This is a genomic window from Anabaena sp. CCY 9910 (assembly GCF_963920875.1).
GTDB lineage: Bacteria > Cyanobacteriota > Cyanobacteriia > Cyanobacteriales > Nostocaceae > Trichormus > Trichormus variabilis.
Genome location: NZ_CAWUDJ010000006.1, coordinates 1 through 115,343, shown reverse-complemented (window position 1 = coordinate 115,343; position 115,343 = coordinate 1). Strand labels below are relative to the sequence as shown.

Here is a 115,343-nt window from a genome sequence, read left to right as displayed (position 1 = left end):
CCTGCATACAGTTTACCTGTATGAATCCCGGCTACTTCTAAAGAGAGTAGGTTTACACAAGCTGTTACACCCGAACCACAGTAAACTAAAATTTCTTCGGCTGTCGCCAGATTTTGCCATCTTTGTTGATGTTCTGTTAGGGGAATTGAGTAGCCACCACTATCTGTAACTTCCATCCAAGGATAATTGACTGCGCCGGGAATATGACCTGCAATTTTATCAATTGGCTCTCGTTCACCTCGGTAGCGATCGCTCTCTCTTGAATCGACCAAAATGACCTGCGGTAAATCTTTACGAGTTTTGACAGTATTAATATCTACTAACAGTTGTGTTTGTATTTGCGGCACAAAGTTAGCTGTTTTAACTTGAGGAATAACATCAGTAATAGGATAGCCAGCTTGTTCCCATTGGCTAAATCCCCCATTTAGCACCGCAACTTGCTCATGTCCTAAATAGCGCAATAACCACCACAGACGAGAAGCAAAAGCAAAGCGAGAATCATCATAAGCAACAACCAAAGTTTTTTGAAACTCTATCCCCATACTTGCTAACTTCTGCGCCAACTCATCCGGATTAGGTAAAGGATGTCTCCCACCATACTCACCCACAGGACTGGAAAGATCCAAATTTAAGTCGAGGTAATAGGCTCCTTCTATATGACTTGTTTGGTACTGCTGTTTTCCTAACTGTGGATCGGCTAGAGAAAAGCGACAGTCAACAATCACAACATCGATATTGTGAAGGTTCTGCAAAAGCCAACTCGATGAAACAACAAATTGAGTATCCGTCATAAGGGACTTTTCCACTAAAAAATATCCTGTCTACTGAGCAGTGTTGAAGTATAGTCTCCTGCTTTATCTAAACTATAAATATTAACGTTTATCTACTCATGTCGGAATTGCAAAAATTTATACCCCAGCCCACAGGAGACGGTTCTTTTACCTTTTTCTCCCAAGAATTTAATGAGGCTTTCCACAGTCATTTCGGAGCCAAACAGGAAAGTTTTTTCAAGTTTGTCAGTCCGACTCAGTTGGCTATAGCTGCTCACCAACCAGTTTTGCGCTTATTAGATATTTGTTATGGACTAGGATACAACACAGCCGCAGCCTTGGAGACAATTTGGGAAGTCAATCCTAATTGTGCTGTTGAATTAATTGCTTTAGAAATGAATCTCTCTGTACCCCAAGCAGCTATTGAGCATCAGTTATTCGATAACTGGAACTACTCATACACAGATATTTTGACTAGGTTAGCTTTTGAACAACAGGTGCAAACAGATCGCCTCAAGGCAAAACTTATAATTGGCGATGCTAGAAACGCTATTCGTGAAGTAAATAATTTAAATTTTCAAGCTGATGCTATTTTTTTAGACCCCTTTTCACCTCCCCAGTGTCCACAATTATGGAGTGTGGAATTTATTCAACAAGTAGCACTGTGTTTACACGAGAGTGGCTTGTTAGCAACTTATTCTTGTGCGGCTGCGGTACGTACAGCACTGTTAATGGCAGGATTGCATATAGGTTCGACTCCACCAGTTGGTAGGCGATCGCCTGGTACTGTTGCAGCGCATCCTCAAAGCTTTGAATGCAACATCCACTCAATACTTCCTCCCCTTTCTCAAGCGGAGGAGGAACACCTTTTAACTCGTGCAGCAATTCCTTACCGCGATCCAAAACTTAATGATCCTGCTGATGTAATCGTGGCGCGCCGACGACAAGAACAACAAGCAAGTTCGCTGGAACCTACATCACGTTGGCGGAAACGGTGTTTACCACGATCGGTAATAAGTCCTGAGATATAAGCTCTGGGTAATTCCCCGTAAATTATGCCCAGTTGCTTCTAATGTATTTAGGCGTGTCTATTCAGTATTAATACTTAAATAGTTATAGGTTCAAAATATTTACTGAGAACAAATGTAAAAATTTCAACAAGATTTTCAAATTTTCCTAAATAAATTGAGGCATGAATATTAAGTTTGTATAATTTATGTATTGTAATATACGATTTTACCTGTGAATTGAAATTATGTGATGATTTGCTTAATGCTCTGAAAGAAAATAAACACCGATTTTGTACCAGCTAAATAGAAGCAAAGAAACTCAAACCTCCCAACCTGTATATGGATTGAACAATTATGATTTTTTCTGGCGCTATTATGTTAATAAATATCAGTAAAAAACCTGATTTAACATTTGCGAGTATTCATCATACTGGAGTTAGAAATAGGGAAGTTAGTAGAAGAATTATTTTCAGTACAATTTTTGCCTTTTGACATCGCAAAAAAAATCAGGTGTGTTAACTTAAACAGTCAGCTTTACATAGGACATAAAACTTTTGAAAAGTCGGCTGGATATATTCGGCTACGGAGTTTGGTTTGAAGTCGGGCGCTATTAATTTTTTAAACGATTGGGGTACTTCTGTGATTAAAAGGAGTGGTGATAATACAACCTCTACTGAACATAACGTTAGTGGGTCAGACCCCCCAAACAAATTAAATAGTATTAGTTCAAATCGCGTTTCCGGATTACAAAACGCCAAAGATAGTTCCTTCGCATTGTCCAAAGAAGATTTTCTGGTTAGTGAAAACACACAAACTACTACTTGGTTGACCTGTGGGATTAATTCTGGTTACAACTCTTTAATCTCTGGAAATTTACAAGCCCAAATTTCTCAAGTGAAAGGCTTTGATGCAGAATCACCAAAAATTTTAGTAGTGGATGATCACAGTGCTAGTCGGATGACGGCTGCTGCCCTGTTGGGTATGGAAGGCTACGCAGTAATTGAGGCAGATAGCGGTGCTACGGCGATAAAACTGGTGGGACAACAACAACCTGATCTGATCTTGCTGGATGTAATGATGCCCGAAATGGATGGGTTTGAAGTATGTCAATTACTCAAGCAAGATGAACATACTCGATTGATCCCCGTAATTTTTATCACGGCCTTGAATGATAGGCGATCGCGCATCCGAGGTATTGAAGTAGGTGCAGATGATTTCTTAAGTAAACCTTTTGACCGAGTAGAATTAGTAGCGCGGGTCAAATCGCTGGTACAACAGAAGCGGTTGAATGAAGATTTAGACCATGCCGCACAAGTACTATTTTCCATAGCTAGAGCTATTGAAAGCCGTGATCCCAATACGGGAGACCACTGCGAACGCTTAGTTAACTTAGGACAAGCCTTTGGTGAGTACCTCAATCTTTCGCGTCACCAAATTCGAGATTTAATGTGGGGTGGCTATCTCCACGATATCGGTAAGGTAGGGATTCCCGATGCAGTCCTGCTAAAAACAGGCAAACTTACCCCTGAAGATTGGGTAATTATGAAGCAACACGTTTTAATCGGGGAAAAAATCTGTCAACCTCTACGCAGTATGCAGGGTGTAGTTCCCATTATTCGTCATCACCACGAACGTTGGGATGGTTCAGGTTACCCTGATGGACTCAAAGGGGATGAAATTCCCTACTTGGCCCAAGTGTTTCAAATTATTGATATTTATGATGCGTTAACTAGCGAACGTCCCTACAAAAGAGCTTATACTCCAGAAGAAGCATTGTGTATGATGCTTGATGAAACTGAAATGGGATGGCGCAATCCCGAATTGATGCAGCAGTTTGCCGAGTTTATTCTCTCACACCATAAGGATTTGGGAAGTGCCGAATAGTGAGTGCTGAGTCAGGAATTATCCCAGTCCCCATGCTCCCTCATTAGCTGGTATGATTTGAGCCTAAATCTCAAAGTACCAAGCGCAACAGCGCTATTTATTGAAAGCTAATAGCTAATTATGGTAGTCGTAGCAATACTAGCAGCAGGACGCGGCACAAGGATGAAATCGGACTTACCCAAAGTTTTACACCCTTTGGGTGGGCGATCGCTAGTGGAAAGAGTTATTGACAGCGTAGAACCGCTTTCACCTTCACGGCGACTCGTCATTGTCGGTTATCAGGCTGAACAAGTTAAAACAGGTCTCCAGTCTCTTCATCTGGAGTTTGTGGAGCAGACTGTGCAGTTAGGAACAGGTCATGCGATCCAACAATTGCTTCCCCACCTTGAGGGTTACACAGGGGATTTGCTAGTACTTAATGGTGATGTGCCACTGTTACGCACTCAGACCTTAGAACAGCTATTACAAACTCACCAAACAAATCAAAATGCCGCTACTATCCTGACAGCCCACCTACCCAATCCTAAAGGCTACGGAAGGGTTTTTTGCAACGGTAACAATATTGTGCAGCAAATTGTTGAAGACAAAGATTGTTCTCCAGCCCAGAGGCAAAATCACCGAATTAATGCCGGCATTTATTGCTTCCGTTGGGAAAATTTAGCGCAAGTATTACCCCATCTGGAGGCAAACAACGCCCAAAAGGAATATTACCTAACAGATGCTGTTACCCAAGTTGGTCAGGTGATGGCGGTAGACGTAGAAGATTATCAAGAAATTTTGGGGATTAACGATCGCCTGCAATTAGCTACAGCCTACGAAATTTTGCAAAGGCGAGTCAAAGAACAATGGATGATGGCTGGTGTCACTCTCATAGACCCCAATAGCATCACAATTGATGACACTGTAGAATTACAGCCTGATGTGATTATTGAACCCCAAACCCACCTCCGGGGCAATACATTCATTCAAACAGGGAGCCGCATCGGGCCGGGAAGTTTAATTGAAAATAGCCAGCTGGGGGCAAATGTTACTGTTCAGTATTCAGTCATAACAGATAGTACCATCCAAAATGGCGCTAAAATCGGCCCTTATGCCCATTTGCGCGGTCATGCTCAAGTGGGTGCTAATTGCCGTATTGGTAATTTTGTCGAGTTGAAAAATACAGAATTAGGCGATCGCACCAATGTAGCGCATTTATCATATTTGGGTGATGCGACTGCGGGAACTCAGGTCAATATTGGTGCGGGGACAATTACCGCCAACTACGATGGTGTGAAAAAGCATCGCACAAAAATAGGCGATCGCACGAAAACTGGTTCCAATAGTGTATTAGTTGCCCCTGTAACATTGGGGGATGATGTTTATGTAGCTGCCGGTTCAACCATCACAGAAGATGTGCCGAATGATTCCTTAGTAATAGCCCGGACTCGTCAGGTGGTAAAACCGGGATGGCGGAAGAAGAGTGGGGAATCTTGAGCAGGGGAGTAGGGGGCAGGGGAAGCAGGGGGAGAACTAACTTCAAGATTTTCGCCCAGTCCCCAGTCCCCAATCCCCAATCCCTAACTTATACTACCCACCTGGGTACCACCTGCGAGTTCTAATGTATCCCCAATTTTTTCGCCATCATGAAAGGCGGCGAGGATAATGTCACAAGTTTTACCCCAGGCGATCGCTCCGGTGGCATCTAAGGCGATCGCTCCGAAATCTCTTTTGTTTTCGTGTGCTTCGGCAAAGGAGCGCTGCATAGACTCTTGCAGAGACAATCCATCTGTGACACGAATGACAATCTTGGGGGCTAGGCACTCATCAATAATATCTTCACCGATGCCTGTACAGCTAACGGCAGCATAATTAGTAGCATAATTACCTGCCGGCATAGCAGAATCACTGACACGTCCAATGCGTTCAAAGCCTTTACCACCTGTAGATGTACCAACTGCTAGTTTACCATAGGTATCTAAAGCTACTACGCCGATTGTGCCACGTCCGGCATTACTAGTTTCCAAAAGTTCTGGTTCGGCTATTACCCCAGCCATTGTTCTTTTGAAATTATCTTGTCTTTCTTGTATCCATTCTTGTAATCGCAGCTCAGTTAAAGCGTTATAGCTAGGAATTTGCATTTCCCTGGCTAATTCAGCCGAGCCGTAATCTGACAGTACTCGGTCTGGGGAATTTTGTAAAAATTGTGCTAACTCAATCGGATTTTTTACCCGTGAAACATTTATTACACCACTAAAGCGTCCTAATGCACCATCCATGATGGAAGCACTCATGCGGATTTGCCCATCAGATTGCAGCACTGAACCAGTACCAGCATTGAAGCGGGGTTCATCTTCCAACAGTTGACAACCCCGCACCACTGCGACAGAAGCATTTGCTCCTGACAATAATAGGGTGTAGACTTCCTCTACTATTGCATGGAGTGTTTGGCGCACTACTTCTAATCCACCTTTGCCGTGGAGAGAACTACCTGCCCCCCCATGAATAATTAATTTTGGTTGCACCTGTGACTTCATTTATACCCTGCACTATTTGCGTTTTAGTTTGAATATTGGGCTTTGGGGACTGGGGACTGGGTATTGGGGATTGGGGATTGGGGATTGGGCGAAAATCTTGAAGTAAGTTCTCCCCCTGCTTTCCCCTGCTTCCCCTGCTCCCTGCTCCCCTACCCTCTGCTCCTACACCCAGTATCTAATCTCCAGTTTTAGCCTCAGAACGACGACGGCGACATCGTTCTGAGCAATATTTCACCTCGTCCCAGCAATCTTCCCATTTTTTCCGCCATGTAAAGGGACGTTGACATACCGGACAGATTTTTGTAGGCAGGTCAGATTTAGAACGAGTACGTGCCATATAAATACCGTACTGACTAGTGTTAGATTTCTAAGAGTGGTGGAAGATAATTATACATAGATTGCTACAAAAGGAGGATTCACTTGGCGAACAATTGTGTTGTGTGTCCTCCTATAGACTGGTTTTGGGACGCTAGTTCAACAAGATATTAACATAGGCTGTTTATTTAATAGTTGATGTGGTTTTTGCATTGCTCTATATAGCGCTTCTCGTTTGTATGCAATACACTTTGACCTCTCTCCTCGTAGGAAAAAGGCTTTGAGTCCCACTCCTCTTTCCTTGTAGGGAAGGGGTTGGGGGTTAGGTCTGTATTGGACTCGATTTGCTGGATTTATTGCTGCGCTACCCTTCCCCAGCCCATCGTTCGCAGATATTTATCAGTTTCTAATTGGGAAGCACCAAACATTTCTGCCAGTCGTCCTGAACCGATGTGCCGCCAAAAGTCCATTTGCCAAAAGCGGTCTTGTGCATGAATATAACCTTGAGCCATGAATAAATCATGGGAATTGCTGGCGTAGATATGGGGGATTCCCCATTGGTCGCGTTTGATGGTAACTTCAGATTTGATTGAGGGTAAAGCGATCGCTCCATTTTCTAGAGGAAAAGAACGCTGTACAGTGTAAGATAAAAATCCCCACAATAATATACTCAGCACCAATAGAAGAATTACGGTAGTTTTTAGTTCCTGATACAACTTAAGTTTTCGGAAGCTTTTCATGTTTGGGTGCTGTCCCAGCACCAATCAAATCACTGGGACATTATACAGCTTGCTGCCTTATCTCTCGTAAAATGTCTTACGTGAAGTTTTGCTACATACTTAGGCAGAAATAATTTTATCAAGTGAATCAACTAGAGTTTTACTTATAGACATAAGTACGAAGCTTTATTTTTTTTGTATTAAAAAATAAATTCTCTGAGTAACCCATCTATATCTACAATTATGGCAAAACTTTTGATTGACAAAGCTTATAAGTCTATGCTAGTTGACCCAAATTAGAAATATTACTGAACTATAAAATTTAACAGCATCAAATATTACAATACAAACTTATTACTTGAGCAATGGGATCTGACAAAATCAACCACTATCACTTATACCGATGTATTTCACAAGACTGTGTAATAAAAATATCTAGTATTTATCATATTTTCTTCCATAACAAACTAGTCAAGGCGTGCTAAGTTTTAAATTCATCTTAATTCCGTTCGCGGTTTTCCCATGCGTCTGCTAGATTTACACCCACAACACCTGGAAGAATTAGTCAAGGGTAGTGGTATAGAATTACACTTGACTCAGCTTAATTTTAAATCTCTCCAAGGCGTAAGCGCCTATGAGCATCTATTAATTTCCGAACACCTACCCCGCACCAACACGGGAATGGTTAAAAGTGGCTGGTTACACCTTTACAGTCATGTTACGGCTGGTGGTTGGTGGTGTTCTGGGTTAGATCCTCTCAACAATTGGCAAGGTATGGAATGGGGATGTTTTAAGCCAAATCAACCGCGCACAAGTCAAAATGGCAAATCTATCAAATATGAACATCCCCCCAGCACAGCAACGCGGATATTCTGTCTGCGGGTAACATTGGCGATATGGAGACAAGTCTCAGGGCGTTACAATTTCCCGATTCCTGGAGATATCACCATTAATTCCCAAGGTGAAGCAGAAGGCTTTTGGCAATGGGTAATGGAGCGCAACATACCAGTCATCATTTGCGAGGGAGCCAAGAAAGCCGCAGCATTATTGTCTCAGGGATATGCAGCGATCGCAATTCCGGGGATTACCAGTGGTTATAGAGTTGTTAAAGATAAATTTGGTAAAGTCACTAGCCGCCAGCTAATCCCTGACTTAGCTGTATTTACGGCAATAAAGCGGACTTTTTATATCTGCTTTGATTATGAAACTCAACAGAAAAAAATAGCGGCTGTTAGTAATGCCATTTCTCAACTAGGTTGTTTATTCCAGGCGAGAAAATGTCCTGTAAAAGTTATCGAACTCCCAGGGTTAGAAAAGGGTGTAGATGAGTTAATTGTTGCTAAAGGTGCAAGTGTTTTTGAAAAAGTTTATCGTCAAAGTGTAGATTTAGAAATTTACCTTGCTCAAATCAAACCGCACAGCGAATTAACGATTCCAGCAGCCATAACAGTGAATCTTCCATATTTAGCAGAAATCCCTTTTCCTAGCTCTGGATTAGTTGGTGTCAAATCAGCGAAAGGTACAGGTAAAACAACATCATTACAAGCGGTTGTCCAACAAGCCAAAAATATTAATAGACCCGTATTATTAATTACCCATAGGATTCAGTTAGGACGTTTTTTATGTGAAAAAATTGGTATTCAATGGGGAATTAATCATGCAGAAGGTTTAACAAAAAATAGTGATTGGCTAAAAAATACAGAGACACCATCTTTAGGCTTATGTGTTGATTCTATCTGGAAACTACGCCCAGAAGAATGGCAAGGTGCAATCATAATTCTCGATGAAGTTGAGCAGTCTTTGTGGCATTTGCTCAACAGTAATACTTGTAAACATAAACGCGTCAAAATTCTAAAACTATTTCAACGATTAATTTCTCTAGTTTTATCAACAGGTGGCTTAGTAATTGCCCAAGATGCTGATTTGTCAGACGTATCTTTAGAATATTTACAAGGTTTATCTGGCTGTAAAATCACCCCTTGGGTATTAATAAATCAATGGAAGCCACAACGAGGATGGGAAGTAACTTTTTATGATTCCCCTAACCCCATACCATTAATTCAGCAATTAGAATTAGACTTGCTAGCAGGACGTAAATGTTACGTCACCACTGATAGCCGTTCCGGACGTTATAGCTGCGAAACAATTGAACGTTATCTTAAAGAACGTTTAGAAAAACTGCGATACGAATTTCCCAAAACCCTAGTAGTTAATAGTCACACAACTAACACTCCTGGTCATGCAGCAGTCGATTTCGTTGCAGCTATTAACCAGAAAATTACCGAATATAGTAATGTGTTTGTGACTCCCAGCTTAGGAACAGGTATTAGTATTGATGTGCAGCACTTTGACCGGGTGTATGGCATTTTTCAAGGAGTAATTCCTGACTCAGAAGCACGACAAGCCCTAGCGAGAGTTAGGGATAATGTACCAAGAATTGTCTGGTGTGCTAAACGGGGTATTGGTTTAATTGGCAGTGGTAGTACCAATTATCGTTTACTATCCGATTGGTATCAGGAGAATCAAAAAGAAAATCTAGCTTTGCTTAGTCCATTACACAAAATAGATGTAGATTTACCCTTAGTTTATGACCCTATTCATTTACGAACATGGGCTAAATTATCCGCCAGAGTAAATGCTTCTGTTCGTATCTATCGCCAATCGATGGAAGAAGGATTAACTACAGATGGGCATCAAATTCGCTTGCGGAGTAATGCCGTTCACAATAATATTATTCGAGATTTACGCTTGGCATTCCTCGCAACAGAGCCAAGTGATTTGAAAGAACGCCAAAGATTAGTTCTAGAAATTGTCAAAGTGCAGAAAGATTGGGTAGAAAAGCGGCATAAAGGTAAAGAAATCAAGCGTCAAATTAAAAAAATTAAGCAGCAAAATCAACTCACTTCTGCCCATAATGTAGCTGCTGCTAAAGACATTGATTATTTAGAATATGAACATCTTTCAGCCAAGCATTCTCTAACTGATGAAGAACGCAATCAAATTCAAAAATATAATCTCCGCCAAAGATATGGCATCTTGGTCACTCCTTCGCTCAAGTTAAGAGATGATCAAGGATATTACACTCAACTGTTAATTCATTACTACCTGACCCATGAAAGTGAGTACTTTCAAATTAGAGACCAACAGGAATGGCATCAACAATTATCCTGGGGTAATGGTAAAGTTTTTCTGCCAGATTTGAAAACCTATACTTTAGAAGTTGAGGCAATGAGAGTCTTAGGAATGCCCCAATTTATTGATATAGAACGAGAATTTACGGAAAATGCCTCTGACTTAATTTGGCTGAAAGATGTGGTCTTTCAACATAGTAGACATATTAAAAGAGTTTTGGGTATTGACTTTATTCGCTGCCAAGAAAGAATTACAGCAATTAAGGTTCTTAGCCGTCTCATGAATTTGTTGGGGTTAAAGCTGAAGCGAGTCGGTGATATATATCAAATCGATTCGGAGACATTTAACGATGATAGACAAAAAATATTTCCAGTATGGCAACAGCGAGATGAAGTCATACTAACTCAAATCAATAATATGAGACGCGAAAAATATAATGTACTCTCAACCCAAAATCCACAAGTGAGAAATACAAATTCGGTAATCTCTACTATGGTTTCACTATTTTAGAGAGCATTTTCTTAGACAATTTTATGGGAATCCGATTTGATTATTTTTGGCGTAGTTTGTGCTTGTGCATAAATATCTAATACCAATTCTCTAGGAATTTGCCCCAAATACCCAAATAAACGATGTAGAGACGTTGCATGCAACGTCTCTACCGTACAGAATAAAGTGTATCTTCATCAAGAAGCGGCATAAGTATGTCTAATACATGGTTTTTTCACTACAACAGTCTTGCTGGTTGCATAAGCCTAATTACCTAGACTAAACAACTGCTAACCATTCAAGCTATATTGCAGTTATCAATGATTAGGAAAAACACCAGTGTTTCCCCTCTACGACGAAAATCCGACGCGAATTACCCCCTATTTCACCTACGGTTTAATTGGGATGAACGTTTTAGTTTTTCTTCACGAAGTGAGTTTATCTAATGCACAGTTAAATCAATTCTTCAGCCAGTATGCAGTAGTCCCTCAAGAGTTAACCTCCAATTTAGCTGGTGAATGGCCGACGTTATTCACCTCACAATTTTTACACGGCGGTTGGTGGCACTTGATATCAAATATGGTATTTCTTTGGGTTTTCGGTAACAATATTGAAGAACGCCTGGGACATTTCAAATATTTAATTTTTTATTTGGCTTGTGGTGCTTTAGCCGCCTTGTGTCAGTGGTTTATTGGGATGTCTTCCACAATTCCTTCTTTAGGTGCTAGTGGTGCCATTTCTGGGGTTCTCGGTGCTTATCTGATTCGTTTTCCCCAAGCTAGGGTGACAACTTTAGTGTTCTTAGGTTTCTTTGTGACAACAATCAGTGTTCCAGCCCTAGTGATTATTGGTATTTTCTTTGTCCAAAATGTTATATCCGGTCTTGTCAGCCTACAAGCAGCCGCTAACATGAGTGTACAAACAGGGGGGGTCGCTTATTGGGCGCACATTGGTGGTTTTGTGTTCGGCATAATTCTTGCTCCTATATTTGGTTTGTTTAGACGGGACTAATAGCAAAAACGGGGATTGGGTGTTAGCAAATCAACCTCGTCTAACCTGTCCTTGCTTTAACTGTTGACTGCTGACAGTTGACAGTTAATGGTCAATAAACCATACAAGTGAATATGTCATTTAAAAGAGTCATAGCTTATATCCAAAATCTGGGGCTTTTGATTATTCTTTTATGCGATTGTTTCATTGGTCGCAATCACATAATCTTGATAAGAAACTACTATGCTGATGGTAGAAGAGATGTATCTACTTGTTATTGCTGTTTTAGCTGGCATATTGTAATCTTTCTAGGAGAATAAAGTCATTCAAACTAAGAAATATTAATAATTCATGAAAGTAAAAATTTTGATAGCAGTAGTATTGTTGGCTAATTCTATAGTAGTAAATTCTTACTCTGCTACAGCTAAAAATAGTGGATGGATTGTGAATAATTCTGCATCTTTAAATCAGAAACGTACAGAAATTGCCCAGGCTCTACCACCTAGAGTTATTAAACTGCGTTTAGCAGATAGTGGTGTTTCAGTCGGTAGCGTAATCACTTGGGGATTTGGTGGTTTAATCCAAAAAAGGTCTACAGATTGGGTACGTTTAGAAATTGGGGATAATCAAGTAAGAGTAATACACACTACAAGAACCACCAATTGGTTAACTCAGTTTTCTAAATGGTGGGATCATCCTGTGAGGAAAATAGCCTTTAAGCCTGATTCTTGTGAAATAAATAATACTCAAACCCAAGGTGGGTCAGATACAGAAAACCAACTACGAGAAATTAAAAGGTTGTATGATTCCAAATTAATTACAGAACAACAATATCAAGAATTACAGCGCAAAATTATCAATCAAATCGGCACAAATTCTAGTCAACCTGCTTCTAGTAATGGAGACTGTGTTGTATTAGGAGAAAATGGAATACTTAAATTCCCGGATCTGACTTTATTAACTAAAGGCGAATTTAAAATTGAATATTTAGAGGGTGATGAATGGAAGTATGCAGCTTTTAGAGTACCTGCTAAGGCATACGAATAGTAGCATCTGTGTTTGAAAACTTATATTATTTCTGGTCTTTGGTAATAGGTAATTGGTCATGGTAGAACCCAATTACCTATTACCAATTACCAAATCTCAACTTAACTGCGAAGACGGAAACCTTCTTGTCCATTCACTGGGTCAAAAAGTACATTGTATCGGTCGAAAAGTGCTATGCCACTATTCACAACCATAGCTTGATCTAGCTGTGGTGAAACATTGAGATTCCATACATTAAACCCGTTGCGATTGCCTGGGGCGAGGCTGTAGTCAAATATGCGGGGAATGGATAACTTGAGGGTGTTGTTTGGGCTTAACCTGCCGGGTTTGAGTTTACCCATGAGAGAAGCAGACTTAAAGTCAATAAAACTACTGATTACGCCGGTATCTGCTAGCATTCTGGCATTACAGGTATTTTTCATGGCACTGCCAGAAATAGTTAAACAAACTCCATTGAGCCTGGAGTCCCATCTATTTCCTGGAATACTATTCATTGCGGGTTGTTGAGTCAGGGAAGCTAGATTGAACCCTGCCCGATTCTGTGCTGTTAAACCCAGGATGAGGCTACTGTTACCACTAGTGCGATCGCCTGCAATAATAAATCCATTACTTAAATTCCCTGGTAGTTTTCTCAACGGATTGTAAGGCAGCGATCGTTCTGCATAGTTGACACCGATAATACCAGAGAATGGTGTGTTACCCCTAGCAGAACAATTAGGTTTTTGGGCTACACATTGGCGACTGGTGACGATTTGCACCGGCACAGGTTCTGCGGTGGCAATTAACCCAATACGCATACTTGTGTAAACTAACTCTCCTTCAAGGATAGTGCCATCGTTTAGAACCTCTCTGACTACTTGACCAGTTCTAGTGATGGGGGCATTGCCTAAAAACTCTCTCGGCACTCTCAGCCCTCCAGAGCCTGTATCCATCAGAACACGCCTTGGCTGACCACCAGCCACTGCTAATTCCAGAAAATAACCCCGTTCTCGTTGACCTACAGAACCTTTTGTATATAAGGGAACTGAGATAGTATTAAAACTGGGTTTTCGGGCTGTGATTTGAGAAGTATCACGCCTAGCAGGATTAGGAAACAGTTGTTGAAAAGCTGCCTGTCGTTGCGCCACTGGCTCTGGTGCATAGTCCCAAAGGCTTTCGTAGTAGAAAAAGACCGCTCCTAAGCCACGTTCTTGAGCCGCCCTGACTTGCGACTGAATTTGTGACATGGAAACTTGGCGATTTCTCAAGCCAGTCATAATACCTATACCAGTAGGTATTAATTGTTGTGTTTCGATAATTTCTGGAGTGATGAGTTTACTATTAAAACTTTGCAAATCATTCCGGTAAACCTGGACGACTAACTCATCTACAACACCTAACCTGACCCAGTTGAGCCAATCTTGTAATTGCAACTTGTATGCAAAGTCATAGTAATTGGGCGAAACGGCAAAAATTGCATTGGGTTTTCTGGCTTTCACAGCTTGATTGAGTTGCACCATGAAAGCGGTGATTTTATCTGCCCGCCATTTTATCCATGCTTGGGCTTGAGGATTAGGCGGCGGCGGATTCCCAGTTTCCTGTCTGTAGAGATTAATTGTGTATTTGTCATACCCGAAATCAACAGGTAAACTCATGTGGTCATCAAATTGAATCCCATCAGCGTTGTATTTGGTAATGATTTCTACTACCAGGTCAGTAATAAACTGCTGTACTTCTGGGTGGAAGGGATTCAGCCAGGCTACTTCACCCGCCGCAGAAATTGAGGTTTGGGTTCCATCCTGCTTTTGTGTCAGCCAATCTGGATGCTGGGATGCTAGTTCGGAAGTTAAGGGAGCCATAAAACCAAACTCGAACCAAGGTATAGCTAGTAAGCCTTGACTACGAGCTTGACTAATAATGTCTGCAATTACGTCTTGCCCTTCTGTGCCTCGAAAGAAATAAGGGATGCCCATGCGTTGGGTGACAGCACTGGGATATTTGGTATAGCCATCGTTCCAAACAACGGGATAAATTGTATTAAAGTTCAACCGCCGCAATTGAGTCAGTGTGTCCTGCACTTTAGCGCGATTTCTGAGGATGTCAAAGTCATTATTTGTGAGCCAAACTCCCCGAATTTCTTGCCGTGTTGATGGGGATATTTGCGCCGTTGCTGGCGTGAGGTTTTGTAGTAGGAATACTGTAGTAAATGACAGTGCAAACAAGACTGGAAAAAGTCGCTTAATTGACCGCCAACCTTGAAGAACAAAAAGCAATTTTTTGGGTATGGATAATAGCTTAGTTAACCAAGTGTTAACTCGAATGCTTTGGGGTTGGAATTCAATTGGCATTACTGGCTCAAAATTGATGCTTAATGGGGAATTTTTTGATTCAAGGCAACAATCCATATATTGCTGCACTACATAGGTTTTAGTCAGGACTTGAAGATTTAGGCAAGCCCTAACGATGAACTTGACGCAAATAATGACTAAGTAGTGCCAAGTCAGAATTTTAGCTAGGACGATATACTACTCTTTTAACGTGAGTTCGACGGCTGGAAAAACCCCTCTCCAAACCTCTCCCCTGCAAGGAGAGAGGCTTCAGAACCTTTATTGTTCGTCAATATGTCTGGTCTTTACTCCCCTCTCCGCGTCGGAGCGAAAAGTCTGAGCGCCGGCTTCCGGCGATCAGAACTTTTCAAGAGAGAGGGGTTGGGGGAGAGGTCAAAAAAGACTTGTCGAACTCACGTTCTTTTAAGATTTAAGCGACTCAAGACTTCTATTTTGTTATGGCTTTAGTTATTGCTGGGGAACGTAGTGGGGTGGGCAAGACGACAGTCACGCTCACCCTTTTAGCATCTTTATGTCGGCGTAGTGCCATAGTGCAGTCGTTCAAAGTCGGGCCAGACTATATTGACCCGATGTTTCACACCTATGTTACTGGTCGTGCTTGCCGCAATTTAGACCCAGTTTTGACTTCAGAAGCTTACGTTCAGCATTGTTTTGCTCGTCATCACCAAGAGAGTGAATATGCTTTGGTTGAGGGGGTGATGGGGTTGTTTGATGGAATTGGGAGGCAGGAAGCAGGGGGGCAGGGGGCAGGGGGCAGGGAGAATAACTTTAGTATTTCCCATTCAGCACTCACTACTGACTTTGCTAGTACTGCTCATGTGGCGCGGCTTTTAGATTTGCCGGTGGTTTTGGTGATTGATTGTAGTCGCTTGTCTGGTTCTGTGGCAGCGATCGCCCACGGTTATTGCTCTTTTGATACCCGTATTAAAATGGCTGGGGTGGTGTTAAATCGCGTGGGCAGCGATCGCCATCTCTCTCTCCTCCAAGATGCCCTAAAACCTCTGCAATTACCTATACTCGGTGTACTACGTCGTCAAGATAACATCGCCATTCCCGATCGCCATCTCGGTTTAATCCCCACTGCCGAACTACCAGAGTTAGATGCCGTCATCAATCGTCTTGCTGATTTAGGCGATGCTTGTTTCGATTGGCAAAGTTTATTACCCCTGTTAGAAGCAGGGGGGCAGGGGGCAGGGGGCAGGGAGCAGGAAGAGAAGTCGCAAGGAGGGTTTCCCTCCGGGCGAACTTCGGGGGCAGGGGGAGAACTGGCTTCAAAATTTTCCCCCAATCCCCAATCCCCAATCCTCAATCCCCAATCCCCAGTCCCCAATCCCCAATCCCCAATCCCCAATCCCCCTAAAATCGCTGTTGCCCGCGATCGCGCTTTTAACTTCTATTACCAAGACAATCTTGATTTGTTGCAGCAGTTGGGTGCGGAACTGGTTTTCTGGAGTCCTTTAACGGATGGGGAACTACCATCGGGTGTGCAGGGAATGTATTTTGGTGGGGGTTTTCCAGAAGTGTTTGCCCCACAGCTAGCCGCAAATAGTAGCGCTCGTGATGCGGTGAAACAAGCTATTCTCGCAGGAATGCCTACGATTGCTGAGTGTGGGGGATTGATGTATCTGTGTGAGCAAATTGTCGATTTTGAGGGGCAATCTTGGCCGATGGTGGGAGTTTTACCCACTTCTGCTGCAATGGGTGGACGTTTAACTTTGGGATATCGCCGTGCTGTAGCCTTGCAGGATGGCTTGTTAGTGAAGGCAGGCACTCACATTTATGGACACGAGTTTCATCGCTCACACTTGATTACAGCGCCCCCTCAGCCCTTATTTGAAACTTACCGCTATGATTGCCCAGAAAATACGGGTTGTGAAGGATGGGGTTTCCCGAAAAATATTCATGCCTCTTATGTTCATCTCCATTGGGGAGAGAGTGGAGAAATTCCCCGACGGTTTATTCAGCAGTGTGCCTATTTCGGCGAAACCAAGAATTTAGTACATATGCACTAAATAATAGGTGATGACAGGGCTTGGCGATCGCCAAATAACCCTGATTAAAGGCGGCAGAGATTAATTTTGTTAACACAATTTAACATTCAGTAGTGGAGTAACCTACCCTGTCATCATAATTTGCTCCAAGGGGATGATAACTTGAAACCCGCAAACTCAGATTAAATCTAGCTTTCTGAAATTTTAAATTTAAAATTTTGCATTTTAAATTTAGATGATTGGCGACGTTTTTTAGTCAAAGTTTCCCTAGCCACAAGGGTATTTACTAGGTATTTTTTCCTACTTTTGGGGTAGTTTTGAGTGCAACAAAGACCTAAAAAATAAAAAAAATGCCGAAATCCATATAAATTAATGGTTTCATCTATCCACTTCTGGCTACAACACCTTAGAATGATTCATTGAAAAGTAGAGCCGATGGGATGTACAGCCATTTTGAGTATATATACTCCCAAAGGATGACTTTTGTATCTCTCCAAACAGAGACTTCAGTAAAGATGCGACAAAGTGCAACTGTACTGAATATCCAGTAAACATTAAGGAGTTCCAAATGAACAAAGGTGAATTGGTTGATGCCGTAGCTGAAAAAGCTAGTGTTACTAAAAAACAAGCTGATGCCGTCTTAACAGCTGCTTTGGAAACGATTATTGAAGCTGTCTCTTCTGGCGATAAAGTCACGCTGGTAGGATTTGGCTCTTTTGAATCACGGGAACGTAAAGCTCGTGAAGGTCGTAACCCCAAAACTAACGAAAAGATGGAAATTCCAGCGACCAGGGTTCCTGCTTTCTCTGCCGGTAAATTATTCAGAGAAAAAGTAGCACCCCCAAAAGCATAGGTTCTAGTATTAGGAATCTGAATTTGATGCGGCAACCAGATCACGGGGGAAATTTAGCTTGGGCAGCAGCGTTGGCTGGCTGTCCTGCGGATGCGATTGTAGATTTTTCTGCTAGCATCAGCCCGTTGGGGCCGCCTCAAAGTGCGATCGCTGCTATTCAGTCACAAATTAGTAATCTCAGGCACTACCCAGACCCTGATTACCGTGAACTGAGACTGGCTTTAGGTCATTTCCATCAATTACCTCTAGAGTGGATTCTGCCGGGCAATGGTTCAGCAGAATTACTTACTCTCGCAGGTAGGGAATTAGCTCAATTAGCCGCAACAGTTTTAATAACTCCAGCCTTTGGCGATTACTACCGCACCTTAAAGGCGTACCACGCTAGAGTACTGGAGTTTCCCCTTGTTAGTGTTGAGTCACGAGTATTGGGTACAGAATGTCACTTAACGCAACTTCACACCCAGCACTCAGGACTCAGCACTAACTGTGCTTTGTTACTCAACAATCCCCACAACCCAACAGGAAAGCTATTCACCAGAGAGGCGATTTTACCCTTACTGGAACAATTTGCTTTGGTGGTGGTGGATGAAGCATTTATGGATTTTGTCCCTCCTGATGAGGAACAAAGCCTGATTCCAATAGTGGCAGAATATCCTAACCTAGTGATATTGCGATCGCTGACAAAATTCTACAGTCTTCCAGGGCTGAGATTAGGATATGCGATCGCCCAACCTGATCGTCTGCAAAAATGGCAATTATGGCGTGACCCCTGGCCTGTCAATACCTTGGCGGCGGCGGCGGCTATAGCTGCCCTTGAGGATCGAGAATTCCAAGCACAAACTTGGCAATGGCTACCACCTGCCAGAGAGGAACTATTCCAAGGCCTAACCGCCATCCCAGGATTAACACCCCAAGCCAGTGCGGCTAACTTCTTGCTAGTAGAAACACAACAATCGAGTTTAGAATTACAGCAAAAATTACTCCAACAGCACCAGATTTTAATCCGTGATTGTCTTAGCTTTAAAGAACTAGGCGATCGTTTTTTCCGCCTCGCCGTCCGTTCTCACAGCGACAATCAACGCTTAACAAAAGCACTAAAGACAATAGCCCAAAACTCTCTTGACCACTGACCACTGACCACTGACTACTGACCAATGACTAATGACTATTGACTACGATGTCGTGATTATTGGCGGCAGTCTTGCAGGACGCTATGCCGCCCTCACTGCCACCCAAATGGGGGCGAAAGTGGCATTGGTGGAATCCCAGCAAAATAACAGTTTGATTGTTCACCAAGCTATAGGGGAAATCGCCAACCTAACCCAAAATTTGCACAATTTGGCTGGTTGTGGCATCGATGCTGTAAACCCTGAAACTTCCGAAAAGTGCCAAATTTCCTTAGCATTGTCCTCGGCTCAAGGCATTGCCGCTAATGTCCAAGAACAAATGTCTCTTGCTCACTTGTCAGCCCAAGGAGTCGATGTCATTGTTGACAGTGGACAATTCCAACGCTCACCCCATTTAGCATTTGCCGTAACTCATCGCCTACTACGCGCACGCACTTACCTACTCGCCAGTGGTTCCCTACCAGCAATTCCCAAAATTGAAGGATTACAAGCTACCAACTACCTGACACCAGCAAATATTTGGCAATTTTTATACAAACAACATTCTCAATCTTCTGAACTACCCCAAAATTGGGTAATTATTGGCGGTACTCCTCAAAGCATCGAAATATCACAAACTTTAGCAAGACTGGGTTGTAATATCACTTTGGTAGTTAAATCTCCTCATCTGCTACCTCAGCTTGACCCAGAAATTGCCCAGTTCCTTCAAGCACAGTTAGAAGTCGATGGTGTGCGTATCCTGACTCAAAAAATGGTGACACAAGTCAAACGAATCGACAATAAAAAATGGGTTCAGGCAGGAGAAAAAGCCATTGAAACTGATGAGATTCTCATAGCAATTGGACACAAACCAAATATTGAATCTTTCAATTTGCCAGAAGTAGGAGTGAAATGGCATCAACATCGTTTACTAGTCAATGACAAACTACAAACCACCAATCACAGAATTTATGCTTGTGGTGATGTTATCGGTGGTTACGATTTCCCTAACATAGCTAATCACGAAGCCCGAATTGCTTTGAACAATGCTCTGTTTTTTCCCAGATTGCAAGTTAATTACCAAAACATTCCTTGGGCGATACTATCCTATCCAGTATTAGCGCAGGTTGGTTTGACAGATAGTCAAGCAAAACATCAATTTAGTCAACAAGAAGTTATAGTTTTACGGCATTACTATAAATCCATAGCAGCATCCCATCTGAGAAACGAAATTACGGGTATTTGTAAATTAGTTGTGCTACGCAACGGCAAAATTTTAGGAGCTACTATATTTGGTACAGAAGCCAGAGAATTAATTAATCTCATTGCTTTGGCAATGTCCCAAAACATTCCGGTGAAACACTTAGGGAATTTATCTGTTGTCTATCCGAGTTTCTCAGAAATTTTAGAACAAACAGCACGAAACTTCAGCCAACACAGGTTCAATAGCAACACAGTTTGGCAAGACTGGTTAGAAGGTTTCTTTTATTTGCGCCGTAACTGGAATTTGTGAATGTTTGTTCCTCTTAGGGACTCGCAGATAAAAAATATCCAAAATATTAGGATGCGTCAGAGCGAGAAAACCTAGCTTTATAAGCAATTATTCATGCTGACGCACCCTACTAACCGTAAATTTGGAATAATTTATTTTTGGGTGTCCCCTTATCATGATGCTGAAAACACTCAACTGTCATCCTCTATCGATAAAGTAAAAAATCATACTTAACAAAATTTCAAGAAAATAATAATTTGTTATCTATCTAACATCTAATTTTCGGTTTCTTACTATATATTAAGTAAAGCTTTTCTCAAAAACCTTGTATATATCACAGCGAGTAGCATAGTCATCAGAATTTATTTTTAAAGACATTGACTAGTGCATATACTCGCTTTTTTATATTTGTAATATGGCAGTATTACGTGATTGGTTGTCAACACAGACCTATGATTTAGGACTGCTATATAACCATAAGACTAGTATTTGATTTCCGAATATACGTAGGGGAGCTACTGCGTTGGACAAAGAGAAGTCTGGGCGGAGGTTTCTTCCGTTGGCGCAGCCCGCCGCAGGCATTAGAACTTTGGGGTTTCCCAGCAGTCACGCAAGTGGCGTTGGGCAATGCCGACCACAACTATGATACGGTGGGCATTGCCCACCCTACAGATACTTAGATACCAGTCAGCAACGCCCTTTCAATAATCAAATTGGATTCCCAGAGCTGATAACTGGCTGATAATTATATCTGTAGTCAAAAAGGAAATATTATATGCTCCGTCGCTGGACATTATCTACTTTTGCAATTTTATTGAGCATAATTTTAACTGCGTGTAATACTACAAATACTCAGCAGCCACAAGCACAAGCTACGCAAAGTATTACAACAACTAATACTCCATCTCAAGAATTAGCAAAATTATCCGCTAAAAGAGTTGTTACACTCTCTTCTCTAACCACAGATATCATTTTTCAACTGGATAAAACAAAGCTTGTAGGTATTGCTGGTAGCTCATTATTTAAAAATGACCCCCGTTTCCAAGATATACCTCGTATCAGCGAAGGTCAAAGTCCTCCCAATTTGGAAAAAATTGTGGCGCTTAAGCCTGATTTAGTTATTGGTGCAGAAGGTTTTTCTAATCAGCCAATTCAAAGACTCCAACAATTAGGTATTCCCACCTTACTTACTCAAGTAAATACATGGAAGTCTTTGGAAGAGATTACAGCAAAACTGGCTCAGTTAATTGATGTTAATCCCCAACCTTTGTTAGAACGTTATCAAAGTTTTCTAGGGGATAGGCCAGGAACAAATACCCCTATTTTAGTTCTGGTTAGTAGTCAACCAATTTTAGCTCCAAATAAGAATAGTTGGGCTGGGGATTTACTAGAAAAATTCCAAGTAAAAAATTTAGCAGCAGAACTGCAAGGAAAAAGCCCAATTGCTGGTTATGTAACTCTTTCGGCTGAGAAAGTTTTAGAAGCTAATCCAGAAGCGGTTGTTCTGATTACCCCTCCTCAAGGTGGTTCAAAAACAGAAGTTTTAGCTTCCTTCAACAAAGAGAGTTTTTGGCAAAAATTACCCGCGACTAAGAATAATCGAGTCTATGTTTTTGACTATTATGGGTTGGTGAATCCGGGTAGTATAGATGCGATAAAGCAGGCTTGTGAGCAGATTAAAAAAGATTTGTTGGGGTAAAAGTTTAATTTTCCAGCTTTTATAGAAAGTCGGGGGTTAATCTCTGTTTTTATCTTTGGGCAACTGATATCTTTTTACTAGATTTGGGCGAACCGCCAGTTAAACTACGGAAATACAAACCCCCAACAGTTACTAAAAATAAGAGATATCCCACTGCTTCTACAATATACAGGTGTTGTCTGTAGCCAAATAAGGACTTGAGAATTACACCTGGAAACTGTTCATCGGGTAATATTTGCTCAGTATTCCAAACCAGCGGCCCTAAAATACAAGAGTGGATTTTAGTAAAATGTTGGTAATAAAAACAAAGATTTTCTGAGGCGCGGCTGCTAAGAGCTAAGTTGGCTACAGCATCGTCAAAATGTTTTAAGGCGGAAACAACTAATCCGGCAACAATTAATACTAATAAAACGCCCATTACTTGGAAGAATTGGCGGATATCAATTTTAACGCCTAATTTAAATAAAAGTACACCAATAGCTGTTGCTGTTGCCAAACCCGCCAGAGCGCCTATTGTGGGTATAAGTCCCTGCTGAAAATTGGCGGCGATGAATAATACTGTTTCAAAACCTTCACGGACAACGGCAACGAGAATTAAGCTAAAAACACCCCAGCCAGCATTTGAGTTTTGTGTAAGTGCGTCTGTAACAGCTCCTTCGACTTGCGCTTTCATGAATCTGGCTTGCTTTGTCATCCAGATTAGCATCCAACTGAGCATAGCGATCGCCAACACACTAAACACGCCTTCTAACATCGGTTCCACTACCACCGTGTATTGAGGATTAGCGGCTCCAACTGCTTTAATTACCCAAGTGAATAGCACACCAATTAGCGCACTGATAACGATACCAACGGCGACACCAGCATACACCCAAGGGTTGAGACGGGATTGTTTAGCCTTTTTGAGCAAAGCTAAGACAATACCAACAACTAAGGCGGCTTCTACTCCTTCTCGGAGTGTAATAACAAAAGTAGGTAGAGCAGTACTAAAGTTCATGGTTTTTAGTCATTGGTCATTGGTCATTGGTCAATAGTCAACAGTTAACAGTCTAAAGTCAAAATATTGACTATGGACTATTGACTATGGACTATTGACCATTAACTTTTAGATAAAATCTCGTAGCATTTTTTTCAATTCGAGATTGTGTAACTCTTCTTGTCCAATCATGCTGCGGGCAAATTCTTCTAGATAAATACTGGCATTGGCTACAGTATCTAACAAAGATTTATACATTTCCAGTGCCTTTCTCTCATGGTTCAAGCTTTCTTGGAGGATATCCTTGACTGAATGCTTGTAGGTTTCTTCCATTGGGGCAATTCTCAGGGTGGGATGTCCATCTAATCCTGTGAGAATTTCTCCCACTTGTTGGGCATGAAGTAGAGATTCACTGGCTTGTGCTTTGAAAAAAGCAACTATAGGAAGGCGATTAGGACCGGTTACCATCAAGGAATAATGTGTATAGCGCACTACGCCAGCGAGTTCAAATTCCATGATGGCGTTGAGTAGGTCAATGGCCTTATTTTGGTCAAGCTCTTGCATGAGTGGTTGATTACAATTACGAATGGAGCGTCATGAGTAAAAGGGTACAGGTGTTAAAAGTCTAAATAATGTTCACTTTTAACTTTTAACAGTTATCTCACTTCTTATCCATTTTAAACTTCTCGGTTTCCGCCTCCAAGCGAGTCCTTGGGCTATTTTTGTGCCTGAGTGCTTGATTGGTCGATAACTTTTTGCGAGTTTAGCTCAATGGTTTTTACCAGTTTTGTAACTTCTTCGGGAGTTTTTACTGGTGTCGCTGGTGGAATGGCGGCTGGCCAGACTTTTATCAGTTCTGTAAGACTAGCGTTAATGGCTTTGTCTGCTTCTGGGTTGGCTGGCGCTACTTGAGAGGAAATTCCTTGATACAGTTCGTTGGCGTAGACAATAAAACCACGAGAATCTTGATATTCGATCGCTGCCGCAATTTTACCATCTGCGATCGCCGCCCCATATTCGGAGTTAGCTGCATCTAACAAGCCGTTAATCACCTGTAGGACAAATTCGGGTTTGCTGCGTTGTGCTGCTGGTAAAGTGGCGATCGCTCCATCAACTGACTGCACGGAAGCGGTAAAATCAGTTTTTACCTTGGCATCCTTTGGTTTAGATTTGACTAAATCTTGCAAACTCACCAAAGTGGTCTTAAATTCTTTAACTTTGCGCTCATTTAGCTGTTCTTCTACATCAACATAAATTTCTTCCACCGGGTGTCCTATATGGGGTTCTGCCTGTTTTGGCTGATTTTGATCTAGTAATTCTTGCGCTACCAAAAGATGTCCCTTCATCAAACCCAATTTGGTCATGTAGTCAACGTCTTTGGCTTCACCCGTTAACACCACTTCTTGCACAGTCACCATATCTTTAATTTGGTCGAACTGTTCTTGAGTAATCACTTTCTTACTAACTAAATCCTCTGGACTTCCGTAGGGACGACTGCCTTGAATTTTGTTGGATAATGCGGGTACACCTAACTTAGCCTCAAACTTATCCAATTCTGACAAGATAGCAGTATTGATATTAATTTTGGCTTTACTACCATGACTGCTATGGTTGACAGCTTCCGTCGTTTGGGTAGCAGGATTACTATTCGCTGGCTGTGAATTTTCGGCTGTTGGTGTACCTCCAGTACAAGAACTCAGGGAAACAATGACGCAAGCTGCAACAGCCAAACAGATATAGCGAGATTTAACCATTTTGATTCCTAAAGGTGACAAAAACCCATAAATTACTAGATTTTTCAGCTATTGCTTAAAATAAAATCTGATATAGTTTTGCAATAGGTATTATGATGATTTATCACAAGTGCAAGTAATTATCAACTAATTAGGAAAATATTTAAGTTAAATTTTAAAAATTATCTAAATTCTCTGGTGTAGCTAACAACTGCATCAAGTAGAATGATTTTGATTATTATTAGCAACAACTTCAAATTGACCCATACAACCATTTTCAGAGATCGCATCTTGATGAGGATGGAACATATACTTGCCTGGATAGCGAAACGCAAATTCTAAAATGTGCCGTTCTGCAACCCCCATTGTGATCACATCGGTTTTCTCGCTAGCTTTCATACTCATGCCATAACGATAGACATCAAAGAAATTAGCGTGGAGATGAAACGTTACAGCCGGGTCATATTCAATGATATTGAGGACATACAGCCGAATCAATTGATTTTGGTAAATCTGAATCGGATTGTGCATATAGTGATGCGGTAGTCCGTTGAAGGCGTAAAAATCATTATGGCTATTATCATCCACGTCATAGCCAGCCATCACCAGCACGATCTCATCAGCCGGGGGGCGGGGTGTAGGTGGGTCAATGATAAACATTCCATATAAACCTTTGGCGATGTGACGGGTAACTGGTTCAATATGGCAGTGGTATAAATGAACTCCGTAAGGTTCGGCATCAAACTCATAAATTGTGGCACTATTATTACTCACGGGACGGACACCATCCATTTCGGCTGGGTGAACCCCATGAAAATGCAGAGAATGGGAATGTCCAGCTTGGTTGTGAAATAATACCCGGATGCGATCGCCTTGTTTTGCCCTGAGTGTCGGCCCCGGTATGCGACCATTAAGATCCCAGATGTTGTAAGATACAGCACTATTGAGTTGAATAACTGAAGTACCGGCTGTTAACTGAAATTCTCGAATCGTCCGCCCACTTTCTTGCTTGAGCGTCCCATAATCAAATTCTCTCAACATCCGCATGGGTTGAGCAACATTGTCAGCTGCGTCCATTTCCATTTGCGGCACTCTGACAATAGACTTATTTTGTGAGTTCAATGTCTGCCAAAGTGCAGCTGCACCAGCCACGCCAACACCACCCAAACCCAACTTGAGCAATTGACGACGGCTCCAAAATTCTTTTTTACCCAGCGTAAAATTATTGGGCATGAAATTCAACCACAGCACTAAATCAAAGTTGCAAATAATTAGCAACTATCTTTGTGTATCCTATAAGACTCAGGATTTACTGTCAATAATTCTCAAGAAGTTGTGAGAATTTATTCAACAAAACTCCAACTATAATTCCCTAAAGATGTTTGTAGCCATAGCAATCTGAAAAAAGAATTTGACAGATACACAGTCCAAAACCCTTGTTATGTCAAGCTTTTTCAATTGTGAATAGTATAATCACTTCAATTCCATCGTATATGGAAGTGTTAAAGTGCTTACTAGAAACTTTTGAAGGTTGAAGTAAATCTGTGGCTACAGTAATAAAGAAAAACTTTGATTAAGTGCCTTAAGTAAGTTTAATCACTGATTTAAATGTATAAAAAAATATAAATGCCACAATAATTTCGAGTGTTAATTTGATACCTTTAACGCCTTAACATGACTATAAAGCTAAAGTAGACACTACAGATATATCAGCACACTAAAAAATAGATAGTAAACTTTAATGCACTTATTAAAGAAGCAAACAAAGATTCATGATGTTAGTAATTGTCTTGAATTTTTAATTTTTACTTGTGAATTGTTAGCTAGGGTATAAGCTGGTTTAGACTATTGCGATGAAATATATTTTCCAGGTATAAAGTGTGCCGAGAATGATTCTCAAATCGAAACGCGCCTCCCTCATCCTCATGGGGATTCTGAGCTTTTATATCATTGTTAGTTCATCTGCGCCAGCTTATGCGATGCACATTATGGAAGGCTACCTACCAGCAGGGTGGGCAGCTTTTTGGTGGTTAGTAGCTTTGCCGTTTATGGTTTTAGGAGTGCGATCGCTCACCCGCATCACCAAAGCCAACCCAGAACTAAAATTATTGTTAGCATTGGCGGGGGCTTTTACTTTCGTATTATCCGCTTTGAAATTGCCCTCTGTAACGGGTAGTTGTTCTCACCCGACAGGTACAGGCTTAGGGGCTGTGCTGTTCGGGCCTTTGGCGATGTCTGTTTTGGGTAGTCTAGTATTGTTGTTTCAAGCATTGTTGCTGGCCCACGGTGGTTTAACAACCTTGGGTGCAAACGCTTTTTCAATGGCGATCGCTGGCCCATTTACCGCCTATTGGATATATCATCTGACAATCCAGTTAACTGGTAAGCAAAGAATCGCCATCTTTTTAGCAGCCACCTTAGCAGATTTGCTAACCTACATTATTACTTCCGTCCAACTAGCCTTAGCCTTTCCTGCACCAGTCGGCGGATTTATCGCCTCATTCGCCAAATTTGCTGGTATTTTTGCCATTACTCAAATCCCTCTAGCCATTAGTGAAGGATTATTGACTGTCTTGGTATGGAATTGGCTACAATCCTATTCACCGCAAGAACTCCAACTGCTGAAATTAATCCAAAGGGAACCTCAAAGCCATGAATCAATCTAAACCAGGTATCAGTAATTGGTTATTGATAGGCGGAGTCATCGCTTTAGCAATATTACCTTTAATCTTTGTACGGGGTGCAGAATTTACAGGCTCAGATGGCCAAGCTGAAAAAGTCATTAGTGAGGTGAAGCCTGGATATGAACCTTGGTTTAAACCTTTATTTGAACCACCAAGTGGTGAAGTGGAAAGTTTATTATTCAGTTCACAAGCCGCTTTAGGCGCGGGGATTATTGGTTATGCAGTTGGTTTATATAAGGGACGTTCCCAACAGCAAAGGAATAAGGAATGACCTTGCAAATAGATACCCTGGCTTATACTAATAAATTGCGGCGATTAGCACCAGAGCAGAAATTGTTGTTGGCGATCGCCTTACTCATTATCACAGCTTTTGCCCATCCACTGGTACAAATCTTAATTGCTATTTGGATGAGTATTTGGACGATATTTTACGCAGGTATTCCCGCCAAAGTTTATTTGAAGTTAATTTATGTCGCAGTTTTTTTTTGGTTAACTAGTTTACCGGCTTTGGCAATTAATGGAGTGGGAATTTCTCAGTTAAATTTAGTGCAGAATGATGCCATATATGGGTTAAATACTGGCTTTTATTATTTATATATTAGTCAGCATGGACTTGAACAAGTGTGGCAGATTTTCACACGAGCGATCGCCTCTATTTCTTGCTTATATTTCGTTATGTTAACTATCCCCTTTACAGACTTACTACAAACTTTACGGCGTTATGGATTCCCCGTACTGCTCACAGATTTATTATTATTAATGTACCGATTTATTTTCGTTTTATTAAATACAGCCTCAGACTTATGGACTGCCCAACAATCTCGTAGTGGCTACTCCACCTTTAGTCTGAGTATGAAAAGCTTATCGTTGTTGATTAGTCAATTGTTCCAACGCACCCTAGAAAAGTATCAACAAATATCCTTGAGCTTGGTATCAAGAGGCTTTAATGGGGAATTTCAAGTTTGGCATCCTTGTCGTTATCGCTTATCTAAACGCTATGCGACAGAAGCAATTATTGGATGCTTTTTATTGATAATCTTAGAATGGAATATTCACTTTACCAAGTAAATAAAATCACCACAATTTACTAACCTAGAACTTGTATTCATTAATATAAAATAACCCAAATATAAGCATTTAAACTAATGTTTACTGATTCTAAATTTAAATTCTCTCAAGTTGTAGATAATGCAGCAGTCATTACTCGCGTTTGAACAAGTATATTATACATATCCAGGCACACAACAATCAGTACTCAATGGCATCACACTACAAATTCCCCAAGGAAAAAGATGTGCCTTAATTGGCAGAAATGGTTGCGGTAAAACTACTCTATTCTCTTTAGCGAACGGTTTATATAAGCCACAGCAAGGTCGTGTGTATTGGCAGGAAAAGGCACTACAATATGACCGTAAAACCCTTATACAACTACGCCAAAAAGTTGGACTAGTCTTTCAAAATCCAGAGCAACAATTAGTAGCCTCTACTGTTGAAGAAGATATTTCTTATGGCTTATGTAATTTAGGATTACCAATAGCAGATATTCAACAACGAGTTACCCAAGCTTTAGTAGAATTTGAACTAACAGAATTAGCTGAAAGACCGGTACATCACCTGAGTTTAGGACAAAAAAAACGTGTCTCTTTAGCTGATGTCATGGTTCTAAGACCAGAATTACTCTTACTAGATGAGCCAACAGCCTATCTCGACAGACCACAAAGCCGTAACTTAATGGCCATGCTCAATAAAATTTATCAATCTGGAACCACAATACTCATGGCTAGTCATGACTTGGACTTAGTTTATTGCTGGTCAGACTGGATTTTTGTGATGGATGCAGGAAGGCTTATTTTAGAGGGAAAACCAGAAGATATTTTTTGTCAAAGGGAAATCCTTGAAAGTATAGAGTTAGGACTACCACCCATATATGAAATTTTCATCACAGAAGAACTAGCGACTAAAGGGCATAATTCAGAAAATTTCCGGCAGAGGATATTGCAGCTTTTTTGTTAACAGTCCAATTCCCAGCTTCCAGAAAAATTAGGAAACCGGATTATTAACATATTTTTTTAAATTAATATCCAATTAATCCTAATTAAATAAAATGTAATAACTTGCTAAATAAGTACAATATTTGATGATTTTTTTATTGTCAATATATCCCAAGTATCATTATAAAATCCCCCAATAGGGCATTGAAAACAAAAGAAAAATAGTGTTTTTTATTAGTTTGATGCCTGAATGAGATTATTTTTATTGTGTGAAATAACACGTTAGTTACGGGGCGAATCATGCATATTCCTGATGGATTTGTGTCTGTGCCAGTCGCAGGCGCAACGGGTTTGGTAAGTTTGGCGGGACTGTTGTTTGCTAGTGGGCGATCGCAAACAGCTTTTGGTATTCGTCGCGCCCCCATTCTCGGTTTAACGACTGCTTTTATTTTTGCTGCCCAAATGATTAATTTCCCAGTGGCGGGGGGAACCAGTGGTCACTTGCTTGGCGGTACTTTAGCCGCGATTGTTTTAGGTAGCCCCTGGGCTGGCTCATTGTGCATTGCCACAGTCTTAATTATCCAAGCCGTGCTGTTTGCTGATGGTGGGATCACAGCCTTGGGAGCCAATATTCTGAACATGGCATTCATTGGCGTTTGGGTAGGCTGGATGTTAACCCAAACTTTGCAAAGATTATTTGGCGGCTCTAAAGCACGTTTACCTTTAGCGGCTGGTATAGCGGCGGCCGTGAGTGTCGTAGTAGCAGCGATCGCCTGTGCGATTGAGTTAGTCCTTTCTGGGACTGCATCCATAGCTGTTGTACCTGCTATGACAGGTATTCATATTTTAATTGGCATTGGTGAAGGCTTAATTACGGGCGGCGTATTAACTTATCTAGCCAAAGCCAGACCAGATTTGTTACCAGGAGAACAACAAGAATTTCGCGGTTGGTTAGTACCTGTTGTTACCATAGTCTTAGTAGCTGGTGCATTGTCATTGCTCGCCTCAGCTTGGCCTGATGGCTTAGAAAGAGTGGCAGAAGACTTAGGATTTATCAAACTAGGTGAAGAAGTCAGAATATCTGTACCGACACCATTAGCAGACTATGGTATTGAGGGTTTAGGAGCAATTGGCACGAGTATCGCCGGACTTTTGGGGGCTGCGGTGTGCTTCGCTACTGCCTTTGGAATTGCCAAAGTAGTGAGACCGAAGAATGCTTAAAATGGCTTTGCCGTTACGCTTACATCTATCCTTGGTGATTGTTGTCGGGACAGCCTTACTCAAGCATCACGCCTGGTACTGGTTGAGTGCTTATGCTGCGATCGCCTTAATTTGGGTAGCAGTATTGCGTGTATCCCTACCCAAATTAGGAGGATTGGTAGGTACAGAATTAGTCTTCTTATCAGTAGTAGCATTGCCCTTGGGATGGGAAAGAGCGAGTTTTTTGCTGATTCGCTCTCTCGTATGTTTAATCGCCATGAATAGCTTTCTGTTAACCCTACCACCCCACAGTTTTGGCATCGCCCTGAAAAGTTTACCCGTACCCAGCGCATTAAAAGAAAATTTACTTTTGACTGGGCAATATTTAGAAATTTTGCTTTCAGAAGTAACACGTATGCAGCGTAGCGCCCAATTACGAGGACTAAAAGGTGCAGGTGGCTGGTTACGCTACGCTAGTTCCGCCATGATTGGCACTTTGTATATCCGTAGCTTGGAAAGAGCAGAAAGAGTCTATGCCGCAATGGTAATTCGCGGTTATAACGGTCAGTTACCCATAGATTTTACTTTTAAAGCCAAAGAACGGTTTGCCCTGATATTTGCTTGGGCGATCGCTGCTTTTTTTACCTTCACCTCCTATCTTTAATCCCCCTTCTCCCCAATTCCCCAAAATAGAGAGTAATAAATTTTGAAATCTCTGACTCCTCACCCCCACTCTTCCAGCCGTAATTCCCATCAAGCTGTTGTCCGGGTACAAAACTTGGTTTACGCTTATCCTCACCAAGAACCAGTTCTGCACAATATTTCTTTTACATTAAATGCCGGCGATCGCGTAGCGTTGATGGGTGCAACCGGTTCTGGTAAAAGTACCTTATTAGAAAACCTCATTGGCATCCAACAACCGCAATCAGGCAAAATCTGGATTAACGATATCTCCTTAGAACCCCAGACTTTACCTCAAGTAAGGCGATACATTGGCTTTGGCTTTCAAGATGCCAATGACCAATTATTTATGCCCACCATCTTAGAAGATATTACCTTTGGCCCCCTTAACTATGGTGTACCAGCCCCAATAGCACGGGATCAAGCACGGCATTTATTAGCGGATTTCGGTCTAGAAGCCTATGCTAACCGTTCAGCACACGAACTTTCTGGTGGACAAAGAAGACTTGCCGCCCTGGCTGCTATTTTGGCACTAGAGCCTGCTATTTTAATTTTAGATGAACCTACTACTGGACTTGATCCAGCATGGCGCAGACACTTAGCAAGAGTTCTATTAAATTTGCCAGTGCAAGTCATGTTAATAGCTTCCCATGAACTACATTGGCTAGGAAAAGTTACTCAACGCGCCCTAGTACTATCCAACGGACGCATTCAAGTAGACAACGAAATTCAGCCACTATTGCAAAATGGAGAAATTCTAGAGCAGTTGGGTTTGCCAATAGACTGGTGATAACAATTATGCAATGTTGACTGTTGACTATTGACTATTGACCAATGACTAAATGATTAAACTACTTGTATTAGACATAGATGGCACAATTTCGGGAGAATCGAACGCCGTCAGCCCATATGTTAAGGAAGTGATCGCCGCAGTTCAAGCCAGAGGCATTCCCGTGGCGATCGCTACCGGCAGGATGTATCGTTCGGCACTCCGCTTTCATCAAGATATTAACTCTACTTTGCCCCTAGCCGCTTATCAAGGAGCCTGGATTCAAGACCCATCTGACCAAAAAATCCATCAACATCTACCTGTAGATAGAAAGACGGCTGAACAATTATTAGATTATTTTGAACAGCCACAGTGGCGATCGCTTTTATCTATCCACTTCTACATTAATGATCAGCTCTACGTGCGCGAAGTCACCCAAGAGACTGCAACTTACGCACAACGTTCTGGTATTACCCCTATTGCGGTAGGTGATTTGCGCCAAACTTTAACTAATGCACCCACAAAAATTTTAGCCTTGTGCGATGACACAGAGGTAATCAACAACCTCTTGGGCAGTTTGCGCCTACAATACACACCAGCTGAACTTTATCTCACCACATCCGTCGCCACTTTCTTTGAAGCAACTAATCCCTTTGTCAACAAAGGCAATGCTGTGCGCTACCTAGCCGAAGAATTGCTGGGAATACAAAGCCATGAGGTTATGTGCATTGGTGATAACTTCAATGATCTGGAAATGCTGGAATACGCCGGTATTGGGATCGCTATGGGAAACGCCCCCGCAGGAGTGCAGGCGATCGCTCAATGGGTAGCCCCCACCGTCGAAGAGGATGGAGCTGCTGTCGCAATTGAGAAATTTCTACTTTCCTAAGCCTACTTGATTAATTTTTGTAAAGTGCAGAATTAATATTTCCACAGAATACAGAATGTAGAAACTAAAAATTTCTTTTGTTGTTTAGATTCTAAAAAAGTTAAATTTTGAAATAGCGCAGGGGTTATAGACAAACTCACCCAAGAGAAGCCCCTATAGATCAGAAAGAACACCGACGACTGGCCGTGTTTCGTCTCGGTGTTCTTGCTGGTTCGCTCCTCACACACCAGCTAATATATCCGACATTAGGTAATGCGTCAACACCTAGTTATAAAAGTTTTTATTGTCTCTCTGAATAACAGGATTTAGACAAAAATTACGCCCAAACACTTGCAAATCTAAAGCTCAAGAGGCGCAACACTCCCCAACTTGGTTACTAGTAAAAATCTGAATACCGTCTGAGTAGCCAAAATTAATCCCAGTCTGGCTTGAGTAACTTCTGGCAAAGTAGTTTTGACTTCCCCCCAAATACGGCACTGGCTCCAAAAAGTGCCAAAAGCTTGGCTTAAATCTGACCCTAATTTTTCCCAGTTCATAACCTTATCATCATGAGGAAATATCAAACTATCTACTACTTGTATTAACTCAGAAATTAAACAGCTTTCTGCTGGGTGATTGAGGCGAATTTTTGCATCACCATTCAACCAAGGTATTTGCATCGTTGATGCTAAACTACCCAGCGCCAGCTCTTGCCAGTTATCTGGTAATGGTTCCCTAAATAGAATTAATCCTCCACGTTGAGCCAGTAATATTAACGAACAACAACGTGCATGAGCATACTGCATTGCAAACAAACGAGAAGGGTGAATAGTGACAAATCTCTCATTTTCCTTTTTGTCCCTATCATCTCCTAAACCCCCCAGTGAAAGATTTTGCAACCAAGCTGCTAACAAGGAGTCAGCCAATTCTAGATGAATCCAACCTGGATCAACAATCCGCACCAATAAGTTTTCTTTACATATATCTAATAATTGGGAAGTAATAACACTGGCTATCTCCATTGGATCTCGATTATGAGATTTTGCCAGTCGCAGAGCTACTCCGCAAATATATAAAATTCGTTGGCTATCTCTACCTTTATATAGAGGAATTTCCGCTTTTATTGTGCTTTGCTGTTCCTGATGAGAGTTAAAGCTATCCACAACTACCAGTAAGTAGCTGTATAGTAACTGTCTAATTGCCGTATTTTTACTTACTAGTAGAGGATGATACACTTAGTTTTTATGAGAGGCTAAGTTTCATAAAATACCTGATAAGTTGTCATCTGCCATAGGGTAGAATATTATTTCTGTCGAAGAAAAATGAGAATAGCATAAAATTTGATAAATATTCGATGAATAATATGTAAACTTTACTACCATCATTGTACAGTAGGAAGTATAACAAAATAGTAGAGCGCAAATAGCCCTCTGCTTTTTGGATGGCTGACGCTGTTAGGCGTTAAGCCTACCTCAAAAAACACAAAGACACTCCTTGCACCTTTTTATTACGTCTTTGTCTTCAGCCGAACGCTCTTTGTTACCTATGCAATCTCCATCCTCCTTTTCTGAGGCATCACGCCCTTTTTTGACTTGGCAACGCATTCTTGACTGGGCTCAAGAACACTATCGCTGCCGTACCTTTAGCAAAGATGAGCGCATTCCAGCAAGACCTGGGTTGCTTTATTTAGTGCAGAGAGGTGCGATCCGCATGGTAGGAACCGCCCAGGTTAGTGCTACTGCAAGTCAATTGACTTCTCGACGGATCAACAGAACCCCAGAAGAAGCTTTCTTGGGATTTGTGGGCGCGGGACAGCCGTTTGAAATTGTGGCTCAGTCTCCATTCACACTCCAGTCCTACGCTCACGTTGATCAAACCGCCGTACTGTGGATGTATTGGCACGATCTAGACAACTGGCCTCACTTCCGTCGTGAAGTGATGGATGCTTTCAGATACCAACACCAGCGTAAGTTGCTGTGGCTTAGTGCCTTGGGACAACGGCGTACAATTGACAGACTCTTAGGATTCCTCACCCTACTGATTGAGGAATATGGAGAACCAGCCATGAGCGAAACTGATCCCGATGTCATTCGTGGTTATTGTCTGCCTTTCCCCCTTACCCATGCTCAAATTGGTAGTGCCATTGGTTCAACTCGTGTAACCGTTACTCGTTTAATGGGTAAGTTACGTCAGCGTGGCTTAATCCTTACTCAAGGGGATAACTTGATTTGTTTGCCAGCAGAGTCAATCAACAGAGCTAGCTAAAGCTTAATTGACTGTTTATAGGGCATCTACGGTTGGGAACTACCACTCTGCCAACCAGCAATAGCAGATTTTGGTACATTTTAACGGTCAAGCTCCGCTTATCAGTTCCTACCCCCGATCAGTCAGCAGTAAGTCGTCGCCAGCAACACTCGCTTACTGCTCAGTCTTATCAATCTGTTTGACCACCACAAACAGATTGTGTAATCGGGCAAGTTTTTGTTTAAAAGCTTAAATGTTGATTTTTTATCTATTAGGACAGAGACATTTAGGGAATAAGATGATTCCTCAGTATTAAGTAATTGATCTCCCTTGGGTTGGCAGCAAAAGTCACGGGCAAGGTCAACCTCGAAAAACTCATCTAAGGGATATGTGATTTCTATCACTTTAATTACTTATTATCTCACTGGCTCGAAGTCAAATTCAGTGTGAGAGTAGCAAGCAATAACTAATTTAACAAGCTGAAATAGAAAATTGCGATCGCTGGATCCCCTAAACTAATTACACCAGATAGCTAAGGAGAGGGCTTGTTGGACTCCAGAACGTGGGTATTGCGTTCTATGGGAGTGATCAGCGCCACTTAGCATATTCATGTCCCTACCTTAAGTCATACCCTGGGGGTTCGCTGTCAGGTATTGTCGTAGAGTAGACTAGCGCCAACAAGGAAAAATCCCGTAGCGCTAGCATTTCTGTTGAGGAGAAGATTACTTTGGTTCACTCATGACCAAATGTTAGCCATCATCGGAAGTATTGGGGATGGCTGCATCTAGTACATTTACCACTAGTTTTTTTTGCACCAGTTTTAACACATCTTGATTCCAGTCAGGAGTGGCGAACTGCGGTAATATCTCTTGGCTAAAAGCTTCTGCTGCTTTGGATCTGTAACGATTAGGATTGAAAATTAGCCACAGTGTCCGTTTGATGACTACGCCATCAATGGGTGTGCAGTGGAGTACACCCATCTGTAATTCTTTAGCGATCGCACTAGTGGAAACAAAAGCTGCACCTAAACCCGACTGTACAGCATTTTTAATCGCCTCAATGGAATTTAACTCCATTTCAATCTTAAACCGCCTAGTGTCAATCTCACTGCGAGATAGGACTTGATCGATAACTTTGCGTATTGTTGATTGAGAATCTAAAGTAATGAATTGTAGTTTGTATAAATCTTCTTTTTGAATTGTTTCCTGTTTGGTGAAGGGGTGAAACACTGGGAGAATAAGGGCCAGTTCATCTTCGGCATAGGGAATAATTTCCAAAGATTCCGTCAGTTCCCCAGGAATTTCCCCCCCGATAATTGCCAAATCCACTTGCCCGTTAGCCACACTCCAAGCTGTGCGCCGAGTCGAATGGACGTGCAGTTGTACTGCCACATCAGGGTACTTCTGCCGGAACATCCCAATCATTTTCGGCAGCAGGTATGTTCCAGTAGTTTGAGAAGCACCAACAATTAAAGTACCTCCTTGGAGATTTTGTAAATCCTCAATAGCGCGGCAAGTTTCTTGGCACAAACTGAGGATTTTTTCACCGTAATTCAATAGTAGATGTCCTGCTTCGGTTAATTGTGCGCGACGGCCGCCACGGTCAAATAAAGGGACATCCAACTGCCGTTCTAAATTCTGCACTTGCAAACTCACGGCAGGTTGGGAGACATAAAGACTATCAGCGGCGCGTTTGAAGCTCCCTTCTACGGCGATCGCTTTGAGAATGCGTAACTGATCTAAAGTGAAAGGAAGGTCAGACATAAGGCTCAACCCACGAACTTTGAAAGGAGCAACGTTAGCAATAAATCATGTTTTATAGCTTTGCAACTATTAGTACACGACGGCGTGAATAAAATACTCAATTCTAAATCAGGGAAAGCTTAAAATATAAGCTTTTTGAATTTTGTAAAAATTGGGCGAGACGGAAACCGACACCGGCCAACCTTCCCAGAGGAATTTTGAATTTTAAATTCTGCGTAGCGCTACTGAGCATGATTTATTGCATCTTATAACTTGGAGGCGGGAATAGAAAAAGACAGTACCACAACAATCTTGTTGAAGTCTCCTGTTGAATACTTTGTGGTATTGGTTGTATGGAATTAACTTTTCTTTAAATTACTTCACCTGTATCTATGATGCTGAATCCTTGGTTGACTCCGAGTCATTTTGTCGTGCTGGGGTTACAATTAGCTTTTGCGATCGCCCACAGTGGCGGCGCTGCGTTACGACCTTGGGCAGAAAAGTACATTGGGCCAAGGCTTTATCGCATTTTTTTTGCATTAGTCAGTCTACCGTTGGCTGTCATATTGATTATTTACTTCTTTAATCACCGTTACGACGGGTTGCAACTTTGGCAGATACAGAGTGTACCAGGAGTACAGGCTGTAGTTTGGGTATTATCAGCTATTTCATTTTTGTTTTTGTATCCTGCCACCTTCAATCTACTAGAAATTGCGGCTATTCAAAAGCCCCAAGTACACTTGTATGAAACAGGAATTATTCGGATTACCCGTCATCCCCAAATGGTAGGACAGGTAATTTGGTGTATTGCCCATACTCTATGGTTAGGTACAAGCTTTACCCTTGTGACTTCTTTTGGGCTGATTTTGCACCATTTATTTGGAGTTTGGCATGGCGATCGCCGTTTGAGCAAGCGCTACGGCGAGGCTTTTGAAATTGTGAAACAGCGCACCTCAATCATTCCCTTTGCCGCAATTATTGATGGTCGTCAATCTATCAAGTGGGAAGAATTTATCCGCCCTGCATATTTAGGAGTTGGTATTTTTGTCGCTTTACTTTGGTGGGCGCACCCCCTGTTGTTTGTAGCAACTAGTAGGTTAAACTGGTAGTTTCACATGATCCCCACTATCAGAAGAAAATACTAACTCAGGGAAAATTTCCACTTATCAATTGCTACCAAATCAATGTAGGATAAATTGAAACAGCTGTTAGTGGGGGTCTGTTGATCCGTTTTGCAATTTTTATAGTGGCACATTGCCGAGCAATCAAATCTCTTGGAGAGTATCCGGCAAAGTAGCCAAAATACTCTTTCCAGTAGAAGCGATCGGCATGACCAAAGCTTAAAATTGGTTTTTAGAATCTGCTGGCTTTTTTACCGCAGTCAAAGGCGGTATTGAAATATAGCTGCTATAAAACATTAACTAGCTTGCTAACTTCTTCTGCTGATAGCTAGTTTGATAGTAAAACCCTATAACTCTAGAGGCGTCATGGTGTTGTCGGTTAGTGAGCGGACATTTACTCAAGAAGTTTTAGAATCTCCGGTTCCGGTTTTAGTAAATTTTGAAGCACCCTGGTGTGGGTTGTGTCGCATTATCCACCCTTTGTTATTACAATTTCAATCTCAATGCGGCGAACAAATTAAACTAGTTGGGGTGAACGCTGACGAGAATTTCAAACTTTCTAACACTTATCGTTTAAAGTCTTTGCCCACGTTACTTTTGATTGAAAATGGGAGCATTCGCCATCGTCTAGAAGGGTTTCGCGGCAGAGATGACTTACGATTGGCGTTGGAAGAAATCAGACTCAGTTATACCAACCGCCCTAAAGCCTACAGTAGCTCTAAAACGGCAGACTTAGAATGTCGGACAGCGTGATAAGAAATTGGGTGTTAAGTCTTGGGTATTGGGTCAAATTTTCCCCAATTCCCAATCTCCAGTCCCCAAATCTAAAACCATGCTTAATACCCCACTCAATTGTTATTGGGTGGGGTATTTTATCCTCAAGGGTGTGTGTCACAATTATTAACAGTTCCGACAATTTAGTCAAGAATCCTAAAAGTACACGTCAGTGATGGAAGTAATCTATCAATATGCCTGGCTAATCCCAGTATTGCCTCTGTTGGGAGCAATGTTGGTCGGTCTTGGCTTAATTTCGTTCAATCAAACGACAAATCGCCTGCGGCAGCTAAACGCTGTGTTGATCATTTCCCTCATGGGCGCGGCCCTGGGTCTGTCGTCGGCCTTGCTGTGGAGTCAACTCCAAGGACACCCAACTTATCTCCGAACCCTAGAATGGGCGGCAGCAGGCAATTTTCACCTGACTATGGGCTACACTATCGACAATCTCACATCCCTGATGTTGGTGATTGTAACATCGGTAGCTGTGCTGGTCATGGTTTACACTGATGGTTACATGGCTCATGACCCAGGCTACGTTAGGTTTTATGCCTATCTCAGCCTGTTCGGCTCCTCAATGTTGGGTCTAGTAGTCAGTCCTAACCTAGTCCAGATTTATATTTTTTGGGAACTAGTGGGGATGTGTTCTTACTTGCTGGTTGGCTTCTGGTACGATCGCAAATCAGCAGCAGATGCAGCCCAAAAAGCGTTTGTCACCAACCGTGTAGGTGACTTTGGTCTACTGCTGGGTATTCTGGGGCTATTTTGGGCAACAGGCAGCTTCGAGTTTAACGTGATGGGCGATCGCCTAGCCGAACTCGTCCAAACAGGTTCTATCAGCAATTTCCTGGCTGTACTGTTTGCAATTTTAGTCTTCCTCGGCCCAGTTGCTAAATCTGCCCAATTCCCCCTCCATGTCTGGCTACCAGACGCGATGGAAGGCCCCACCCCCATTTCTGCCTTAATCCACGCGGCAACGATGGTGGCAGCTGGTGTATTCCTCGTGGCGCGGATGTACCCCGTTTTTGAACACGTTCCCGCAGCGATGAACGTGATTGCCTTTACTGGGGCATTTACAGCATTTTTGGGCGCTACCATTGCCATTACCCAAAACGACATCAAAAAGGGCTTGGCTTACTCCACTATCTCCCAATTGGGTTACATGGTGATGGCGATGGGCGTAGGGGCTTACAGTGCGGGATTATTCCACCTAATGACCCACGCTTATTTCAAAGCGATGTTGTTCTTGGGTTCTGGTTCTGTCATTCATGGCATGGAAGCTGTTGTTGGTCATGACCCGGCTTTAGCACAGGATATGCGCTTAATGGGTGGCCTGCGGAAATATATGCCTGCTACTGGCTTGACATTTTTGATTGGTTGTTTGGCAATTTCCGGTATCCCTCCCTTTGCTGGCTTCTGGTCAAAAGATGAAATTCTCGGTGCTGCTTATGCTGCTAACCCGTTACTGTGGTTTATTGGCTGGATGACTGCCGGGATTACCGCTTTTTATATGTTTAGAATGTATTTCTCGACATTTGAGGGCAAATTCCGGGGTAATGACGAAAAAATCAAGGATAAACTTCTCAAAGCTAAAACAATCCTTCTAGAACTAGAGTCAGCAGAACCCGCACCTGTTTTTGGCCCTGGGGCAATGAAAAAAGGAGAATTAGCTGCAACTGGTGGTCATCATGATGGTCACGGTCATCACAGTAGTTCTCCCCATGAGTCGCCTTGGACAATGACTCTGCCATTGCTGATTTTGGCTATACCTTCAATGTTGATTGGTTTGGTAGGTACACCCTACAACAATTACTTTGAACGGTTTATTTTTTCGCCCACAGAAAGCTTGGCTGAAGTACTAGAAAAAGCGGCTGAATTTGATCCTAATGAGTTTTACATCATGGCTGGTGGTTCAGTCGGTGTTTCCTTGATTGGGATTACCTTGGCTTCGCTGATGTATTTGCAGCGTAAAATCGACCCGGCGGCGATCGCTGCTAAAATCAAGCCACTCTACGAACTATCACTTAATAAATGGTATTTCGATGACATTTACCACCGTGTATTTGTGCTTGGTTTGCGTCGCCTCGCTAGACAAGTTATGGAAGTTGACTTCCGGGTTGTTGATGGTGCTGTAAACTTGACAGGCTTTTTCACCTTGGTTAGTGGCGAAGGTCTAAAATATCTCGAAAACGGTCGAGTTCAATTCTATGCCCTCATCGTATTCGGGGCTGTTTTGGGCTTAGTTATCGTTTTCGGTGTCACCTAACTTTTGTGCTGAGTTAAAGCTGAACTATGTTTTTACTCAGCACCCTGGTGCTAAAAACTAAACTTCTGCTAACTAAACGGTTAATGATTGGGCAAGAAGTATATTGTATGGGGATGAAGGACCGGGTATAGCTTAACCCGCCTTCATCTTTCTTTATGTTGTTTAAATCAACCTAACAATCAATGCCAAATCGTCAAAAAGCTGCTAGTTAATAAGCTAGTGGCTTATTGGCAAACATGAATTTAATAGCAGAAGAATTGTGATGAATACAGCTAATTTTCCGTGGCTGACGACGATTATTTTACTACCGATAGCCGCGTCACTACTGATTCCCATCATTCCCGATAAAGACGGCAAAACCATCCGTTGGTATGCCCTCATCGTAGGGTTGATTGATTTTGCCCTGATTGTTTACGCGTTTTATACCAGTTACGACTTCGCCAATCCCGATTTACAGTTGGTGGAGAGTTACCCTTGGGTACCGCAACTGGATTTGAACTGGTCTGTGGGCGCAGACGGCTTGTCTATGCCCCTGATTATTTTGACTGGATTCATCACCACCCTAGCCACCTTAGCAGCCTGGCCTGTGACCTTAAAGCCCAGGCTATTTTACTTTTTGCTCCTGGCTATGTATGGCGGTCAAATCGCCGTATTTGCCGTTCAGGATCTCCTACTGTTTTTCCTGGTGTGGGAGTTGGAGTTAATCCCCGTTTACTTGCTGCTGGCAATTTGGGGAGGTAAAAAGCGGCAGTACGCAGCCACCAAGTTTATTTTGTACACGGCTGGTGGTTCGCTGTTTATTTTATTAGCCGCTTTGACAATGGCCTTTTATGGCGATAATGTCACCTTTGATATGCGATCGCTCGCCCTCAAAGATTACGCCTTAAATTTCCAATTGTTGCTATATGCTGGCTTCCTGATTGCCTACGCCATCAAATTACCCATCATTCCCCTACATACTTGGTTGCCAGATGCCCACGGCGAAGCTACAGCCCCCGCGCATATGTTACTGGCAGGTATTCTGCTGAAAATGGGTGGTTATGCCCTGATTCGGATGAACGCTGGCATTTTACCCGATGCCCATGCTTATTTCGCACCTGTGCTGGTTGTCTTGGGGGTAGTTAACATCATCTACGCTGCCCTCACATCCTTTGCCCAGCGTAACCTCAAGCGCAAGATTGCCTACTCCTCAATTTCCCACATGGGTTTTGTGATTATCGGGTTTGCCTCCTTTACCGATTTGGGTTTGAGTGGAGCAGTGTTACAAATGGTTTCCCACGGTTTAATCGGGGCGAGTTTATTCTTCCTCGTCGGTGCAACTTATGACCGGACACACACCCTGATGTTAGATGAGATGGGCGGTGTCGGTAAGCGGATGCCCAAGATTTTCGCTATGTTCACCGCTTGTTCGATGGCATCTTTAGCATTGCCCGGAATGAGTGGTTTCGTGGCAGAGTTAATGGTATTCGTCGGCTTTGCTACCAGCGATGCTTATAGCTCTACATTTAAGGTCATCGTGGTATTTCTCATGGCAGTTGGGGTGATTTTAACTCCAATTTATCTTCTGTCAATGCTGCGGGAAATTTTCTACGGTAAAGAAAACGAAGAATTAGTTTCTCATCAGCAACTCATAGATGCTGAACCCCGCGAAGTATTTGTCATTGCTTGTCTACTAGTGCCAATTATTGGTATTGGTTTCTATCCCAAGCTACTAACTCAGATGTACGACGCTACAACTGTACAGCTGACAGCAAGATTACGTGATTCTGTACCCACTTTGGCACAGGAAAAACCAGAAGCACCAAAAGTTTCCTTAAGTGCGCCAGTAATTGGTAATTAACTGGTGCTTCATCATTTCTACTTATATTCTTGAAGGAGCGGGTTGTGTACCTGCTCTTTTTTTACCACGCAAGGAAGTATTGTTGTAGACATTACTGTTGATAAATAATTTAAATTTATTAACACACTTGAGTGCCGAAGCTAACTCTAAAATCTCTATAGGAATCCGATTCGATTTCTGTTGGCGTAGCCTGCACTTGCACATAAAATTTTCAGTATCTGTAAAGTGGGCAATACCCACCGGCTCATGGTTTTGGTGGGCATTACCCAACGCCACTTGCGCTAAGCCGGGAAACCCGTAAGGGCGCAGTGGCTCCCATACGTATATTTCAAAAATCAAGTATTAGTCCCATATCACAAAGACAATTAGAAAATAAATCAATTTGTTTTTGATAATCAATCCTATAGAAAATTAGGAATAGGTAATGCGACTTATGTTAAACTACAACCCGTTACACTGTTTACCATCGTCTGAAGAGTTACCCGATTCTGATGATACGCCTGTGGATAATGAACTACAAGATTTAATTCCTAGCTTGTTAAAGTCAACACTAGCTTTAGTGTGGTCAGATCGTTGGGATTGGTACTTTGGTGTAAATATGGGCATATACTATGACCCTAAAAAATCCGCCATTGTACCAGATGGTTTTCTCAGCATAGAGGTTAAGCGTTTTATTGATGGGGACTTACGCCTGAGTTATGTATTGTGGGAAGAACAAAAGCTACCTGTTTTAGTGGTGGAGGTTGCTTCCCCCAAGCATTTAGGAGAATATAGCAGCAAAAAAGAACTCTATGCAAAAGAATTAGGAATTTTGTACTACGTTGTGTACAACCCTTTTCGACGCAAGAAATCTCCTCTGGAAGTGTATCGGTTAGAAGATGGGGAATATATCCTCATGTCAGGAGATCCAATTTGGCTACCAGAAATTGGTTTAGGAATTGGAAGAGAACGTGGCATTTATCAAGGTATAGCGCGGGAGTGGTTGTATTGGTATAACGAAAAAGGGGAAAGGTTGCTTACCCCAGAGGAACGTATTTGGGATGCAGAACAAAGGGCAAATTTTGAAGCACAGCGACGTTTAGAAGCAGAAGAACAAGTCCATATTTTGACAGAAAGATTAAAAACTTTGGGTTTTGAGCCAGAAACAATGGCTGGAAATTAAAAAAACTGTAAATGGATTGTTTTCGGTTATGACCTTTTGTCGTTAGTAGAACATCGCATTTAATAATTTCATGGTCAAATGCTTCAAGTAAGCCTATACTCACGCATCAGGTTTTATCTATGCGTGAGTTTTAATTTGACCATAATCTACTTCGATTAAGTTGGCTAACGCAATATATTTCATGTTAATTGATTTGATAAGTGGGGAACTATATAAATAACAAGATCAGCGCTTGACGACACATTTATTTAAATCAGGTATGAATGTAAAATTAGGGTTCGGCTCTATCCCCAAGCCTCAGTATGTTTTTGTTAGTAAAGAACATGATCACTGTTGGTATACGCTTTCAGATGATACAAAGCCAATTCCCATTTATGACAAAGCTTTGACAGGCTTAATTACAGGAATTGAAATTGATAAAAAAGTCGAAACTTCTCATGGAGAAAAGGAAAAAACTGACTTACATATTTTGGCAGATAAGCCGTATGTTGTACGTTCGGGAAGCGAATCTTACTTTGCTAAAAGTTTGTTACTTTCACTTGATGTTTTGACCTGCGAGCAATTACGTCACCCTCTAACCATTGCTGTTAGTCCTGGGGATAAAACAATTGTATTTTGTACAATCTATAATCCACTAACTTACCGTGCTGTAGGTGTTAGCTGGGATGGACATAAAGAAACAGATTGGCAAGCTTTAGGGCATAAAGTTAGTCTAAAAATTAATAATATTCAAAATGTTAATCAAGATTTTACGTCATCTAAGCATCGTGAAGGTTTCATCGCTCAAACTGATACATATTTATCTCAATTAAATTGGAGTCCAGAGCAGGGCAGGGAATTTTTACAGCAAAAGTATGGCAAGCGATCGCGCTATCAACTTTCTGAAACAGAACTGCTAGATTTTATCGATTATCTCAAGTTACAATTAACCCATAGCTAACAGAATTGGCTATTGTTGAGATTCATACAGATTCATCAAGCTGTATATTTAGTGAGTGCGATCGCTTTACACAGAATTTAGGCGATCGCCACCAATATGACTTATTCTGTATGATCAGGACAAAGCAGTTTACTCTATATTTTTTGCCCTTGACTAGCCACTTCTAGCCAGCACTGAATCGCATCTTGTAGCATTTCTAATAGGTGTTCGTAGCTATCTCCCCAAGTGTGACATCCTGGTAAAGCTGGTACAGAACCACACCATACATCATCCTCTTGCCAGATAACTGCTTTAATTTTCATTACTGATAATTTTTACAAGACTGCGCTTCATTATTTTAGCTTTTATAGGAGTGCGATCGCTGATTCACTGCACTTTATTGAATATACAACCATAAAAGTAGTTTAAATGCTAAAAATACTTAAATTCTTGGTTTCCTAAAATTTTTTGCTACCTGAATGTTAGCAAGGTTGTTACTTAGGGATATATATGTATAAGGCATTGCCTTTATTTGATGATTTAATGCGTAGAACGAGACCCACTGACCACTAATCACAATCAGGAGTATTTAATGCCAATTCCATTTATCCTTGGTGCGATTGCTTTAGGCACTGCTGCTTACGGTGCTGTCAAAGGCACTGAAGGCGTTAGTAATATGAAAGAGGCAAATAATATTGGGAGCCGTTCTCAAAAGCTTCATGAGTCTGCTGTTAATCGATTAAAAACAGACTGGGAAGCTACTAATAAATTGGCTGAAGAGTATGGTCAACTTCAGTTCAATACCAAAATCAATACAATAGGTCGATTTGTTACTGTTATTGAGCAACTTGGTCAGCGTTCATCGCAGGATCTGAAATTTTTAGAAGGTTTGGACGGAATATCAGTTCAGCAGATAGAGCAATACAAAGCTGATGCGATAGAAGCAGAACAGTTCGTTAAAGGTGGTGTTCAAGCAGTTATTACGGGTGCTGCTGCTGGACAGGCTGCAACAAGTCTTGCTACTTCTGTAGGGGTGGCAAGCACAGGAGCAGCAATATCAGGACTTAGTGGAGCAGCAGCTTGGAATGCAACTTTAGCATGGCTGGGTGGTGGAGCATTGACAGCAGGTGGGGGTGGTATGTTTGTTGGAACTTTTGTACTAGGTGGCATTACAGTTGGGCCAGCTTTAGCCGTTAGTGGTTTTGTAATTGCTGGTAAAGGTGAGGAGGCTTTAACAAAGGCGCGTGAGTATGAGGCTAAAGTTAATACTGAAATTGCCAAACTTGAAGCAGCTAGGGATTTTTTGGGGAAAGTCAGGCGGCGAATTACTGAGTTAAGTAAATTGGTAGAAGAGTTAAATAGTCGCGCAGTATTCTATCTAGATGAGTTAGAGTCTCAACCATTTGATCGCAACAGAGATGCTAGTAAATTTCAACAAGTAGGGCTTTTAGTGAAAGCATTAGCCGAAATTATGAAAACTCCTGTTCTAGATAGTGAAGGGCAACTAAATCCTGTTACTGCGACTATCCAAGCTAAATATCGTACTCTTGGAGGCAATCAGTAATGCCAGCAAAGAAATTTACCACAGAAGTTTTTAAGGAATTTATAAATCCTGCTGAATGCTTACAGCAAATGGTAACAGCTTACACTGATTACCTAATAATTGCCCAAGAAGAACAGACCAAGCGACGAGAAATAGACGCTTGGGAAAGAGAAACGATTACCGAAATTAATGCCCAGCGAGAGTTGCTGATGGCTTATTTAGATCGCTCTTTTGATGAACGTGCAGAGAATTTTCGTTCATTATTTGCTGTCGTTGATAGTGCGATCGCATCCGGTAATAATGAACAACTAGCTCTTGCCCTAAATTCAATCACAGATATAGCTAAATCTAGCCCATTTAAAGACCTTGCAAATTTGGCTTCTGTTCGTGCTGCCCTAAATGATCCTAACCACGAATGGACATTTTAATTTTGTAAATCTATTAATTAAAACTTATTGCTATCGATTGTGTAGAGATGCAAATGTTTATATGTATCTCTACACTATTTTTTTAATCATCAAAAATCTTCATCATCAACGAAAAATTCTGCGTCTTCTTCTAAACGGGAGTTACTCGAACCGGAAAGACTCCAGAGGGGTTGTAGAATAGCCACACCAACAAATCCCACACCAGCACTAAACGCCAGCACTATACCAAATGGGATTTTAATTGATTGGAATGTTAAGAATTTTAACGATACTGGCTCGAAATTTTGGACAGAAAGAATGGCGATCGCCACTACCCAAACTGCTACAACTAAAGATGTGAAAAAAGGTGCCAAAGTTTTCATAAAACCACGAACCACAAGTACACGCAGATGAACGCCTGTGTTCATCTGCGGTTGAGATTCTTATCCTAACTTAGCGATCGCACTCTCCAACTCTTGCTCTAGTTTGCTGAGTTTTTCAGGAGAGTTGGTTTCTAGGTAAACACGTACCAAAGGTTCTGTACCAGAGGGACGCAATAACACCCAGCTACCTTCTTCTAAATACAGCTTAATCCCGTCCTTACGTCCGACTTCCTTAACTTTAATCCCGGCTATCTCGGAAGGAGGATTTTTTGTAAAGGAGTCGATGACGGCGACTTTATGGGCTTCTGTTAAGTGTAAGTCAAGACGGTTGTTATATAAGGGGCCATCAGCTTCGGCGATCGCTTCCTTCACCAGTTGACTCAGGGGCTTACCTTCATAGGCGATCGCTTCGGCAATCAGCATATCAGCTAAAACACCATCTTTTTCGGGAATATGCCCAATTATGCTTAAACCGCCTGATTCTTCACCACCAATCAGTACGGCGGTTTCCCGCATTTTTTCCCCAATGTATTTAAAACCTACGGCTGTCTCATAAATCGTCAAGCCGTATTTAGCGGCGAAATTATCTAGTAGGTGAGTTGTTGCCACAGTGCGGACAATAGCGCCTGTTTTACCTTTGTTTTTGATTAAATGACGCGCCAGGACTAACAGCACAGTATTGGGGGTGAGGACGTTACCTAACTCATCTACAATACCAAAGCGATCGCTGTCGCCATCTGTCGCTAGTCCCAAATCTGCATGATCTCGGCGGACAGCTTCGACTAATTCCACTAGCTGTTCTCCTTTTGGTTCAGGCATTCCCCCGCCAAATAGGACATCCCGCCAAGTGTGGAAACTTTCTAATTGAGTGCCACTTTCTAGCAATACTTCATCTAAATAGCCACGGGATGTAGAATATAACGCATCATACTTGACTTTAAGTTGGGCGCTTTTAATTTTTTCTACATCTAACAATGTGTAAATAAACTGGAGATAGTCTGGTTTGGGATCAAAAGTAGAAATTGACCCCGATGGCTTGCCACTTGGCAATTCATCCGATGCACTTTCAATATTTGCCACAATAGTATCAGTAATTTCTGGAGTGGCAGGCCCAGCATAATCAGGGATATATTTAATTCCACAATAAGGTGCTGGATTATGACTAGCCGTAAACATCAATGCCCCAGCCGAATTCAGGTGACGGGCATTATAGGCAATTACTGGTGTGGGGCAATCTCGATCAGTGATTTTGACATTCCAGCCCAAGTCAGCCAAGACTTGAGCTGCTGTCTGGGCAAACTGATCAGCTAAAAAACGAGTATCGTAGGCAATCAGAACTGGTCTATCTTTCGTGTAGGCTGTTTCCAGATAGCTGGCGATCGCTCTTGTCACTTTTCGCACATTGGGAAAAGTGAAATCATCGGCAATAATGCCTCTCCATCCATCAGTACCAAATTTTATCTTGCTGGAATTGCTACTAGCGCTCATGTTTGCTACTGTCCCCCATCTATTTGACCACTATAGGAAGCTTCCCGCAAAGCGTGCGTAGTCGCAAGCATCCTTCACCGTATTTTTTCTCACTGCTCTTGACCAATGTCAACCCCCGATCGACTTTTTGTTAGTTATCACCTCTGGTCTTTAGTTGCCCCTGCTGTGGGGCAAGAACGTTGGCATTGCCAGATGAGACGGGGGTTTATCAAGGCGCGTCAAAACGAACCACAAGTCAAAGCACTGCTAGGGAATGCTACTCCACCTCAGCGCATTGGGATACTAGCCCAAAAAGGTGTTTATGAGTTTCATCATAATCGACATTTGTTAACCCGTTCCGATGGAGTTGAACAAGTGGCACAGTTATTGAAACTAAGTAACTCCACAATGCAAGTTCAACAACGGGTGCTGCAAATTTTGAAAAAATACTACAATGCACCGTTATTATTAGGTAAAAAAATTCTGCAATTGACTCGTGGCGATGAAGGTTTTCCCAAGCCAATTTTAATTGAACAGAAAGATGATCGTTTTCGTTTATATGCAGCGATGGATTGTGTTTTTATCGAATCTGATAACCATCACACCCTGCATATTCTAGATTTTAAAACTGGTAAAGCAGCTTTTGATAAAAGACAAGCTTTCGTTTATTTATTAGCTGCTAATTACCTTTACCCAGGTAAAGAAGCTGTCGCCTCATTTTATAATTTAGAACTCTGCCAAGAATCAGAGTTAATTAGCCTTAAAAAAAATGAATTAGAAGATTTGAAAATTGAGTTAATAAATATAGCCAAAAAACACCAAGACGACGTACAAAAATATCAAGAAGAAACTAGAGACTTCAGCGAAATATTTCCACCCAATCCTGGTTATCACTGTCGTTTTTGTCCATTTCAATCCATTTGTGATTTTTCAGTTCAAGCGTCTCAAGTTCAATCATTACCAATCATTAAAACCAATAGCTGATAACGTTTCTCGATTAAAATGCACTTTATTCTGTACTGTAGAGACTTTGTATACAACGTCTCTGCATCATTTATTTGATGCAACTTCATAGAAAATTGATATTGATAAGGTGGGCATTGCCAACCCTACTAATTTTTATTAATAGTAATAAGTAATAGATAATTCACCTATTACCTATTACCTATTATCATTGAATTTTACATCTTACCGTGCTGCATTACTTCTTGCAGATGATGGCGAATTTCTTGTGCTTGCTCAATCTCAGACTGACGAAGTTTTTGGAATAAATCTACACAAGGTTGAGAGTTAGCAGCTTGTGCATCTTCTATGTAAGTTTCATAAGCTCTGACTGCTTCCGCCTTATTTTGCAGCACGGTGAGAAAGTCATACTCTAAGTTGCTAATAGGTTCTTGAGAATGTCCATTACCTGTAGTCATTGATTCACCCTCCGTAAGTTTATAATTAATTTCTACTTAACCGTACAGAGTCATTCATCCACCCAAAAGCGTAGAAAAAAGTACAGGGGTAATGGGTAATTGGTAATTGGTAATTGGTGAATTCACCTTAGTTCAGCTAAATTAGAGTAGTAGAACTTAGCAGTGCTTTTTCTAGTAGGGTTTTATATTCTTTATCTTGAATACGGTAAGCGCCAAATCTTTCTAGGTGGGGATTCATCATTTGCGCGTCAAACATGACAAATTCCCTTTGGCGTAATCTTTCTACTAATTTCACCATCGCTACTTTAGAGCCTTCGGGAATGCGGTAAAACATCGATTCACCTATAAAAGCACCGCCAATGACAATACCTAAAATCCCGCCTGCTAGTTCTTCACCTTGCCATGTTTCAAAACTGTAGGCGTAACCTGTCTGGTGTAGTAGCCAGTAAATTTCTTGCAATTCCTGAGAAATCCAAGTGCTTTCTCTGTTAGCACAACCAGCGACTACAGCTGCAAAATCGCGGTTAATTGCCACTGTAAACCTTTCTTGGTTTAAAACACGCTGTAAAGACTTAGGATAGCGAAATCGCTCATCTAAGGGAATCAAAGTGCGATCGCGGCTTCCATACCATCCCAGGCAATCACTGTCATCAGCCATGAGAAAATAGCCTTGAGCGTAGCCTTGAATAATAGAGGCGATATCATATTGCATAGATAAAACTACAAATAAAAAATATCAGAGGAACGCGCTCTGATGTTGTTACTCATAACTGGCGCTCCTCTGCACTCTCCATAATATTCCTCTGCGGTGAAAAACAGATGACACAACCGATACCACCTATCACCCTACCACCGGCCGCAAATCCTAACCTCGAAGGTCAATGGTTGCAAGAGTCTTTACTAAGCTGGCTCGATAGAGAATTTATTCCCGAAGCCGTCAATCAAAAGATTGCTCAACGTGCAGCACAAATCTTTGTTCGCCAAAGGATGGAAGGCGAGAATGACCTTGGTTCTCTGGTGATTGCTATTGTCACAGAGATGCAGGCCTTTGATTTTTCTAAAAGCTTTTATGGAGAGTTTGCGATCGCCAACGCCGTCAGCGATCTACTCTTAGAGAGTCTAGGTATAGACCATTGCTGTGGGCAATAAAGCCAGTCTATAGTCAAAAGTCTATAGTCAATAGTATGAAACTGTTGACTGTTGACCCTTACGGGTTCGATAGTTGCTTTCCGACGCAAGGCGACAGGAACGCACTATCTCACTGTTGACCGTTGACTACCAGCTAGACTTAACAACTCCGGGTAAAAGACCTTCGTGCGCCCATTCCCGCAGGACGTTCCGAGATAGCCCAAAGTCACGATAAACACCTCTAGGACGACCAGTTACCCAGCAACGGTTACGGCGACGATTAGGCGCACTGTTACGGGGTAGCTGTTGGATTTGTCGGTGAATTTCTAACTTCTCTAGAGGAGATTCTGTAGTTCTGAACTCGTCTAAGAGCGCTTCCCGCTTTGCAGAATACTTTTCTACCAACTTAGCGCGTTTTTTCTCGCGCTCAATCATACTCTTTTTTGCCATAAATTAATTCAACAATTTTGACAGCATTTTCCATTCTACATTTACTAAAGGCTAATCGCCTCTATTTATATATGAAATTATGGGTATGGGGGTATGGGAGTGTATGGATATTAGGTATTCAACCCTTACACCCCTACACCCCTACACCCCTACACCCTGCCACAGCGAAAACTCGAATTGAGTAAGCCCCATATTCATCTATCCCTTAGATGGGCATAAATCCGCCAATTCGCAAGCCTCGCATATAGGAGAACGGGCTTTACACACAGCACGACCGTGATAAATTAGCCGAATTGACCAATTTTCCCAATCGGGTTGGGGCAGTAATTTCATTAAATCTTGTTCAATGTGAACAGGGTCTGGATATTTAGTTAAACCCAGGCGTTGGCTGAGACGCTTCACATGGGTATCTACTGTCACCCCAGCATTGATACCATAGGCATGAGCTAAAACCACATTTGCCGTTTTTCTCGCCACACCAGGCAGTTTAAGCAACTGTTCCATTGTGTTGGGAACCACAGAGTTATACTCACTAACAATCATGCGACAGGCGGCTTGAATATTTTTGGCTTTATTGCGATAAAACCCTGTGGAACGTACCAAGTTTTCTAACTCTGTTAAATCCGCATTCGCTAGACTAGGCGCATCAGGAAAGCGGCTAAATAAAGCTGGTGTAACTAGATTGACTCGCTCATCCGTACACTGGGCTGAGAGAATAGTTGCCACCAGCAACTGTACTGTTGTGGTGTAATTTAAGGAGCAGGTGGCATCGGGATAAAGACGCTTCAGGCGAGAGAGAATTTCTAACGCCCGTTGCTTTTTAGAAGGTGATTTACGGGTAGTAGTACTCACTGGAACAATTTCTGCACCCACTCCAATTGGGTAGTTAACTGGGTGGTTTCTTTCACAATCAGAAAAATTCCTAGTCCTAAGAGTAATACTAGACCAGTCTGCATTACACCTTCTTGAATGCGGTTGGGTAAAGGCTTCCCTCGCAAACCTTCAATCAGTAAAAATGCTAGTTGTCCACCGTCCAAAGCAGGAAGCGGCAAAATATTGATGATTGCTAAGTTGATGCTAATTAAAGCAGCAAAGAAGAACAAACTAGCTGTATCGTTTTGAGCAATGTTAGCGCCAATTTCCACAATTTTGATGGGGCCTGCAACTTGACCGGCTGTTTCACCAAAATTAGTAATTAGTTGTCCAAAGCCTTTAAAAGTCATGATAACGATGCGTTGAAATTCGCTAGCGCCAACGCTGAAAGCTTTGTCCAGACTAACTGGCCGGCGTTCTACTTTGCCGTTAGGTGCCAGACCAATACCAATACTTCCCCCGGCTGGTTTTGCTTCGGGGATAACATTAACTGATAGCCTTTCGTCTCCACGGGCAACTTGGAGTTGAATAGACTTACCAGGGTTATTTTTAATGATGTCTCTTAAAGCTTCAATTTCCTGTAGGGAAGTGCCAAACTCTTTTTGATTAGCGGAGAGAATTACATCTCCTGGTTTCAGTCCAGCGTTGGTAGCAACAGCACTCACTTCTGGCGCTAACTGTTGGATGGAAACCCCTGGCTGACTGGCTTGTCCAATACCAACAAAGCCCACCTGGGCTACCAGCAGCATATAAGCAAAAATTAAATTAGCGATGACACCTGCACTGATAACGATCGCCCGATCTAAAATGGGACGGTTACGCAGCAAATTCGGGTCGTTGGGGGGAATATCGCTATCGGGGTCATCATCGGGAAAGCCGACAAATCCACCCAAGGGAAAAGCCCTGATAGCATACTCAGTTTCCGCACCTTGGTACTTCCACAAAACAGGCCCAAACCCTAACGAAAAGCGGTTCACATGAATACCTTGAGAACGCGCGGCGACAAAATGCCCCAACTCGTGTACCAAGATTAATACCGCCAAGACTGCGATCGCTGCTAAAACTGACATAAAGCAAATTAATCAAAATATTCCGATATATATTTTTATTGTAGTAGTTAGGTAACGGATGCAGAGACTCAAAGCATCCTACAGTAGGAAATTATGCCTAAGTTAGACTGAGCGCCCACTACTTCATCAAATGGGTATCAAGTTCAGGATACTGAGAGAACAAACTATCAACACTGGCTTACTTTGCTTGATATTCCAATGTAGTAGCAATAATCAGGCGGTCAAACGGATCTTTGTGAATAGGAGATAAATCTACAGCACGGCAGACAATTTCGGGAGTTAAGGTAAATAATGTAATATCTGCTGGCTGCAAAGCTTCCTGAAACCATTGATTAGCGGCACAGGGTAACTGTAGCCTTCCTCGCTGCTGTGCCAGTGCAATTTCATAACAAGAAATAACCGAAATGCCTACTTGTTCAGCCGTTTCGATAGCTTCTCTCCACTGAGTAGGAAATCTTTGAAATTCTTGATTAATCAACCAGAACCAAATATGAGTATCGAGGACTATTACTTCAGACATTCCCAGTCTTCTTCATCAACTATAGGACTGACAATATCCCCTAATGTTTTACCTTTGCCTGCAATAGATCCAGGGGCAGTGCGGCGTTTCTTTGATGGTAAAGTTTCTTCTATAAAGGTAACAATGACACGGGCAGTATTAACTTGAGGCTGTTCTGATATCCACTTTATTTGACCATTTTCATAAATCGCTTCGTAACTTTTTAACATGGCAATCAGGGTTTTATTAACCTTTGCGCTTTCTTAAATTATAGTTTAGGCGATCGCTTATATAGGGTTTCCTGTACAGATGACCAGTCTGATTCAGATGACAAAATTGCATTGCCACTTTTTCCTGCAATAACAATGGGTTTATGTGACTGATTCACGGAATCAATTAAATCCTGTAACTGTTTTTGAGCTTCGTTAATTGGAATCATCATCCGTCAACCTTACTATTAATCTCTACTATCTATTTTAAAATTTCATAATCTAATTATCAAAGCACATTTCAGTTACTTCGCGGATATTTTGTATAAATTCATACATTGTTTATCTTTGGCTTAATTTTTTTCACTCAAATGTGAAGATGCAGAGACTTGTTGGGTAGCGTTTTTAAAGTTGAGAAGGGTTGTGAGTTACTCTAGAAATATACTCTCCATTATAACTAAGAATTCTTAAAATAATTTGTATCAGTAAGTCATAATATTTCTTGAATAAATCTATCTTTTCACTTAACGTTAATAGGGTAATTCTACCTTGATGAAATAGTGGATTGCGAACTGAATCTCGCAAATTATCTTTCATCATTTCGCTGGGAATAAAACGGAGATACTTATTTAATTGATATAATTTCTTTTGAATATTGTCTCCGATATTATCTTGAGTTAATTCTTTATTCAATAAGTACTTGAATGTAATATACTCATAAGCCATGATCATTGTTGCCAGTTTAATATCAATATATTTCTGTTGGTTTATTTCTGCTAAAAATCCAATACAAGTATTGATGTCTATCTTTGGTTGCAAGACTTTGTAAATTTCATAACAATCATTAAATGCTTTTGGTATACCTCCATTAATACGAAAATTATCAATGATATAATTTCTGCCAAAAGGATTCTTAACTGTATTTTCTATGGAATACTGCATAACTTCATTATCCGCATAATATTCAATCAACGGAGTGAAGTTTAAATTTAGATTAAGAAAACTTAAAAACCAACTTATCGATATAATTTCTTCTTTAATAGCATCAATGTTTTCATATTTATTAATAGGAATGCTAACTTGAGAAAGAATTGCATTGTTTATTCTCTGAATATTAATTAGGTCAACAAGTTGCTTATTATTCTCCAGCATCTGAAAGCATAGTTCTTTCCCCTTAATCTTAACAAAGAATCCTCGCTCGCAATCAAGCGGAGAAAAGATGAAATTACTGAAATAAGCTTTTGCTAGAGTTAAATGCTTAGTTTCTTGCTCTTTTTTCTTTAAAAAAATGTAATCTGGAAGATAGAACGAAGTTAGTCTGTTAGGTAGTTCTCCTGTCTGAGCTAGAAAATGAAGATGGGTACATTCAATCTCCCATATTTCATCATTAGATATCCCAGAAAAAGACTGAATAGGAGATAAATTTGCAAAATTCTGAAGAGGTTCTTTTTCATGTAATACGAAAATGATGTTTCCAGAAGCATCTATACATAGCTCCCAAAAATACTTTGTATTTTGATCAGATTTGCCTTCACCACATTTATACGGTATTCTTGAGTATTGATAAATATCGCCTAGTCTATTTGCAAAGTAATCTTGTTTAAGCATCATCCGCATTTAATGATGGCTGGGAATTATAACTATATACCGTTGTAGTGTATCAATATCTCCATATAATCACTCTTAGAGAAGTGATTATATGGAGATTCTTCGTAAGAAATTATGCCAAATCTGAAAACTTGAGAGTGCTTTGTATCAGTTTTACAACACTTCTCTTCCCAAGAAAGGTTGCAACACTTCTGGTATCAAAATTGTGCCATCTGGTTGCTGATAATTCTCCAAAATAGCTGCCATAGTTCGCCCCACAGCCAAGCCAGAACCGTTGAGTGTATGGACAAACTGCGTACCTTTTTTACCGGCTTCCTTAAAGCGAATGTCGGCTCGCCGCGCTTGGAAATCAAAGCAATTAGAACAACTAGAAATTTCTCGATACTTGCCAGAAGATGGTAGCCATACTTCTAAATCATAGGTTTTCGTTGACCCAAAACCTAAATCACTTGTACAGAGATTGATCACCCGGTAAGGTAATTTTAAAGCTTGTAAAATTGCTTCGGCATTCCCCACCAATTTTTCTAATTCATCAAAAGAAGTGCTGGGATGAACGACTTTTACCAACTCTACTTTATTGAATTGATGCAGGCGAATTAAACCCCGCATATCTCGTCCATAACTTCCTGCTTCCCGACGAAAACAGGGAGTATAAGCACAGTGATAAATGGGTAAATTTTCCGCCGCCAGAATTTCACCCCGATAAAGGTTAGTAACAGGAACTTCTGCTGTGGGAATTAACCACAATTCATCATCAGCACACTTAAAGCTTTCTTCCGCAAACTTCGGTAATTGACCTGTTCCTGTTAAAGAATCGGTATTGACTAACAAGGGTGGACTAACTTCTACATAGCCAGCTGCGGTTTGCGTTTTCAGCATAAAGTTAATTAATGCCCTCTCCAACGCTGCACCAGCACCTATCAAGTTGACAAAGCGACTTTGGGCAACTTTGACAGCACGCTCAAAATTGAGAATACCCAGTTTTTCGCCGATTTCCCAATGTGGGATAATATTTGGGTTCTGGGGTAGATATTCATCACCCCAACGCCTTACCTCTACATTTTCTTCCTCACCTTTACCTATCGGTGTAGAGTCACTGGGTAAATTAGGGAGTGCGAGTATAAGTTGCTCAATTTCAGCCTTGAGTTCTTTTTCTCTTGGTTCTAGTTCACTCAATTGGGCTTTAATGGAGTTTCCCTCATCCCGCAAAGCTTGAATTTCTGGGTCTTGAGGATTAATACCCGACTTAATCTTCTGTCCGACAATTTTACCAATTTCATTACTCCGGGCTTGGATTTGACTGCGGGTCGCTTCCAACTCCCGTTGTTGCTTATCTAACTGTAATATAGGTTGAATGTCATAGGTACCACTGCGGCTATTCAACCGTTCCTGAATTAGTTGGGGATTTTCCCTTATTTGCTTAATATCCAGCACAAATTTTTCTCAATCTTTCGCCTAGTATCTTCTTGCCAACACATCAGCATATACCGATTTTGTCTTGCCATGACAGGAAAGGCAAATACAAAAATCTCGTTTAAGATTTGTTGATGCGATTGAGTAGCCACAATGAGCTAACCAGTCCAGCAAAGTGGGCTGAGACTGTATTGATGTTCGCCTGAACTACCAACATATCTAGACCACTAATGATGCGGGTAGGGTCAAATAATTGGGTAGTGACAGCTTGGGGAGATATTGACCTAGCTACTAGTGTACCCACGATCGCCTGCGCTCCCAACAATGTCACCAGAGTCCCGCCTAAATTTATCCACAGTCCTAAACGTAATACTTGCACTGTCTCCACTTTCCGAGGACGATTACTAGGGTTAGAGGATAGCAATTGATTCCCAATTCTGGTGTAACGGAAGGCTAAATAAATACCTCCACCCAGCACTACCAATCCACAAATCGCTAAAAACACCCCAAAGCCAGTGCCAGGATTATTATTAGGGCTACCTGCCCTTTGGCTAAAGATGCCAAACAATAGCACAATAATGCCAGAAATAACGCCTAGTACTAGCTGAATCCAGAAACTAATCCAGCCTGTCATACGGAACGTCTGGGCAATTGTCCGGAGATTAGAAGAAGATGATGGAGCATCGGGGTTTCGTGACATACTGCTTGCTCACCAACTGGCTAGTACAAAATGCAAATAAAACATCCACAATCTTGGCTGTGTGCTGCTTAAAATACTATCTTTATTTCTGCCATACTGTGCCAAAAATTTGTTAGTTTTTAAAATCACACGTGTTCCACCAGTAAACTATTGGTGTAAAAAAATGCTGCCTACGGAGGAAAAAAACACTATTTAAAAGTTATTTTTCTCATATTTCCTCACCCTGTTATTTTTAATATTTGCTTGTGGGTTTTTACTGTAATTAGCAAACCCAAAGGAGTAAACAATGCTGTGAACCGAGGGACTGTAAAGCCATCTGCATAAGCAGAAAATCCTCTATTTAGCCCCTAGCAGCTTTTTTATTCGTACTGGTGTAAGAGTTTGATAAACACAGATTTACCTTCAGCAATGCAATCATTACCAAATAAACTATTTATTAACTTTTACAGAGTTACAGACAAAACGGCATTTTACCTGTAAAATTTCTTCGATAGCATCTTACGTTTCAGCAGTTCTAAACCATCTCGGCATTACTTGACACCTAGATAGTGGCAAAACCACTGTCTAGGCACCTCCTCACAACACTAATTAGAGCTAGATAGAGGCGCAATTCTTTGCGTGACTCAAACTTTTGCTTGTGAACTTTACTGTTCACAGGGTAGTTCATCATTACTTGTTTACACTGGGTAAATTTTCTCCAGGTAGCGCTATATACTTACTTATTTGGAAGTAGCGCCCTATACTGATGAAAAACCCGTAGCTTCCACCGTAAGTGATACTTTTAGCCATCCACGAACTTATGAAAATTGAGGATATATATCAATTCTTTGAAAATCCTCCGCCGACTTACCTCTGCCAGGAAGTAGCAATTTGTTACATTCTGTATGTTTTACTACAAGGTGAATCCTACGGAACTGAATTAATTCAGCAACTAGAAACTGAACACCCTACCTATCGGCTCTCAGATACTGTACTTTATAGTGCCATCAAATTTCTGGAAGACAATAGGGCGATTACTGGGTATTGGAAGAAGTTGGAAGGGAGAGGTCGCCCCAGGCGAATGTACCAAGTTTCTCCAGAATGGCAACATCAAGCGGAAGATTTAGCCCGGCTTTGGCAAAATTACATTTATGTGAGGACAAATTAACCAATAATTAATAATGAATAAATCTCCTCCTGTTAAACATTAATAATTTAGTTATGGATACTGCTATTCTGCCATCAACGTTCTTACTCACCTTGTTACTGGCGGTTGGTTTGCTCTTCTTCATTCGGGCATCGACTAAAGACCGTACAGAAATGATGCAATTGATTTCCGAGCAAGAAGAAAGCGTTTTAATGCCGCAATTACAAGAGTATTTTCGCTCTCGGTCTTACCGAGTGGCAGAAGTAGACCATGAAAAAAACCAAGTGACTTTTGAAGGGTTCGTGAAACCCAGCATATTTTTAGCAGTGTTTCTCACGCTGCTAGCATCTGCTGGTCTAGTCTGTTTGTCTTTGGTTTTCGCTTTGTTGTTCCCTAGATTCGGTAATATTTTTCTGGGCTTGGTATTATTTGCGCCTTTGAGTGGCCTTTTTTATTGGAAAAAAGCAGGTAGGCTAGAAAAAGTTGTGCTGAAACTAGAATCTTTGGCTAATCAGCCGCAATTATTTAGTAAAATAACCGTTGTTGCTCATCGTGATGAACTACTTGAGCTACAAAAAGCACTACCTTTAAAGCCTAATGAATAATTAGTAGTTGAGTGTGTAGATGCAAACTGTATGTCTATTTTTTGGGAAATGGATATTTAAGAGAAAAAATCGGGAGAATCACTAGTACTAAATGACATAATCAAACACAAAGCACCATCAATCCTTCAAAATTTTGAATTGATATCACTCTATGTTTCGCCCTTTGCTTTTTACCTATCGCCTTTTGTACTAGTGTTCTTTTTCCCTACGACCGCAAATCGCAGGGAAAAGCGTGTATCTTGACAGAGTTTTCTGAAAAATCCACAGGAGGAGAGCAAAGTTCAACTCTCGCTTCTGGGTGTTTTCTGCTCTATCATGATTCTCTTCTGCATCATGAGACTAGCCAACCCAGGCAAACCAAATTAGTCTGATGAGGGTTAATTCTCCAATTACTTGGACTAGCTCTACTGGCAAGTTAGTGACAAACTTAAAAAAAATGGAAATTTTGCATAAACTGCACACTTTTGCCAGTTAAATGATTGTCAGAAGCTGTATTCAACACGTAAGATTATCATCTATGAATCAGCGACTGCCTACCGCCACTGGTTCTGCCCCTGCGGGAGATTCAAGTACCCGCAGGCTGGGAAACAAGAAATGATTTTCCTCGACGTATTGAGCGCCAAACAGCCCTTTCTCTGCCCAAAAATAACGGTCTGTAGTGTGTTCGTTTCGCTTTACGAGTAGCAACGCCGGTGGCAAGATACCTTCAGCTTGAATAAATTTTCTGGCTGCTGTCACGGGTTTCTCTTCACCGCTTTCGATGCTGTATTGAGGTACGTGTTCTAAAATACGTCGTCCTTCCTGGCGACGACGACTTTTTCTTTTACGTCTCCTTGCCAACCTATTTTCCTCCTCTTTCAAGCTATAGATTGTAGTGATAGCTACAAAATCCGTCGTAATTATATAAGTTCTAGTTCAAAAGATCAATAGTTTTTAAACTTTAGATACAACAAAGATATTACTATTGACGGTAGATAAATCAAAAGCTAATTGGTACATAACCCCTTGAGAAAAACCATTACTCGAAAGATTTAGTTAAGCTTTATTAAATAACTGAGGAAAATAAAGTATCTTCTCTTATCTTCCCTCAAAAACCGTGATCCTGAGCAAGAGCTGAAAAATGTTAATATCTGCCAGTTCAGATTTTGTGGCTCTATGTCGAGAGCAAATAGCACTACTTACCCAAGGGCTAGGAGCTTCTTTAAGTGTAGTTTATCTAACCCAAGAATTGATAGAGTCGCCAACAGGGGAGGCGAAACTGATTCCTGTGGTTGCTTATCCAGAGACAGCAGTTATACTGCCAGGAGAAGAGATTGCTGAGGTGAATGCACGTAAACAATTACAAGTGGGTGATATGCTGTTGCTACCTCAACAACAGGGGAAATTATTGGCTGTAGCGCCAGCCGAAGAAACGTCAGAGTCGGGGAGAGCGCCTACAGTAGGTGGAACGTCATCGCCTTTTGGTGATGATTATTTGTTAGATAAACGCCAAATAGTCTTACCTCTGGTGCATGAGGGTGTCATGATGGGATTATTGGTAACAAGTAGAGACGATCGCCCCTGGAACGAACAAGAGCAAAGCCAAGTGCAGAAAGTCGGACAAACACTGGCGATCGCTTGTATTTTGGATCAGCGTCGAGCATGGTTGCAACACCAATTGCATCAACAACAAATTCTGCAAGAACAACAGCAAGATTTACTCGATAATTTATTACATCAGTTTCGGAATCCCTTAACTGCTTTACGGACTTTTGGTAAACTTCTCCTGAAAAGATTGCGCCCTGGTGATCCAAATCGAGATGTGGGCGAGAATATTGTGAGAGAGAGCGATCGCCTCACAGAATTGCTACAAAAATTTGAGCAAGTCATTGATTGGACAGAGGCAGATTTATCTAGGCTAGTGTTACCAGAAAAAGAGGGATTTGTCGAAGCCACCGTCCAAAAAGAAGCCAAACCAGCGTTATTATTACCGGGAACAGGAGAGCAATTAACTGATTGTGCCGTAGTTGATTTATTAACACCATTACTCATGTCAGCCAAAGCGATCGCTCAAGACCGACATATCAAGTTGAAAGCAGATATTCCTCAAAATTTGCCATTAGTGAGGGTAAATATTAAAGCTTTGCAAGAAGTGTTGACTAATATCATTGATAATGCTTTAAAATACACACCCCAAGGTGGCAAGATTTATATTCAAGCCGGGCAAGAAAAACTGAATTTCCAAGGCATTGCTATTAGTGATAATGGCCCTGGTATTCCTCAAGAAGATTTAGCCCATTTAGGTGAAAGACATTACCGAGGCGTGCAAGCCCAAACAGAAATTCCTGGTACAGGCTTAGGATTGGCGATCGCTAAACAATTAATTGAGCAAATGCAGGGCGAAATTGAAATTTTCAGCCCGGCAATTAACTCCAAATTAACTTCACCTAATACACCAGGAACAACGTTTATTATTTGGTTACCGATGAGTCAAAGTAATTCGTAATTAATAAATTAGTGTTATTATTAATGACGAATTACAAGCAGGGGTTGACTATCTCAATGAAACCAGTAGGCTTTGGTTAATGGTCATTTGTAAATCGGTGTCTGGGTCGATAGCGATTAAGTCAACACTATTTCTGCCGAAAAACAAGCCTATTAATCCGCCAATCGCCGCACCGCCTAAAACTTCTTCGGTAGCGATCGCGCGATCGCCTGTGACAGCAGAGACGGCGGCGGCTGCACCTGCACCCAGGACGGTATTCTGAATAATTGTGCCTGTGCTAGCACCCTTTCTGACAGTTTCGGTTTTGTTAATGACTTCTGAAGTTGCATTCAGTTGATACTCTTGACCTGTAGTTAAAATGAGTTTTTGAGCCACGAATTGGGAACCGCCTTGAGCTGGCTTCAGTTCACCGACTACCTGGCTACCAGCCGGAATTACCACAGTACCTGCTTGAGTAACTACGTTTTGGTCTACGGTAAGTGTTAAAGGTGCAGTTTCATCCTTTGTTACGAGGATTTTCTCTGCCTTGTCGTACTTCACTGAAATCACAGTTCCTTGAGGAATGGTCGCAGAAGTAGGTGTTCTGGGAGTATTAGCTTGAGTAGCCACAATATAGGGCGAGGTGATTGCTGAGGCTTGATTAGAACTAACTAACGCTTGATAGATAAAAGCTGCTACTTGCGCCCTTGTAGCTGTTGCTGTGGGGTTTAAAAAGTTGACGTTGGGATAATTCACCACGATTTTCTGCTCAGTGGCGGCGGCTATGGGACTACGAGCATAGCCAGCAACGTTAACAGCGTCGTTAAAGTATTGCAGAGTACTTTCAACGTTACCACTGGGAATATATTCCAGACCGTTGGCGAGGGAAACCAAAACCTGCTGGCGGGGAATAGCTTGGTTAGGCTCAAAACGATTGCCGGGGTATCCTGAGAGGAAACCAATGGTATAGGCTTGCCGAATGGCGCTAGATGCCCAATAGTTGCTGGGGACATCAACAAAATTAATTGCTTGCCGTTCTGGTGCTTTTTGGAAAGCTTTATTGACCATCGCCGCAAATTGAGCGCGAGTTACTGGTTCTTCTGGACGGAATGAACCATCAGGGAAACCAGCAATAATGCCTCGTTGGGACAATTGTTGAATAAACTGTGCAGCCCAGTAGTTCGAGGAAACATCAGAAAAAGTAGTTTGAGCGAAAGATGGAGATGCCACTAAAAAAGGTGCGACAGTCCCTGCTGTGATGCTCAAAGCCATGAGTGCAGATGTGCCAGATTGCCAACGAGTTAAATTAAACATACAGTTTCTTAACCTACTCAATTATTTGTTTGTCTTGTTAATTAGTTAGACCGTATTAATAACTAAAAAGTTTCTGTTTTTCTGTATAAAAATAGATGAGTTCGTCACAAGTAAAAATAATCAAAATACCTATATCACAAGTATTAGATATTTAGGAATAGTGCTATTACTGGTAATTTATGATTAGCCAGTCTATATCTTCATTTATTGGACGGCTGATGTACCTGAAACATGAATTTTGGGAGCAAAAATTAAGCGATCGCCTACATATAATTAAAGGGGCGATCGCTAAAAGAGGAATGATGAAATTCACTATTCAATCTTCAGGAAACTAACTAGCGGAAAACATCCACTGTCAAGTTAGAACTCAGGGCTAGTCGCAAATCTTGTTGGGGTCTGACCACAAAGACTTCAGCTTCTTTCTTGCGTAGTAATACACTAGCTAAAGCGCCTGCTGCTGCACCACCTACAGGTTCCAAAATTTCAATTCGGCGATTACCTGTAATCAAAGAAATTGCTGTGGCAGCACCTGCACCAATAGCAGCATCAGTTAAGATTTTGCCAGAGTCATTTCTGCTAATTTTTTCTAGTCTAGTAACAGTTTGAGAATTGGCGCTGATTGACTGTCTATTACCAGAAGGAAATATTAATTCTCTGGCGACAAACCTTACACCTCTGACATTACTTTGATCGTTTCTGTCTTGGGAGAAATTACCGTTGAAATATACGGGTTCTAGTTGTCCCACAACTTCAGTTCCCGCAGGAATCAAAACGTTCCTGTTATTGTCGATAATATTGTTAGCTATTTTTAGAGTTAAAGATATAGTTTCTCCACGACTAACAACTACTTGCTCTTTATCGTAGGTAACAGGAAAAGTCACTCCAGCAGGAATAGAAACTCTCCGAGTTTGACCAATTAATTGGGCATTAGCAGCCGGTGCAAAGGCAATCATGGGGGCAACGGTTCCTGTTGTGACTGTTAATGCCATGAGTGCGGCAGCTCCAGATTTCCAGTGATTCAAGCGAGTCATAATAGTTTTGGGTTTCTGCGATTATGTATTTCTTGACGAGGTTTTACTGAGATTGTTTCTTACTCTGTTTAAACCGTTCTTTGGGCATATTCCCCAGGGATGCGGGGTTATTATTTTTGAATTTTGTGGGCTGAATTCATTTCCTCTCCGGCTTCCTTTTAATTCGAGTTGTTGCCAGCCAAGGTGGCAACAATTTTTAATAACTGGATTGGCTCAATTGGTTTGGATATATGAATTTGAAATCCGGCGGTTAGGGCAAGGAGGCGATCGCTTTGTCTGGTGTAAGCGGTAAGGGCGGCAGCTGGGACATTTCCCCCTTGTTCTGATGATAGCGCTCGAATTTGCCGAATTAGAGCGTAGCCATCTTCATTTGGCATTCCAATATCACTTAGTAGCACATCAGGCTTCACTAATTGCAACAGTTTTAAGGCTTCACTGGTGGAGGCTGCGGTTGTCACAATTGCTCCGTATTGTTCTAAGGCAGTTTTGAGAAATTCTCTAGTATCTGGTTCATCATCAACTGCTAAAATTTTTAGTCCTCTGATTTGGACTTTAGCATCCCAGGCTGTCTGTCGTTGAAGCAAGGGTTCTTCTGGGGTGACTGTGGAGTAACTTGGTAAGAGTGGTAGTTGGACTGTAAATGTCGCTCCTTGTCCTTCTCCTGGGCTAGCAACTGAAACTGTACCATTGTGAAGCTCAACGAGATTACGCACGATCGCCAGACCTAAACCCAGTCCCCCTTGATTTCTGGTTGTGGTAGCATCTGCTTGGCGGAAACGGTCAAATACATAAGGTAAAAACTCAGGACTAATGCCTTTACCTGTGTCAGTTACCTGAATCTGCACATTAGTCTCTACTTGTTCTAGGCAAATTTCTACCCGTCCGCCTTCAGGAGTAAACTTGACTGCATTGGAAAGTAAGTTCCAAATCACTTGCTGTAAACGTTCTGGGTCGGCAGAAACTAAACCAATATCAAAACTCAGGCGAGATATAATTTGGATTGATTTGGTATTGGCAATTGGGCGAACAGTATCTAGTGCTGCTTGAATTACAGGAATCAATTTCATGGGGCGCACAAGCAAGCGAATGTTACCGCGAATAATCCGCGAAATATCGAGTAAGTCTTCAATTAATTGAGTTTGGGCTTGAGCATTGCGCTCAATTGATTCTAAAGCTTGTTCAATCTTTTCTGGTGACAGTTTGCGGGTGCGGAGCAGGCGCGACCAACCTAAAATACCATTGAGGGGCGATCGCAATTCATGGGAAACTATCGCTAAAAATTCATCTTTCATACGACTGGCTCTTTCCAGTTCTATACGGGCTGCCCGTTCTCTTTCTAAAGCTTGCGCCCGCTCTTCAATTACCATTAATTCGCTTTGGCGTAATGCTTTTTCTGCTTGTATACGCTCTGTTACATCTAATACTAGTGACAGTACGGAGGTGACACTACCTGCTTCATTAGTAATGCTAGAGTTGTACCACTCGCAATAAATAACTCTAGAGTCTTTAGTATAGTTGCGATTGTATTGGATAATTTGCGCTTCTTGGCCACTGAGGAGGCGATTGCTCGCCTCTGCAACTGCTGTCATATCTTCCTCATAGACCATGTGCAAATCTTGAAAGTGTTTTCCGATTACTTCCTCTGTCCGCCAGCCAAAGATTTTTTCGGCAGTAGATGACCAACGGGTAACGCATAGGTGGCAATCCCATTGCACCACTGCCAAAGGAGTAGTATCTATGTGTAGATTTAACAGTTGTAGGGCATCTTGCAAAGCTAATTCAGATTGTTTACGCTCTGTGATTTCTTGGGTGATGGTCATTCCAGCAAAAATCTCACCATCATCGTTCCTCACAGGTAAAACATGGACTTCATAAACGCGGTGTCCATAGGGTGCTTCAAAACGAGAGCTGATCCCGGCAAATGCTTGGCGATAAGGTAACTCAACCTCAGAAGAAGTTTCTGGGGGGAGTGCTTCCCAAATAGTTTTACCTTCTATATCAGCTTTCGTAATTCCTACCACCCCTAACCCTAAGCCTGCTGCCAAGATGAAGCGCAAATTTTGGTCAAACAGGAAAACACCACCATTGGGAAGATTTTCTATAACTGTGTGCATTAAATTTTGATTACTTTGTAGGGCTGCTTGTGTTTGTTTAAAAGTTTTAATACCGTCGGTAAATTCTGGTAGCATGGATAACTCTTGCTGGTGAGTACACAGTTCGTCTTTTGTCTGCGGATGTTCAGTAACATCTCGCCGGGTTGCTGTGAGGATAAAAGCAATACCCGTCAAGATGATGGCAATTAGTTCTAGCCAAAAGGTGAGCGCGATCGCTAATTTAGATATGGGAAAGCAAGAAGAAATATAAGGCTCACCCTGGTATATAGCTATTGCCTGAGTAAAAATCAGCACTAGCCAAGCCAAAATTAACACAATTTGTCTTTTGTGGAGCAACATAGACTTGCCAGGGTAATAAAGAGAAATCTAACTTTGTTCTATGCTCAACTTCATAATGTATCAGTGTCTTCACAAGCCAGACTAGTCAATTTCAAAAAGCTTATTTTAGCGACTGACTAATGGCTGGTATCATCCCGTTTCACCAAAATTCTGATACATATTGGATATGTTGGAGGCATTTAGAGCTATACACTCCTACCGATGTATTTGTATCGTCCAAAAAATGAAATGGTGTCAGAGTTGTGAGAACGTTGATGATAAACATTCTTTTATTATTGCCGTACTTTTATTAATTGGGAAAAGAGAAAATAGCCTTTTAGTGATGGGACTTATATCTGAAAACTAAAAATCAAGGGTGCAGGGGTGTAGGGGTGTAGGGGTTTTAAATATTTACACCCCTACACCCTTACCCCCTTACACCCAGTCTCAACAGACAAACTGGGTGAGTAAGTCCTAACTGATTTCTCTTTTTCTCTGTGTATAAGGAAAATATTTTGCAAAATCAGAAAAACTTACTCAGAATAATGTTAATTTTCGTAAAATTACGGACTTTAAAACTAGAAACCTGATATTTACCTAGTTAAACTAACAAGAGTGCATCTGTACTGCTAGTTAATAAAATGTAGATGTGGCGCTATAGCCTCAATGATTCCAGTACAACTTGTCCTAAAAAATTTTCTGAGTTACCGTGATGCAACTTTAGATTTTCGTGGTTTGCATACGGCTTGTATTTGTGGTGCCAATGGAGCAGGTAAATCATCTCTCCTGGAAGCCATCACATGGGCGCTATGGGGTGAAAGTCGGGCGGCGGCTGAAGATGATGTGATCAATTCTGGTGAAAAAGAAGTTAGGGTTGATTTTACTTTTCAAAATAATCAGCAAAAATATCGCGTAATTCGCAGTAGAATTCGGGGTGCATCTGGAGTTTTGGAATTTCAAATCGAAACACCCTCTGGCTTCCGGGCAATTACTGGTAAAGGTGTCCGCGCCACCCAGGATTTGATTTTAGAACACATCAAGCTTGATTATGAGACTTTTATTAACTCTGCTTACCTACGTCAAGGACGAGCAGATGAATTCATGCTCAAGCGTCCCAGTGAACGCAAGGAAATTTTGGCGGAGTTGTTGAAACTAAACCAATATGATGAGTTAGAAGAACGAGCTAAAGATTCATCGCGTCAATTTAAAGTGAGGGCGGAAGAATTAGAACGTTCTTTGGAGTCAATTAAAACTCAGTTACAACAACGGGAGAACACCAAAGCCCAACGAGCAGAATTAGAAGCGGAAATTAACCAACTGCAACAGGTACAAGCCTTTGAGACGATTAAATTACAGAGTTTGCAGGTGATTCAACACCAGAGGCAAAATAGCGAACAGCAGTTAAATTTTATCAGGCAACAATACCAAAATCTCACACAAGATAGCGATCGCCTCCAACAAGAACAGTCAGCAGTCAAAACACAGTTAGCTGAGCTAGAAGCTATATTGCACCGGGAAGAGGAGATTCACAACGGTTACAGCCATTACCAAAGTCTGCAATCCCAAGAAGAAGCATTTGCTGTCAAGTTTGATGAACATACCCGCGCCACAGCCCTACGCCAACAAAAGCAACAACAGTTAACTAAACAAATCCACGAACTGGAAAGACAACTCCAACAAGTCCAAGGACAGTTGGAAGCTTTAAAGCAACAAGAACAAGAAATTCAGCACACCTTGAGTAAATCCGGGGAAATAGAAGCCGCCTTAGCCCAACTCGCCGCCGCCCGTCGCCATTTAGCGCACCTGGATGAACTGCAAATGCAGGTTTCCCCTTTGTTGCAACAGCGCCAACATCTACAAAGCCATTTAGACCGGGTTCATGCGGGGTTAGTCGCCAGGCTCGAACAACTACAAGCCACCGAGAATCAACTGCAACGAGCTTCCCAACGCCAACCCCAACTGCAACAAGCAGTGATGGAAGTAGCAATGCAAATTGATCAAATGGAGAAAGACCGGGTTTATTTGCAACGGGTGCAGGAAAAAGGACACGAAAGACGGAATTTTATAGAACGTCTGCAAGCCCAACAACGGGAATATGAAAGATTATTGGGAGAAATGGAGCAGAAATTGCAAATGCTCCGCACCCCCGACGCTATTTGTCCTTTGTGCGAACGCCCTTTAGATGAGCATCATTGGAACCGGGTAGTAGATAAAACTAAAGATGAGTATAAGGAAACCGAGGGGCAATTGTGGGTGTTTCGTGAGCAGATGGCAGTTTCCGATAGAGAAATTCAGGTATTACGGCAAGAATATCGGGAAATATCCCAGAAATTAAATGCTTACGACGCGTTACGGGAACAGCGAGGACAATTAGCCGCCCAACTGCAATCTACCAGCGATGCTGAACAACAATTACAACAATTGGCAGCCGAAAAGCAACACTTAGAGCGATCGCTCCAAGTTGGTGATTTTGCCCTTGATCAACAAGCTGAATTGCGGCAATTAGAACAATATCTGCAACAATTAAATTACAATGAGCAAGACCATGCCCTGGCTCGTAGTGAAGTAGAACGGTGGCGATGGGCAGAAATTAAACAAGGGCAAATCAAGGATGCTAGCAAACGTCTAGCGACATTAGCAGCCCGTAAACCAGAATTACAAGCCCAAATTACCCAACTACAAACCAGAATCCAGCAAGAGCAAACTGATTCGGAATGTGCTAAACAAATTGCAGCCCTTGAGGAGCAAATTACGGAAATTGGTTATAGTTCTGAGCAGCATAACAACCTACGTCTAGCTGTGCGTCAGTCCCAAGCTTGGCAGTTGCGTTACCAGCAGCTGTTATCAGCCCAGCAACAGTATCCCCAACTCCAAGGCAGATTGCAAGATTTGGCAGCCTCTAAACTTGCTAGATTGCAGGAACGCCAACAACTCGCCACCCAAATCGATAGCCTTGTGGAACAGTTAGCCCAAGCCGCTAACCCAAGGGAGCAAATTCAAGCTTTAGAACAACAGTTAGCCACAAGACGGCGACAATTAGACGAACAAATCACCCAGTTAGGACGTTTAGAACAGTTAGCCCATCAGTTAGCAACACTGCAAACTCAATATGAGGAGCAGCAGCAACAATACCAAACTTGCAAACAGCAATACCGGGTATATCAGGAATTAGCCCAAGCGTTTGGTAAAAATGGTATCCAAGCTTTGATGATTGAGAACGTGTTACCCCAACTGGAAGCCGAGACAAATCAACTTTTATCAAGGCTGAGTGCGAATCAACTGCACGTACAATTTATTACTCAAAGAGCAGGGAAGGGCAGTAAATCTACTAAGAAAAATGCCAAACTCATAGATACTTTAGATATTCTCATTGCCGATGCCAGAGGTACAAGAGCCTATGAAACCTACTCCGGCGGGGAAGCCTTTAGAATTAACTTTGCGATTCGTTTAGCCTTAGCAAAACTATTAGCCCAAAGAGCCGGAGCCGCATTGCAACTATTGATTGTAGACGAAGGTTTTGGTACACAAGATGCGGAAGGATGCGATCGCCTCATTGCTGCCATTAATGCGATCGCTAACGATTTCGCCTGCATCCTCACTGTTACCCATATGCCCCACCTCAAGGAGGCGTTTCAAGCCAGAATTGAGGTAGATAAGACTCAACAGGGGTCGAGGATTCGGTTGTTAACTTAAGTTATGGCGATTCCCAGTTAAGGGAGGTAGATAAGTAATATTTTTAAACGCGGAGGTGCGAGGAGGAAAACGCGGAGGGGCGCAGAGATTGGCCAATTTTATTTTTGAATTTTGTTGGTGCAGCCTTGCCGTAGGCTATTTTGAATTGTTATTTATGATACTGCTCGGCTAGAAACTCTTGGGCTTCTACTTGATTTGTAATATCTCCATCTAAAGTTTTAGCTAGTAAATCATCTAGCATTTGTCGATACTGCGGCCCTGGTTTATATCCTAACTTCTTAAGGTCATTACCATTTAGAATCGGTTGAACGTTAGCCCAGACTGTTAAGTATTGCCATATTTGCCGCCTGATGGGGCGCTGGCTTTGTAAAGCAATCAAAATTAGTACTTCTAAATTATACTTGCGTAGTAGCTGAACTACTTGGCTGGGGCGTTGATATTCAGATAGAGATTGTACAATCTCAGTCTGGGCAACAGCGAGGTTTTGCAAGTGCTGAATGCTATCTTCCTGTAATTGCAGATTTTTGGCGACTTTACCCCGATACATTGGTGCGAGGTGGGCAATAATGGCTTCTAAGCGCATCTGCCAAGGAATTAGGTTTTGTTGGGGGTCAAATCGCCGCAAACAACGTTCTAGTAGACGTAGTTGGTGTATGAGTTCACTATTTAAACTCAGGGTGGGATGGATGCACTGCAATGCCCCTAAGTCATCGAGTAATTGCAAAGCCGATCGCCAGTAAGGGGCTTCTAAAATATGCTTGAGTTCAGTTTTGAGTCGAGTTTGCAGGGCTGGGGTTTTGCTGTTAGTTTGGGCAGTGCGATCGTAAACGCCACTGTTGATGGCATAGCGGATATATTCTTCGGTGCGTGGTTCAATGGCAAATCCAAAACGCACCGCAAAGCGCACACCGCGATAAATCCGGGTGGGGTCTTCGATAAAGCTATTGGCGTGCAGGACACGGATTTGCTTGGCTTTTAAATCTAATAAACCGCCAAAGAAATTGAGTAAATCACCAGTGCGGGGAGAGGTGAGGCGTAGGGCGAGGGCGTTGATAGTAAAGTCACGGCGATATAAGTCTTGGCGAATGGAACTGGCTTCAACTTCTGGGTTGGCGGCGGGGTAAGGATAAAATTCAGTCCTGGCGGTGGCAATATCTACCCACAAAGAATCTAATTCTGGGTCTTTGTGCCACAACAAAGCAGCCGTTTGAAAAGCACCGTGGATTTCTAAACGGGCGGCGGGATAAATTTCTTGCAGTGCCTTTGCTAGTTCCACCCCTGCACCCACATCGGCTGATTTGTGGAAGCCATCAACTACCAAATCTATATCTGTAATCATGAGAGTGCCTGCGGCTGCTTCTGCCAACAGCAAGTCCCGCACCGCACCACCAACCAAATACAAATGCCAACCCCTTTCCTCGGCAGCTTGGGAAGCAGTGGTGAGTAATTGCCAGAGTTGGGGAGTAAGACGCGATCGCAATTCATGACTGAGGGAAGTTTTAAACTCAGCACCCGTATCTCGGAACTGGCTTAAAGCCCCACTACCACCGACAGCAATATTTTGATGCAGTTCCCGTAGAACATCTGTACGAGTGACGATACCCACTAACTGCTCATTTGCCAATACTGGCAAGCGACCGATATCATAGGTCACCATCAGCGACTCAATTTGTGGCAACGTTGTATCTGGAGTGATGGTTTTTAAATCAGTGGTCATGTAACCTTTCACTGGCGCATGACTAAAACCGTGATGTAGGGCGATATCCAAATCACGGCGGGAAATAATCCCCACCAATTGCCCTTGAGGATTAACCACAGATAAACCAGAGTGTCCGTAGCGTAATAAAATGCGCTGTGCTTCCGCAATTGTAGTTTCTGGGCGAATTGTGCGGACAGGGGAAGACATCAAGTCCCTGGCTGTGGGGGGATGAGGAATAGCCGCTTTGATACCTTGGAGGAGTTGTTGGAGAATATCTTGGCTATCAACGCCACGTAAATTGAGTGATGCTGCTTGGGAATGACCACCACCGCCCAAGGGTTGAAATAATTGGTCTAGATGCAGACCGGGAATTTGCGATCGCCCAATTACTGTGAAACGGGAATCATCTTTATTTGATGGGTGTGCATTTGCCAACAGCAAAGCATCAATTTCTGTTAACTCTATGAGCTGCGACGCTAGACTTGATAACCCAGGGACATAACCATCTGTTGTTAAAGTTACCCAAGCAATAGTATAACCACGTAAGCAAAGATATTCTAATTTTTCCAGCGCTTCCGTTAATAGTCGCTGCAATTGGGGAGATAAACCAGGGTCACGGTAATTAGCAATTACAGGTAAACTAGCGCCCTGCGTCATCAACCAAGCTAAAGCCAAAGCATCCCTTGACGTTGATTGGTCGTAGGTAAGGGAACCCGTATCTACATGAATACCCAAAGCCATCACCGTTGCTTGGGCAGGATTGAGCGTGATTTGCTGCCGTTGTAATTCCTCCGCAATCAGGGTTGTAGTTGCACCCACCGAGGCGACATGAAACTGAGTTGCAGGGATATCTGATGTTTGTCCCGTGTGATGGTCGTAAACCGTAATTTTCTGAACTTGAGGTAAATCTAACCACTCAGCAGGCTTACCCAGGCGATCGCGTTGTTGGGCATCTACTATAGTGAGCGATCGAATTTTCTCAGGGTTTACCGAACGTCTTTCAATTAAAGGATACTCATCCCGATGTAGCGCCAAAAAATCCCGCACAGGTGGATGCGCGCCCCCAGTCAACACAATCTTACTTCCGGGTAGTAAGCAAGTTAACCCTACGGCTGCGCCCAAGGTATCAAAATCGGCTGTAGTGTGGCAAAGAATTAAATCCATGTTTAACTTTTGGCGGCTCCACTTTCTATGCTATGAGGTTTTCTGGAGGAATATCTGACATACTCTCACACAGCACTATGAGCAGATGCTTTAGTTAATGGTACTTCATTAGTTTCGCCACTAAACGCTGCTGTTAGTTCAAGACTAGCGATCGTAATGGTGCTTTCATGCCAATTAAATTACGTAGAGTGGGCAATGCCCACCCTACAGATACTTTGAACTTGGTTTGAGTGTAGTGGATTAGATAAGTAAATAGTGTTCCTATGCAATAAGGTTTATGACTCAATTTGAACTGTATCTTACTACCAACCCCACTGATAACAAAACTCTTGCTGTTCTCAAAGAAGGTAAGCAGGTTATGGGAAAAATGCCTAATGTATCCACTGATGGTTTACTGATAATAAGCAGGAGTGTTAAATTGATTCCGGGGTTAAAAGTATTAATTTTAACAATTAAAAGATAAGTATGGGTAGAAGTAATTAAGTTACACCCGATGGCTAGACGGCTACTTAGCGGTAATCGGACGGAAAATCACCGGGGATGCAACGGAAAATCACCGGGGATTCTACGGAAAGCGTCCAATTGATAGTCGATATTTCTTTCTTTGTTATGTGTCTATACTTTGCCGCACATTTTTTTGAAAAAATGCAGAATTTACGGATTGGGGTATTAATCTTTGTTTATGCCTAAGAATGAATGCCAAATTACTTAGGAAAGGTATCCTCGCATGATCATTAATTGACGAACGAGGTACCAGTGTTTTGAACTTTAGAGAATATTAACAATGAATCAACAAAGAAAAAGAACAACTTTGTCTATTTTCGTATGCGCTTTTATCGGAATTTGTCCGGTTGTTAAGGCAATTGAAGACCCTAGTTACATTAACTTTGCCTCCAAAACTACCCCTTCTGTACTATTTGCACTCGTCCAGCTAAATCAGGCTAAGAAAGGGAATGAGGAGAGAGACTAAGGTTAATTATTAAAGGACGAAAACAGATGCTACTGACTTCTTGTACTGCGCGATCGCCTCCAATAATATGTTTGCAGTTAAAGAATTATCAGAAAACCCATCTCTACTGATAAGCAACTGCTTCTACGGCAATAATTTTAGTCGTGTAGGGTGCGTCAGACGGCTCAAATGCTTTCAATAAAAAGATTCTTGATATCTGACGCACCCTACTAATATGTTTAGCAGCCACAATTTATTTTGGTACCGATCTGCGCTTTCTTGCCATCAGTGGCGTAACCATCACGTTTCCACCAATCAAGGCCACCAATCAGTTCGCGTACGTCAAAGCCCAAGGTCAGTAACTTGAGTGCTGTTTTAGTCGAGGCGTTGCAGCCAATGCCATCGCAATAGCAAACGTAAAGCTGTGATTTATCCAGCATCTGGGTCGAATTGAAACAGATTTCTTTGTGTGGAAGGTTCAGCGCTCCCGGAATATGTTCATCCGCAAAGGCAGCCTCTGAACGACCATCAACGATGGTTATTGCCTGCCCTTCGTTTAGCGCAATGTAAAGATCCCATGAGTCCATCTCATACGCAAGTTTACGTTGATAGTGCGCCATTTGATCTACGCTCATTATTCTTTCCTTTCTGTTGGACGAAGTTGATTGATAATGCTTGACAGCAATGATTGGGCATTAGGCTACATACAGATTTGGTTAGGACTTACGCAGTGATACGAGGAATCAATGGTTTGGGCGAGGGTATAGGGGTATAGGGGTATAGGTGTTCAAAACCCTTACACCCTCATACCCTTACACCCCTTCTGAGCAAATAACCTCTGTGCGTAAGTCCTGTTGGTTTAATCACACCCCGAAAGCATTGACTGTGGACTAATGACCATAGTGACCCAATTTCTGGTAGCTTACAATTAAGGAAAAACTGTCGGTGTCGCCAGTTACGATATTCTATTTTTAGTACTTTCTTTAGTATTTCGCTGTCTTGGGAGAAGTCAAAATGACCATAATATTCCAATTTGCGTTGATATCACTTGTGTTGGTGTCTTTTGTCCTAGTTGTGGGCGTGCCTGTTGCTTATGCCACACCACAAAGCTGGGTTGAATCTAAAAAGCTCCTTTGGCTTGGTTCTGGTGTTTGGATTGCCTTGGTGCTTTTAGTCGGATTGTTAAACTTTTTTGTGGTCTAGACAAGTACTTTGTCTTAGCCAAAATAAATAATATCGACACTACAGGGGCAGGAGAGCCACCAACACAGGTACAAGATCCAAGAAAAATTACCCATTTTTTCTTGTTTCCCCTACCTAAATTGTGTTCTCCTGCTCTTCAATATTTAGAGAAGAAATGTATATTGACAAGAAGTATATTCGATTCCAGGTAGAGTTATGGCAGTTTTCGAGGGAACTTTTACTCAAACAGAACCTTTGCGTTTAGCGATAGTGATTGGTCGGTTCAATGACCTTGTAACCACAAAATTACTAGCAGGATGTCAAGATTGCTTAAAACGCCACGGTGTAGATCCCGATCCCCACGGGAATCAAGTGGATTATGTTTGGGTTCCTGGAAGTTTTGAAGTACCTCTTGTTGCTCGTCAACTAGCTCTCACCCATCGTTATGATGCAATCATCTGTCTTGGTGCTGTGATTCGCGGACAAACTCCCCATTTTGATTATGTCTCCGCAGAGGTATCTAAAGGGATTGCGGCTGCTAGTTTCCAGACAGGGGTACCTGTGATTTTTGGGATTTTGACAGTGGATACCATGCAGCAAGCTTTAGAAAGAGCAGGTATTAAAGCTAATCATGGTTGGGACTATGCCATGAATGCACTAGAAATGGCTAGCCTTATGCGCCAATTGCGTTCTAACGTTACAGATTCTTACACCCAAACCCAATCCTTACCAGCCGCTTTTCCCAATGCCACCATCGGTAAATTGACCGCAGAGTCTGAAGAAGTGTAAAACAGTGCTGAGTGCTGAGCCAGAAATTCGCACATTGTGAATTGATTAGGACTTACGGATGAAAACAAAAAATCAAGGGTTTGGACAAGAGTGTAGGGCTGTCAATTTAAAACCCCTACACCCTTATACCCCTATACCCCTACACCCAGTCTCAACAGACAACCTCGGTGCGTAAGTCCTATTAATTTGTCTCCAGCCCTCAGCTAGCAAAATTTATAAGTTTAAACAGTTGACAAATAAAAATTAATCTGGCATATTTAGATATAGTGAAGTTTGCGGGTATAGCTCAGTGGTAGAGCGTCACCTTGCCAAGGTGAATGTCGCGCGTTCGAATCGCGTTACCCGCTTTTGAAGAAACATAAAAGTATTTTGAAAACTCAAAAACCATAGTTTGGTTACGCCTACAATCATTAGTGTGTAAGTCAACTACTCTTTTATAGGGGTTATACTACACTAGTTACCAGCTAGGTGGATAGTCTTATTATCAGGTGCATAATTAGCCCGAAAACTTCGAGGGAGAGTTAGGGAAACTGAAGATATTTTTCTGGCCATCGCCTCTTGTGGTTCTGCGTCCATAGCTCAAAAAAGACAGTCGGAGCTTTTTACTCACAGGATAATCCTCTATTTGAGAGATGATGGCAAGGAATGAAATGAATGAGTGATTCCGTCTATCTTCAAACAAAGGATAGCGATCGCCATTCGCGGAGCATTCCCCAGGAAAAGCAGAACCCATCAGTTAAGCATAAGTTCAATGGATTGTTTTCAGGGAGTTCGCCACGTAAGCTTAAAATGTACCCTTTATGCCTGCACTATCAATGTCTAATCAATTACACCCCTACACCCTTACCCCCTCACACCCAGTCTCAACAGACAATCTGGGTGCGTAAGTCCTAATTTTAGATAGGAAAATGCAGAAATTTTAAACAAGAAGTTAACGTGGTTTTAATACCCACACTCATACAATCCTGATCACTTGTTATGTGTGGGGTGATTAATTTTAAATTTTGAATTTTAAATTGCTGAAAACGCTTGTGCAATCTAAAAAACCCGAAAAAATCGATTTCAATACCGAATACCCGTGTCCTTGCCGTCGCCGAGGGCGGTTAGTACCGATTACACTGACAGAGGCATTTGGTTGCGATCGCTGTCAGCAAATCTTTGTTGTAGAAGATAATGGCCATGTATTAGAACAGCTTTCCACCACCTATCCCTACAAACGTGCTTGGCGTTGGACAGGGAATAGTTGGCAAGTTGTCCACCCAAAATTGCGAGAAAGCTATTTACCTATAGCATTGGGCATTATTTTCGTGCTAGTGATTATATGGCTACCATTAGCACTGCGACTGGCCAATGGTTCTAGTATCATCGCTTGGGCAATGGTGGCAGTATTGTTGGCTATTTTGCCAGCACTCATGGTCTGGCTTACTTACAGACGATAACTCAATGACCGTTGCAGCTTTAGATGATTGTCCCGAACCTATGAAAAGCGCCAAACGCGCTTTTCAAGCGTCCCTGAAGTTAGGTACTACTAAGGGAATAGATCGTAGTCGCGCTGTTTTGGCAATGGCACAGGCGCTAGAAAACGCATTTGACGACATTTTAGAAGCCAATACCTTGGATCTAGAAGCTAGTCGAGAAATGGCAGTGCCAGAACTGATTTTAGACTGGTTGAAATTAACTCCCACCAGGTTAGAGATTACAGTAGAAATTCTGCAAAGGTTGGGAGAAATATCAGACCCATTACGCCGGGTAAGAAACGCCGACTATCAGCCAGAAGATTCTCAGAGTTATTCTCAGTTAATGCCTTTGGGAGTAATTGGATTTATTTATGAAGCGTTTCCCGATTTAGGAGCGATCGCCGCAGGTTTGTGTATTAAAACTGGCAATAGTATTATCCTCAAGGGTAGCACAGAAGCTAGTCATTCTAATGCGGCGATCGTGGAAGCATTACAACACGCGATCGTCGAAGTCGGACTACCATCAGGCTGTATAGAACTTGTCACTACAGAACATGGCGGTTCCCTGCGGGATTTAATCACCCAAGACCAATATATCAACTTGGTAATTCCCTACGGACGTTCTAGCTTAGTGCAGCAAGTAGTACGCCAGGCAACTTGCCCAGTGTTAAAGTCAGCAATGGGTAACTGTTACCTCTACTGGTCGTTAAATAGCAGCTTAGACATGGTACGGTGGATGATTCTCGATAGCCACGAAAGTGAACCAGACCCCGTCAACGCTATCGAGAAAGTCTTAATTCATCGTCAAGCTATGCCTTCATCTTTAGCTGTTTTGTGGAATAGCCTGAAAGAGAAGGGGTTTGAGATCAAAGGCGACGGAGAACTAGTAGAAGCCTTTCCCCAATTGCAGTTAGCAAAAGATAACGAATGGGGCAACGCTTATTTAACTAAGACAGTAGCATTTAAACTGGTAGATAGTTTGGACGGAGCGATCGCCTGGATCAATCAATACAGTAGCGGTCATGCTGACTCCATCGCCACTGAGTCCTATCAAGAAAGCCGCCAATTCGCCTTAGGAGTTAATAGCGCCTCCACCTATATCAACACATCCCCACGCTTCTCCCGTAACCCTTCACGGGGTGATTCGGTGTTTTTAGGGATGTCCAATCAAAAAGGTCATCGCCGGGGGTTCATCAGCCTAGAAACTTTGACTACCCTCAAGCACATTATTCAGGGGAATGGGAGGTTTTAAGGTTGGTAATGGGTAATTAGGTTGTTTTTCCCTCTGCTTCCCTGTCTTTTAACGATGGCCATAAGAGGCGATCGCAGGTCATGATAAGTTGATCGAGTACCCCTGTAGAAATATCCTGGGTTTAAAAAAAATTAACCTAACAAATTTATGACAACCGAAATTAATATTCCTAATTTAGTCAACCTCGAATATATTCCCTATATTGATGAAAATGGGCAATTACCGGAAAATTATCAAGAAAAAATAGGAGTATATGCAATCTTTGACCAGGAGAAAACATTGCAGTTTGTGGGATATTCTCGTGACGTTTATTTAAGTTTGAGACAGCATTTAGTCCGTCAGATGCAACATTGCTACTGGGTGAAAATTCAAACGATTGAACGTCCCAGTCGGACTGTTTTAGAAAATATTGAAAAAGCTTGGATAGCTGAAAACGGGACTACGCCTGTAGGGAATGGAGAACAGAAAGAAATATGGACACAGCCTGTAGATGTGAAAAAATTCATGACAGAGGAAGAACAGGCGAATTATCACAAACCCACTAATGACGAACTCACACAAATGAAAATTATTAAAAATGTAGCTCGACGAGTAGAGACAGAAATTTTAGCATCTTTAGAATTACGTGGGTTAAAAACGCAATTGCGTTTTAATCCTAAATTAAAAGAAGAAGGTTTACTAGATTTAAAATAAAACTTGCCTGGAAACAAGGTAAGTAGGAGAAAATAACTTTTGACTATGGACAAATGACAACTGACAACGCCTATATTAGACTAGCTAGTCTCTGAAGTATGCCATGACCATACAGCTGTTAAACGATCGCTATCAAGTTATCCGCACGTTGGGTGCTGGGGGGTTTGGTGAAACCTATCTAGCTGAAGATACCTATATGCCTTCTAAGCGGCGGTGTGTGGTCAAACAATTACGACCGATTCAAAACAATCCTCAGATTTACCAGCTAGTACAGGAAAGGTTCCAAAGGGAAGCAGCAATTTTAGAGGAATTAGGTGGTGCAACCGAACAAATTCCGGCATTATATGCTTATTTTTCCGCCGATGGGCAATTTTATTTAGTGCAGGAATGGGTTGAAGGGGATACACTGACAGCCAGGCTGCAACAACAAGGGTTATTTACTGAAGGTGCGATTCAAGAACTTTTGGTAAATTTGTTACCCGTTTTGGAATATGTCCATTCTAAACACATTGTCCATCGTGATATCAAACCAGATAACATTATTCTGCGTCATCGTGACGGTAAACCTGTACTGATTGATTTTGGTGCTGTACGGGAATCAATGGGAACAGTCGTCAATTCCCAAGGTAATCCTACCAGTTCTATTGTCATTGGTACACCCGGATATATGCCCAGTGAACAAGCAGCCGGAAGACCAGTTTATTCTAGCGATTTGTATAGTTTAGGTCTCACAGCCATTTATTTATTAACGGGGAGACAGCCACAAACATTAGATATAGACTCCCAGACTGGGGAAATTATGTGGCGACAGTACGCCAGTCAGATTAATCCGGTTTTAGCTAGTGTACTGGATAAAGCGATCGCCTACCATCCACGCGATCGCTATGCCACCGCTAGAGCCATGTTAGATAATTTACAAAGTATCAGTAGTCCCATTCCCCCTACACAACCGTATTTTGCACCACCACCAGTAGTATCTGCACCACCACAGCCGACCGTTTCCGTAGCACCCCCAGCAAATGTTACAGGTAATAATCAAAAAGGTATTCTCTTTGGTAGTTTGATTGCAGGCGGCTTAATCGGTGCATCGGTAATTGTCGGACTAGCATTTACCAGGACACCCCAACCTGTAGCCGAAAATAACAACACATCTCCAGTCAATTCAATAACAGAAACGCCAGTAAGTAACGCAACTCCTGAAGTTACCCAATCGCCAGTTACTACGCAAACTATTGTCCCATCCCCTCAACAACAGGTTGACCCTTCACCCGTCCCCTCTATCACATCTGCGCCAATAGATGTAAACATCAATAACAATAACTATTTGTGGCTTTCCCAACAGACTGTGACCGATGCAGATTTAGATGGTAAAGATGGTTACACTCTAGATATTATGCGTAATACTGTGTTTGCTCGTCACGGTCGCCGTTTTGATAATCCAGGTTTACAAGATTACTTTAATAATCAACCTTGGTATAACCCCATATATTCACCTAAAGAATTTCCTATAAAATTGCTGACAAGACTAGAGCAACGAAATGTGGATTATATTGCCGCATACCAAAAACGTTATAATTTGAGACATTTTAAGTAATTAGTTAGCAGCTTCTAGAGATTTTTCAATTGATTTTAATTGTTGCCAAAGTTGGTGAAAAAGTAAGGATAGATATCGATAAATTTTGAGATGTTTGGTGTGATTTTAACTATTAACTTATGAATCCAGTAGATATTCTTATTCTTTCCAATGGGCCTGGTGAGGTAACAACCTGGGTACGTCCTGTAGTTAAAGCTTTACGTGAAAAACTTGGTGATGACCGTGTTCAAGTCAGGATTTCTGTAATTTTGTCACCATGTCCTAATGCTAGTGGCAAAGAAGCTGCGATCGCACTTTCTTATCCAGAAGTAGACCGGGTACAATCAGCAGAGCATTTTTGGCAATTTTTGCTCTGGGGGAAAACTGTTGACAATTGGGATTGGCGAAGCAAAGGCGTAGTTATTTTCCTGGGAGGTGACCAGTTTTTTCCTGTAGTCATCGGCAAAAAACTGAACTATCGCACAGTCGTTTACGCCGAATGGGAAGCCCGTTGGCATAATTTAATTGACCGTTTCGGAGTCATGAAACCCATAGTTGCAGCCAAAGCATCCCCTAAATACGCCCATAAATTCACCGTTGTCGGCGATTTAATGCTAGAAGCAAACTCCCAACTCCCCAGCTCCCCACTCCCCACTCCCCACTCCCCAATCATAGGCATTTTACCAGGGTCAAAAGCAGCAAAATTAACCCAAGGCATCCCATTAATGCTGAGTATTAGTGAGTATATCCACAGCAAAATGCCCCAAACAAAGTTTGTGATTCCCGTCGCCCCGACTTTGGATTTAGAAACCTTGGCTAGTTTTGCCGATTCCCAAAAAAACCCATTTTTAAAAACCTTTAACTTTTCTGGCGCTTCCTTGATTTCCTCAGATAACAATCACCAGCGCTCTATTTTAAAAACAGATAATGGCTTAGATGTAGAGTTATGGCAAGAAAATCCTGCTTATGAATTACTATCTAACTGTAGTCTCTGCTTAACCACAGTGGGAGCTAATACAGCTGAGTTAGGGGCTTTAGGCGTACCCATGATAGTTTTGCTCCCTACACAGCAACTTGATGCGATGCGTTCTTGGGACGGTTTACCAGGATTATTAGCAAATTTACCAGGTGTGGGTTCGACCTTTGCCAAGATGATTAACTGGCTATTTCTTAGACGCAAAGGTTTATTAGCATGGCCAAATATTTGGGCGCAGGAAGAAATAGTCCCAGAACTTGTAGGTAAACTCCAGCCGCAAGAAGTTGGGGAAATGGTTTTAGATTGGCTAAATCATCCAGAAAAATTGGCACAGATGCAAGGTAAACTCCGCCTTGTTCGCGGTGAAAGCGGAGCAGCCCAGAAGTTAGCAAACTTGGTAAAAGAAGAGATAGACAGTTTTTGAATTTTTCAGGGTAATACTTTATGTCTATACTGAAAAGATTGTCATGTATTTAGGTAAAAGCGAGTCAATTTTTGTCTGCAAATCCTGATGCAAATTTTCTAGGAAACTTAACTGACCAAGAATATGATGTAGAGCTTGAAAAGTTGGAAATCATTAGGAAACACGTAAGTAAGTTTGATTATTTCTTACCAAACCAAAAAATGATTGAGAGGCTTCAGAACGCTTTCAATAGCTCACATAAAATTTCTGGGGCTGATGCTAGTTTTTATTTTCATGAACTCAAAGAAGCGGCACTCATGGAAGAAGGCTATGATTGGTATACGGCTCATCCTATGGCAATAAAATATTATGGTGTTTCACCCTACAGCTTGTATCATCCTGAAGTAATTAAAGCTTATCCTGATGATTTCAATAGAAATTGGCGAAAAGCTTGGGGAATTGATTAACTATGAAAGCGCTTGATTTAGGCCTAAATGGAAAAGCACGTATTTGGCAGGATGAACCCTTTTACTTTCCTGGTGATTATCGACCTATTTTCTATCCTGTAGTGGATGAAAGGGTAGAAACAATACTGGATAACACAAAAATTGGTTTGTTTTCTCAAAGATCAGTAATGATGGAAATATTAGCACCTTTAGGCGCTAGATTTTTGTATGGCTGCTTAGGCGCTATTTTTGAACCCAACCACTCTGGCAAGTTAGTATTAAAGGTTAGTATCTCCACTGAATTAGAGCGTCAACTCAACAATACTCTTGCGTCATCGTTAGATGTAGTTAGAGTTGGTATAAATGAAGAGTACGCTGATAGTGTCGCAGATGGTGCAAAATTAAAGCTGCAAGAAAGTGATATTAGCAACTTATTTGGCTCTGGGGAGATTTCTTTTAAATGGGGTGCTTTTGGTGAAATAGGCTCTTCTAAAGCATTTTTCCACGATTTAGCTTATGCAGTGATTGAAGTAATGGTGAGAGACAAGGCACGCTCTTATGATATTAAATCTCCGTTGAAAAAAGTTCTGGAACAATCTTGGTAAACTTTGGATTTGGTAGCCATGATGAGAGAGAAACTCTGTTCTCTCATCATGGCTAAGGTTTCACGAATTCACTTTATTAATCCGAAGATTGTCCGTCACGTCGTCCTAGTTCGTAGATCCCACAACCCATACAAGCAAGGATACCTATACTAATAGCCCAACTACGTCCTAAGCTAATTTCCACTCCCCAATTGCATAAAGCGCCAATTACCAGAAATGGCACAATGCTGAAAAGTGAGGCATAAAAGGAATTTTGAGCTTCTCTGGCTTTGCGAGTTTTTTCAAATTCTGTTTGGCTAGTATACAGCGATCGCTCGGCAAAGTTAAACCAACGGTTAAGTTGCTCGATTACCCATTCACTCAACGGGGAAAAACCTAGATATAGCGCCAAAGACCACAGACTAGCGCCGGCGATCGCAATTGTGTTCAACTCAAAACGAAAAGGTAAAATTTCAGTCAGCATGGCTTGAGGAGTCCTGCAAGTGGTCGGATCGACACTTAAGCTAATGTCAATCGACATATTCAGCAATTTTAAGCATAAACGCTAACAATATTTTGAATACTTGGCAACTATCTTTTGAGGTGAGTCGTCATTCGATTGACGGAATTCTCTGAATTAACTCATGTCTAGGAATACTGAGTTGAAAATTATCATCAGAATTAATTGTTTATTTCGCTACAAGTTTCAGGCTCATTAAATACATACGTAAGTACAACCATAATCTTTCTCTATAATCTAGACATTTATCCTAATCATATGGTTATTTGATTGCTAATAACCCTCCTTGATGGTGGCGCTTAAGATAAATTTGACAGGCTAAAGCTTTATGTCGTAAGCTGTTTGACTGAAGCAGTAGTAATACTTAAGTACATACTTAAATATCAATTCTCAATAACCATAAAAACCATATTTTGACAATGTGATTAATTTAAAATTTTTGATTATTTTTCCCAATTTATTTACAAGAACTTCACGGTAATTAGATACAAACATATTGAGTGCTTTGAGGAATAAAAATGATTAATAGGCAAGAGAGATTAGTATTTTCTGGAGCCACACTATTAGCATTAGGGTTAAATATCTTTAGCTTTATAGCTTTATTCCCTAAGGCAGAAGTTGTTATAGCGAGAGAGACAAGATTAAACAAAACAGCCAGAAACAGTGGTTGGTTATCAGCTTCCTTCCCAGTGGAGAACTTTAAAGCTTACACTTCCGCTTTTGGCTATCGCCGTTCTGCGACTGGTGGAGATGGTTGGGAATTTCATAGTGGCTTAGATATTGCTGTGCCCCAAGGTAGTTATATTCGCAATTGGTGGGCTGGTACAGTGATTAAAGTCGGCGATCGCACAGCCTGTGGTACACATATAGTCATTAAGTCAGGCCAATGGGAACATACTTATTGCCACATGGAAGGTTATGTAGACACCGCAAATGGTCGCCGCTTTTTGATTGACCGCCCAGGTGGGATTCAAATTTGGGAAGGTCAAACCATACCCACCGGAGCAAGGATAGGTAGAGTCGGGATGACCGGACGCACCACAGGGCCGCACCTGCACTGGGGATTGAAATACGCCAATAATTATGTAGACCCAGCAATGGTCTTACGAGAAATGTTTTCCCAACAACAAATTGCTAGAGGACGTGCAAACGTCAACACTCAGCAATCGCAAGTCATTATTCAAGAGTCAAATAATACTCCTAATTTTGGCTATTAGTAAATATTAAGTGGTGGCGTGGCAAGGCTAAAAAAGTGCCAGATTATTTCCATTGAGATATGAGATTATGTATAAAAATAAAAATTATCAAAAAACAACTACTTAATACAGAAACGCTGAGAGTTATAAATGCAGGTATATTCAGTGATTGAATCAAAATTATAGCTCCAACACTGAAAATGATAGCAACGATAAAACTAATAAGACTGATGACATTTTTATTCAAAATACTCTCCGCATTCTCTTCCACAAAGGCTTAATTTACTAATAAATCATTAGCCTATGAAAATGCTGTAAACAGCATTACGTAAAATAGTTGAGAGGTTTGTGAACTGAGGAAAAATCTATATATAGGGCTAGTATTTGATTTCTGAAATATACGTAGGGTGGGCAATGCCCACCAAAACCATGATACGGTGGGCATTGCCCACCCTACAGATACTTAAATATTTTCAAAAATCAAATATAATTCCTATAATTCAAGTTGCTAATGATGTAGCTATTAGGGCTTAAGCACCCAGGTTTTTTGTTAAGAATGGGTGTAATACTGTTTCTTGATGTAGCTTGTCTGGCGTAGCCATAGATGCACTTTATTCTTTACTGTAGAGACGTTTCATGAAACGTCTCTACATCATTATATTTGGCGCAACTTCATAGAGAGTTGGTATAAGGGTGTAAAGGTTTTAAACATTGACATTTACACCCCTACACCCATATCCAAAGATGGTGAATTAAGGAGTTCCAACAGCCCCGGAATAAACTAAACCTCGTTGCAAATCCAGAGTCAAAATTGCTCCATCACGAATAACTTGCGTGGCTTTCTTCACACCTACAATTACTGGTACACCCAGGCGTAAACCAATCACCGCCGCATGACTAGTTAAACTTTCATCTTCTGTAATAATCCCGCCTGCTTTGCGAATCGCCTCGACAAAATCTGCGCCTGTGCGGGGTGCAACCAAAATATCACCGGAGTTAAAGTTCCCCACATCCATACCGGTGTGAGCAACCCTAGCACAACCGCTTACCAAACCCTGTCCTAGACCAATTCCCTGACCTAGAACTGCTGTCACCACTTCAACTTTAATCAAGTCCGTTGAACCAGATACCCCTTGGAGTGTCCCGGCTGTCATCACGACTAAATCGCCTTCAAACAGTAAACTATGCTCTTGGGCGACGTTAATGGCGGCTTGGAATGTTTGACCAGTGGAAGGTAATTCTAAGACCAACAAAGGTTTTACGCCCCACACCATCTGTAGCTGACGAGCTACGTTAACGTGGGGTGTTACCGCTAAGATTGGTGTTTGGGGGCGGAATTTGGAAACGTTGCGTGCAGTCGCCCCTGTTTGGGTCAGGGTCATAATTGCGGCTGCTCCCAACTGTTCAGCAATTTGACCTACAGCTTGGCTGATGGCGTTGGGGATAGAACGGCGGTTGTCTCGCATTTGGCGTAATTTACTAGCCATAGCTTCTTCCTGCTCGATGCGTTCGGCGATTCTTGCCATTGTCGCCACTGCTTCCACTGGGTAGCTACCCACAGCCGTTTCATTGGAGAGCATTACCGCATCTGTACCATCAAGAATGGCATTGGCTACGTCGGACACTTCCGCGCGGGTGGGGCGGGGATTGCTCACCATGCTATCTAACATTTGAGTAGCGGTGATGATGGGAATCCCCAAGCGGTTTGCTGTGGCAATTAAGCGCTTTTGTAGTACGGGGACATCTTCTGCTGGTAGTTCTACACCTAAATCGCCTCTAGCCACCATTACGCCATCACATAAAGCGAGAACTGCTTCCATTTGTTCGATCGCTTCGTGTTTTTCTATTTTGGCAACTACTGGCACTTGTTTACCAGTGCTGGAAATTAGTTCTTTAATTTCAATGATGTCTTGGGGATTACGGACAAAGGAAAGTGCTACCCAATCAACACCCTGGTCTAGACCAAACATCAGATCCTCACGATCTTTGTCGGTCATAGCTTTAATTGAGAGATAAACGCCAGGAAAGTTAACACCTTTGTTATTAGATAACTTACCTGCTACAGTCACCCGACAATGTAAATCCCCTTTGTCGCGGTTGATATCCTCCACCACCATTTCTACACGGCCATCATCAAGGAGGATTTTTGCGCCTACAGGGACTTCATCAGCCAAATAATCGTAGGTGACACAGCTAATTTCTTGGGTACCGACAACTGGACGATTTGTTAAAGTGAAGCGATCGCCTTTAGCTAAAACTATAGACCCGTTTTCAAATTTTCCTAAGCGAATTTTTGGCCCTTGCAAATCTTGGAGAATTGCCACTGGCTGATTTAGTTCAAAAGCGGTTTGCCGAATTAGGCGAATACTACGCTGATGGTCGGCGTGGGAACCGTGGGAAAAATTGAGTCGCAGCGTTGTTGCACCCGCTTCAATGATGGCTTTCAGCATTTCGGGGCTACTAGTGGCAGGGCCAATTGTAGCGACGATTTTTGTCCGGCGTACAGAATCTCTTAATTGCATAGGGGCTGATTCTAGGGAGCTATCTAGTGAGTCATAGTAAATTAAGGGGCATTTAGTTTTCAGTCACTGTTATATCCGTGACTCAAACTATGGGAGATGTTATGGAACTGTGAGATAGACTAGATATCGTACACTAATCTGGGTTCCATCCTCCCGTGGAGGAGGTTTCTTACATCAAAATTATTCGTGATACGGATAGCACACCCTATTGATCAGCAAAGACAAGTTCTACACAGCAAGAATTTTCATGGAAAATGGCTGTAAGGGTTTTGGTAAACTACTCTTCTGCACCCCTTACCTCAACCATTGATTTCTTGTGTTCATGGGTAAATCCCAAAATACTTGGGTCTTGTCTGGAATCATAGCGCTATTCATCTGCTTATCAGCATAGGTTTTTGATAAATCTCCCTATACAAAACATTACAAAAGTTTATTATCCTCTAATATTTGTCGTATATTTGTAATGTTTGATCACAAAGGAGATACAAATGCTCTCATTGGAGGCACAGCAGTTACCAAAAATCCCACCAAAGGAATTTTTAGCGCCTCCTGGTGATTTTAACCCCACGATGCTTTTATTTTCGGCATCGGTGGCTATGTTAGTTTTGTCGAACTTTGGTTATTGGCTTTGGCAATGGCCTCATTGGCTATGCTTCAGCACAAATACCTTAGCTTTACATTGTGCCGGGACAGTTATTCACGATGCTTGTCATCAATCTGCCCACCGGAATCGGATAATTAATGCCATGTTAGGTCATGGCAGTGCTTTGATATTAGCTTTTGCTTTTCCAGTCTTTACACGGGTACATTTGCAGCATCACGCCCATGTTAACCACCCCAAAGATGATCCTGATCATTACGTCTCTACAGGTGGGCCACTGTGGTTAATTGCTGTGCGGTTTTTGTACCATGAGGTATTTTTCTTTCAAAGGAAGCTGTGGCGCAAATATGAACTGCTGGAGTGGTTCATCAGTCGCTTAATTGTCATTACAATTGTTTACATTTCCGTTCAATACCATTTCCTGGGTTACATTCTCAATTTTTGGTTTATCCCCGCATTTATAGTTGGTATAGCTCTAGGACTATTTTTTGATTATCTGCCCCATCGTCCTTTTGTGGAACGCGATCGCTGGAAAAATGCCCGCGTCTACCCTGGAAAGTTACTCAACATCTTAATTATGGGGCAGAACTACCACCTAATTCATCATTTATGGCCTTCCATTCCCTGGTATAACTATCAGCCAGCTTATTATGTAATGAAGCCACTGTTAGATGAGAAAGGCTGTTATCAAACATCAGGATTGTTGCAGAAAAAAGACTTTTTTGAATTTGTGTATGACATCTTTTTAGGGATCAGATTTCACCATCACAAAGAAGAAAAAATTTCAAGTAATAATCTAGAGGCATAGCGCGATCGCCACTTTGTATGTCCACCCCCGCCTATCTTCAACTCAATACTGTTCTGCAAAACTTCGCAGAGATTCCAGCAGATGAAATTCAAAAGTTAAACCAAACTTTTTACCCACTACCTTTAACTGCTGGAGAGTTTTTCATTCAGGCGGGTGACATACCCTGGCAAATTGGATTCGTTATTTCCGGAATCTTACGTCTCTACTACGTAAATTCATCGGGTACAGAATTCATAAAATCATTTTGCCCAGAAAAACATTTTGTTGCTGCCTACAGTGCGCTGATTTTAAAACAGCCTGCTCAATTTTCTATTGAAGCTTTAGAAGACTCATTATTATTAGTTGCCGACTATGACAAGTTCACCCAATTATGTGCAGGACATTCATGTTGGCAGACAATTAAGCATAAATTTTTAGAAGCATTGTATCTTAAAAAAGAAAAACGCGAAGCAGAGTTACTTCTAGATGATGCCACGACCAGATACCAAAAGTTTCTGGCGGAATATCCTCATCTAGATCATAGAGTCAAGCAGTATCACATTGCCTCTTATCTAGGTATTTCACCTGTTTCTCTTAGCCGAATTCGGAAAAATTTCCACCCTGATTAACATAAGTTAATGACTTCACCATTGCTTCAGATTACATCTAAAGAAGATGTTCTGAAATGCACTTACTAAACTGGCAATGGTGAAAAAAGTATTACATCCGGCTTACAAGAAGAAATCTCAAATTTCAACCCAGGGTAACACAGTTTTAATTACTGGAGGTGCATCAGGAATTGGTTTGGCACTAGCACACAAATTTCTGCAAGCGCAAAATACAGTGATAATCACTGGACGGAATGCTGAAAAATTAGCTGGTGTAAAGGCATTATGGCCGGAAATTCTCACTGAAGTTGCTGATTTACAGGATTTAAATGTCTTGCAAAAGCTAGTCAATCGTTACCCAAATGTGAATATCCTGATCAACAATGCTGGCATTCAATATAACTACGAATTTGTGAATCCAGAAATCATGCCAGAGTTAATCGAGGCAGAATTACGCACTAATTTAATTGCGCCATTGCAATTGATTAAACTGATGTTACCCCATCTGTTGAACAAGCCTGAAGCCGCAATCATCAATGTTTCCTCTGGCTTAGGATTAGTTCCCAAAGAAAGCGCGCCTGTCTACTGTGGTAGTAAAGCAGGGATACATATTGCCACTAAAGCTTTGCGCTGGCAACTCGAAACCACATCTATTAAAGTATTTGAAATTATCGCGCCCTTAGTTGATACACCCATGACTCAAGGACGGGGTAAAGGGAAAATTTCTCCTGATGCACTAGTAAATGAATTTTGGCATGATTTCATAAGCGATCGCTATGAAATGCGAATCGGTAAAACCAAACTACTGTTTTTCCTACAACGATGGTTCCCCCAAATGGCTGAGAAAATTCTGCGCCCAGGAGTTTAACTTAATTGGGCGCGAGCCAGGTTTTCTCATCATTTCAATTAAACTCTTGACTCTACTATTTGCTGCGGTGCTTGTAGCGCCTGGGGTAAACTCCAGTCAGGGCGCAGTTTCCGAGCTTCGCGCAAATAAATGTGATTAATGGGAGTAGAGGTAGGTAGATAAGCGTGGATTAAGAAACGGATACAGCGCTGTAAACTACCTTCAACGTGCATTTGCTGTACATCTAACATAGCTACATTATCCCAACCCGGCCGGGGTCTAGCGATCGCTGCTGGAAAAGTCGCATCCAAATCACGGGTTACAGAGAATGTCACACTAATCATGTCTTGTGGCTGGAGTTGATTTCGCCTTTCTAGTTCGTCTAGCAGTTCACTCACCGCCTCTCGAATTGCTTCCACAGTATTGTCCGAAACGGTTGTTGCTCCACGAATTGCACGCAATCGCCACTCCACGCCACAGTCCTCCTTCATTAGTTCAGTTGTTAGTTGTTAGTTTTCAGTTGTGAGCCAGTGACGGGTACGTAGGGGGTTTCTCCCATGTTGGCGTAAGCCTTCCCGTAAGGGTGCAACTGGCGTTCCCCGGAGGGGTTCTCGGAGAGTACCCGAAGGGTCAGTTGTCAGTTGTCACTTCTTACTTTTGCCACTGACCAATGACTACTGACTATCGACAATTTAAGGTCTATATAACCACAGTGGTAAACCACTGGTAGACATTTCAAACTCTAGCCAATCTATACTTGCAGCTAGCCTTGAGTAACCCTTACGGCTCCCTGGTAAAACTCTACTTAATAGGGGTTTTCGTTCTTCTAGGGTATAGCAAGGTGTCTTCTCAGGATCAAGACCGACTAATTCTGCTGTCCAGCGACGGGCTTCTTCTTCGGTTCCCAAGCGGTCTACTACTCCTAATTCTAAAGCTTGCTGTCCAGTAAAAATCCGTCCATCAGCAAAACTTTTAACTTTCTCTACGGCTAAAGACCTACCCTCGGCTACTGTTTGGACAAACTGCTGGTAACTTGTGTCAATCAACTCCTGCAATATGTCTTGTTCTGGTTCAGTTAGTTCGCGGTCAAATGACAAGATATCTTTGTAAGGCCCAGATTTAATTACCTTGAAAGATACACCAACTTTGTCTAACAAGCGTTCTAGGTTGTTTCCACGCAAAATTACACCGATGCTACCTGTGATTGTTCCAGGGTTAGCCATGATGTGTTCTGCTCCCATCCCGATGTAAACACCACCAGAAGCAGAGATATTACCAAAACTAGCAACAATTTTGATTTTTTCCCGTAACCGCTTTAAGGCGCTGTATATTTCTTGGGAGTCTCCGACTGTACCGCCGGGGCTGTCAATGCGTAGCAGTAATGCGGGAAACTTTTTTTCTTCAACAGTTTTTAAAGCTTCTAGCACTCTTTTGCGCGTCCCACTGGCGATCGCACCTGTGATTTCAATGCGAGCGATTTGTTTACGAAACTTTGACTTAAAAGGCCAAACCATGAGCAAATAGAAACCTCGTAATGATCTAAATATAAATTGTCTAGTGGTCAGATGTCCTAACTCTGATTTGTCAAAAAAACAAGCAGCCATGAGACCCTTACGAATTTTAATGAATTTTTTAAGTTTTGTGTGCTTGTTTCTTTGCTATTGTTAATTCCACAGGGTTTAGATTTCAGTCACAGTCAGTCTCATAATTCCAGTTAAAAAACCTATAAATTCTACTTAGATTATTGATACTTAATTAATCTCATCTGAAATCTGTACCTTTATGCAGATTAAATTAGAGCAACCAAGATTGAAATATCTCTAAGCCTAATTGTTCAGCATTTAATTATTCATTAAGATAGTAGTTTTTGTTGATCAAGAACACTCTAATATCGACTCTCTTTCATGAAGAAGTGTATTTCACCTGAGTCAGAAGCGCCGTAAATCATCCGATGTTGCGGTGGAGATGAGTTACAGTTTCTTTGCTATCAGGATAAGCTTGCTTGATTTCGCTTGTACATTCCTGAATTGAAACGTTACTATTCAGTTTAGCTATTAAATAATTTATTATTAATATTTGTTAAATTTAAAATTTACAATATTTCTAGTAGGTGTGGAAGTAACAGTTAAATTCACCTTCATAACCTGGAAACTATCAGTATTGAGTTTTGATGACTTAGGAATCTAACCTTAAAATTTGATATCGGTAGTAAACGTAAGTATCGAACAGTGCGCCAACAAAACTACAAGTCAGACCAATAACTAAAATCCCGTGTAGAGCAGAGCCACTACCGAAAATGATCAGGAAATTAAAGATTCCGTCAGCGATCGCCGTAGTTAAGCCTCCCACAAGGGGAACATAGCCACCTAAAGATAGAAAAAGTAGCACACCACCGATTAAACATAAGGGAGCGACAAAGCTAAAAATAATCGTCAGCACCAGAGAACGGAGAAAATTTGTAAAAATAGTCATTTCAGACAAACTCCGAGACTAAAGTGAACAATAGCCGAGCAACTATGTGTCCTCTTTCTACAATACGTGCGATCGCTTCCCAACAGACAAGTTGTCAAAAATCTTAAGTTTTCATTAAATTAATTAGTTACTTGTTACACCAGTGCGTAAGACCGTAAAACAAGATAAAAAGCGGAAAAAGCCTGATTAAATAGAGTTTATACTGCAAAATATCCATGTATAGCGATGTGTAACGTGTTCATGCAAAGCTATATTTCCTGAGAAAATCATTAAGCAAAGTTAATATTTCCCACAAGATAACTGTTGACTATGGACTATTGACTGTTGACTATGGACTATGTACAGACGTTGTAGTGTAACGTCTCCAATGATGGAAATGACTAATAACTAATGACCACATCCAAATCCAGCTTAGGAACATGGAGTCAGCGATTGCTGGCGGCAATATTTCTGGGTGGACAAGCTATAGTTCACCTCTTGAGGGGTAAAATCCACTGGCGCAACACCAGAGAACAAATGGCAGCCGTAGGGCCAGATTCGTTATTTATTGCCCTATTAACAGCAGTTTTCGTAGGCGCAGTGTTTACCATTCAGGTAGCACGGGAGTTCATTAATTTTGGCGCAGGTAATCTTGTCGGCGGAGTATTAGCAGTAGCATTGACGCGGGAATTATCACCAGTACTCACAGCCGTGATATTAGCAGGACGTGTGGGTTCTGCCTTTGCCGCAGAAATTGGCACAATGCGGGTAACAGAACAAATCGATGCCATGTTGATGTTAAAAACTGACCCAATTGACTATTTAGTCATACCCCGTCTGCTGGCTTGTTTTCTCATGCTGCCAATTTTAACCCTCTTGTCCTTAGTCACAGGAATTTTGGGGGGACTAATCATCGCCACAAATATGTATGGAATCTCCGACACAGTATTTTTAGATTCCGCCCGTAACCTGCTGGAAGTCTGGGATATTTGTAGCGCCATGATTAAGGCGTGTTGCTTTGGTGTGTTAATCGCTATTATTGGCTGTAGTTGGGGTTTGACAACCACAGGCGGAGCTAAAGGAGTAGGACAATCAACTACAACTGCTGTTGTTACGGCCTTATTAATTATCTTCGTGAGCAACTTTTTCTTGTCCTGGGTAATGTTTCAAGGAACTGGTGGTGCATTCCAGCAAGGGTTATAAGGATAGGGCGTGGGCAGGGGGAAAACTTATGTACAGATGTACACAACGTCTCCCCTAATGACCAATGACTATTGACTAAACTCCTAAAATAAGAGAAGTGTCTACTAAACCAGGATGAGAAACTGTGACCAGTTCAACTGCACCTAACTCCACAGCAACGGTGGAACTTAAACCTAGTTACAATATCCCTGTAGTGTTGGTAATTTCGGCTATTCCACTACTGTTGGTACAACCTTGGGTGGGAATTGTGTTTGCCTTTTTGGGTTTATTTCTTTTATTCCAAACAGTCAGCTTGCGTGTGCAGTTTACCGCCACGGACTTTGACCTCTACAGAGGTGAGAAACTAATTCGTCGCTTTCCCTTCCGAGAATGGCAAAACTGGAGAATTTTTTGGGATAGATTTCCCATATTGTTTTACTTTAAAGAAATTAACAGCATTCACTTTTTGCCGATTTTATTTGACCCCAAAACCCTCAAAGCTTGTTTAGAAGAGCGTTGTCCCCGTATTTAGAAAGATATGGCAGTTGGGTAAGATAAGGGGCAGGAGTAAGAATTTTTACTCGTACAGTCAACGGTCAACTGTCAACCTTCAACCGTCCCAATTTCAAGTTAAACTGGGAAATTAGAAATTTTCGGGCAACTCAACAGTATATTTTTGAAAGCTATATTATTTGCATCTTAGGAATTGCACTGTAGTTTATGAACCCTGACGAATCTCAAACTCCAGAACCGATTGATGAGTGGTTGGAGCAAATACAACAAGAAAACCCTAAGCTGGAAAATCCAGAAAACTCATCTGAAGAGTCAGTTCTGGACATCGAAGGGCAAACTCCTTTGGTTGAGCCGCTATCAGTCTCTAATGAAGAATTGGCAAATTCTACAGACAATTTAACGGCGGAATCAACGGATGATTTGGTTCAGCAGTTAGAAACAGAAACTACATTATTGGGTTCAAAATTACCAAATAATCCCTTATACACAGAAGCAGAACAACGCATTGCGGAACTGCAACGTACTGAAGCTGCACTCACAGAAGAAATAGCTAATCTGCAAGCTGCTTACAAAATCCTGCAAGGGCAAGTAAGCGAAACTCAAACCGCATTGGGAAGAATTGTCCAAGAGTCGTTGGCACAACTAGAACAGCGCAAGCAAGCACTGCAAATTTCTGTAGAACAGCTAGAACGCCGCCAAGAGCGCATCCGCAATGAGATGCGAACTACTTTTGCAGGTGCATCTCAAGACTTGGCAATTCGGGTACAAGGTTTTAAAGACTATCTAGCAGGTAGTTTACAAGATTTGGCAGCTTCAGCCGAACAACTGCAATTAGTCCCAGCAGTTGTTGAAAGAGAAAAAGCACCAGTCAAAGAAACTAAACCTGCCGAACCTCAAGCAGGGACACCACAGTTTGCTCAACAGCAGTTTCAAGACACGACCAAACAAATTCGCCGCTTAATTGACCAGTATCGTAACAAACCTGATTATTACGGCCCGGCTTGGCAACTGCGACGCACCTTTGAACCAGTCCACGCCGAACGAGTCGCCAATTGGTTTTTCAACCAAGGGGGACGGGGTGCTTTGCGGACGATGGGTAGCCGTTTGCAGAATATTTTGATTGCTTCGGCAGCAATTTCGATATTACATAAATTATATGGCGATCGCGTCCGTACTCTAGTTTTAGCTAATACGCCAGAACGTCTAGGTGAATGGCGGCGAGGTTTACAAGACTGTCTCGGCATCGGTCGCCCAGATTTTGGCCCAGATAGAGGTGTTGTCTTATTTGAAGCGCCAGATGCTTTAGCTCAAAAGGCAGACCGTTTCGTGAAAGCAAATCAGTTACCTTTGATTCTCATTGATGATTCCGAGGAGCAAATTAGTTTGGCATTACTACAATTTCCCCTATGGTTAGCTTTTGCTCCCGACCCCAAACTCATGAGGAATACTGATGATGATTTTTAACAACCCAGCTTAAATTTAAAACCCCGGTTTTATTCATAAAACCGGGGTTCATTTAATTCAGTGTGTGAGAAGTTGACAAAATCAAATTCTTCGGGTTACATCTGTCGCCAATAGTGTTATGACATCAATAGATGATACAACCTAGACACAAAAAGACTTTTCACCCAGTCCCCAGCTATAGTAGAAACTTAAATTCTAAAACCTATGGATTTTTCCTCAACTTGCTTCGTGAAGCAATTATTAAACTACCAACAGTAAATAACCCAAATAATCCAGAAGGTTCGGGTACAACTGCGTAAGTTTGGCTCCAAGAATAGATACCAGTGTGGGATGTTTTATCATTGGTCTTATTGCGATCGCCTGCAATTGCCCCAGAATCAATCGCACTAAAGCCAAAGGCATAATCTACCTTATCATTAAAAGTGATTTTGGCAATTTCACTGATTTGAAATGGTGTATTTGTAAGAAATGCTGTTTTGGCTAAATTAAACAACATCGCGTCAAAGATTGCGTTTCCTGTAGAGTTACGAACTCGATCAGGTGATGATTGTAGATAATTTGAGTTATTACGATTGTTAACAGTTCTTCGGGTATCTACATATCTTCCCGATACATCCAAGTGTCCAACCAAATCAACTTTCAACTCACCAGTTTTTTGATTTAAAGTAATATCCCCGATATTCGCATCGCCAGCCGAGTTAAAGCCTGTAGTTTTGAGAGCAGTAACTAAAGAATCAAAGTTATTATTAAAATCTTGGAGCAGATTAGAGTTAGCAGTTGTGGGAATGCGGGACATTAATCCACCATAAGCATTGCCAAAGCCTTTTAACCACGCTGTTGCTAATGTACCGTCAGCCCAATCATCTTTGGTGACACTTTCTACCTTGAGAGTATTCTTGCCCAAATTAGCAGTGAAGCCCACATGGTCTTTGACCACTTCACCATCTGTAAATAGTTCGACGTTGGTAGCACTATCGTTATCTGTCAAAGCAGCGATCGCTTTATTGGTGTTGCCTTTATTTGTAAAATCATTTAAAACTCTTCGGTTCACACCACCAATACCAGTGTTATCAGATTGTGCAGCACCATAAGTCCAGGTATTGATATTAGGTTTATTTGCATCCGTGTTATTAACACCGTTGGTAGTGAATTGAATATCAGTAGGTCTAGCGAGATTGCCAGCGAAAGATGGAGTGGTAGTAATTGCAGTCATGCTTGCTGCTGCTGTTGCACCAACTAATAACTTTTTGATAGTTAAGGTCATAAATATCTCTTGAATTTTTGATATTGCGTCAAGAATCTATTGAGTTACCACAAATTAACCCTTTCATGAGCCATTTTAATTTTCATCCGTTTTTATTAGGTAAAACAGAAGTGAATATATGATGCTTTTTGGCTTAAGAAAAAGGGCGTTTCTACTGACAGTATTTAGTGTTTACACGCAAATAAATTTTCAACTCAAAACCCCGGTTTTTTTGAAGAAACCGGGGTTTAATTAAGCCATACAAACTCTAGATGTAGAGTGTTGAAATCTTCCTTGTTTTTAGTCAGGCTTAATTCTTAATGCCTAACTGAAATACTTGCCCAATTAAAGCCAAACTTTCTTCAAACAGTGACTCACGTCCCCAGCGTTGTACCTGTTGACTGAGTAAAGCTTCTGCCTTTTGTTCCGATAAGGAACTCACTTGTTGAAATAAACCTGCGGCTTGAGCGCCACCGTGGGTTTCCATCCGCATACAACCGCCGGTTTCTGAGCAGATGACTGTACCGCAATTGGCTTGGGGATTGGTTGAACTGAGGCGCAAGGCAATTAAATCGCCCACAATATCCCCCACATCCGCAACTGGAACCCCTGCCAATTCAGCTTCTACTCGCTTTTGGTCTTGGTTAACAAAGTGAATGCGAGTAATATCATAGTCTCCGCTATCCTTTTGATAGGAAATGGGTTGCCATTCCAAACGACTGGCTAACCATCCCAAAAATAACAATGCTTGGGCCGGGTTGCCTTTTTCGTAATCAATTGTCACCCTGTCAATTTCTCCCAAAGCGGCGCGACGGTCGGGAGAATCGTAAGCTTCAGCTGTCAACTCTTGCCATGCAGCCAGCCTACGCCAGTTTAAATCGGCTAGAGGTACACCTGTTTCTACTAACTTTTGCAGGCTGAGTAAATCGCTTTCTGGCTCGTTGAAGTTGCAAGAATCAACAATCACATTGTTGCAAACTGCTGCCAAGCGTTTAAATAAAATGTTGTTGGGGTCTGGTGTAGCCTTCCACCAGAGGAATTTTGGCAACCCACCAATCAACAATGCGGGAATCATCCCGCCAATTCTTTCCAATGCTGCTGGTGTACCACTGAGAGTAATGTACTCACAGCAGATGAGTGTACTGGAAGATTGTTTTTGAATTGGGCAGTAGGCAGAAACTTGAGCCTTTACCCCTTCATCTTTGCCAACAATGGGAAATAAGGCAATAATCCGGCAAGGATTACGGAGGGCGATTTCATCAGCAATTCTGGGGCTGGTGCTGCTGTAACTATAGGAAGTACTGCCATTAATCTCACCATTAGCAGAATTGCCTTGGCGTTTGACAAATTCTTCTCGCAGTTTAGCCAGGGTTTCCGGTGTAGCTGTGCCGGTTTCTGGGAGTGCGTACTTGATTTGTACTTGTCGTAGTGCGGTTTCTGTCTGTGGGCCTAAGATGCCATCAATTGGCCCGTTGTAGAATCCTAAAGAAGCCAACAGATATTGGGTTTCTTCTGGTTCATATACTACTAGAGTAAATGTAGTAGCACGAGTAGCCGCAGGTAATGCGCCATCTTCGCCGGTGATGCCGTAGCTTTGCCAAATTTGATTAAGTTCCGCTTCGATTTCGTTCAGCGAAATGTCCTTCGGGGCTTGGAGTGAGAAAATGGTAGGAGCTTGGGAAGTCATAGTAATTGTGATATTGTCTGTGATCAGTTTTAATTTGGGGTGTAAGGGTGTAGGGGTGTAAGGGTGTAGGGGTATAGGAAAATCAATAAGCAATACCTATTCTCCAGACCCCAATCCCTAATCCCCAATCCCCAGTCCCTATCCCTAAAGTCTGCGCCAGCGACGACCATCTTGGTTAATCAGAAATTCTGCTTCTGCTGGTTCCCAGGTTCCGGCTTCGTACTGGGGAATGGTGGCTGGGTCTGTGGGTAAGTCCCAAACAGAAAGGGCGGGGGTGACTACCTGCCAAGCTGCTTCTACTTCGTCGGCTCTGGTGAATAATGTTTGGTCGCCCATCATACAATCTAAGAATAGGCGATCGTAAGCGTCGGAAGTAGCTTCAATCCCAAAGGAACCATAACTGAAATCCATATCTACGGAACGGGTGCGGAATTCGGCTCCTGGCATTTTCACATCAAAACGCAAGGAAATACCTTCGTTTGGTTGAATCCGCATGGCTAAAATGTTGGCGTTTCTTTGTTGCGCGGCAGATTGGAACATCCGAGAAGGTACATCGCGGAAGTGGATGGAAATCTCACTGACTTTTTTCGGCATCCGTTTGCCAGTACGCAGGTAAAAAGGAACGCCTTGCCAACGCCAGTTGTCAACTAAAAACTTCATACCTACATAAGTAGGTGTGGAGGAATTGGGATCAACTCCTGGTTCTGTCCGATACCCAGGGACTTGTTGACCTTTCATCCAGCCAGCACTGTATTGTCCGCGTATGGCTGAACGTGATAGGTTGTGTACATCAGCTAGACGAGTAGCTTGTAACACTTTTACTTTTTCTGTACGGATACTATCAGCATCCATTGAGTTTGGTGCTTCCATTGCTGTGAGGCAATAAAGCTGCATCAGGTGGTTCTGCAACATATCCCGCAATGCGCCGGCTTTTTCGTAATAACCAGCCCGGTCTTCCACGCCTACGGTTTCTGCGACGGTAATTTGTACGTGGTCAACAAAGTGACGATTCCACAAGGGTTCAAAAATGGCATTAGCGAAGCGGAATACCAACAAGTTTTGAACTGTTTCTTTACCCAAGTAGTGGTCAATGCGGTAGACTTGGTTTTCTTTGCAATACTTCTGCACAACTGCATTGAGGCTTTGGGCTGATGCCAAATCTCGACCAAAAGGTTTTTCAATGACTAGACGATGTTTGTAGGGGTCGTCTAGCATTCCTGCTCCCCCTAATTGTCTGATAGCTTCAGGGAAGAAGTTAGGGGCGACGGAGAGGTAAAACATCCGGTTTCCCCGTGTACCTCGTTTCTCGTCTAATTCGCTTAACAAATTCTTGAGTTTTTGATAACTTTCCGGGTTATCTATATCTCCAGGGCAGTAGAACAGACCTTGAGAAAAATCTTGCCATAGTTCTCCAAGTTCGACACTGCTATGAGCCTCTTCCATGCCTTTTTGCATTTGTTCGCGGAAGTATTCGTGGCTCCATTCCCGACGGGCTACGCCAACAATGGTAGTTTCCGGGGGAATGCGTCGTTCCCGGCGCAATTTGTAAAGTGCGGGGACGAGTTTGCGCCAGGTAAGATCACCAGAAGCGCCAAAGATGACTATAATTTGGGGTTCGGGCATCCCTTGTTGTTGCAGACCAACGCGCAAGGGATTTTCTAGGAGACTAACCATAACAGTTTTGGGATTTTAGATGGAGGTTTGGGGATTGGGTACTGGGGATTGGGTACTGGGGATTGGGGATTGGGAGCAGGTAAATGTTTTCTCCCCTGCTCCCGGCTCCCTGCCCCCGGCCTCTTCCTAATCCCCAGTCCCTATACTGGTGACAATAGCTTGACTTTGCCCTCTAAAGAGTTCATAAGGGACTGGAAGGGCTGGACAAATTTGTTAATGCCTTCGATTAACAATTCGTCCATCACGGCATTAATATCGATGTTGATGTCTGGGTCTTTGAGGCTTTCGATCAATTGGTAGGCTTCTGCAACTCCTGTTTCTACACGGTTAGCGACTTCGCAATGGTCGGCACAAGCGGTAATGGTTGCTGGTGGTAAGGTGTTGACAGTATCGGGGCCAATTAACTCATCGACATACATGACATCGCTGTAGTTGGGGTCTTTGGTGCTAGTACTTGCCCATAATAATCTTTGCACTTTTGCCCCTTTGGCTGCTAGGGCTTCCCATCTATCGCTCTCAATAATTTTTTTGTATTCTTGATAAGCAATCTTGGCATTAGCGATCGCTACTTTACCTTTTACAGCCACCAGTTTTGCTTCTAAACTAATATCATCAACGCCACGGGCTAGTTTGGCATCAATTTTTCCGTCAATGTTGCTATCAATGCGACTGAGGAAGAAGCTAGCAACAGAAGCAATTTGGCTGATGTCCTTACCCTCAGCTAGGCGTTTTTCTAAACCCCGAATATATGCCCAAGCTGTGTTGATATAGCTTTGAACCGAGAATAGCAGGGTAACGTTAACGTTAATACCCTCAGCTATTACCTGTTCTACAGCTGGTAACCCGGCTTCAGTACCGGGGATTTTAATCATCACATTTTCCCGCCCAATTTCTTGATAATAACGGCGTGCTTCGTTAATTGTCGCTTGTGTATCATGGGCAATGGTCGGTGGTACTTCGATACTCACATAACCGTCTAATTTATTCGAGGCTTCATATACAGGGCGTAAGATATCACAGGCATTACGGATATCTGCAAAAATTAGGGATTCGTAAATTTTGTATGTGGGTAATCCCACACGCACACCAGCTTCGATATCAGCATCATAAATGACATTATCGGCGATCGCCTTTTCAAAAATCGCTGGATTAGAGGTAATCCCACAAATCCCTTGATTTTCAACTAGATTTTTGAGTTCACCCGATTGAATAATGTCACGGTTCAAGTTATCCATCCAGATACTTTGACCGTAATTTTTAATCTCCAATAAATGATTGGTGGCCATAGCTACAGTTTGTTTCACCCCGTAAAAGATGTTTTAAGTGACTTCGACATAACACATCAAAGTATTGATGGTTACTTTTGCATTTTTGCTTTGTCTATCACTTATTACATCGGCCAGCTGAGATAATCTCTCACATTTAGCTGAGAAAGTGCTGAGTGCTGAGTTATGAGTAAAAATTTATTCCTCTGCTCCCTACTCCCTGGCTCTTAATGACCATTCTGAATAAATGATTCAACCTTGGCTACGTCTTCTTTACTGCCAATAATCAGAGGTGTACGTTGATGTAGTTTTTTCGGTACAACATCTAAGATATCTACTAATCCTGTAGTTGCCCGACCACCAGCTTGTTGAATTAAAAAGGCTAGGGGAGCAGATTCATACAACAACCGTAATTTACCTTCAGGGTTTTGAACTGTCCCTGGGTAGAGAAACACACCGCCTTGTACCAAAATTCTATGGATATCGCTCACCATCGCACCACTATAACGAGCAGTATAGCCTTCTGTACGGTGAACATAGCGGATATATTCCCGCATTGATTCTTCCCATTGCCAGAAGTTACCTTCATTCACGCTGTAAACTGCGCCGTGGTCGGGAATGCGGATATTTTCCTCACTGAGGATGAATTCTCCTAAACTGGGGTCAAGGGTAAATGAGTGAACTCCCTTACCCATTGTATAAACTAGCATCGTGCTAGGCCCATATAAAATGTAACCCGCCGCAATTTGTTTGCGTCCATTGGTGAGGAGGTCTTTAGCCTGGCCATCACTATCATCACCTTCCTGTTGACGGATGGAGAAAATGGAACCCAAACTGAGATTGGTATCTGTGTTTGAGGAACCATCTATGGGGTCGTACAGTAAGGTATAACGACCTACGGGGCAATTTTCGGGAATATAGTATGGTTCATCCATTTCCTCAGATGCAAGACGACAAACTAAGCCGCTTTGCTTAAAAACGGAGATAAACACGTCATTAGCATAGACATCCATCTTTTTGACGGATTCCCCTTGTACGTTCACCTCCCCAGTAAATCCGAGAACCCCTTCCATTAAACCAGCGCGGCTAAGGCGACGGGCAACTAATTTACCAGCTAAAGCAATCCGGTTCATCAGCGCACTTAAATCTTGTGCATCTGCGGAAAAACTTTGGAGTTGTTGGAGGACGTGACGGGATAAGGTTGTACAATCGCGGTCTAGAGCTTTGTCTGTAGACTCGTTGACAGACAAATCCAAGGATTCTGAGGCTTTAGCCATGTTATGTACTTTCTTGTGACTGCTGTTAGTTGGATCAAGTTTGCGTGGCAACACATAGTTGCTGCTTCTATCTTAGAAAGGTAATTTGATAACCTAGATGTGATTTTAGATAAACTAAAGAAATCGAGATTTTACGCTTGCTAAGCTGGGGAGAGTTGCGGCAAGTAGAAGCATAAGGCTGAGTAAGTGTACTTATTATTTTGTGTTATCTACTCGATTGGCATCTTAAGTACGACTGTTAACATATTGCATCAATATGACGACGAGTTTTGTAGGGTGGGCATCAATTACTTTTAATTGAAAGGTTCATTCTTATAACCCTTCTGCATTAGATGTAGATCATTTAAGGGAACACCAAAAAATAAATTATGCCAAATTGACGGTTAGTAGGGTGCGTCAGTATGAATAATTTCTTGGTACAGCTAAATTTCCTCATAAGTAGCGCACCCTGAATTTTGGATATTTTTTTGCCCGGAAGTCCCGGAGGTAAAGAAAATCCGGCTAGTAGGATAATTTTTGGGGAAATCACCACTAGTCGGATTTATTATTGAATTTTTATTCCATTGTGCGAGATATTTCCAGCGAATAAGCTACCTTTGCTTTAACTTGCACATCTTTTCGTGTTGGTTATTGACAGTTAATATCAATTTGAAAAAAGAATGCGACAAATAAACCATCCGTAGAGACGCGATTTATCGCGTCTTCACCCAATGATGTGTTGCAATGATTAATTGAATTGGTATAACCGTCAAATGTCAACAAACCATACAAGTCAGTATGTAATTTAAAAGCGTTGTAACTGATCAGCCTTATGTGTGTTGACAAACAGAATAAATTTTGCTTCTGTTTGTGGCTATTCTTGATTAATAATCTTGTTTTTTACCCCAACTACCTCGTCGGTCATCTTCTCGCGGTTTAGCCTTATTGACTCTCAGTTGACGACCCATCCATTCTGCGCCATCTAATTCGGTGATAGCTGCATCTTCTTGGGCATCTTCATTCATTTCAACAAAAGCAAAACCACGCATCCGACCGGTTTCACGGTCTGTAGGTAATACAACTCTTTTGACCTCGCCGTAGTCTGCAAATACGGCTTTTAAGTCTGCTTCGGTGGCGCGGTATGAGAGATTTCCAACGTAGATAGTCATGTGGGATCACGTAATTCTTAACAAAGAGAGGCTAGTTCAGCTATAAAAAAGTCTTCAGCAAATATTGCATAGTCTTTTTTAGTTACAGAGGGTAAATGTTGTTGTGCAGCAATGATTGTTGCTGGCATTCACTCCAACTAAACCTGCCCTGCGACTGAACTAAGGCATACGCTCATATAATAACTGATCATGATAATTTTCAAAGTGAGAGATTTTACAATATCTCGCAAATAAAATTAGCAAGTCTTATATGTTTGATTAACAGGAAACAAAAGCCGGAAAACCTCGTTTGTCATTTGGTTATTCAATCAGGGTTAGAGAAAAAATATTTTTATCTATTGATTCCGTAATGAAGATTTTATAATTGTGATGTGGGGGGCGATCGCTTCCAAGTTCACAAAAGAGCGATAAGGTGATACGCACCTAAATCAAATATTCTTGCGTCAGGGCTGTCCATAGTCAAGAGTCCAGAGTCAAAGGCTAGCTTGGACTCTGGACTGTGGACTTTTGACAACCTGAGTGTGGAATATACAATTTAAATGCGTAACAGCTTAATCAAGGCTTAATACCTTGATAGCCTGATGTTTGGGCTGTGATGGTTTTAAATGTTACTTTTTTGGCGCTGCCACTGTAGTAGTACGCAGATATAATATCATTGGCAATTAAGTAGCGTGTGGAAGAATTGAGCGATCGCCGCCATGAAATAAGGCTGCATCAGTCCGCAGATATGTAGGAAAAGTAAATTCCTTGGGCATAGTCAATAGTCGAAATCAAGGTTTTTGGACTGTGGACTATTGACTACTGACCACCCTCAGAAGGGTTTTTTGGTTCAGTGCGTAAGTCCTATAGTTGTGGACAGTTCTTTACTGAAGCTCTTCTAATTGCTTCAAAGTCCTTTTATATTCCTCAGTTTTGTTATTTGCTTGATAGAATTTTGCTGCTTTTTGAAAATCAGCAATAGCGGCTTGCTTTTGACCTAAACGACGTTGAGCAAGACCTCGATTATAGTAGGAGTCTGCGGATTCAGGAGCGAGTTGAATTGCTTGATTAAAGTCTGCGATCGCACTTTTAGTATCCCCTAAAGCCAGATAGGAAAGACCCCTATCATTGTAGATAAATAAACTAAAAACTCCATTTGGATCGATTTTGAGGGCTGTGTTATATTTTGCGATCGCACTTTTGTGGTCGCCTAATTCAGCGTGAGCTTTGCCGCTATTGGAATATACAGAAACGTCCTTTGGTCGTGGTCGGAGTTTGATAGCTTGATCGTAATCAGAAATTGCACCTGCATAGTCTTTTAAGAAATAACGCATCATTGCCCGACCTAAATAAGCATCCACATCATTGGGATTGAGCTTAATCGCTTCATCGGATTCAGCAAGAGCTTTTTCGAGTTCTTGCCTTGTAATTCCCAGTTCTACCAACGGGTCGGTCGTTGTTTGAGCCTGGGAAACGATTACCGGAGATATATTCTGTGAGGAAGTATTGGCGATCGCTTTTTGATTTACACCTGTGTTTAGTAACACCAATATGGTTGAAATTCCTAAGCAGCTTGGTACGATGAATCTATATGTTTTTGGTATCATCATTTCTCCACAATTTTGATATTTGAGATGGTATGTAAAATGAGTATTCCTAGCGTTGGGTAGCTAGATCAGAAAATCATGTATCCTGTACATGGTCAATCTTACGTAATTTATCGATTGTCAATTGAAATTATTTGATGTTGATAAAATCGAGACCATTACGTTGCATTTTCTAAATACTAAAAACTTTTTACGAACTATTTTTACAGATTAAAATTAGAGCCAAAAACCTTCAGCATATTTCGGGTAGACTCTATTGATCGAGTAGTATATTCCTGACGGATTTTAGGGGGAAATTGAGTTGTGATTTTATTGTATTCTGGGGCAACAAAGCCCACTTCCACTTCCGCAATTAATTTTCCGTCTTGAAACATCCAGGCTTGACCACTACCAGTATCTCTAAATGCAAATAGCTTGCCACCATAGAAGTAAGCCGTTGGTCCATTTTCCCCCTCTGGCCCTTCTATACTAACTCTGGTGGGAATATCTTCCATCCGGCACAGTTCATATTCTAGACCCTCGAATCTACGCTGTTCTGGACGTACACAGTTTTCATCTACAAAACTGGTATGTCGATCAAATTTATCTTTGTAAGTTAGCTTAGCTTTGGCTGGTGCTTGAGCTTGAGTAGATTGTATTTCTGAGTGATTAAATATGCAGAAAATCCCTATGATTGCTAACAGCAAATTTGAGTATTTGAGCATGGTTGCGTGAAAGTAACAAACAATTTTATTTCTCAAGCTTAAAATATTTTTTAAGTATATTCTTCCGTGAAATTACTTTATTTCGATAATATTATAACGATGTCTACTGTTAGGGTTAACGCATCTCAAACCCAATTGACAAGCAGACTTACCTGATGAAAAAATATAGATAAAGTAGCAAGATTCAAGAAGTAAGAAAATTCCTCTTGCTCTCTATTTTCGTATCTAAAAAAAAGCTGATGTGTAATTTACCATTACTTTGGTCGATTTCCACTGTTGAACCTACACCAAATACCTCACGAATTAAACTAGGTTGCAGTAAGTTTTGAGGCGTTCCTACTGCCTTGATTATGCCATGATGGACAAAATAAATGCGATCGCAATAACTAGCAGCCAAAAACGTGATTGAGATAACAAGTGTGAGAATCAGTCCAATAATTAGTAGATTGTAGCTTGCTTGCTTAGGTAGGATGAATAAAGTTATAACTGCCGTAGGTCAAACTAGCGTTATAGTAAGGTGTTTCCAGTGGCTTTCAAAATTGATATGGTAGAAGCTAGCCATAGATAAGTGAATAAACTATGTTGTTTCACCTCATTCCTCACACCGTTGACGGTAAATTACACCACAAAGTAAATACCGTGAGAATAAGTAAAATTACTACTTATGTCAAACGACATTTTGTCAAACTTAACTTGATTTATATTTTCAAGGAAACTTGTGATTTCGCTTTGCTGGTGTTATTGTCACTTCTCAATACCATTCTAGATGAGAGCAATTTCTAACTGCGATGAGAGTTGTTGTTGTAAATTTTTCAGTAGGTTTAAAGTTTTTTCATAGTTTGTAGTTGCTCCCTCTTGGGCAAAGTATTCTACAGCTTTTTGTAAGTCTGCGATCGCTGTTCGTTCATGACCCAGTTGATGATTAGCTATACCTCGATTCAGATAGGCTTGGGCATTGTCAGGCTGAAGCTGAAGTGATGCTGTAAAATCTCTAATGGCACAAGAGTTATCGCTGCTTCTACCGCAAGCACAACCACGATTATAGTAAGCTCTATAGTCATGGGAATTGAGATGAATTGCCTTGGAGAAATCATCCATAGCACTTGGCAAATTTGATAACTCAAACCAAGCCAATCCTCGGTCGTTGTAGATATCTGCTAGGCGGAACGTAGATGTTTGGGGAATAGTGATTAACGCTAGATTGTAATCAGAGATAGCTTGTTGATGATTCCCCAACATTGCCTGGGCTATACCTCGGTTATAGTAAGCTCTAAAATCATCAGGCTTGAGAACAATAACTTGGTTATTGTCAGCGATCGCTTGTCTATATTCCCCTAGCCTGTAGTATGCTAGTCCCCGATTAAGATGTGCTTCCACATTGTCAGGAGTTAATTTGAGAGCTTGATTGCAATCAGCGATCGCACTTTGATAAGCTGCTAATTCTAGATAAGCTAAACAGCGATCGCTATAAGCCGGCGCAAAATCCTTCCGTAACTCAATCGCCTCATTAAAATTTTCAATAGCTTCTTGGTAATTACCATGCAACAATTTCTCTATTCCCGACTGGAGAAATACACTTGCTGCATTTGGCTCTTCCACTGTAGATAATGAGTGTGCAGGTGCAGCGAAAACAAGACAAGCAAACGTCACAGCAATACTAAAACTCAAGATGAATCGGTTCATGAAATGAAGAGAAACAACAGCCGATCAACTACACAACTTTATTTTCATGGTCATCCCTAGCATAGTCAAAAGACAACCTGTCAAATGATGTCAAATCGCTTCGCTCCAATTCAAAATTCAAAATTAAAGATAGCTACCCACAAGGGGTGGGGCTTGAACCCGACAAGCATTTTTTTCCTTCTGCCTTCTGTCCTCTGCCTTTCTTGTCAAAATTAATGAGTTCAACGCTTCTCTACTTTGACAATTGGTCGTTTGACAGCAGATCATCCATTACTGAGAATTGGAAGATATCTTAAATCAGTTATCAGTGATCAGTTATCAGGGGAATGGTGGGGGATTTAGCCCGCTACCAAAGCTTTTCACCAATTGGTGTGGTGTTTCGTCAAGGATTTAACTGATAACTGTTTACTGTTCACTGTTCACTGTTAAACGCATAGGTGAAATGATGCAGTTGTCTGCGAAATTAGCGGTATTGACATTAGTCACAATTCCCTGCACCGCAATTCTGGGGAATTATGCCATCAGTTTAGCTTCTACTACTGAAACTCAAGAAGTCACAATTAGATTTAATAGCAAAGTTGGTCAACAGCCTTTTGAATGTGGCAAAACCTACACTTTAGGTAAACCAGCGAAAAAATTTACCCTCTCTGATTTTCGCTTCTATGTATCTGATATAGCTTTAATCGATGCTAAAGGTAAAGCTGTACCCCTAACCTTAACCCAGGATAGGAAATGGCAATACCAAAATGTCGCCTTGCTAGACTTTGAAAACAAATCCGGTGCTTGTAGTAACGGCACAGTAGAAACACGTAATCAAGTGATAGGTACATTACCTAAAGGACAATATCAAGGACTGCAATTTACTCTGGGTATCCCTTTCCATCTCAATCATGAGGATTCCGTCATCGCCCCATCACCCCTAAATTTAACCTCCCTCTGGTGGAATTGGCGATTTGGTTACAAATTTGCTCGTATTGATTTAGAGAAGCATCGTCACACTAGCCCAGGCGCGAAACATGGTGAACCCAATCATCAAGCGCAGGGGTTCCCCATCCATTTGGGTAGCACTGGTTGTCAAGCTCAAACAGGTAGTCAAAAACCCTCATCTTGTAAAAATCCCAATACCGTGAAGGTTGTCTTAACTAAATTTGACACCAACAAAAATATCGTGGTTGCAGACTTAGCAGCGTTGTTAAGCAACACAAATTTAACCATCAACCAACCAAATACCGCTCCAGGTTGTATGTCATCTCCCGATGATGGCGATTGTGTGGGCATTATGACTAATTTTGGTTTACCATTTGGCGATCGCCCTGCTTCTAAACAGAAATTCTTTAGAGTTGAGTGATGGGAAAATATGGATAGGGATTGGGTAAGATGCCTCCCCTGCTTCTTCCTAGCCTTTAACTTGCTCCGCATTCCCACATGAAATTAACTCGTTTGTTTACCCTAGCAGTGATTTGTCTGTTGTCACTTTGTCTCTCAATGGGGCTGAGTAAAACACTTGGCACATCACCGAATTCAGAATATGACTGGAATCTCCCAGCTTGGATGCCAAAGCCAATTGTCCCAGCCGATAACCCCATGAGTTCACCAAAAATAGAGTTGGGAAGGCATCTTTTCTATGAGAAGCGGTTATCAATCACGGGTGAATTCTCTTGTGCGTCTTGCCATATTCAGTCCTTGGCTTTTACTGATGGGAAAACGGTGGCGGTGGGCGCAACTGGTGAAAAACACCCCCGTAACTCCATGAGTCTCGCTAATATTGGCTACAACCCGGTATTAACTTGGGCTAACCCTTTGATGACAAAGTTGGAAACTCAAGCTTTAGTACCAATGTTTGGAGAACATCCAGTAGAAATGGGCATGGTAGGAAGGGAACAACAAATATTAACAATGCTGCGGGATGACTCCAAATATCGACAGATGTTTGCAATAGCCTTTGGAGAAAGTCAGGAAGCAATTAGCTTGAGTAATCTAACTAAAGCTTTAGGAGCTTTTGAACGTACTTTAATCTCTATTAACTCTCCCTATGATCGTTATCGCTTCGGTGGCGACTCTGATGCTATTTCAAAAGCTGCTCAACGGGGGGAAAAGTTATTCAACAGCGAACGTCTGGAATGTTTTCATTGTCATGGTGGCATTAATTTTAGCGATTCAGTAATGCACGATCGCCTGGCTTTTGTGGAAATCGCTTTTCACAATACTGGGCTATATAATATTGACGGCAAAGGAGCTTACCCACCAGATAATACTGGTGTTTATGAAATTACTACCCAACCCTCCGATATGGGACGTTTCAAAGCTCCAACTATGCGAAATATTGCTCTGACTGCTCCCTATATGCACGATGGTAGTATCCCTACTCTAGAAGCAGTTATCGACCACTATAAAGCAGGTGGGAGAACGATTCATACAGGAAAGTTTGCCGGAGTAGGAAGCAAAAATCCTTTCAAGAGTGAATTTATTAGCGGTTTTGAATTAACTGAAACTGAAAAAAATGACCTGATAGCTTTCCTAAAAAGTTTAACTGATGAAATATTTATTCATAACCCGGCTTTTAGTGATCCCAACTAATACCAATTCAAAATTCAAAATACCCTACGGGAAGGCAAGCCTACAAAATTCAAAATTAAGAATCAAGATAGAACAAGCATTTGAGGCTGTATATCTGTCACATTCTTTTTTCAAATTGGTATAATTATTTCTGGCTTGCCCATTTTTTAAGGCAGCTTCTTGCTTTAATTCTCAAGTTTTGATGATTACCTTCATAGGCTTTTTTGTACGGATTATGCTATTCTACAATGCCTATCTATATATAGTATTTCGGGGCAAAGTAGTTATATCAATTAGAGAAAAGAACGCGACAAATAAACCAACTGTAGAGACGCGATTTATCGCGTCTTCACCCGATGATGTGTTGCCATCATTAATTGAATTGGTATTAGTAGTCATTATGGGGAATAATATCTAATTCAGTCTGAGAAAAAGTATAATTTAGCCCTAGTGTACCAGCTTCCGTCTGTGCATCCGGGCTTGTTTTAACCCAGTTTGTAATCGCAACCGAAATTATTGGGCTGAAGTAGGATATTGGCACACTTTAATCATATAAAATTTATTATCCTTAACTTTTATATAAGTTTGACAGTTGGTCTTTTGACATTAGATTCATTATCAGGTGATGCTAAAAAGCATATTTGCTTCAAGTATTTCCTATTAAAATATAGAGGTGCATACGTACCTACTCTAAAGTTAAGGGATACAAATTTCTTTGTATCCCTTATTTATTAATATTTGCGCTCTAATTAGATTGTGCAGGTAATATGGTTGGAAGAAACTAACATCTGGGAATTTGGACAAAAATCAACAATTATTGCTTAAATTGGTATCACTTATTCTCCATAATGTGTACCTATAACTTTCCCGCGAAACACAATGTAATTGTAGATGTTGTAGAACAACATAATGGGAATCAGAAATCCAATGAAGATAATCATGAACACTAACGCGCTAGGTGCTGCGGCTGCTTGATAAATGGTAATACCTGGAGGGATGATATAGGGAAAAACAACTAATCCCAAACCTACAAAGGTAAGTAGAAAAAGCAGCACTGTCCAAACTAGGGGAGTAGTTTCTGCTTTGCGGTTCAGGCTTTGAATCAATAACCCAATTAGCAGCACACCTAACACAGGAATGAGTGAAAATAGATACACTTCTGGTTGGTGAAATAACTTTGCCCTGGCATTTTCATACACAACAGGGGTGGCGATGGTAATTAAAATTGCACCTATCAGGGTTGTCCAAGCAGCGATTTTTGCTGTGCGGTAGTGGGATGTTTGCAGTTCTCCCTCAGTTTTTAAGATGAGATAGGTGGAGCCAATCAACACATAACCTTGAATCAATGTCAAGGCAACTAAGAGCGATCGCCAATCGAGCCAGTCCCACATACTACCGATAAAGTGACCTGATTCATCCACCTTAATGCCTTCTAAAATGCTCCCCAAGGCAAATCCTTGAAACAGCGCCGCCATGAAACTCCCAACTCCAAAGGCTATATTCCAAAATACTTTGTTTGTCGAATGCTCTCGAAATTCAAAGGCCACAGCCCGAAAAATCAAGCCAAATATCATGCCAAAAATGGGGATGTAGAGAGCATTCAAAATGGTGCCATAAGCCAGGGGAAATGCCCCAAACAGCGCACCCCCCATCAACACCAACCAGGTTTCATTGGCATCCCAAATGTTACCCAAACTCGTCATTAAAATGTCCCGTCGCTCCTCATTAGAACTGGTGAGGGACAGGATACCTACGCCTAGATCAAACCCGTCTAACATGACGTAGAGAAACAAAAACAGAGCCAAGATGACAAACCATACTTGGGCTAAAAAGTGTTCTAAATTCTCCATACAATTACCTATTGCTGTGCTTCGACAGGACGTTGATCTGGAACAAATTCAGCCGGAGTAGTTTCTACAGCTGGTTGGGTGTCAATACCAGGAACCGGCAGCTCTAGGTTGGGGCCTTGACGAATAATCCGACTACCAAAGAATAAGGCACAAATAAACAGGGCTGTATAAATTAAGGCAAAAATGAGCAAGGATGTTAAAACCTCAGTCGCGGGTAGGTGGGAAACGCCCTCTGCTGTGCGAATTTTCCCATAAACTACCCAAGGTTGTCGCCCGACACAGCGCACAATCCAGCCTGATTCTACAGCAATGTAGCCTAGTGGAGCCGCCAAAATCCAGATTCGCAGTAGCCATTTTTGCTGGGCGATCGCTTCTGGTGAAAGCTTCCCTCGCAACCATTGAATCACACTGATACCCATCAAGCCAGCCAAGAAAAAGCCGATACCACTCATGATGCGGAAGGAGTAATAAATCAACCCCACCATCCGGGGGCGATCTTCAGGTTTCCACTCTTTCAGTCCCAGAACGGGTTTAGACAGATTTTTTTTGAATTCCAAAATGTAGCCTAAGCCGTTGGGAATTGAGATTTCCCAGTCATTTTGCTCAGTCTGATTATTGGGTAATGCAACTACACTCCAGGGCGCAGGCTGTCCGGCTGGAGAGGTTTCCCACTTAGCTTCCATCGCTGCGAGTTTTGTAGGCTGATAGTCAGCTACCTGTTCAGCGCTGAGGTGTCCGACATAGATTTGTAATGGGGTGACAGCGATCGCTGTTGCTAAGACAATTTTGAGCGATCGGGCAAAGAAAGCCTGATGACGGTTGTTGAGAATATACCAGGCGCTAATTCCCCCAATTACAAACAGAGAAGTTTCCAGCGTCCCTAAAAACATATGGGAGACACTGTTGACCATGAAGGGATTTAAAATTGCCTGAAAGTAGTCATCAACAACAAATTTCCCATTTACTATTTCCCCGCCGGCTGGGGTCTGCAACCAAGAGTTTGCCGCTAAAATCCAGAAGGTAGATAGGTTTGCACCAAAGGCAACCATAATGGTGGCAAAATAGTGAATCACTGGGTTTACTCGCTCCCAGCCAAACAGCATAATACCCAGAAATCCGGCTTCTAGCATAAATGCCATCGAAGCTTCAAAGCCTAAAATGCTGCCAAAAAAGTCGCCCACCGCTTCAGAAAACGGGGCCCAGTTCGTACCAAATTGAAACTCCATTGGTAAACCAGATGCTACACCAATCCCGAAATTCAACACATACAGCTTGGCCCAGAAACGGGCATGGTGGTAGTAATCAGGATGGCGTGTTTTTAACCACATTCCTTCAACAATAACCAGATAAATCCCCATCCCAGTGGTGAGAACAGGCCATAGCATATGAAAAATCGCCGTCAATGCAAACTGCATCCGCGATAAAGCAACGGTGTCCGATAGAAAGTTCATGAACTAACCTCTGAATTCGTTTAAATCTTGACCTGCGTAGCATCTTGGGTTCGCAGTCGCATGGTAACAGAACATTTCTCAGTCAACCAGAAAGTTTTTCTCAAAGAGCGATCGCTAATTTACTTTATTAAAAGAATTAGGGGAGTATTTGAGTTATTTTAAATTCGGCGTTGCTGAATAAGGGGATGAATTGATTTAGCTAGGTACAATTTGAT

At 41.8% G+C, this 115,343-nt stretch carries 105 protein-coding genes and 1 tRNA gene (1 of these 106 running past the window's edge); 55 read left to right on the top strand and 51 right to left on the bottom strand.

Annotated elements, in window-relative coordinates:
* On the bottom strand, positions 1 to 791 hold the 5' portion of the coding sequence (locus ACM5QX_RS07455; RefSeq protein ID WP_414753039.1) for a sulfurtransferase. 28 nt of this gene lie to the left of the window's left edge; 791 of the gene's 819 nt are visible here — the first part of the coding sequence; the start codon lies at positions 789 to 791; its stop codon lies off the left edge, out of view.
* 98 nt (positions 792 to 889) lie between these two features.
* Between ACM5QX_RS07455 and ACM5QX_RS07450 the strand changes: the two genes are divergently transcribed.
* The 3 genes from ACM5QX_RS07450 to glmU all read left to right on the top strand — a co-directional run bounded on the left by ACM5QX_RS07450 (position 890) and on the right by glmU (position 5,140).
* Positions 890 to 1,801: a tRNA (5-methylaminomethyl-2-thiouridine)(34)-methyltransferase MnmD gene (locus tag ACM5QX_RS07450; RefSeq protein WP_414753038.1), complete on the top strand. Its 912-nt coding sequence runs from the start codon at positions 890 to 892 to the stop codon at positions 1,799 to 1,801.
* 618 nt (positions 1,802 to 2,419) lie between these two features.
* Positions 2,420 to 3,664 carry an HD domain-containing phosphohydrolase gene (locus tag ACM5QX_RS07445; protein WP_414753037.1) on the top strand — a complete coding sequence of 415 codons (1,245 nt, stop codon included), beginning with the start codon at positions 2,420 to 2,422 and terminating at the stop codon, positions 3,662 to 3,664.
* Positions 3,665 to 3,784: 120 nt separating this feature from the next.
* Positions 3,785 to 5,140 (top strand): bifunctional UDP-N-acetylglucosamine diphosphorylase/glucosamine-1-phosphate N-acetyltransferase GlmU, encoded by a 1,356-nt coding sequence (gene glmU / locus ACM5QX_RS07440; protein ID WP_414753036.1) that lies wholly within the window; start codon positions 3,785 to 3,787, stop codon positions 5,138 to 5,140.
* A gap of 83 nt (positions 5,141 to 5,223) precedes the next feature.
* Here the strand turns inward: glmU and ACM5QX_RS07435 are convergent, their stop codons facing one another.
* The 3 genes from ACM5QX_RS07435 to ACM5QX_RS07425 form a co-directional block, all read right to left on the bottom strand.
* Positions 5,224 to 6,180: an isoaspartyl peptidase/L-asparaginase gene (locus ACM5QX_RS07435; protein WP_414753035.1), complete on the bottom strand. Its 957-nt coding sequence runs from the start codon at positions 6,178 to 6,180 to the stop codon at positions 5,224 to 5,226.
* Between the two features lie 175 nt (positions 6,181 to 6,355).
* The gene (locus ACM5QX_RS07430) at positions 6,356 to 6,517 is read right to left on the bottom strand and encodes a DUF2256 domain-containing protein (protein ID WP_010998064.1); all 162 of its coding nucleotides are present in this window, start codon (positions 6,515 to 6,517) and stop codon (positions 6,356 to 6,358) included.
* Positions 6,518 to 6,848: 331 nt separating this feature from the next.
* Entirely contained in the window at positions 6,849 to 7,235 is a 387-nt protein-coding gene (locus ACM5QX_RS07425; protein ID WP_414753034.1) for a penicillin acylase family protein, read from the bottom strand.
* A 501-nt stretch (positions 7,236 to 7,736) separates the two neighbouring features.
* On the opposite strand from ACM5QX_RS07425, the gene ACM5QX_RS07420 reads away from it, so the two are divergent.
* From ACM5QX_RS07420 to ACM5QX_RS07410, 3 genes are all read left to right on the top strand, one after another.
* On the top strand, positions 7,737 to 10,856 hold the full coding sequence (locus tag ACM5QX_RS07420; protein WP_414753033.1) for a plasmid replication protein, CyRepA1 family: 3,120 nt from the start codon (positions 7,737 to 7,739) through the stop codon (positions 10,854 to 10,856).
* A gap of 318 nt (positions 10,857 to 11,174) precedes the next feature.
* The gene (locus ACM5QX_RS07415) at positions 11,175 to 11,846 is read left to right on the top strand and encodes a rhomboid family intramembrane serine protease (protein WP_011318574.1); all 672 of its coding nucleotides are present in this window, start codon (positions 11,175 to 11,177) and stop codon (positions 11,844 to 11,846) included.
* A gap of 330 nt (positions 11,847 to 12,176) precedes the next feature.
* A complete protein-coding gene (locus ACM5QX_RS07410; RefSeq protein ID WP_414753032.1) occupies positions 12,177 to 12,872 on the top strand; it encodes a hypothetical protein in 696 nt (231 codons plus the stop codon).
* Positions 12,873 to 12,973: 101 nt separating this feature from the next.
* Here ACM5QX_RS07410 and ACM5QX_RS07405 read toward each other — a convergent pair whose 3' ends face one another.
* Complete coding sequence (locus tag ACM5QX_RS07405; RefSeq protein WP_414753031.1) at positions 12,974 to 15,199, bottom strand: glycoside hydrolase family 10 protein; 2,226 nt, start codon at positions 15,197 to 15,199, stop codon at positions 12,974 to 12,976.
* A 437-nt stretch (positions 15,200 to 15,636) separates the two neighbouring features.
* On the opposite strand from ACM5QX_RS07405, the gene ACM5QX_RS07400 reads away from it, so the two are divergent.
* From ACM5QX_RS07400 to ACM5QX_RS07380, 5 genes are all read left to right on the top strand, one after another.
* On the top strand, positions 15,637 to 17,211 hold the full coding sequence (locus ACM5QX_RS07400) for a cobyrinate a,c-diamide synthase (RefSeq protein ID WP_414753030.1): 1,575 nt from the start codon (positions 15,637 to 15,639) through the stop codon (positions 17,209 to 17,211).
* A 532-nt stretch (positions 17,212 to 17,743) separates the two neighbouring features.
* Positions 17,744 to 18,043, top strand: a complete 300-nt coding sequence (locus tag ACM5QX_RS07395; protein ID WP_268744647.1) for an HU family DNA-binding protein — start codon at positions 17,744 to 17,746, stop codon at positions 18,041 to 18,043.
* 26 nt (positions 18,044 to 18,069) lie between these two features.
* Positions 18,070 to 19,173 (top strand): threonine-phosphate decarboxylase CobD, encoded by a 1,104-nt coding sequence (gene cobD, locus ACM5QX_RS07390; RefSeq protein WP_414753029.1) that lies wholly within the window; start codon positions 18,070 to 18,072, stop codon positions 19,171 to 19,173.
* 31 nt (positions 19,174 to 19,204) lie between these two features.
* Positions 19,205 to 20,662, top strand: coding sequence for a dihydrolipoyl dehydrogenase family protein (locus ACM5QX_RS07385; RefSeq protein WP_414753028.1), 1,458 nt, complete (start codon positions 19,205 to 19,207; stop codon positions 20,660 to 20,662).
* A 754-nt stretch (positions 20,663 to 21,416) separates the two neighbouring features.
* Complete coding sequence (locus tag ACM5QX_RS07380; protein WP_414753027.1) at positions 21,417 to 22,340, top strand: ABC transporter substrate-binding protein; 924 nt, start codon at positions 21,417 to 21,419, stop codon at positions 22,338 to 22,340.
* Positions 22,341 to 22,389: 49 nt separating this feature from the next.
* Here the strand turns inward: ACM5QX_RS07380 and ACM5QX_RS07375 are convergent, their stop codons facing one another.
* From ACM5QX_RS07375 to ACM5QX_RS07360, 4 genes are all read right to left on the bottom strand, one after another.
* The gene (locus ACM5QX_RS07375) at positions 22,390 to 23,337 is read right to left on the bottom strand and encodes an FTR1 family iron permease (RefSeq protein WP_011318567.1); all 948 of its coding nucleotides are present in this window, start codon (positions 23,335 to 23,337) and stop codon (positions 22,390 to 22,392) included.
* Positions 23,338 to 23,445: 108 nt separating this feature from the next.
* A complete protein-coding gene (locus ACM5QX_RS07370; RefSeq protein ID WP_011318566.1) occupies positions 23,446 to 23,880 on the bottom strand; it encodes a ferritin-like domain-containing protein in 435 nt (144 codons plus the stop codon).
* A 152-nt stretch (positions 23,881 to 24,032) separates the two neighbouring features.
* Entirely contained in the window at positions 24,033 to 25,070 is a 1,038-nt protein-coding gene (locus tag ACM5QX_RS07365; RefSeq protein ID WP_414753026.1) for a ComEA family DNA-binding protein, read from the bottom strand.
* Between the two features lie 195 nt (positions 25,071 to 25,265).
* Positions 25,266 to 26,282, bottom strand: coding sequence for a multicopper oxidase domain-containing protein (locus tag ACM5QX_RS07360; protein WP_414753025.1), 1,017 nt, complete (start codon positions 26,280 to 26,282; stop codon positions 25,266 to 25,268).
* Between the two features lie 692 nt (positions 26,283 to 26,974).
* On the opposite strand from ACM5QX_RS07360, the gene ACM5QX_RS07355 reads away from it, so the two are divergent.
* From ACM5QX_RS07355 to ACM5QX_RS07320, 8 genes are all read left to right on the top strand, one after another.
* Positions 26,975 to 27,715, top strand: coding sequence for an energy-coupling factor ABC transporter permease (locus tag ACM5QX_RS07355; RefSeq protein ID WP_414753099.1), 741 nt, complete (start codon positions 26,975 to 26,977; stop codon positions 27,713 to 27,715).
* Positions 27,702 to 28,004, top strand: a complete 303-nt coding sequence (locus ACM5QX_RS07350; protein ID WP_414753024.1) for an energy-coupling factor ABC transporter substrate-binding protein — start codon at positions 27,702 to 27,704, stop codon at positions 28,002 to 28,004. Before ACM5QX_RS07355 ends, ACM5QX_RS07350 begins: the two co-directional genes overlap by 14 nt.
* Entirely contained in the window at positions 28,001 to 28,801 is an 801-nt protein-coding gene (cbiQ, locus tag ACM5QX_RS07345) for a cobalt ECF transporter T component CbiQ (protein ID WP_414753022.1), read from the top strand. The genes ACM5QX_RS07350 and cbiQ overlap by 4 nt, the downstream gene beginning before the upstream one ends.
* Before the next feature lie 120 nt (positions 28,802 to 28,921).
* Positions 28,922 to 29,746 carry an energy-coupling factor ABC transporter ATP-binding protein gene (locus ACM5QX_RS07340; protein WP_414753020.1) on the top strand — a complete coding sequence of 275 codons (825 nt, stop codon included), beginning with the start codon at positions 28,922 to 28,924 and terminating at the stop codon, positions 29,744 to 29,746.
* A 278-nt stretch (positions 29,747 to 30,024) separates the two neighbouring features.
* Positions 30,025 to 30,945, top strand: coding sequence for an energy-coupling factor ABC transporter permease (locus tag ACM5QX_RS07335; protein ID WP_414753019.1), 921 nt, complete (start codon positions 30,025 to 30,027; stop codon positions 30,943 to 30,945).
* Positions 30,938 to 31,588, top strand: coding sequence for an energy-coupling factor transporter transmembrane component T family protein (locus tag ACM5QX_RS07330; RefSeq protein ID WP_011318558.1), 651 nt, complete (start codon positions 30,938 to 30,940; stop codon positions 31,586 to 31,588). Before ACM5QX_RS07335 ends, ACM5QX_RS07330 begins: the two co-directional genes overlap by 8 nt.
* 42 nt (positions 31,589 to 31,630) lie before the next feature.
* Positions 31,631 to 32,395 (top strand): energy-coupling factor ABC transporter ATP-binding protein, encoded by a 765-nt coding sequence (locus ACM5QX_RS07325; RefSeq protein WP_414753018.1) that lies wholly within the window; start codon positions 31,631 to 31,633, stop codon positions 32,393 to 32,395.
* A 52-nt stretch (positions 32,396 to 32,447) separates the two neighbouring features.
* A complete protein-coding gene (locus tag ACM5QX_RS07320) occupies positions 32,448 to 33,263 on the top strand; it encodes a Cof-type HAD-IIB family hydrolase (protein ID WP_414753017.1) in 816 nt (271 codons plus the stop codon).
* A 338-nt stretch (positions 33,264 to 33,601) separates the two neighbouring features.
* Here ACM5QX_RS07320 and ACM5QX_RS07315 read toward each other — a convergent pair whose 3' ends face one another.
* Complete coding sequence (locus ACM5QX_RS07315; protein WP_414753016.1) at positions 33,602 to 34,477, bottom strand: glutamate acetyltransferase; 876 nt, start codon at positions 34,475 to 34,477, stop codon at positions 33,602 to 33,604.
* Positions 34,478 to 34,787: 310 nt separating this feature from the next.
* Between ACM5QX_RS07315 and ACM5QX_RS07310 the strand changes: the two genes are divergently transcribed.
* Positions 34,788 to 35,507 carry a Crp/Fnr family transcriptional regulator gene (locus ACM5QX_RS07310; RefSeq protein ID WP_011318554.1) on the top strand — a complete coding sequence of 240 codons (720 nt, stop codon included), beginning with the start codon at positions 34,788 to 34,790 and terminating at the stop codon, positions 35,505 to 35,507.
* Between the two features lie 728 nt (positions 35,508 to 36,235).
* Here ACM5QX_RS07310 and ACM5QX_RS07305 read toward each other — a convergent pair.
* A complete protein-coding gene (locus ACM5QX_RS07305; RefSeq protein ID WP_011318553.1) occupies positions 36,236 to 37,249 on the bottom strand; it encodes a LysR family transcriptional regulator in 1,014 nt (337 codons plus the stop codon).
* A gap of 371 nt (positions 37,250 to 37,620) precedes the next feature.
* On the opposite strand from ACM5QX_RS07305, the gene ACM5QX_RS07300 reads away from it, so the two are divergent.
* The 4 genes from ACM5QX_RS07300 (at position 37,621) to ndhD1 (ending at position 43,229) form a co-directional block, all read left to right on the top strand.
* Entirely contained in the window at positions 37,621 to 38,337 is a 717-nt protein-coding gene (locus tag ACM5QX_RS07300; RefSeq protein ID WP_414753015.1) for an NnrU family protein, read from the top strand.
* A gap of 378 nt (positions 38,338 to 38,715) precedes the next feature.
* Positions 38,716 to 39,102 (top strand): thioredoxin family protein, encoded by a 387-nt coding sequence (locus tag ACM5QX_RS07295; RefSeq protein ID WP_414753014.1) that lies wholly within the window; start codon positions 38,716 to 38,718, stop codon positions 39,100 to 39,102.
* A gap of 196 nt (positions 39,103 to 39,298) precedes the next feature.
* Positions 39,299 to 41,389, top strand: a complete 2,091-nt coding sequence (locus ACM5QX_RS07290) for an NAD(P)H-quinone oxidoreductase subunit 5 (RefSeq protein ID WP_414753012.1) — start codon at positions 39,299 to 39,301, stop codon at positions 41,387 to 41,389.
* 262 nt (positions 41,390 to 41,651) lie between these two features.
* Positions 41,652 to 43,229 carry a photosynthetic/respiratory NAD(P)H-quinone oxidoreductase subunit D1 gene (gene ndhD1, locus ACM5QX_RS07285; protein WP_011318549.1) on the top strand — a complete coding sequence of 526 codons (1,578 nt, stop codon included), beginning with the start codon at positions 41,652 to 41,654 and terminating at the stop codon, positions 43,227 to 43,229.
* A gap of 21 nt (positions 43,230 to 43,250) precedes the next feature.
* On the opposite strand, the gene ACM5QX_RS07280 is transcribed toward ndhD1, so the two are convergent.
* A complete protein-coding gene (locus ACM5QX_RS07280) occupies positions 43,251 to 43,568 on the bottom strand; it encodes a hypothetical protein (RefSeq protein ID WP_414753011.1) in 318 nt (105 codons plus the stop codon).
* A gap of 94 nt (positions 43,569 to 43,662) precedes the next feature.
* Here ACM5QX_RS07280 and ACM5QX_RS07275 point away from each other — a divergent pair, with 94 nt between their 5' ends.
* Together ACM5QX_RS07275 and ACM5QX_RS07270 are read left to right on the top strand one after the other, a co-directional pair.
* Positions 43,663 to 44,391 carry a Uma2 family endonuclease gene (locus ACM5QX_RS07275; protein ID WP_414753098.1) on the top strand — a complete coding sequence of 243 codons (729 nt, stop codon included), beginning with the start codon at positions 43,663 to 43,665 and terminating at the stop codon, positions 44,389 to 44,391.
* A gap of 259 nt (positions 44,392 to 44,650) precedes the next feature.
* Positions 44,651 to 45,331: a hypothetical protein gene (locus tag ACM5QX_RS07270; RefSeq protein WP_414753010.1), complete on the top strand. Its 681-nt coding sequence runs from the start codon at positions 44,651 to 44,653 to the stop codon at positions 45,329 to 45,331.
* Between the two features lie 134 nt (positions 45,332 to 45,465).
* Here ACM5QX_RS07270 and ACM5QX_RS07265 read toward each other — a convergent pair whose 3' ends face one another.
* Positions 45,466 to 45,633: a type II toxin-antitoxin system HicB family antitoxin gene (locus tag ACM5QX_RS07265; RefSeq protein WP_414753008.1), complete on the bottom strand. Its 168-nt coding sequence runs from the start codon at positions 45,631 to 45,633 to the stop codon at positions 45,466 to 45,468.
* Positions 45,634 to 45,902: 269 nt separating this feature from the next.
* Here ACM5QX_RS07265 and ACM5QX_RS07260 point away from each other — a divergent pair, with 269 nt between their 5' ends.
* The gene (locus ACM5QX_RS07260; RefSeq protein WP_414753007.1) at positions 45,903 to 46,874 is read left to right on the top strand and encodes a hypothetical protein; all 972 of its coding nucleotides are present in this window, start codon (positions 45,903 to 45,905) and stop codon (positions 46,872 to 46,874) included.
* Positions 46,874 to 47,281, top strand: coding sequence for a hypothetical protein (locus ACM5QX_RS07255; protein ID WP_414753005.1), 408 nt, complete (start codon positions 46,874 to 46,876; stop codon positions 47,279 to 47,281). The genes ACM5QX_RS07260 and ACM5QX_RS07255 overlap by 1 nt, the downstream gene beginning before the upstream one ends.
* A gap of 89 nt (positions 47,282 to 47,370) precedes the next feature.
* Here the strand turns inward: ACM5QX_RS07255 and ACM5QX_RS07250 are convergent, their stop codons facing one another.
* Complete coding sequence (locus tag ACM5QX_RS07250; protein ID WP_414753097.1) at positions 47,371 to 47,643, bottom strand: LapA family protein; 273 nt, start codon at positions 47,641 to 47,643, stop codon at positions 47,371 to 47,373.
* A gap of 60 nt (positions 47,644 to 47,703) precedes the next feature.
* Positions 47,704 to 49,131 carry a phosphoglucomutase/phosphomannomutase family protein gene (locus ACM5QX_RS07245; RefSeq protein ID WP_414753004.1) on the bottom strand — a complete coding sequence of 476 codons (1,428 nt, stop codon included), beginning with the start codon at positions 49,129 to 49,131 and terminating at the stop codon, positions 47,704 to 47,706.
* 105 nt (positions 49,132 to 49,236) lie between these two features.
* On the opposite strand from ACM5QX_RS07245, the gene ACM5QX_RS07240 reads away from it, so the two are divergent.
* Complete coding sequence (locus ACM5QX_RS07240; protein WP_414753003.1) at positions 49,237 to 50,094, top strand: PD-(D/E)XK nuclease family protein; 858 nt, start codon at positions 49,237 to 49,239, stop codon at positions 50,092 to 50,094.
* Positions 50,095 to 50,291: 197 nt separating this feature from the next.
* On the opposite strand, the gene ACM5QX_RS07235 is transcribed toward ACM5QX_RS07240, so the two are convergent.
* Both ACM5QX_RS07235 and aat read right to left on the bottom strand, forming a co-directional pair.
* Positions 50,292 to 50,531 carry a hypothetical protein gene (locus tag ACM5QX_RS07235; RefSeq protein WP_044522014.1) on the bottom strand — a complete coding sequence of 80 codons (240 nt, stop codon included), beginning with the start codon at positions 50,529 to 50,531 and terminating at the stop codon, positions 50,292 to 50,294.
* Between the two features lie 136 nt (positions 50,532 to 50,667).
* Positions 50,668 to 51,243 (bottom strand): leucyl/phenylalanyl-tRNA--protein transferase, encoded by a 576-nt coding sequence (aat, locus tag ACM5QX_RS07230; RefSeq protein WP_414753002.1) that lies wholly within the window; start codon positions 51,241 to 51,243, stop codon positions 50,668 to 50,670.
* A 107-nt stretch (positions 51,244 to 51,350) separates the two neighbouring features.
* Here aat and ACM5QX_RS07225 point away from each other — a divergent pair, with 107 nt between their 5' ends.
* The gene (locus ACM5QX_RS07225) at positions 51,351 to 51,680 is read left to right on the top strand and encodes a hypothetical protein (protein WP_011318537.1); all 330 of its coding nucleotides are present in this window, start codon (positions 51,351 to 51,353) and stop codon (positions 51,678 to 51,680) included.
* A 126-nt stretch (positions 51,681 to 51,806) separates the two neighbouring features.
* On the opposite strand, the gene rpsN is transcribed toward ACM5QX_RS07225, so the two are convergent.
* The 9 genes from rpsN to ACM5QX_RS07180 all read right to left on the bottom strand — a co-directional run bounded on the left by rpsN (position 51,807) and on the right by ACM5QX_RS07180 (position 58,481).
* Positions 51,807 to 52,109, bottom strand: coding sequence for a 30S ribosomal protein S14 (gene rpsN, locus ACM5QX_RS07220; RefSeq protein ID WP_190567578.1), 303 nt, complete (start codon positions 52,107 to 52,109; stop codon positions 51,807 to 51,809).
* 198 nt (positions 52,110 to 52,307) lie between these two features.
* Complete coding sequence (gene nth, locus ACM5QX_RS07215) at positions 52,308 to 52,961, bottom strand: endonuclease III (protein WP_414753001.1); 654 nt, start codon at positions 52,959 to 52,961, stop codon at positions 52,308 to 52,310.
* Positions 52,958 to 54,052 carry an RIP metalloprotease RseP gene (gene rseP / locus ACM5QX_RS07210; protein ID WP_414753000.1) on the bottom strand — a complete coding sequence of 365 codons (1,095 nt, stop codon included), beginning with the start codon at positions 54,050 to 54,052 and terminating at the stop codon, positions 52,958 to 52,960. Before rseP ends, nth begins: the two co-directional genes overlap by 4 nt.
* Before the next feature lie 178 nt (positions 54,053 to 54,230).
* Complete coding sequence (locus ACM5QX_RS07205; RefSeq protein ID WP_414752999.1) at positions 54,231 to 54,572, bottom strand: type II toxin-antitoxin system VapC family toxin; 342 nt, start codon at positions 54,570 to 54,572, stop codon at positions 54,231 to 54,233.
* A complete protein-coding gene (locus tag ACM5QX_RS07200) occupies positions 54,560 to 54,781 on the bottom strand; it encodes a hypothetical protein (protein WP_414752998.1) in 222 nt (73 codons plus the stop codon). The genes ACM5QX_RS07205 and ACM5QX_RS07200 overlap by 13 nt, the downstream gene beginning before the upstream one ends.
* Positions 54,782 to 54,819: 38 nt before the next feature.
* Positions 54,820 to 54,993, bottom strand: coding sequence for a type II toxin-antitoxin system Phd/YefM family antitoxin (locus ACM5QX_RS07195; protein WP_414752997.1), 174 nt, complete (start codon positions 54,991 to 54,993; stop codon positions 54,820 to 54,822).
* A 172-nt stretch (positions 54,994 to 55,165) separates the two neighbouring features.
* Positions 55,166 to 56,371, bottom strand: coding sequence for a hypothetical protein (locus ACM5QX_RS07190; protein WP_414752996.1), 1,206 nt, complete (start codon positions 56,369 to 56,371; stop codon positions 55,166 to 55,168).
* Between the two features lie 150 nt (positions 56,372 to 56,521).
* The gene (serS, locus tag ACM5QX_RS07185; protein ID WP_414752995.1) at positions 56,522 to 57,802 is read right to left on the bottom strand and encodes a serine--tRNA ligase; all 1,281 of its coding nucleotides are present in this window, start codon (positions 57,800 to 57,802) and stop codon (positions 56,522 to 56,524) included.
* A gap of 100 nt (positions 57,803 to 57,902) precedes the next feature.
* Entirely contained in the window at positions 57,903 to 58,481 is a 579-nt protein-coding gene (locus ACM5QX_RS07180; protein WP_011318527.1) for a DUF3611 family protein, read from the bottom strand.
* Positions 58,482 to 59,280: 799 nt separating this feature from the next.
* Here ACM5QX_RS07180 and ACM5QX_RS07175 point away from each other — a divergent pair.
* Together ACM5QX_RS07175 and ACM5QX_RS07170 are read left to right on the top strand one after the other, a co-directional pair.
* Positions 59,281 to 59,628: a PadR family transcriptional regulator gene (locus tag ACM5QX_RS07175; RefSeq protein WP_010998120.1), complete on the top strand. Its 348-nt coding sequence runs from the start codon at positions 59,281 to 59,283 to the stop codon at positions 59,626 to 59,628.
* 53 nt (positions 59,629 to 59,681) lie between these two features.
* Positions 59,682 to 60,212, top strand: coding sequence for a cofactor assembly of complex C subunit B (locus ACM5QX_RS07170; protein WP_011318526.1), 531 nt, complete (start codon positions 59,682 to 59,684; stop codon positions 60,210 to 60,212).
* A 522-nt stretch (positions 60,213 to 60,734) separates the two neighbouring features.
* On the opposite strand, the gene ACM5QX_RS07165 is transcribed toward ACM5QX_RS07170, so the two are convergent.
* Positions 60,735 to 61,052 carry a DUF3155 domain-containing protein gene (locus ACM5QX_RS07165; protein WP_011318525.1) on the bottom strand — a complete coding sequence of 106 codons (318 nt, stop codon included), beginning with the start codon at positions 61,050 to 61,052 and terminating at the stop codon, positions 60,735 to 60,737.
* A 280-nt stretch (positions 61,053 to 61,332) separates the two neighbouring features.
* On the opposite strand from ACM5QX_RS07165, the gene ACM5QX_RS07160 reads away from it, so the two are divergent.
* Entirely contained in the window at positions 61,333 to 62,697 is a 1,365-nt protein-coding gene (locus ACM5QX_RS07160) for an ATP-binding protein (protein ID WP_414752994.1), read from the top strand.
* A 48-nt stretch (positions 62,698 to 62,745) separates the two neighbouring features.
* Here the strand turns inward: ACM5QX_RS07160 and ACM5QX_RS07155 are convergent, their stop codons facing one another.
* Positions 62,746 to 63,990: an S-layer homology domain-containing protein gene (locus ACM5QX_RS07155; RefSeq protein WP_414752993.1), complete on the bottom strand. Its 1,245-nt coding sequence runs from the start codon at positions 63,988 to 63,990 to the stop codon at positions 62,746 to 62,748.
* 179 nt (positions 63,991 to 64,169) lie between these two features.
* On the opposite strand from ACM5QX_RS07155, the gene ACM5QX_RS07150 reads away from it, so the two are divergent.
* Positions 64,170 to 64,325: a hypothetical protein gene (locus tag ACM5QX_RS07150; RefSeq protein ID WP_414752992.1), complete on the top strand. Its 156-nt coding sequence runs from the start codon at positions 64,170 to 64,172 to the stop codon at positions 64,323 to 64,325.
* On the opposite strand, the gene ACM5QX_RS07145 is transcribed toward ACM5QX_RS07150, so the two are convergent.
* On the bottom strand, positions 64,326 to 65,021 hold the full coding sequence (locus ACM5QX_RS07145) for a conjugal transfer protein TrbI (protein ID WP_414752991.1): 696 nt from the start codon (positions 65,019 to 65,021) through the stop codon (positions 64,326 to 64,328). It lies immediately after the preceding gene.
* A 158-nt stretch (positions 65,022 to 65,179) separates the two neighbouring features.
* Positions 65,180 to 67,474: an ATP-binding protein gene (locus ACM5QX_RS07140; RefSeq protein ID WP_414752990.1), complete on the bottom strand. Its 2,295-nt coding sequence runs from the start codon at positions 67,472 to 67,474 to the stop codon at positions 65,180 to 65,182.
* A 645-nt stretch (positions 67,475 to 68,119) separates the two neighbouring features.
* Here ACM5QX_RS07140 and sbcC point away from each other — a divergent pair.
* On the top strand, positions 68,120 to 71,146 hold the full coding sequence (gene sbcC, locus ACM5QX_RS07135) for an exonuclease subunit SbcC (RefSeq protein ID WP_414752989.1): 3,027 nt from the start codon (positions 68,120 to 68,122) through the stop codon (positions 71,144 to 71,146).
* 148 nt (positions 71,147 to 71,294) lie between these two features.
* Here the strand turns inward: sbcC and ACM5QX_RS07130 are convergent, their stop codons facing one another.
* Positions 71,295 to 74,009: a CBS domain-containing protein gene (locus ACM5QX_RS07130; protein ID WP_414752988.1), complete on the bottom strand. Its 2,715-nt coding sequence runs from the start codon at positions 74,007 to 74,009 to the stop codon at positions 71,295 to 71,297.
* A 277-nt stretch (positions 74,010 to 74,286) separates the two neighbouring features.
* On the opposite strand from ACM5QX_RS07130, the gene ACM5QX_RS07125 reads away from it, so the two are divergent.
* Positions 74,287 to 74,472, top strand: coding sequence for a hypothetical protein (locus ACM5QX_RS07125; protein ID WP_414752987.1), 186 nt, complete (start codon positions 74,287 to 74,289; stop codon positions 74,470 to 74,472).
* 610 nt (positions 74,473 to 75,082) lie between these two features.
* Here the strand turns inward: ACM5QX_RS07125 and ACM5QX_RS07120 are convergent.
* Complete coding sequence (locus ACM5QX_RS07120) at positions 75,083 to 75,208, bottom strand: hypothetical protein (protein WP_414752986.1); 126 nt, start codon at positions 75,206 to 75,208, stop codon at positions 75,083 to 75,085.
* Positions 75,198 to 75,593, bottom strand: coding sequence for a rhodanese-like domain-containing protein (locus ACM5QX_RS07115; RefSeq protein ID WP_414752985.1), 396 nt, complete (start codon positions 75,591 to 75,593; stop codon positions 75,198 to 75,200). Before ACM5QX_RS07115 ends, ACM5QX_RS07120 begins: the two co-directional genes overlap by 11 nt.
* Before the next feature lie 379 nt (positions 75,594 to 75,972).
* Here ACM5QX_RS07115 and psbZ point away from each other — a divergent pair, with 379 nt between their 5' ends.
* From psbZ to ACM5QX_RS07100, 3 genes are all read left to right on the top strand, one after another.
* Positions 75,973 to 76,161 carry a photosystem II reaction center protein PsbZ gene (gene psbZ, locus ACM5QX_RS07110; protein WP_011318515.1) on the top strand — a complete coding sequence of 63 codons (189 nt, stop codon included), beginning with the start codon at positions 75,973 to 75,975 and terminating at the stop codon, positions 76,159 to 76,161.
* Positions 76,162 to 76,356: 195 nt separating this feature from the next.
* The gene (gene ribH, locus ACM5QX_RS07105; protein ID WP_414752984.1) at positions 76,357 to 76,929 is read left to right on the top strand and encodes a 6,7-dimethyl-8-ribityllumazine synthase; all 573 of its coding nucleotides are present in this window, start codon (positions 76,357 to 76,359) and stop codon (positions 76,927 to 76,929) included.
* 275 nt (positions 76,930 to 77,204) lie between these two features.
* Positions 77,205 to 77,276, top strand: a tRNA-Gly gene (locus ACM5QX_RS07100).
* Positions 77,277 to 77,382: 106 nt separating this feature from the next.
* On the opposite strand, the gene ACM5QX_RS07095 is transcribed toward ACM5QX_RS07100, so the two are convergent.
* Positions 77,383 to 77,505: a hypothetical protein gene (locus ACM5QX_RS07095; protein WP_263435191.1), complete on the bottom strand. Its 123-nt coding sequence runs from the start codon at positions 77,503 to 77,505 to the stop codon at positions 77,383 to 77,385.
* Between the two features lie 455 nt (positions 77,506 to 77,960).
* Here ACM5QX_RS07095 and ACM5QX_RS07090 point away from each other — a divergent pair, with 455 nt between their 5' ends.
* The 7 genes from ACM5QX_RS07090 (at position 77,961) to ACM5QX_RS07060 (ending at position 84,334) form a co-directional block, all read left to right on the top strand.
* Positions 77,961 to 78,368 (top strand): hypothetical protein, encoded by a 408-nt coding sequence (locus tag ACM5QX_RS07090; RefSeq protein ID WP_010998134.1) that lies wholly within the window; start codon positions 77,961 to 77,963, stop codon positions 78,366 to 78,368.
* A 4-nt stretch (positions 78,369 to 78,372) separates the two neighbouring features.
* Complete coding sequence (locus tag ACM5QX_RS07085; protein ID WP_011318513.1) at positions 78,373 to 79,638, top strand: glutamate-5-semialdehyde dehydrogenase; 1,266 nt, start codon at positions 78,373 to 78,375, stop codon at positions 79,636 to 79,638.
* A gap of 147 nt (positions 79,639 to 79,785) precedes the next feature.
* Positions 79,786 to 80,331, top strand: a complete 546-nt coding sequence (locus tag ACM5QX_RS07080) for a GIY-YIG nuclease family protein (protein WP_414752982.1) — start codon at positions 79,786 to 79,788, stop codon at positions 80,329 to 80,331.
* A 103-nt stretch (positions 80,332 to 80,434) separates the two neighbouring features.
* Complete coding sequence (locus ACM5QX_RS07075) at positions 80,435 to 81,925, top strand: protein kinase domain-containing protein (RefSeq protein WP_414752981.1); 1,491 nt, start codon at positions 80,435 to 80,437, stop codon at positions 81,923 to 81,925.
* 119 nt (positions 81,926 to 82,044) lie between these two features.
* On the top strand, positions 82,045 to 83,304 hold the full coding sequence (locus ACM5QX_RS07070; protein ID WP_414752980.1) for a lipid-A-disaccharide synthase: 1,260 nt from the start codon (positions 82,045 to 82,047) through the stop codon (positions 83,302 to 83,304).
* A 71-nt stretch (positions 83,305 to 83,375) separates the two neighbouring features.
* Positions 83,376 to 83,750 carry a hypothetical protein gene (locus ACM5QX_RS07065; protein WP_197992832.1) on the top strand — a complete coding sequence of 125 codons (375 nt, stop codon included), beginning with the start codon at positions 83,376 to 83,378 and terminating at the stop codon, positions 83,748 to 83,750.
* Between the two features lie 2 nt (positions 83,751 to 83,752).
* Positions 83,753 to 84,334, top strand: a complete 582-nt coding sequence (locus tag ACM5QX_RS07060; protein ID WP_414752979.1) for a hypothetical protein — start codon at positions 83,753 to 83,755, stop codon at positions 84,332 to 84,334.
* 76 nt (positions 84,335 to 84,410) lie between these two features.
* Here the strand turns inward: ACM5QX_RS07060 and ACM5QX_RS07055 are convergent, their stop codons facing one another.
* The gene (locus tag ACM5QX_RS07055; protein ID WP_011318507.1) at positions 84,411 to 84,797 is read right to left on the bottom strand and encodes a hypothetical protein; all 387 of its coding nucleotides are present in this window, start codon (positions 84,795 to 84,797) and stop codon (positions 84,411 to 84,413) included.
* Between the two features lie 554 nt (positions 84,798 to 85,351).
* On the opposite strand from ACM5QX_RS07055, the gene ACM5QX_RS07050 reads away from it, so the two are divergent.
* Entirely contained in the window at positions 85,352 to 86,050 is a 699-nt protein-coding gene (locus ACM5QX_RS07050; protein ID WP_414752978.1) for a M23 family metallopeptidase, read from the top strand.
* 731 nt (positions 86,051 to 86,781) lie between these two features.
* On the opposite strand, the gene pyk is transcribed toward ACM5QX_RS07050, so the two are convergent.
* On the bottom strand, positions 86,782 to 88,551 hold the full coding sequence (pyk, locus tag ACM5QX_RS07045) for a pyruvate kinase (protein WP_011318505.1): 1,770 nt from the start codon (positions 88,549 to 88,551) through the stop codon (positions 86,782 to 86,784).
* A gap of 488 nt (positions 88,552 to 89,039) precedes the next feature.
* On the opposite strand from pyk, the gene crtR reads away from it, so the two are divergent.
* From crtR to ACM5QX_RS07030, 3 genes are all read left to right on the top strand, one after another.
* Entirely contained in the window at positions 89,040 to 89,960 is a 921-nt protein-coding gene (gene crtR, locus ACM5QX_RS07040) for a beta-carotene hydroxylase (RefSeq protein WP_414752977.1), read from the top strand.
* A gap of 17 nt (positions 89,961 to 89,977) precedes the next feature.
* Positions 89,978 to 90,568 (top strand): Crp/Fnr family transcriptional regulator, encoded by a 591-nt coding sequence (locus ACM5QX_RS07035; protein WP_011318503.1) that lies wholly within the window; start codon positions 89,978 to 89,980, stop codon positions 90,566 to 90,568.
* Between the two features lie 76 nt (positions 90,569 to 90,644).
* On the top strand, positions 90,645 to 91,415 hold the full coding sequence (locus ACM5QX_RS07030) for an SDR family oxidoreductase (RefSeq protein WP_414752976.1): 771 nt from the start codon (positions 90,645 to 90,647) through the stop codon (positions 91,413 to 91,415).
* A 38-nt stretch (positions 91,416 to 91,453) separates the two neighbouring features.
* Here the strand turns inward: ACM5QX_RS07030 and aroH are convergent, their stop codons facing one another.
* The 3 genes from aroH to ACM5QX_RS07015 form a co-directional block, all read right to left on the bottom strand.
* Positions 91,454 to 91,867: a chorismate mutase gene (gene aroH / locus ACM5QX_RS07025; RefSeq protein WP_414753096.1), complete on the bottom strand. Its 414-nt coding sequence runs from the start codon at positions 91,865 to 91,867 to the stop codon at positions 91,454 to 91,456.
* 219 nt (positions 91,868 to 92,086) lie between these two features.
* The gene (sppA, locus tag ACM5QX_RS07020) at positions 92,087 to 92,908 is read right to left on the bottom strand and encodes a signal peptide peptidase SppA (protein WP_414752975.1); all 822 of its coding nucleotides are present in this window, start codon (positions 92,906 to 92,908) and stop codon (positions 92,087 to 92,089) included.
* Positions 92,909 to 93,569: 661 nt separating this feature from the next.
* Positions 93,570 to 93,866, bottom strand: coding sequence for a hypothetical protein (locus ACM5QX_RS07015; protein WP_041456112.1), 297 nt, complete (start codon positions 93,864 to 93,866; stop codon positions 93,570 to 93,572).
* Between the two features lie 390 nt (positions 93,867 to 94,256).
* Here ACM5QX_RS07015 and ACM5QX_RS07010 point away from each other — a divergent pair, with 390 nt between their 5' ends.
* The 3 genes from ACM5QX_RS07010 to ACM5QX_RS07000 all read left to right on the top strand — a co-directional run bounded on the left by ACM5QX_RS07010 (position 94,257) and on the right by ACM5QX_RS07000 (position 97,004).
* Entirely contained in the window at positions 94,257 to 95,048 is a 792-nt protein-coding gene (locus ACM5QX_RS07010; RefSeq protein ID WP_011318498.1) for an MlaE family lipid ABC transporter permease subunit, read from the top strand.
* A 124-nt stretch (positions 95,049 to 95,172) separates the two neighbouring features.
* A complete protein-coding gene (locus ACM5QX_RS07005) occupies positions 95,173 to 95,559 on the top strand; it encodes a DUF3119 family protein (protein ID WP_414752973.1) in 387 nt (128 codons plus the stop codon).
* A 188-nt stretch (positions 95,560 to 95,747) separates the two neighbouring features.
* Positions 95,748 to 97,004: a DUF3086 domain-containing protein gene (locus ACM5QX_RS07000; protein WP_414752971.1), complete on the top strand. Its 1,257-nt coding sequence runs from the start codon at positions 95,748 to 95,750 to the stop codon at positions 97,002 to 97,004.
* A gap of 202 nt (positions 97,005 to 97,206) precedes the next feature.
* Here the strand turns inward: ACM5QX_RS07000 and ACM5QX_RS06995 are convergent, their stop codons facing one another.
* The 10 genes from ACM5QX_RS06995 to ACM5QX_RS06950 all read right to left on the bottom strand — a co-directional run bounded on the left by ACM5QX_RS06995 (position 97,207) and on the right by ACM5QX_RS06950 (position 109,271).
* Positions 97,207 to 98,268: an NF038130 family PEP-CTERM protein gene (locus ACM5QX_RS06995; RefSeq protein ID WP_414752970.1), complete on the bottom strand. Its 1,062-nt coding sequence runs from the start codon at positions 98,266 to 98,268 to the stop codon at positions 97,207 to 97,209.
* A gap of 289 nt (positions 98,269 to 98,557) precedes the next feature.
* Complete coding sequence (gene opcA / locus ACM5QX_RS06990; protein WP_414752969.1) at positions 98,558 to 99,934, bottom strand: glucose-6-phosphate dehydrogenase assembly protein OpcA; 1,377 nt, start codon at positions 99,932 to 99,934, stop codon at positions 98,558 to 98,560.
* A gap of 144 nt (positions 99,935 to 100,078) precedes the next feature.
* Entirely contained in the window at positions 100,079 to 101,608 is a 1,530-nt protein-coding gene (gene zwf, locus ACM5QX_RS06985) for a glucose-6-phosphate dehydrogenase (RefSeq protein WP_011318493.1), read from the bottom strand.
* Between the two features lie 140 nt (positions 101,609 to 101,748).
* The gene (tal, locus tag ACM5QX_RS06980) at positions 101,749 to 102,894 is read right to left on the bottom strand and encodes a transaldolase (RefSeq protein WP_414752968.1); all 1,146 of its coding nucleotides are present in this window, start codon (positions 102,892 to 102,894) and stop codon (positions 101,749 to 101,751) included.
* A 206-nt stretch (positions 102,895 to 103,100) separates the two neighbouring features.
* Positions 103,101 to 104,150 carry a class 1 fructose-bisphosphatase gene (fbp, locus tag ACM5QX_RS06975; RefSeq protein ID WP_011318491.1) on the bottom strand — a complete coding sequence of 350 codons (1,050 nt, stop codon included), beginning with the start codon at positions 104,148 to 104,150 and terminating at the stop codon, positions 103,101 to 103,103.
* A gap of 863 nt (positions 104,151 to 105,013) precedes the next feature.
* Positions 105,014 to 105,298 carry an RNA recognition motif domain-containing protein gene (locus ACM5QX_RS06970; protein ID WP_010998162.1) on the bottom strand — a complete coding sequence of 95 codons (285 nt, stop codon included), beginning with the start codon at positions 105,296 to 105,298 and terminating at the stop codon, positions 105,014 to 105,016.
* Between the two features lie 863 nt (positions 105,299 to 106,161).
* On the bottom strand, positions 106,162 to 106,887 hold the full coding sequence (locus ACM5QX_RS06965; RefSeq protein ID WP_414752966.1) for a tetratricopeptide repeat protein: 726 nt from the start codon (positions 106,885 to 106,887) through the stop codon (positions 106,162 to 106,164).
* Positions 106,888 to 107,087: 200 nt separating this feature from the next.
* Positions 107,088 to 107,588 (bottom strand): hypothetical protein, encoded by a 501-nt coding sequence (locus tag ACM5QX_RS06960; RefSeq protein ID WP_414752964.1) that lies wholly within the window; start codon positions 107,586 to 107,588, stop codon positions 107,088 to 107,090.
* Positions 107,589 to 107,772: 184 nt separating this feature from the next.
* Entirely contained in the window at positions 107,773 to 107,985 is a 213-nt protein-coding gene (locus ACM5QX_RS06955) for a hypothetical protein (protein ID WP_414752963.1), read from the bottom strand.
* 365 nt (positions 107,986 to 108,350) lie between these two features.
* On the bottom strand, positions 108,351 to 109,271 hold the full coding sequence (locus ACM5QX_RS06950; protein WP_414752962.1) for a tetratricopeptide repeat protein: 921 nt from the start codon (positions 109,269 to 109,271) through the stop codon (positions 108,351 to 108,353).
* 442 nt (positions 109,272 to 109,713) lie between these two features.
* On the opposite strand from ACM5QX_RS06950, the gene ACM5QX_RS06945 reads away from it, so the two are divergent.
* Complete coding sequence (locus ACM5QX_RS06945) at positions 109,714 to 110,619, top strand: MbnP family copper-binding protein (protein ID WP_414752961.1); 906 nt, start codon at positions 109,714 to 109,716, stop codon at positions 110,617 to 110,619.
* A gap of 77 nt (positions 110,620 to 110,696) precedes the next feature.
* The gene (locus ACM5QX_RS06940) at positions 110,697 to 111,848 is read left to right on the top strand and encodes an MbnH family di-heme enzyme (RefSeq protein ID WP_414752960.1); all 1,152 of its coding nucleotides are present in this window, start codon (positions 110,697 to 110,699) and stop codon (positions 111,846 to 111,848) included.
* 815 nt (positions 111,849 to 112,663) lie between these two features.
* Here the strand turns inward: ACM5QX_RS06940 and cydB are convergent.
* Together cydB and ACM5QX_RS06930 are read right to left on the bottom strand one after the other, a co-directional pair.
* A complete protein-coding gene (gene cydB, locus ACM5QX_RS06935; protein ID WP_011318488.1) occupies positions 112,664 to 113,677 on the bottom strand; it encodes a cytochrome d ubiquinol oxidase subunit II in 1,014 nt (337 codons plus the stop codon).
* A gap of 8 nt (positions 113,678 to 113,685) precedes the next feature.
* Positions 113,686 to 115,128 (bottom strand): cytochrome ubiquinol oxidase subunit I, encoded by a 1,443-nt coding sequence (locus ACM5QX_RS06930; protein WP_414752958.1) that lies wholly within the window; start codon positions 115,126 to 115,128, stop codon positions 113,686 to 113,688.
* Positions 115,129 to 115,343: the final 215 nt, after the last annotated feature.

Coding starts and splice junctions, on each gene's coding strand:
- ACM5QX_RS07450 (WP_414753038.1), top strand. CDS start 890: ATGTCGGAATTGCAAAAATTTATACCCCAGCCCACAGGAGACGGTTCT.
- glmU (WP_414753036.1), top strand. CDS start 3,785: ATGGTAGTCGTAGCAATACTAGCAGCAGGACGCGGCACAAGGATGAAA.
- ACM5QX_RS07435 (WP_414753035.1), bottom strand. CDS start 6,180: ATGAAGTCACAGGTGCAACCAAAATTAATTATTCATGGGGGGGCAGGT.
- ACM5QX_RS07430 (WP_010998064.1), bottom strand. CDS start 6,517: ATGGCACGTACTCGTTCTAAATCTGACCTGCCTACAAAAATCTGTCCG.
- ACM5QX_RS07425 (WP_414753034.1), bottom strand. CDS start 7,235: ATGAAAAGCTTCCGAAAACTTAAGTTGTATCAGGAACTAAAAACTACC.
- ACM5QX_RS07420 (WP_414753033.1), top strand. CDS start 7,737: ATGCGTCTGCTAGATTTACACCCACAACACCTGGAAGAATTAGTCAAG.
- ACM5QX_RS07410 (WP_414753032.1), top strand. CDS start 12,177: ATGAAAGTAAAAATTTTGATAGCAGTAGTATTGTTGGCTAATTCTATA.
- ACM5QX_RS07405 (WP_414753031.1), bottom strand. CDS start 15,199: ATGCCAATTGAATTCCAACCCCAAAGCATTCGAGTTAACACTTGGTTA.
- ACM5QX_RS07400 (WP_414753030.1), top strand. CDS start 15,637: ATGGCTTTAGTTATTGCTGGGGAACGTAGTGGGGTGGGCAAGACGACA.
- cobD (WP_414753029.1), top strand. CDS start 18,070: ATGCGGCAACCAGATCACGGGGGAAATTTAGCTTGGGCAGCAGCGTTG.
- ACM5QX_RS07385 (WP_414753028.1), top strand. CDS start 19,205: ATGACTATTGACTACGATGTCGTGATTATTGGCGGCAGTCTTGCAGGA.
- ACM5QX_RS07380 (WP_414753027.1), top strand. CDS start 21,417: ATGCTCCGTCGCTGGACATTATCTACTTTTGCAATTTTATTGAGCATA.
- ACM5QX_RS07375 (WP_011318567.1), bottom strand. CDS start 23,337: ATGAACTTTAGTACTGCTCTACCTACTTTTGTTATTACACTCCGAGAA.
- ACM5QX_RS07370 (WP_011318566.1), bottom strand. CDS start 23,880: ATGCAAGAGCTTGACCAAAATAAGGCCATTGACCTACTCAACGCCATC.
- ACM5QX_RS07365 (WP_414753026.1), bottom strand. CDS start 25,070: ATGGTTAAATCTCGCTATATCTGTTTGGCTGTTGCAGCTTGCGTCATT.
- ACM5QX_RS07360 (WP_414753025.1), bottom strand. CDS start 26,282: ATGCCCAATAATTTTACGCTGGGTAAAAAAGAATTTTGGAGCCGTCGT.
- ACM5QX_RS07355 (WP_414753099.1), top strand. CDS start 26,975: ATGGGGATTCTGAGCTTTTATATCATTGTTAGTTCATCTGCGCCAGCT.
- ACM5QX_RS07350 (WP_414753024.1), top strand. CDS start 27,702: ATGAATCAATCTAAACCAGGTATCAGTAATTGGTTATTGATAGGCGGA.
- cbiQ (WP_414753022.1), top strand. CDS start 28,001: ATGACCTTGCAAATAGATACCCTGGCTTATACTAATAAATTGCGGCGA.
- ACM5QX_RS07340 (WP_414753020.1), top strand. CDS start 28,922: ATGCAGCAGTCATTACTCGCGTTTGAACAAGTATATTATACATATCCA.
- ACM5QX_RS07335 (WP_414753019.1), top strand. CDS start 30,025: ATGCATATTCCTGATGGATTTGTGTCTGTGCCAGTCGCAGGCGCAACG.
- ACM5QX_RS07330 (WP_011318558.1), top strand. CDS start 30,938: ATGCTTAAAATGGCTTTGCCGTTACGCTTACATCTATCCTTGGTGATT.
- ACM5QX_RS07320 (WP_414753017.1), top strand. CDS start 32,448: ATGATTAAACTACTTGTATTAGACATAGATGGCACAATTTCGGGAGAA.
- ACM5QX_RS07310 (WP_011318554.1), top strand. CDS start 34,788: ATGCAATCTCCATCCTCCTTTTCTGAGGCATCACGCCCTTTTTTGACT.
- ACM5QX_RS07305 (WP_011318553.1), bottom strand. CDS start 37,249: ATGTCTGACCTTCCTTTCACTTTAGATCAGTTACGCATTCTCAAAGCG.
- ACM5QX_RS07300 (WP_414753015.1), top strand. CDS start 37,621: ATGATGCTGAATCCTTGGTTGACTCCGAGTCATTTTGTCGTGCTGGGG.
- ACM5QX_RS07295 (WP_414753014.1), top strand. CDS start 38,716: ATGGTGTTGTCGGTTAGTGAGCGGACATTTACTCAAGAAGTTTTAGAA.
- ACM5QX_RS07290 (WP_414753012.1), top strand. CDS start 39,299: ATGGAAGTAATCTATCAATATGCCTGGCTAATCCCAGTATTGCCTCTG.
- ndhD1 (WP_011318549.1), top strand. CDS start 41,652: ATGAATACAGCTAATTTTCCGTGGCTGACGACGATTATTTTACTACCG.
- ACM5QX_RS07275 (WP_414753098.1), top strand. CDS start 43,663: ATGTTAAACTACAACCCGTTACACTGTTTACCATCGTCTGAAGAGTTA.
- ACM5QX_RS07270 (WP_414753010.1), top strand. CDS start 44,651: ATGAATGTAAAATTAGGGTTCGGCTCTATCCCCAAGCCTCAGTATGTT.
- ACM5QX_RS07265 (WP_414753008.1), bottom strand. CDS start 45,633: ATGAAAATTAAAGCAGTTATCTGGCAAGAGGATGATGTATGGTGTGGT.
- ACM5QX_RS07260 (WP_414753007.1), top strand. CDS start 45,903: ATGCCAATTCCATTTATCCTTGGTGCGATTGCTTTAGGCACTGCTGCT.
- ACM5QX_RS07255 (WP_414753005.1), top strand. CDS start 46,874: ATGCCAGCAAAGAAATTTACCACAGAAGTTTTTAAGGAATTTATAAAT.
- ACM5QX_RS07250 (WP_414753097.1), bottom strand. CDS start 47,643: ATGAAAACTTTGGCACCTTTTTTCACATCTTTAGTTGTAGCAGTTTGG.
- ACM5QX_RS07245 (WP_414753004.1), bottom strand. CDS start 49,131: ATGAGCGCTAGTAGCAATTCCAGCAAGATAAAATTTGGTACTGATGGA.
- ACM5QX_RS07240 (WP_414753003.1), top strand. CDS start 49,237: ATGTCAACCCCCGATCGACTTTTTGTTAGTTATCACCTCTGGTCTTTA.
- ACM5QX_RS07235 (WP_044522014.1), bottom strand. CDS start 50,531: ATGACTACAGGTAATGGACATTCTCAAGAACCTATTAGCAACTTAGAG.
- aat (WP_414753002.1), bottom strand. CDS start 51,243: ATGCAATATGATATCGCCTCTATTATTCAAGGCTACGCTCAAGGCTAT.
- ACM5QX_RS07225 (WP_011318537.1), top strand. CDS start 51,351: ATGACACAACCGATACCACCTATCACCCTACCACCGGCCGCAAATCCT.
- rpsN (WP_190567578.1), bottom strand. CDS start 52,109: ATGGCAAAAAAGAGTATGATTGAGCGCGAGAAAAAACGCGCTAAGTTG.
- rseP (WP_414753000.1), bottom strand. CDS start 54,052: ATGTCAGTTTTAGCAGCGATCGCAGTCTTGGCGGTATTAATCTTGGTA.
- ACM5QX_RS07205 (WP_414752999.1), bottom strand. CDS start 54,572: ATGTCTGAAGTAATAGTCCTCGATACTCATATTTGGTTCTGGTTGATT.
- ACM5QX_RS07200 (WP_414752998.1), bottom strand. CDS start 54,781: ATGTTAAAAAGTTACGAAGCGATTTATGAAAATGGTCAAATAAAGTGG.
- ACM5QX_RS07195 (WP_414752997.1), bottom strand. CDS start 54,993: ATGATGATTCCAATTAACGAAGCTCAAAAACAGTTACAGGATTTAATT.
- ACM5QX_RS07190 (WP_414752996.1), bottom strand. CDS start 56,371: ATGATGCTTAAACAAGATTACTTTGCAAATAGACTAGGCGATATTTAT.
- ACM5QX_RS07180 (WP_011318527.1), bottom strand. CDS start 58,481: ATGTCACGAAACCCCGATGCTCCATCATCTTCTTCTAATCTCCGGACA.
- ACM5QX_RS07175 (WP_010998120.1), top strand. CDS start 59,281: ATGAAAATTGAGGATATATATCAATTCTTTGAAAATCCTCCGCCGACT.
- ACM5QX_RS07170 (WP_011318526.1), top strand. CDS start 59,682: ATGGATACTGCTATTCTGCCATCAACGTTCTTACTCACCTTGTTACTG.
- ACM5QX_RS07160 (WP_414752994.1), top strand. CDS start 61,333: ATGTTAATATCTGCCAGTTCAGATTTTGTGGCTCTATGTCGAGAGCAA.
- ACM5QX_RS07155 (WP_414752993.1), bottom strand. CDS start 63,990: ATGTTTAATTTAACTCGTTGGCAATCTGGCACATCTGCACTCATGGCT.
- ACM5QX_RS07150 (WP_414752992.1), top strand. CDS start 64,170: ATGATTAGCCAGTCTATATCTTCATTTATTGGACGGCTGATGTACCTG.
- ACM5QX_RS07145 (WP_414752991.1), bottom strand. CDS start 65,021: ATGACTCGCTTGAATCACTGGAAATCTGGAGCTGCCGCACTCATGGCA.
- ACM5QX_RS07140 (WP_414752990.1), bottom strand. CDS start 67,474: ATGTTGCTCCACAAAAGACAAATTGTGTTAATTTTGGCTTGGCTAGTG.
- sbcC (WP_414752989.1), top strand. CDS start 68,120: ATGATTCCAGTACAACTTGTCCTAAAAAATTTTCTGAGTTACCGTGAT.
- ACM5QX_RS07130 (WP_414752988.1), bottom strand. CDS start 74,009: ATGGATTTAATTCTTTGCCACACTACAGCCGATTTTGATACCTTGGGC.
- ACM5QX_RS07125 (WP_414752987.1), top strand. CDS start 74,287: ATGACTCAATTTGAACTGTATCTTACTACCAACCCCACTGATAACAAA.
- ACM5QX_RS07115 (WP_414752985.1), bottom strand. CDS start 75,593: ATGAGCGTAGATCAAATGGCGCACTATCAACGTAAACTTGCGTATGAG.
- psbZ (WP_011318515.1), top strand. CDS start 75,973: ATGACCATAATATTCCAATTTGCGTTGATATCACTTGTGTTGGTGTCT.
- ribH (WP_414752984.1), top strand. CDS start 76,357: ATGGCAGTTTTCGAGGGAACTTTTACTCAAACAGAACCTTTGCGTTTA.
- ACM5QX_RS07095 (WP_263435191.1), bottom strand. CDS start 77,505: ATGGACGCAGAACCACAAGAGGCGATGGCCAGAAAAATATCTTCAGTT.
- ACM5QX_RS07085 (WP_011318513.1), top strand. CDS start 78,373: ATGACCGTTGCAGCTTTAGATGATTGTCCCGAACCTATGAAAAGCGCC.
- ACM5QX_RS07080 (WP_414752982.1), top strand. CDS start 79,786: ATGACAACCGAAATTAATATTCCTAATTTAGTCAACCTCGAATATATT.
- ACM5QX_RS07075 (WP_414752981.1), top strand. CDS start 80,435: ATGACCATACAGCTGTTAAACGATCGCTATCAAGTTATCCGCACGTTG.
- ACM5QX_RS07070 (WP_414752980.1), top strand. CDS start 82,045: ATGAATCCAGTAGATATTCTTATTCTTTCCAATGGGCCTGGTGAGGTA.
- ACM5QX_RS07060 (WP_414752979.1), top strand. CDS start 83,753: ATGAAAGCGCTTGATTTAGGCCTAAATGGAAAAGCACGTATTTGGCAG.
- ACM5QX_RS07055 (WP_011318507.1), bottom strand. CDS start 84,797: ATGCTGACTGAAATTTTACCTTTTCGTTTTGAGTTGAACACAATTGCG.
- ACM5QX_RS07050 (WP_414752978.1), top strand. CDS start 85,352: ATGATTAATAGGCAAGAGAGATTAGTATTTTCTGGAGCCACACTATTA.
- pyk (WP_011318505.1), bottom strand. CDS start 88,551: ATGCAATTAAGAGATTCTGTACGCCGGACAAAAATCGTCGCTACAATT.
- crtR (WP_414752977.1), top strand. CDS start 89,040: ATGCTCTCATTGGAGGCACAGCAGTTACCAAAAATCCCACCAAAGGAA.
- ACM5QX_RS07035 (WP_011318503.1), top strand. CDS start 89,978: ATGTCCACCCCCGCCTATCTTCAACTCAATACTGTTCTGCAAAACTTC.
- ACM5QX_RS07030 (WP_414752976.1), top strand. CDS start 90,645: ATGGTGAAAAAAGTATTACATCCGGCTTACAAGAAGAAATCTCAAATT.
- sppA (WP_414752975.1), bottom strand. CDS start 92,908: ATGGTTTGGCCTTTTAAGTCAAAGTTTCGTAAACAAATCGCTCGCATT.
- ACM5QX_RS07015 (WP_041456112.1), bottom strand. CDS start 93,866: ATGACTATTTTTACAAATTTTCTCCGTTCTCTGGTGCTGACGATTATT.
- ACM5QX_RS07010 (WP_011318498.1), top strand. CDS start 94,257: ATGACCACATCCAAATCCAGCTTAGGAACATGGAGTCAGCGATTGCTG.
- ACM5QX_RS07000 (WP_414752971.1), top strand. CDS start 95,748: ATGAACCCTGACGAATCTCAAACTCCAGAACCGATTGATGAGTGGTTG.
- ACM5QX_RS06995 (WP_414752970.1), bottom strand. CDS start 98,268: ATGACCTTAACTATCAAAAAGTTATTAGTTGGTGCAACAGCAGCAGCA.
- opcA (WP_414752969.1), bottom strand. CDS start 99,934: ATGACTTCCCAAGCTCCTACCATTTTCTCACTCCAAGCCCCGAAGGAC.
- zwf (WP_011318493.1), bottom strand. CDS start 101,608: ATGGTTAGTCTCCTAGAAAATCCCTTGCGCGTTGGTCTGCAACAACAA.
- tal (WP_414752968.1), bottom strand. CDS start 102,894: ATGGCCACCAATCATTTATTGGAGATTAAAAATTACGGTCAAAGTATC.
- fbp (WP_011318491.1), bottom strand. CDS start 104,150: ATGGCTAAAGCCTCAGAATCCTTGGATTTGTCTGTCAACGAGTCTACA.
- ACM5QX_RS06970 (WP_010998162.1), bottom strand. CDS start 105,298: ATGACTATCTACGTTGGAAATCTCTCATACCGCGCCACCGAAGCAGAC.
- ACM5QX_RS06965 (WP_414752966.1), bottom strand. CDS start 106,887: ATGATGATACCAAAAACATATAGATTCATCGTACCAAGCTGCTTAGGA.
- ACM5QX_RS06960 (WP_414752964.1), bottom strand. CDS start 107,588: ATGCTCAAATACTCAAATTTGCTGTTAGCAATCATAGGGATTTTCTGC.
- ACM5QX_RS06950 (WP_414752962.1), bottom strand. CDS start 109,271: ATGAACCGATTCATCTTGAGTTTTAGTATTGCTGTGACGTTTGCTTGT.
- ACM5QX_RS06945 (WP_414752961.1), top strand. CDS start 109,714: ATGATGCAGTTGTCTGCGAAATTAGCGGTATTGACATTAGTCACAATT.
- ACM5QX_RS06940 (WP_414752960.1), top strand. CDS start 110,697: ATGAAATTAACTCGTTTGTTTACCCTAGCAGTGATTTGTCTGTTGTCA.
- cydB (WP_011318488.1), bottom strand. CDS start 113,677: ATGGAGAATTTAGAACACTTTTTAGCCCAAGTATGGTTTGTCATCTTG.
- ACM5QX_RS06930 (WP_414752958.1), bottom strand. CDS start 115,128: ATGAACTTTCTATCGGACACCGTTGCTTTATCGCGGATGCAGTTTGCA.